Genomic DNA, 86,842 nt, shown 5'->3' on the forward strand with positions numbered 1-86,842 from the left:
ATGCGCTATGAAGAACTGATTGCAAAAAGTAAGCAAAATATTTTAGAAGATAAAACACACAATAAGCCTATTACTAAAGAAAGTTTAGTGCAACTTCAAAAGATTCAAAAAGCTTACGAGATTTTAAAATCTTAATCTTTGTTTTTATCCTAGGGATTTTCTAGGATAAAGAAATATCAATTAGACTCTAGAATCTACAATTTTCCCAATAAGGGTTGATTATCTATCTTAAAGTTTAGGGTTATAAAACCAATTGATTAATCACTATATTAATCTTTTAAATTCTAAATCAGTGAAGCTTATAAAGGATTGGCACTTGGATTTTTACTCTTTTTTCAGGGAGAGGGAAATATTTTGAAGCTGCATATACTGCCTTTATCGCACTTTTTTGTAGCATTTCTTTTGTATTAGAGCGTACAATTTTTACCTCACTCACAACTCCAGAGGTATCTAAAATAAACTCTATAACTACCTCCCCTTCAAGTCTTTGACGTCTTGCCATGAGTGGATAAGGGTTGTGGGAGGAGATAAGAGAATGAATTTTTGCAAGAAACTCATGAGTTATTCCTTGATTGTGCTTGAGAGTTTCTTGTGTATTTTGTGCATTTGCTTGATTACTGTTTTGTTTTTGTGGAACTTCTTGAGTAGGGGGGCTGGGATTATTTTTTTTAGCAGAAATAGTCTTTGAAATTGATTTTGAGGAGGGTTTAATGGTTTTTGAATAAGTTTTTTGATTGGATTTTTGTATGGGCTTTGAATCTTCTTGAGATTGTTTAGCTTGTTTAGGTTCTTGGAATGATCGCAAGGAGAGTGTAAAATTATGATTACCTTCTTGTTTAATTGGGATTTGTTTTAAGTTGGGAGTATAAAGCAAAAATAATGCAATTGAAGAATATAAGCAAAAGGCACAAAAAAATCCAATGAAATGAGGGGAATTAGTTTTTTTGTGTAGTGATAACAAAATTTTCATGATTTTTCTCTTTGAGGAGATTAAGGATTTGTACAAAAGTTTCAAACTTGGCTTCCTTATCACTTTGAAATTCTATGAGTGTTTTAGAGGATGTTTGGGCTATGACATTTTTAAGTTCTTCATAGTTGACGGGTTTATTATCAAGATAAAGTTGATTTAAACGATCAGTAGAGATAGTGAGTTTTTTTTGTTTTTTAGGTTCTTGTGAGTGTTTGGAGTTTGGTACCTGGATGGGGATATGACCTTGAGCGATAAAGGTAGAAAGAGAAAGAACAATAGCAAGTAAAACAAGCATAATATCAATAAAAGGAACAATATTTAGCCCTTCACCTCTTTTAAGCTTCATTGTTTTGCCTTATAACGATTGCAAAGGATATCAATCTTTCTTAATAACCCATTATATATAATCAAAGTAGGGATAGCTACAATAAGTCCAGCTCCAGTAGCTTGAAGTGCCAAGGAGAGATCAGCCATAATTTGTTTTGCATCAATTCCCTCACTCATACTCATTCCATAAAAGGTTACAATGATTCCTCCAACAGTTCCCAGAAGACCAATATAAGGAGCATTAGAGTAGATGATATATAATGTTGTCATATTTTTACTTAAGCTTTCTTCAAAATCATTGAATGTTTGAAAATCCTCAAATTTTACCCTCTTAAAAAATATCATTCTTTCAATGCTTAACCAAATAGCTAAAAATCCCATAAATCCTAAAATTCCGAAAATACAATAATCCAAATAGAGTTTTAAAAATTCCAAAAATACCTCCAAAACAATATAAATAATAAGAAGTGTTATTATAATAAAAAATAATTTAACTCAAAGTTTTCAAGCTTAATATTTGCAAACAATAAAATTTATAAAGATGGGAGTCTCTTTAGAGCATTTGAGCAAATTCTCTAAAGAGTTTAGCAGAGTCTTTTGGGCCTGGACTTGCTTCAGGGTGATATTGGACAGAGAAGATTGGAGAGTCTTTATATCTTACCCCCTCAATTGTGCCATCAAAGAGATTAATATGTGTAATTTCTGCAACCTCCCTAATTGCATCTGTAACAGAGTAATTATGATTTTGTGCAGTGATTTCTACTGTATTGGTTTTAAGATTTTTTACAGGGTGATTTCCACCATGATGTCCAAATTTAAGTTTTTTTGTTGGATATCCATAAGCAATAGAAAGAAGTTGATGACCTAAACAGATTCCAAAGATTGGGATTTTTCTTAAAATAAGTTTTTTAATTTGCTCCACTTCTTTTGTAAGTGTCATTGGATCTCCTGGTCCATTGGAGAGAAAGACACCATGAATTTTTCCACAATCAAAGAGCGCAATAATCTCATCCGCATCAAAATTATGAGGTTTAACAATTGTATTTAAACCTGCTTGTACAAGCTCGTTGAGAATATTGTCTTTTGCCCCAAAGTCAATGGCAACGATTGTTTTGTATGTATCTGGAGTTTGAAAGCTAAGGGTTTCAAAATTAAAAGTACCTTGAGTATGGTTTTTTTCATTTTTAATTGAAACTTCTTGAATGTAATTAATCTCCTCAATTCTTTTACTAGAAGCTAAGATTTTTGCAAGTTCTTCCTTGTTTGAGATTTCTGTAGAAACAATGGCCATCATTGCTCCTTGCTCTCTGAGCATTTGAGTTATTCCACGAGTATCAATTTCACAAATCCCCATAATGTTGTTTTGTATCAGAAAGTTTTTCAAACTCTCTTTTGAGCGAAAATTAGAGTAAAAATCTTGATATTTTCTTACAAAGATTCCCTTACAATGCACAATTTCTCTCTCATTATCTTGTGGGTTTGTTCCAACAATTCCAATTTCAGGCATTGTAAAAGTAACAAATTGTCCTGCATAACTTGGATCTGTAATAATTTCTTGATATCCAGTTATTGAGGTATTGAATACGACTTCACCCACCTGTGTTCCTTGTGCGCCAAAACTTTTAGCTTGAATAAAAACACCATTTTCAAGATAGAGATAGGCAGTTTTCATAAATATCCCTTCTTTTTAAGTTCTTCTTCATAAAGTTTATTAAAGACAAGTTCATACTCATCGCTCCCAACAATAAGTTTTTTCTTGTAGTTTTTAAGCTTTTCCAAGACAATACTTTCAGCATCTTCATAAATTTTTGAATATGAATCAATGGCTTTGAAGATAAGATTTTTGATAACATTGTCAGAAAGAGAATAGACAATGAGTTTTTCAGCATTAAGAGCTTTTAGAATTTTAAAAGAAAGTTCACTGTATCGATCATCCCAATTGAGTGGAAATTTTTCTTCTTCAGCGATTTGCTTTTTTATCATCCAAAAAAGTTGTCGCTCATCGGCTCTCATAAATTCAATTTCATCAAGATTTTGCTCGAGTAAAATTCTTGCTTTTTCATCAAGCATAAGCTCTCTTTGGATATCTGTTTGCATCACATCAAGAATTTTTCTCTGAAGTCTTTCGATGGATACTTTTTCTTCCAGAATGGGGGAATTAAATAGATCAAGTGCTACTTTATTAGCAACATAGGGTGCGTGTTGTAATTTTAGTTTCATCATTCTAGCCTTACTTTTTTACAAAGCATTTTAGCTTTTTTTAGGTTAAATTCCTTTTAAGTCATGCTCTAAAAAATAGGTTTTTGTTGAATATTTTCCAATTTATTTGAGTTAGAAGGATTGGAAATGTCTGTGTAATAATAGTTTTCGCCTTTAATATTTTTCTTTTTTATACCACTTGGAATTTCAAAATTTCTCTTAAGTCCTGGATCAATTTTTAAAACTTGTTTGAAAAAATATGCAAAGGGAGCCGACGCAACAACTCCGCCTGATTCATATTTTCCAATCGGTGTATTATCATCCCTTCCATACCAAATAATCACTTGTAAGCTTGGAGAATATCCACAAAACCATGCATCAATATTTTCATTACTTGTTCCAGTTTTGCCTGCTAGTGTAATGCCCTTAACCTTAGCTTGACGTCCTGTTCCTTTATTGATTGCCTCTTGTAAGATGCTTGTCATCAAAAATGCTTGATCTTTACTGGTAATGAGCTCTTCTTGAGTTTGAAAATAGGTGATATTACCTTGAGTATCAATGATTTGATTGACAAGGTAAGGATGGACAAGTGTGCCTTGATTACTAAAGATTGAAAATTCCTCAGCAGCACTCAGTGGACTTAGACTAAGACTTCCAAGAACAATAGACATATCTTTTGGTATATCTTCAAAACCAAATTTTTCAAAATCACTATAAATTTTTTCAAATCCAATCATTTCTACAAGATTGATTGTTGCAAGATTGAGGGATTTAATCAGTGCAGTTTTCAATGTGACAACACCATTAAAACTTGAAGTGAAATTCTTAGGTCTCCAATACTCTGGCTCTTCCATATTTTCAACATCTTGTTGTTCACGAATTTGTGTGGATTGCCTATCAAAGGATTTGCTATAACTTCTTGCCACATCAGGGACTTGGCTAGCAGGAGAATAACCATTATCAAAAGCAATTTGATAGATAAAAGGCTTAATTGAACTTCCAAACTGACGCTTAGATTGAGTTGCACGATTAAAGGAGCTCTTGGAATGATCTACTCCACCTATAAGAGCAAGAATTTTTCCACTCTTACTCTCTGTAACAACCATTGCACCATTGAGTGTTTGATCTTGTATTTTTTCTTGGGATTTGTTTTTTTGGCGAGATTGGATACGTTCAAGAACACGATTGTATCCATAAATCACCGCTTCTTGTGCAATCTCTTGGTAGTCTAGATCAATATTAAGATAGATTCTATAGCCTTTACTTTTGAGATTAGGGATATAACTAAGTTGTCGTAAAACTTCATCTACTACATAGGGAGCTTTATTTTGGGTTAGGGATTGAGAATATACTTCTGGGGCTTGCGCAATGCTTGCAAGGTATTCTTCTTGTGAGATCCAACCTAAAACCTTCATTCTTTCTAAAATATTATTTGCCCTTGAAAGAGAAAATTCATAATTACGTGTAGGATCATAAAAACTAGGTGCTCTTGGCAATCCTACAAGCATCGCAATCTCTTTAAGTGAGAGAGCTTCTAAAGACTTCTTAAAGTAGCCCTGCGCAGCTGCTTTAATTCCATAATAACCATGGCCAAAAAATGTTTCATTAAAGTAACGCTCTAAAATCTCTTCTTTGCTCAAATTTCTTTCAACTTGATAGGAGAGGATCGCTTCTTTAAGTTTTCTATCAAGAGTCTTGTCACGTGTAAGAGCGATATTTTTAACAAGTTGTTGAGTCAGTGTGCTTCCTCCTTCAAGATATTTTCTTGCAATGATATTTTTAATCATTGCTCTTGAGATTGCATCAAAATTAATTCCATTATGTTCAAAAAAAAGAGTATCTTCTACAGCTAGAAGTGCTTCAATCATTCTAGGAGGAATTTCATCAAATTTTACATAAAAACGTAATTCCTTATCAAAAACATTGGCAATTAGCCTTCCTTTTCTATCAAAGATTTGTGTAGCAAGCTCTGGTTGGTAATGAGTAATTTTTTCTAAACTTTCAGAAAGAGTAAAAAAGATTCGAATGATATATGCACAAATAATAAGCGTAAAAATTACAAGAGAAATAAGAAAGATTTTTCTAATCTTAATAAACATAAAAGCACCTATTTATCAAAGTTTTGAAGTATTTTACATAATTTTTGTGATTGCTTTTTATTGTTTTTAATATTTAGACTAATGCGTATGCGAGGGGTTTGGCTAGTGGGCTTTCTAATAGAGCCTATAAGATATCCTTGATCAAGAAGAAAATGTGTATGAAGAAGCATCTGTTTTTGTGAGGTATAGGGCAAAATTGCAAGTTGGCTTTGAGTATGTATAAGAGGGGAAAGGGCTTCTTTTTGTTCCTTAAGTTGCACAAGAAGAGAAGCAGTATTTTGAGCAATATAAGTAAGATTACAATGAGCAAGTGCAATATCAAAAAGTGAAGGAGCTGTTGTATAAATTGAGCTTTTAGCCTTTGTAAATAAAAAATCAACCACACTTTTTTCTCCTAAAACAAATGCTCCATAGCTTCCATATGCCTTACTGAGTGTACCCATTTTAACAATATTAGGAGTGACGGGGAGATTATAGTAATCAAGATACCCCTTAAGATTGTCACCCAAGACACCACTGCTATGTGCCTCATCAATAATAAGCAATGCATCATAGTGATGCGCAAGAGTATAAAACTCTTTTTTTGCAAGATCTCCATCCATAGAGTACACCCCTTCAATAGCAATAAGACGGCGATTCTTGCATGGGGTTTTTTCAATTTTATCTTTTAAATCCAATATATTATTATGTGAAAAGAATACAACTTGAGAATGAAGTAATTTTGCAGAAAGTTTGCCACTTGCATGATAGAGCTCATCAACAAAGATTACATCCCCTTTTCTCACAAGTGTCTCAAAGAGTGCAAGATTTGCCAAAAAACCGCTCCCAAAAAGAGTGGCACTCATAAAACCAAAATAATTTTTTAAAAATTCTTCAAATTCCTCATGAATAGGATGATAGCCATTAATGGCTTGCGAGGCAATGGGTGAGTGATAGGGATAGGAAGATAATTTAAGATAAGCTTGTTGTAAAAGGGAATGATGGGTAGATAAACCCAAATAATCATTTGAAGCATAATCAAGCAGAGAGGAAGGATAGATTTGTTTTTTTCTAATAATTCCAGCCTTTTGCATAATTTCTAATTCTTTTGTATAAAACAAATCAAATCCTTATCTTTAGAGATATTTTCTCAAAATAAGAATTATAGTGAGATTGTTTGATACAATTTGTAATATAAAAATACACATCAAAGGCAGAGGTATGCAAAATCGACTAGAAACATTAAATGCAATTCTTGAGCGATTACGAAAAAATATTCGAGATAAGGGATTGAAAAATTCCAAACAAAGAGAAAAGGTTTTAGCAGTCATCTATAAGAGTGGAAGACATCTCAGTCCAGAAGAAGTTGCTCAGCAAATTAAAGTCACAGATAAAAATGCCTCTCTATCTTCTGTATATAGAATCCTGAGTTTTCTTGAAAATGAAGATTTTATTTGTGGACTTAAAACAGATAAAAGTGGGAAACGCTATGAGATTGCTGCAAAATCTCACCACGATCATATTATTTGTCTTGAATGTGGAGAGATTGTTGAATTTGTCAATCAAGAGATTGAAGATTTACAATTAGAAGTAGCAAAAAAATATGGTGCAAAACTTATTAGCCATGATATGAAACTCTTTGTCAAATGTAAAAAATGTCTTAACAAATAATAAAATGGAGTAATCTATCTAAAAACTATTCTTCTAATAGAATTGAAAAATTATTTTGTGTATCTAGGAGAATATAGAGTTCTTTTCTATCATTTGAACGATAAGTTAATTTTTCACCATTAAAAGCTGCATATGATTGATCAAAGCTGACCTTAAATAGTCTTTTATTCTCTGCATTAGGATAAGGAGTAATATCAATTTTTGAAAGATTGATTTGCTTGATTTCTTTTTTTGCAAAGATTCGTTCTTTATATGCCTTGTATTTTTCGTATTTAACACCATTGGATTTTTTAAATTCTGGATTATAGTATGAAATATAAGTTTGAAAATCACCTTTTTGCCAAGCTTCTTTCCAAGAAAAAAGTCCTGCAAGGATTGAGGCAATTTCATCTTTTGTTGCAGGAATAAAATTATTTTCATAAGTGATCAGTAGAGTATTGCTGTATTTGATTTGCTTATCATATTTTGTAATGATATCATTTTCAATAGCAATGCAACCTTTTGTATTGAGTTCATCACGATTACCATTAAGGGGCATTCCATGAATCCAAATTCCATACCCTGTTTTTTTAAGAGATTTATCATAAGCATTAGGATAAGAAGTAACAAATGCCATAGGTCCATAATATTGATCGAGTTTGGTGAGCTTATTTAAGAGGTTATAAACTCCAATAGGTGTTGTAAGATCTCCACTTACTTTTTTATCTCCTTTTCCTGATCCAACAAGTGCATTTGCAATCCCAATTTGTGTAAATTGCCCATTATCAATCTTATAGAGCGTAAGATTGGGGATACCTTTATTTGCAATAAAAAGAAAATGCGAATTTTCATAATACCCATAACTTACATCTTGATTTTTAAGTGCCACAAGCCAATATTGTTTTTGAGTAAGAAGCATTTGAATACTATTTTCTACTTGTTGCAATCCGGATTGTCGGTATTGTTTCACAATTTCCTCTAATGCCTTATCTGCAAAATCACTTGCATAAGTTAATGAAAGAATTGAGGCAACTATTGCTAATTTTTTCACTGTTTACTCCACTGTATAATTTTAAAAATCAAAATCGTATCCAATTTTTTTAAGCCCTTCTTTGGTTTTACTCCAATTTTTTTGTGCAAAAACATTAAGTTTGAGGAATATTTTTTTTTCTTCAAGAGATTCTAGCTTAAGTCGAGCATTTTTACCTATGCGTTTTATTGTCTTTGCTTCTTTGCCAATAATCATTGCTTTTTGACTTTCTTTTTCAACAATAATTTTTGCATAAATTTTATTAAGATTAGGTGTTTCAATAAATTTTTCAATCACTACATCACTCTCATAGGGAATTTCATCACTAAGATTTTCAAATAAGCTTTCTCTAATAATTTCTTTGTAAATTTCTCGCATATTACTTGTTGTAAGAATCTCCTCATCATAAAGAGGAGGGGAGGAGGGGAGATGCTTTGAAATACACTCAAGAAGCTCCTTTGGATAAAATGACCCCTTACATTCTGTAGGGATAAGGGCTAAAAACTTATTTTCAAACTTTTGATATTCAGCCATTTTTTTTAAAATCACCTCTTTGCTAACCTTGTCGCATTGAGTGAGTAATAAAATATGAGGCTTACTCTTTGAAAGCTCCAAAAACTCTTCATAAAATTTAAGATCATCATATGCAGGTGCTAAGAAAAGATTGAGATCACAATCTCCCATCGCTCTAAGAGCTTCTTGGAGCATGAATTGATTGAGAAGTTTTTCTTGTTTATGAATCCCAGGAGTATCCACAAAGATGATTTGTGAAATCTCTCCATCATCCATTGTGTGATTAATAATGAAATTCATTCTTTTTCTTGTAGCATTTGCTTTATGAGAAACTAGGGCTAGATTTTGCCCACAAAGAAAATTAAGCAAGGTAGATTTCCCTGCATTAGGTCGTCCTAAAGTAGCTACAAATCCAGATTTACTCATTAAAGGATATATCTCGCTAAATCTACATTATCAACTAGATGTTGCAGTTTTTCTCTTACCAGTTCTTGAGTAATAATAATGGTTTCTCCCTTGTGTTCATGGGCACTAAAGCTAATTTCTTCTAGGACTTTTTCAATCGTTGTATGCAAACGTCTTGCTCCAATATCTTCAGCTTTTTGATTGGCATTAAGCGAGAGGTGTGCTAATTCTCTAATTGCCTCATCGCTAAATTCAAGTTTGACTCCCTCGGTTTCTAGGAGGACTTGGTATTGTTTAAGAATGGAGTTTTTGGTTTTTGTAAGAATTTGCACCATTGCTTCTTCGCTCAAACTGTCAAGTTCTACACGTAAGGGAAATCTTCCTTGAAGTTCAGGGATAAGATCACTAGGCTTGCTTAAATGAAATGCACCTGCTGAGATAAATAGAATATGATCAGTTTTAATTTGACCATATTTTGTATGCACGCTACACCCTTCGACAATAGGAAGTAAATCTCTTTGAACTCCTTCCTTGCTCGGATCATTTCTTGAGCCATCTTTATTTCCCACAGCAATTTTGTCAATCTCATCAATAAAAATAATCCCCCCTTCTTCAGCTCGTCTAAGGGCTTGGGATTTGATACTTTCTTGATCGAGCGTTTGCTCTATTGCTTCATTTTTAAGAATTTCCTTAGCTTCTTTAACACTTAATTCTTTTTTGATGCTTTGGTTAGGGGCAATGATTTTTACAATCGATTCTTGAGCTTTAAGCATCTCTGGAGGAAGATCAAGGTCTGAGAAATCACTTTTTTTCATAATCTGGATTTCAACCTTAAGATGATCAACTTCTCCTTTTTGCACTCTTTGCTTCATCGTCAAAAAGCTAATATCATAATCTCTTTTCTTTTCTTCTGTCGCACCATTTGGAAGAGGGGGAAGAAGTTTTTGAGTAATTTTTTCATTAATATAGTCTTGGATTTTTTCTTGATTACTTTCTTGAAGCTCTTGTTGGACTAGATTGTATGAAACTCTCACAAGATCTCTAATCATGGATTCCACGTCCCGTCCTACAAATCCCACCTCTGTGTATTTACTAGCTTCTACTTTGATGAAGGGGAGTTTAAGTATTTTTGCCATTCGCCTTGCAATTTCTGTTTTTCCAACCCCAGTAGAACCAATCATTAAGATATTTTTAGGCGTAATTTCTTCTTGCATATCTTTAGGAAGCAAGAATCTACGATAACGATTTCTCAAAGCAATAGCAATAATCTTTTTTGCATCTTTTTGTCCAACAATGTATTCATCAAGATATTGAACAATTTGAGGAGGGGTTAAATTTTGCTCTTTCATTCTAACTCCAAGATTTTAATATTTGTATTTGTGTAGATGCACAACTCACCTGCAATCTGCAAAGAGTGTCTAACAAGCTCTTTGGGGTGGAGTGAAGCAAAGCGGTCTAGTGCTCTAGCTGAACTCAGCGCATAATTTCCTCCACTTCCAATAGCTGCAATTTTTCCATCTTCAGGTTCTACAACATCACCTGTCCCACTTAAAATATAGATATGCTCCTTATCCAACACAATCATCATTGCTTCAAGTTTGCGAAGATAACGATCCTTTCTCCACTCTTTAGCAAAATCAATGATACTTTTGAGTAAATCTCCTTTTTTGGCTTCTAAAATTCTTTCAAACATATCAAAAAGTTGAAAGGCATCCGCCGTACTTCCTGCAAAGCCACTTAAAATTTTTCCATTATAGAGTGTGCGGATTTTTGTGGCATTTCCCTTTAAAACACAATTTCCAAAAGTGACCTGCCCATCTCCACCAATAATTGCATAACGTTTACCTTCAAATTCTCCACAATAGCCAAGTATCGTTGTTGCTTCAAACACTCCTACTCTCCTTCAACAATAAGCATAAAATTTGCATGGATTCCATTTCCAAGATTTGCTGAGATTTCATACTCGCCTATGTGCTTGATTTGAGAATCTAGCTCAATGTGTTTTTTATCAATCTCAATCTTATGAGAATTTTGGAGTGTTTGAGCGATTTCATCTTTTGTAATCGCTCCAAAGAGAACGCCATTTTCACCACTTTTTTTACTGATGATCACTTTGATATCTTTAAGAGTTTTTGCCAATGCTTCTCTTTGATTTTGCTCCAAAGCAAGTTGCTCTTGTTTGTTTTTTTGCTCAGCTTTATATCGGTTAAGAACTTCATTTGTTGCTAATTTAGCTTTACCCTTTGCAATTAAAAAATTTTGACCATACCCATCTTTAACTTCTACAACTTCTCCCTTTTTTCCAAGTGAAGAAATATCTTCAATCAATAAAACTTTCATTTTAACTCCTTTTTTGAAGTTTTGTTTATTTTATCAAAAACTAATTGTAGGAAGAAAACAAACAATCAACGAGTTTTATCAAAATTCTTTTTTATTAAAGGTGAAAGGAAAAAGAGGGAATGTTACAAAACCAAGAAAGAGGTTTTCTTAGTTTGATTGGAGGGTAGAAATAAAGCTTTTGAGTGCCAGAAGTAAAGAATTTTTCAGAGCATTAATCTCATCCTTTCTTGAGATTTTATCCTTTCCTCCTAGTCCTAAAATTTCTTTATCTTTTACTTCAATGCTTGATTGTCCTACTTCTTGTCGGATTTGTTTATCGTTACTGATACTGAGTGTGACTTGTGCATTAAGAGTGTGCGTATTCTCTGAACTTAAAATTTGTTTATCAATAGTATTATTGATTTTAAGATCATAAGTTACATTCAATGCATAGGTATTTTCTTGAGCTTCAGTGACAATTTCGAGGCAATTTGTCGTATTGATCACTTCAAGCACATAATCTTTAAATTCCCCTTGAGAAATTGTCGCATTCCCTTCTTTTTTGACAATATTTTGCAATATAATTGAAGCAATCGGTGCTTGGCAAAGTTTCTCTTGTGTGAAGACAATTTCTTTTTGCGCACATCCTAAAAATAATAATACTCCTGAACAAAGCGTAAAAATATGAGTTTTCATCCTTTCTCCTTTTAATGTCTAAAGTGTTGATAGAAAAATCAAAAAGAAATATTATATATAATTCATAATTACATTTCTTATAAAGGTTTATTGATGTTGGAGCTTTTTAATGGGGCAGTCCCTACAAGTGAGATTTACATAAAATGGGAAAGAATGGCGAGAGAAAACAATTTTGGTGCATGTTGTATTTTTACAGGGGTTGTACGAAGAGAAAATGGAATTGATGGATTAAGTTTTGATATTTATAAACCTTTATTAAAACAATGGTTTAATCAATGGGAAAATAGGGCAAAGGAAAAAAAAATTATTATATGTATGGCTCACTCAATTGGTGATGTCCCTAATGGTGAAAGTTCTTATATGAGTGCCATTCTCTCCTCAAATCGCAAGATTACCTTGGAGTTATATGCAGAGTTTATAGAGGATTTTAAACATAATGCCCCAATTTGGAAATACGATTTAAAAAATGGCGAGAGAATTTATGCCAAAGAGAGAAGTTACACACTCAAATATTCTGGGATTTTAGGCTAGATGGCAAGAGTTGTAGGATTTTGTGGAATAAGTAATAGTGGCAAGACCACTTTAATAGAAAAACTCTCCTTATTATTGAGGCAAAAAGAAAAAAAGGTTTTTATTCTTAAACACGATCCCAAAGATAAGGCTAAGTTTGATACGGAGGGAAAGGATAGTTATCGTTTTTTTCAGAGTGGAGCGGATGTGGCCGTGTATTCTCCAAATAAAACAATTATAATGATTCAAAATTCCTCTCCCACTCTCCAGCAGATTATAACCCCCTTTCTTAAGGAGTGGGATTATATATTCATTGAGGGATTGAGGGATTTAAAGGAATTTGAAAAAATTTTAGTTGCACGTGAGAGGATTGAGCAAGGCTATGAAGAAGGGGTAAAAGCTTTTGCGCTCAAAAATATTGCCAAAGTTGGAGAGAATGTATTGGATTTAGATAATATCTCCCAAATTTTAGAATGGATTAATTTACACATTAAGGATGAAAAATGATAAAAGTTGGAATTATTGTTGCGAGCGATAGAGCAAGTAGCGGAGTTTATGAGGATATTTCGGGTAAGGCGATCATTGAAGTATTAAGTCAATTCATCGCCAATGAGTGGAAATATTATTATGAGGTGATTGCTGATGATTATGACAACATTGTAGCGATGATGAAGAGAATGAGTGATCTTGATGGATGCGATTTGATTGTAACTACAGGAGGGACAGGACCTGCACCCAGAGATGTGACTCCAGAAGCAACACAAGCTGTATGTGAAAAAATGATGCCCGGATTTGGAGAACTAATGAGGGCAACAAGCCTTCAACATGTCCCTACAGCAATTCTTTCACGCCAAAGTGCAGGAATTAGAGGAAAAAGCCTCATTGTCAATCTTCCTGGAAAACCAAAGAGTATTAGAGAGTGTTTAGAGGCAGTGTTTCCAGCAATCCCTTACTGTATTGATCTAATCGGTGGGGCTTATATTCAAGGAAATGAAGAGCATATTAAAGTTTTCCGTCCCAAAGTAAAATAAAGGAGAAAAGATGAAGCTCACACATATTAACAAAAATAATCATCCCACAATGGTTGATGTGGGAGAGAAGCAAAATACACATAGAGTGGCTAGTGCAAGTGGAACGATTACAATGAGCAAAGAGGCTTATGAAGCACTTCTTAATCAAACAGCTAAAAAAGGACCCGTGATTCAAACAGCAATTATTGCAAGTATTATGGGGGCTAAAAAAACAAGTGAACTTATTCCAATGTGTCACCCTATTGCAATTCACTCTGTGGATGTTGAGGCAGATTATGATGAAAGCAAATACGCAATCACTCTAAAAGCCACACTCAAATGTGATGGAAAAACAGGGATTGAAATGGAAGCACTGACAAGTGTATCCATTGGACTTCTTACAATCTATGATATGCTCAAAGCGATTGATAAGGGAATGAAAATCTCAGATATTGCACTGGATTTTAAGAGTGGGGGAAAGAGCGGGGAGTATAGGAGAGAGGTTAAATGACAATTAAAGACAGATGTTATGAAATATTAAAAAACCATAAGAAGCCAATGACACACGCAGAGCTTGTAGAAGCATATATTCTTGCGTATCCCCTTTATTCTCAAAATCATAATCAAACCAAAAACTCATCTAAAGTAAAGATTTCAGGGACGATTCAATCTCTTCTTCAACAAAATTCCTCTCACCCTAGAATTGGGATTGATTACAGCTGCTCTCCTTATAAATATTTTATAAAAGAAATGTAAGGGGTGGAGGGAATTATTGCAAAAGATAGGAGAATGATTAAATGATAAGAGCGGCATTGTTTTAGGTTTAAAGTGAATTACTTAAGATTTTAAGTCCTAGGTTTTCAAACTTTTAAAGTTTGAAAACCTATTTTGCAATCTCCTTTTTTCTTGTTTTGCTTTTAAATAATAAAATCCCTATAAACACCGCACATACGATAATTGAGCCTAAAATATATCCCCATTGATCTTGTAAAAGTTGTAAGATTGCATTTGAAGCGAAGAAACCTATACAGCCCATAATAATCCCCCAAAATAGGGATGAAAAACTATTCCATAACCAAAACTTCCACAAAGGATATGAGCTCAATCCTATAGCAATAGGCACAAGGCTTTTAATTGCATAAATATATTTACTCAATAAAAAAACACTGACGCCATATTTTCTAAACCAAAGAGAAACAATAAGAGTTTTTCTTTTCCATTTTGAAGATCTAAAAAAATGTTTATTGCATCTTGAAATATAGGCCAAAATCATGCTTCCACAGATATTTCCACAAGAAGCAATAAGAATACTTAAAAATAAATCAAGTTTTCCAAGTGAAGAGAGAATTCCTGCACTTACAATACCTAAAAATGATCCTCCAAAAGAGGAGAAAAACAAAATGACATACCCATAAAGCTCAAGTTTTTGTAAAATTGCCTCCATACCCCCTCCTTAAAACTTATAGCGTCCATTGATAAAATAGCTTCTCCCCTCTGCAATTAAAAATGCATACCCTGTAACTTCATCACTCTTGTCCTTGTTGTAGAAACTATAATAAAGTGTATCGGCCACATTTCTCACCCCAAAACTCAAAGAAAATCCTTCATAGGTAAAATCCATTCCAATATCAGTAAGATTGTATGCAGGAATAGTATTTTGGGCAGTATCTCTCTGTGTTCCAACAAATGAGCTAGAAATCCAAAGATTCCAATGCTCCACAAAGCGATAATTTGCTGAAAGTGTGGCTTTATATTTACTCACATAGGGAATGATTGAGCCCTTAGCAATACTTTCAATTCCACTCTCTAAAATTCTTGCATCGATGTAGGAAAAACTTTGTGCAAAACTTAGTATTCCATCTAAAAAATTCTGCTCACTTGCAAGCTCTACTCCTGCTCTTTGAGTGAGTTTGTAGTTGCCCACCTTAAATCCGTTTCCTGTATGTGCACTTCCAAGAGTGTAGATTTCATCATGAGTAAGAGTATAAAAACCTGTCATAAAAAACATTGCATATTCATTGACAAAAAACTTTGCCCCTAATTCAAAGGTATCAAATGTTTCGGACTTAATATTGGTATCTAGATATTCACTTTTACTTCCGCTTCCGTTTCTTGAGGTGAGATTGTCAGGATTAGGGGATCTAAAGCCTCGCTCATATTTCCCATAGATATCTCCAAATCCAAAATCATATCTAGGAGTAACCTCTAAGGCATAGTTGTGTCTAAGACTAGAAATAGACTTATAGAGAGAGTAGGGTGGGAATGGCATTGGTTTTCCCATTTGGATATTCATATCATTATATAACTCTCTTTCTCCTCCATATAAAGCTAGTTCATATCTTGCCCCTCCTGTGAGAGAAAAATCATTATTAAAGTTATAGCGTTCAAGAAGGTAGAGAGAATTTATCCATTTAGATACATTGACTTGCGTATTAATGAGATGATGATACCCTGTAAGTGAAATTTGTGATGAGCCACTAGGAGGAAGAGCGATGTTTCCATTCCAATTAATATCTAATTTTAAATTTCTCTCCCCTTTTTGATAAATACTCTCTGCACCCACAATAAGCTCTCCATTATGATGGGTATAGGTGTATTTGGCCTGAAGTCCAATTTTTTCATCTAAAAAAGAACTCCCATCTTGTGAAATATGAGTGTCTTGGAGAAAAAACTTTGCATAGTTATAATCCATAATCTGTAAATTCTTCTTATAACCCAGTTTGTAATAATGAAAAAAAGCTTTAAGATCAAGTGCATGATCACTGCCAAATTTTGCCTCATATCCAATACTTTGAGAATATCTATTTTGTGTACTGATAATTTCCCCATTTCCAGCTTTTGCTCGATCACTTTTACTTGGAGAAGAGATAGCACTAAATCTTAAAAGTGGAGTAGTATTTTGCAAACTTGTAAAATAAGAAAAATCTGTATAAATTGAATTTGAAGAGTTAATATCCCAAGTCAAACTTGTATTTATATTCCCTAAATGACTACTGTCTTTATCCCGATATCCTTGAGTATATTGATAATTCCCTCCAATTGTGTAATAAAATTTATCAGCAATTTTATCAGCAATTTTTGCATCCAGTTTTACACGATTTCCATTAGAATAAGAGTATTGTGTACCAAGAGAAGAATAAAGTTTTTCATAACGCCTTTTTGTAGTGATATTCACCACTCCACCACGCGTTCCATTTCCATACATCACAGCTCCACCACCAGCTAAAATTTCAATATTTTCTATTTCATCAGGAGAAATACTATTTAGGGGTGTTACACCATGCGAAGAATCAAGCATATTCATAGAAATTCCATTAAAAAGTATTTGAGTATTGACATTTGAGCTTGCTCCTTGTCCTCTTAAATCAATATTGGCACCCAAACCAAAATCTGAGAAAGTTACAAAGGGGAGGGAGGAAAAAATGGATTTAGTATCTTGAAACCCCTTATTCTTGATGAGTGTAGAATCAATCACATAGACATTGCGATTAAGATCATCTAACTTATATTGCATGCCATTGACTTCAACAGTATGAAGTTCTATTTGCTCAAGAGAAAAGGCAAGACTCATGGGTAAAAATAATATTTTTTTCACTTAAACTCCTTATTATTGTAAATTTTTATTTTGTAATAGTATCAAAAATAATAACTATTCTTATAATTTAGTGTGATATAATTTTAAACGTAAATTTATAAATTTTTTTGATAAAGGAATAAATATGATTGAAAGAATTATCTCTCACATGAATGATCATCATAAAGAGGAGCTTATAGGATTAGCCAAAAGATTTGGTGGTGTGAATGAATGCAAAGAAATCTCTCTTGCATCAGTGGATCTAAAGGGACTAGATATTTGCTGTGATGGTAAAAATATAAGGGTAGATTTTGCAAAAGAGGTGAGTGCTGATGAATTAAAAGATGCCATTATTGCACTTTGTACATCCATGCCTCATCAAGATGTTAAGCAAGAAATGCTTGAGTTTAGAAATAGCTTTGGCTCAATTATTCTCTCAACACTCTCTAAAGAAAATTTGCCTATTGTTTCTTATGCACCATTACTTAAATATAAGGGAAGATTTTTTATCTATATTAGTGAGGTTGCAGACCATTATGCTTCATTGCGTGCAAATCCCAATGCTTTAGAAGTTTTGTTTTTGGAGGATGAATGCAAAGCAAAATCTGTAATTTTGCGCAAAAGATTAAAATATAAGGCAAGTGTTGAATTTAAGCAAAAAGATGCTGAATTTGAAGAAATTTTTTCTGCATTTGAAGAATCTAATGCATCTGCAGGAGGCTTAAAAAGTATAAAAAATATGAAAGATTTTCATCTTATTGAGCTTTATTTTAAAGAAGGACGATTTGTTAAAGGGTTTGGTGGAGCTTATGATATAGATTTAGAGGGCAATCTTACTGCGGCACAAAGTGGTAATCCCCACCAATTCTCAAAAAATTAATTTTGGGGGATAAGGCTTTTTGTTTTGCTTTTTCTATGGAAAGTAATTGCAAAGCGATGAGCCTCATCTCTGAGCTTTTGAAAAAAATGCAAACGTTTATCACTTGGTAAAAGCCTAAACTCTTTACATTCTTCATCTATATATGCTCTTAAGATATCTCTTGCTCTCCCCTTAGCTCTATGGGCTTTATGATCTAATTTTTCTTTTGAAATTGCAATAACTCCAATATTCACCCCTGCACTTTCTAAAACCTCTTGTGCAATATGAATTTGCGCTTTTCCCCCATCCAAAAGCCACAAATCTGGAGGAGAAATTTGATCAAAATTTTTGGCTCTACGGATAAGCATTTCTCGCATCTGAGAGTATTCATCACTCCCTTGCAAATGATAGTGTCTATAAGAGCTTTTAACAAACTCACCATTATCATAAACAATCATTCCTCCCACATTATTCTCTCCTGAGTGATGGCTTGTATCAAAGACTTCAATACGTTGCGGAAGATATTCAAGCACAAAGAGTTCTTTAAGGGCAAATTTAATCTCATATTCACAATCTTGAATTTTTAAAATCTCCCTTGCATTTTTATAAGCAAGATCAAGCAGTGCTTTTTTATTACCTTTTTGGGGGAAGTAGAGTTTGATTTTTTTATCTGCAAGCCATTGGGAATATTCACTTATTCCTTCCTTAATTTCTGCTGGTAAAATCAATCCTTTTGGAGGAATGGGGAGTTCTTTTTGATAGTGATTAATCAAAGCTTGTTGGTAGAGTGAGAGTTTTTGCTCCCAATCAAGAATGTGAGAATGCAAGGGAATTTTTTCAAAATCACTTGAAATAATTCTTCCCTCTCTCATATAGAGTTTAAGTAGAAGGGCAAAATCTTGATTGTGTTCAATGGCAAAAATATCCCAATTCGCATCAGGAGAATGTAAATCAATACTTGATTGCATTGTCAGTGAGGAGATTTTTTTGATTCTTTCTCTTAAAGTAATAGCTTCCTCAAATCTCTCTTGTTCTGCAAGTTTAAGCATTTTATCTTCAAGACTTGCCAAAAGAGATTTCTTATCTTTAAGATAAGAAATTGCAAGGTTAAGAAGACTTTGGTATTGCTCTTGGGTAATTTTTCCCTCACAAGGGGCTTTACATTTTTGAATCTGATAGAATAAACAGGCCTTTTTCTCTCTTAAGCATCCTTCTTTTTGCACAAGTGGCACGATATCATAAAGACTTTCTAGCACTTCCTTACTCCCAGTGCAAAATGGTCCAAAATATATGCTTGATTTTCGCTTAATTCTTGTAATTTTAGGACGTGGAAATGCTGAGGTTGTATCAATATAAATGTAAGGATAGGTTTTATCATCTCTAAGTAAAATGTTATAACGAGGTTTAAGTTGCTTAATCAAAGAATTTTCCAGTATCAGTGCATCTATTTCATTGTTTACGACAATTGTTTGAATACTTGCAATTTTTAAGACCATATTATGAATTCTTGGACTAAGATTAGAGCTAGGGCTTGCATCTGTAACTTTAAAATAACTTCTTACTCGTTTGTATAAATTTTTTGCTTTTCCTACATAAAGCAACTTTCCTTTCTCATCATAATATTGATAAATTCCGCTTTGCTTAGGAAGTGTTTTTAGAGTTTGGAGGATTGACATTTTTGTAAAATTGCCTTTCTAATTTGCTCAAATAGTTTATAGAGCTTGGGATGTGTAGCTTGGTTAAGAAATTCACCCTTTGCTTGTTCTGGAAAGCTTTGAATATAAATTATTTCTATTTTTTCACTATAAATTGCATAATTTTTTCTGGCTTTAAAATATTTACCTTGAGTATTTTCTTTCAAAGCTTTAGGATAATAGAAGATAATTTTTTTAGTTTTGCTGATTTTGGGAAAAAACTCTTTCATAGCATAAAGAGTATGAAGAATATGACTAGAATGATAAGTATTATATTCTTGGATAATTACAGGATTTTTAAGAGCAAAATATAAATTTTCTCCTCTTTGAAAACCAAAAGCTATATACTTACGTATTTGTATTGGGAGTGATGAGATGAGTTTATTGATCTCATCAAAGACTCCAATCTTTTGGAATTGAGATTTTTCTTTAATAAGGGAGATAATAGTATGAGAACTTTTCATTGCATAATTTTAACATATACTCTTTTGCTTTTGGGATGTGGATACAAAACAACTCCAGTGTGGGTAGATTCAAAATCAAAGCAAGATCAACAAATAAAATGAAATACGATGTTGTCATAGTTGGGGCAGGAGTAGGGGGGTTGTATTGCGCGATGAATCTTCCTAAAAGTCTTAAGGTTCTTATTGTATGCAAGGGCGAGCCTTGGGAATGTAATACTTTTTATGCTCAAGGAGGGATCAGTGTGGCTGTAGATGAAGATGATGTAGCTGTACACATTCAAGATACTCTGGGGGCTGGAAGTCATACAAACAATCTTTCAAGTGTGAACTATCTCTGCAATGCTTCTTTAAATCTTATCAAAGACTTTGAAAAAATTGGATTAAAGGTAGATAGAGATAAAGAGGGGAGAATTATGTATGCTAAAGAAGGAGGACATCAGAAAGCAAGAATTGTGCATTTTAATGGTGATGGAACAGGAAGGCATTTACACACTCATTTAATTACACATTTACAACATCCCTTATGGAAACAATCCAGTGTTGTAGATTTGCTCATTGATAATGAAAAATGCTATGGCATCAGCTTGGAAAGTAGGGGGGAGATTCATCGAATCTATGCGAAATGCGTTGTTTTAGCAAGCGGGGGTGTAGGTGGATTGTATCGATACCATACAAATGCCTCAACAATTAGCGCAGAAGTGCAGGGAATGATTTTAGAGCATTATGGAAAGCTTAAAGATATGGAAATGATGCAGTTTCATCCAACCGCCTTTACTCTTGCCAATACTGCTAGAAAACCTTTAATCAGTGAAGCTGTAAGAGGTGAGGGTGGAAAAATTATAGACACAAAGGGAAGAAGATTTTTATTTGATTATGATCCAAGAGGAGAACTTGCGCCACGCGATATTGTTTCAAGAGGAATTTTTGATTACACGATGCGAAACAAAGAACAAGCATTTCTAGATCTTTCAAGTTTTACTCAAGAGAGCTTTCAAAAGCGCTTTCCCAATATTTATCATTCCCTTACTTCTCATCGCCTTAAAATCCCAAATGATAAAATTCCTATTTCTCCGGCATTCCATTATTCAATGGGGGGAATTGCCGTGAATGCAAAGGGTGCAGTATGTGGGATTGAAAATCTTTATGCACTTGGCGAATGTGCTAATAATGGCGTACATGGAGCCAATCGTTTAGCATCAAATTCCCTGCTTGAAGGAATTATTTATGGAAAATGTGTGGCAGAAGAAATACTTGCTCAAAGTTTTGGGGGGGAGAGCAAACAAATTTTTCCACCCTTAGATGAGCCACTCATGATTGAAAATGATATTAAACTCAAAGAATTTTTAAGAGGCATAATGTGGGAAAAGGTGGGGATTGTGAGAAGTGTTGAGGGGTTGAATTCTGCTCTTGGTGGAGTGGAGGCAATGCTTCAATCTAATATTGGACGAATGTTGAAGCTTCGTTTACTTTGCGCAAAAGAAATTATCCTTCAAGCTCTCCAAAGAAAAGAGAGCTTGGGAGCACATTATATTATAAGCGATGCTTGATATATTTTATTGGAACTTTAAAGATTGCTTTTTTAACAAGTTTTCCCATATCCTCCTTGTATCCAATTCCTACACCATGAATATCTTCAGGAAATAAAATTACCATTTCTTTTGGATTCATTCTAAGATAGTTTAGAGCAGATTTGGGGGTATATACTTCCAAATCTTTATCTTTGTTATAAACTTGAGTGAGATTAAATTTATCCTTACTTCCAATTAAGTATCCTTCAAATCCTTCAACAACGATTTGAAAATCAATATACTTCTGATGAGATTCAAAAAAGCCATCTTGTTCACTTTTGAGTGCATAACAAGAAGCATTGTAAAACATGCCGTAATTTAAATCTATTCGATGATTTTCTCCACATTGAAGTGCTTGAATTTCCTTAAGCCTCTCTCCAGAAAAAATACTCTCAATATTAATGAGCAGATATTCAAGTTCTTGAGTTTTAGTAAAGAGAAGTTTAAGATCCTCTATTCTTCCAAAAATTGCCACTTTTCCTCCTTCTAAAGTCAGATGATTAAATTCTACCAAATATATCTACAGCCTTAAGAGTTTTTGATACAATCAAAATGTTGCCCTACAGTGTTGGTAACAAACACATATTTCAAAGGAGAAACAATGCTCTCAAAAGAAGTAGTTCAAAAACTTAACTCTCAAATCAATAAAGAAATGTTTTCAGCAAATCTTTATTTGAGCATGAGTTCATGGTGTTATTCAAATGGATATGATGGAGCAGGAGATTTTCTTTTCGCTCATGCTGATGAGGAAAGTGCTCATGCAAAAAAATTGATCGTCTACCTTAATGAGACAGATTCTCAAGTTACACTTGAAATGATTGAAAAACCTCAAAATGATTTCAAATCTTTGCTTGATGTTTTTGAACAAACATTCAAACATGAAGTAGAGATTACTACAAGCATCAATGAATTAGTTGATTTTACGCTCTCTCGTAAAGACTATGCAACTTTTAATTTTTTACAGTGGTATGTTTCTGAACAGCATGAAGAAGAGGCCTTGTTTAGATCAATTGTAGATAAACTTAAAATGGTGAGTGACAGTGGGAATGGTCTTTATCTAGCTGATCAATACATTAAAGGATTAGTAAAATAAATACCATACATACATAAAATAGGGGGTGATTTTCTTCAAAAAATAACTTTTTTCTTCAATAAAATGGTATAACACTTATTTTATAATTTAATTACTTTATTAAGGAATAAAATGAAATTTGAAATCTCAAAAACTGCTAATCTTCCCACTACTTTTGGGAATTTTAAATTAACTGCTTTTAGAGAATATACCCAAAATATCCATAAAAGGGAATGCGAGTTAGAGCATTTAGTAATTTGCTCAGACGTTTTGCCTCAGATTCCTTTAGTACGCTTACATTCTGAATGTTTAACTGGAGATGTTTTGAATTCTTTAAAATGTGATTGTGGAGGAGAATTGCATCTTGCACTTAAACTTATTGCAAAGCAGGGGGGAATGCTTTTATATTTGCGTCAAGAGGGGAGAGGAATAGGATTATTTAATAAAATTAATGCTTATGCACTTCAAGATGAGGGACTGGACACAGTAGAAGCTAATGAAGCATTGGGATTTCCTAAAGATGCAAGAAGTTATGAAATTGTGGGAGAAATATTTAAACATTTTAATCTTAAGGAAATCAATTTGCTTACCAATAATCCCAAAAAAATCAACCTCCTCTCTCAGTATGTTAAGGTTAACCGTTCACCTATTATTATTGAACCAAATTGTCATAATAAGCACTACTTAGAAGTTAAAAAAGAAAAAATGGGACATTTACTTTAAAGGAAAAAAATGAAAAGCAATATCAGTTACCAAGAAAGTATTGAGATCTTAAACTCACTCCAAATCCAACCCAAAAGTATTGAGAAGATTTTATTTTCTCAAGCTTTAGGAAGAATTTTGGCTGAGGATATTATTGCTCAAGAGAATATGCCAAAATATCCTACTTCAGCTATGGATGGCTATGCGTTTAATTCTGAGGATATTGACTTGCTTTTTTCAAGTGGATTGAAACTTTTATCCATCAATAAGGCAGGGGAGAGTGAAGAGCAAATTTGTCAAAAAGGAGGGTGTATCAAGACTTTTACAGGTGCAAAAATGCCTAAAAATTGTGATACCTTAATTCTTGTAGAAGAAGCAAAAGAAGAGGGGGGTAAGGTATTTGGACTTACAGGGGTGCAAATTCAAAAAGGTAAATGGATTAGGGCAGTAGGTGAAAATTATTCAAAAGGTGAGATTCTGCTTAAAAAAGGAGGTCAGATTTCTCCTTTTGAAGTTGGTCTTTTAGCTGAGTTAAACCGTGTTTTTGTTTGTGTGTATCTTAAGCCTAGAATTGCGATTTTGAGTGGGGGAGACGAAATCATTGAAGTTGGGGAAAGTAAAAGAGAAAATACAATTAGAAGTGTTAATAATCATCTTATCCAAGCTTTATGCAATTCTATGGGAGTAGAGGGAAGAATCTATCCCTTACTCACTGATAATAAAAGTCAGATCAAAAATCAAGTCAAAGAGGCATTAAGGGAATGTGATATATTAATCACCACAGGAGGAGCAAGTAAAGGAGATTTTGACTATACTCAAGAAGTAATTAAAGAAGTATGTGAAATACAGTTTAAGGGAGTGAGAATGAAGCCTGGAAAGCCTGTGGGCTTTGGGATAAGCAAAGAGGGACAATATATCTTTTCTTTGCCTGGTTTTCCTAACTCTTGTGCCGTAACTTTTATGCTTTTTGTACGCATAGTTTTGGAAAAAATGCTTAGAAGAAACTCAGCTTTAGAACCGATTAAAGCCAAACTTACACAATCCATTAAACGCACAGATAGCCGAATGGAATTTAGAATTTGCAACCTAAGAGTGCAAAATGGAATTTATGAGGTAGGATTTTGGGATAAAAAAACTCTGCAAAGTTCAGTAGTAAATAATTTTTGCTCCACAAGTGCATTAATGATTTTACAAGAGAATGGAACAGATATACAAGAGGGTGAAATGGTAGATATTTTACATCTCGATTCACTCATTAAACTATAAGGAGAGAGAAAATGGCAAAAATTAAAGTGGAGTTCTTGGGTCCAATTGGTCTAGAGGCTAAAGAGTTTGAAGTGCAAGATTTACACGAATTAAAAAATAAACTTCAAGAAATTGAAGTTTTACACGAATGGCTTAAAATCTGTGCAATTGCCTTAAATGATAAAATTATTGAGGATCTTAATATGCCTTTAAGAGATGGGGATCAGCTCGTTTTACTTCCTCCAGTATGCGGAGGCTAATTCCCACATCCATCATCAAATCAAATAGAATAGATTAGAAACGTACACTCACTGTCTTTTACATCTACATTTTGCCGCTTGCCGCTTATTATAGAGTTTTCAATAGAGTTTTCAATAGAGTTTTCAATAGAGTTTTCAATAGAGTTTTCAATAGAGTTTTCAATAGAGTTTTCAATAGAGTTTTCAATAGAGTTTTCAATAGAGTTTTCAATTTGGTTTGAAAATTATGGTTTTCATAACTAAATAGGAATTCTTTTCTCTCAGAAAACTAAACCAAATACTATAATAATAAAAAATAAAAGTGGAGGATCTATGCGTTATACACTTGATTGTCATTGTAATTTTGATTTTACGCTACTCTTTTGGATAACACGTTTTATCCGTTATAAGCTCACAACATTATCAAATAAGAATGTTCAAGATAAACAACGCTTTGCTTTCATGGTAGGGAAACTCCAACGAGGTGTAAAAAATATTGCAGAACTTGAAATAATATGCAAAGAGGCTAGAAATGCTGGATTAATAGGGATTGCCACCTACTCTAACCCACTCTTAAGACTTTATCCCTATCTGTGTGGTTTGGGGTTACAAAGTATGAAGGAAATTGATGAGGAGTGTTTGAGTGATTTTCTTATGATTGAAGGCAGTGGGCTAAGTGCGGCAAGTAAAAAAAATTATCGTATTGCCCTTATTAGTTTCTTTGGCTATATTGATAAACAAAATGAAAGTTCCAATGGACAAAGCTTTGTTTATAACATTGAATTGAAAAATATTGGAGGGATTCGGGGAAAAAGTGGACAAAAACTTCCAGCATATATGAATGAGGCAGAAATACAAAAATTTTTACAATGTATTGATGAATTTGAACAATCAGATAAAATTAATGCTAGAAATCGTCTTATTATTAAACTTATCATTTATACAGGAATTCGTGTAAGTGAAGCCCTTAACCTAAGATTAAAGGATATCTTTCCAGAGGGTGAAGTGTATTTACTTCAAATTCGTGGAAAGGGAGACAAAATGCGTATAGCAATGATTAAGCGTCAACATATTCAAAATCTGCTCAATGCATGGCTTGCTAAACGTAAAGAATTAGGAATAAAAAGCGAACTACTGATTTGCAACCAAAAAGGGAATGCTCTCACCCAAGCTTATATTTATAAGGTCGTTGATAGTATTCTTAGCTATGGAGGAATCTTTAAAGAAAAAATGGGGGCACATATGCTACGTCATAGTTTTGCCACCCTACTCTATCAAAAGAGTCAGGATCTTGTGCTTGTTCAAGAAGCATTGGGGCATGCTGATTTAAATACAAGTCGAATCTATACACATTTTGACAAAAATCGCCTTATGGAGGCAGCTAGCATTATGGATAATCTATAAACCTTTCACAATCCTCCAAACCTTCTCTTTCTTTTTTGATAATCTTTAATAATATTTTCTAACTCATTTGAAGTAAAATCGGGCCAAAGAGTAGAAGAGAAATACAGTTCTGCATAAGAGCATTGCCACAGTAAAAAATTTGAAAGTCTTTGTTCTCCCCCTGTGCGTATAAGCAAATCAACATCACCAAACTCTTTTGTATCCAGATGTGAGGAGATAAGGGATTGGATCTGATCAGTATTCTTCCCCATAATTTCATGAGCTATAGAGCCAATGGCTCGTGAAATTTCATTTCTACTTCCATAATTGAGTGCTAAGACTTGATTTAATCCACTGTTATATTTTGTAACTTCTTGAGTATAGGCAATACGCTCTTTGAGTGGAGTGGAAAACTTTTGCATATCCCCTATAGCAAAAAAGCGAATATTGTATTTTTGATATTTTTCCAGCTCACTTTCAAGATAATCTTTGAGCATTTTCATTAAAAACTCAACTTCATATTTGGGTCTTTTCCAATTTTCAGTAGAAAAAGCATAAAGTGTGAGAGTGTCAATCTCCTTTTGCACGCACCATCGTGTAATCTCATCAACAACTTTTGCACCTTTTTTATGTCCTTCTATACGCTTTTTTCTTCGATTCTGAGCCCAACGTCCATTGCCATCCATAATAATTGCTAGATGTCTGAGTATGTTACCCATCAAGTGTCCTTAAATGCTAAGATTAAGTAGTTGCTCTTGCATGCAAAAAAGTGGCTGAATTTCTGAGGCAATACTGATTTTTATCTCCCCCCTCCACTCAAGATCATTAAGATTCTCATTTAAAAATTTTGCTACAGTAGGATACATCACCTCAATCTCTAGAATATCCCTAGAAATTCTTCCCCTAAGCACTCCAAGATTTGGAAAGAGGGCATAAAATTCTAAATTTGTTTTTTGTTTTTTCACTTGTGTATAGTGTTCCTTATCTCCATCTTTGATATTTAAGCTTAACACCCCTTTTTGCAATCCTGAAAGAAGAAATGCCCACTGTAAAAATTCTTCTTTAGTGCTTGATTTAGTAAGCTGCTCACTTGCAAACTCACCAATTTCTTTAAAAGTATTTTTACTTAACAATTCCTTACTTTGGTCAAAATCAAGCCAGAGAGGAGTTTTATTGAGTTTTGGCTCAGGAGCAAGAGAGGAGAGAATAATATTTCCAGCCCTACCTGTTTTCATCATTGCGAAATATTTTCCCCCTACTTCAAGCTCTCGATGTGATTTAGTTTCCAAGGTCCTTGCCCCTACTTCAAGAAGATATTTCATTCCTGCTTTTTTTGCAAGAACTTTGAGTTTAATAGGGAGTGTAGAGTTAAATACACTTTCTTTGCTAATTTTACTTGCAAGATTTAATTTTTGAATTTTTAATAAACGATCAATCATTGGCAATCAAATCCAAAAGTGAAAAACTTAAGGAAAGTTTATCCTGAAGCGCAAGACTTGTTTGAGAATTTTGAGTCATGACAAGAAGTGAGTTTTGCTCTGAACCAAAGGGATTATCTTCTTTAATAATATTAAGACATACATATTTGCATCCCTTTTCTTTAAGCATTGCCATAGCATAATCTTTAGCTTTTTTTTCATCTTTTTCAGCCTTAAATCCGACTTTTGTCAAATTTGGAACTTTAAGTGAAGCAAGCACATCAATTGTAGGGACAAACTCTACTTTAAGACCTTGAGATTTTTTTATTTTCCCCTCAATGCTTTTTTTGGGTTTAAAATCACTCAATGCTGCTACTGCAAAATAATATCCATTCTCTGCAACACTTTGCTCAATCTGAGTATAAAACTCTTGGATATTTTGGGCTTTTTTTAATTTAATTGAACTTGGAAGGACAATGGGTGTTTTAGAAGTTACAAAAGTAACATGAGCACCTAGAAGATAAAGTGCTAATGCAAGATAACTTGCCTGAAGTCCGCTAGAGTGGTTGCTAATGCATCGCACTTCATCAATATTCTCACTACTCCCACCCCCACTAATAACCACTTCTTTTCCTTTCCAGAAATTATGCGTAAGTAAAACCCTAAGCACCTCATAGCCAATTTCTTCTACTTGGGCCATTGCTCCTATCCCCTCTACTCCACAAGCAAGCAAGCCTGAGCGTGCATGAATCAGTTTTGCTCCCATCTTCTCTACTCTTTGCATAGCTTCTTGAGCCTGCTTTGAAAGATACATCACAGTATTTGCACTTGGAGCAATAAGTTTGGGAGCATTACAGGCTAGAAGTGCACTCAGCATGACATTATCTGCAATCCCATAAGAGAATTTAACAAGAGTGTTGATTGTTGCTGGAGCAATAATGCATACATCTGCCCAAGTTGCATAGCTAATATGATTTGCACCACCCTCACCCCAACTCTCACTCTCTTGTGTTAAAACAATTTCACCACTCAGTGCTTCAAAACTCAATGCTCCTACAAATTTTTGTGCCCCTGAACTCATGATGACCCTGACATTTGCCCCCCTTTTTTTGAAAAATCTTATAAGTTCAAGACTTTTATATGCAGCAATTCCTCCACTTACACATACTAAAATATTTTTATCTTGTAATTTTTTGATCATTTCATCATCTCTAAAAGTTCTTGATCACTAAGCCATTGGGTGTTTTTATCACTGCTGTATTCAAACCCACCTTCCACCCTCTTACCTTTTTCATTCAAAGCAGTTTGCAAATAATTAATTGGGGTTTGAAAATTGATTGTTGGTTCTAAGATAAAAAAATCATCAAATTCAATAGCAAGATGACTTTCATCTTTTGGAATCATCACTTCATGTAGCTTTTCTCCAGGACGAATTCCAATGATTTTAAGCGGTAGATTTGGTGCAAGGGCATGAGCAAGATCGGTAATTTTCATACTTGGAATTTTGGGGATAAAAATCTCTCCACCATGCATTCTTTGCATATTTTTCAACACAAACCCTACGCCATCCTCAAGTGTAATCCAAAATCTTGTCATTCTCTCATCAGTAATAGGGAGTTCGCTTGCTTTTTGAGAGATAAGTTGTTTAAAAAAAGGAACAACACTTCCTCTTGAACCTACAACATTTCCATATCTAACAACGCAAAATTTAGATCTTTTGCTTCCTTTAATATTATTAGCACTAACAAAAAGCTTATCTGAACAAAGCTTAGTGGCTCCATAAAGATTAATTGGACTTGCTGCTTTATCTGTACTCAGTGCTACAATATGCTCTACTCCATGGTAAAGTGCGCAATCTATAACATTGATTGCCCCATGGATATTAGTCTTAATGCATTCAATTGGATTATATTCTGCAATGGGGACATGCTTAAGTGCTGCAGCGTGGATACAGATATCTACCCCTTCCATTGCACTTCTAAGCCTTTGTCCATCTCTCACATCCCCAATAAAAAAACGCATTCTCTTATCATTAAATGTTTGAGCCATTTCATATTGTTTGAGCTCATCGCGACTATAAACAATAATTTTTTTGGGATTATAGTCTTTAAGGATTTTTGAGATAAATGCCTTACCAAAGCTTCCTGTTCCCCCAGTGACGAGTATGGTTTTATCATCAATCATTTTTATTCTCCTTATTAAAATAGCCCATATCATACATTTCATTGACAATATTAACTAAGATTGGACTTGCTGAACGACTTCCTCCGCCATGTTCGACCAAAATTGTAATCGCATATTTTGGATTTTTATAAGGCATAAATGCTGTAATCCAACCATGTGAACGATGAAAGTATGCCATATCTTCCTCTTTAACTCTACGTTTGATTTCTTGTGGGATTCCAACAACTTGTGCAGTTCCCGTTTTACATGCAAGCTTCACTTTTGAAAGTCGTCCATAGCGGTAAGCTGTTCCTCCATTTGAATCATTGCATACTTGATACATTCCTTGTGCAATTGCAGAGATCTTAGATTTTTGTAAAGGTGTAAGAATATCAAGTGCAGGATATTGCAAAACATGATTTCCAATTTCTGTTGCAAAATGTGGAGTAGGAAGCAATCCACTTGCAAGTAATGCTGTATAACGAGCAATTTGAAGTGGTGTAGTGAGAAATGCTCCTTGTCCAATAGAAATATTGATTGTATCTCCTACAAACCATTGTTGACCAGATTGGCGCATTTTCCACTCAGGTGTAGGTAAAATCCCCTTTGATTCTACAGGCAAATCTACTCCGCTTCTTGTCCCAAATCCCATTTTTTTAAGCACTTCTGTAATATTTTCCACCCCAGCTTTTTGTGAAAGAATATAAAAATACACATCTACACTTTCTTTAATCGCCTTAATCATATCTGATTTGCCATGCCCCCCAATTTTCCAATCTCTAAATTTTCTTCCTCCAAGCTCTACAAACTCAGGAGTATCAATAATGCTTTTTTCATCAACTCCTGCATATTCAAGAAAACTCAATGCAATTCCCATTTTTATAACAGATCCTGGAGGATAAGCACCAGTGGAAAATTTATTCAAAAGAGGCTTGTAGGGATTTTCAAGCAAGGCATTCCATTTAGTATGCGAGATTCCACCTACAAAATCATTGAGATTGTATTCTGGATAGCTTCCAGCAGCTAGAATTTCTCCATTATGCACATTTAAAATTACAGCAGAGCCGCTCTTATTGACAAATTGTCTATCAAGGATTTGTTGAAGCTTAATATCAAGGCTTGTATGGATATCCTCTCCATTAAGAAGAGGTTGGCTAGAGATAAAATCCACTTCTTGATTTAAGGCATTAACCTTAATTTTTTTATTTCCAAGCTCCCCTTGTAGCTTGTCATTATATTCCTTCTCAAGTCCTGCTTTTCCTACAATTTTTGTATATTTAGCTACTGCATTCTTCTCTACATCTTGCCCATTTGCACTTCCAACATAGCCAATAATATGGGAGGCAAGTGTATCATAGGGATAAAGTCGCTTTGTGCTAGATTTAATATAAATTTGAGGATTTTGCAAGAGTTGGGTATAGACCTTTTGGATTTGTTCATAACAAACAAAGGGAACAATAATAATGGGTGAGTGATTATAGGGGGAATATTCACTCTTATATTCTTTAATCATCTTTTCCTTGCTTAAATTTGGAAAATAGCTTAAAATAAAATCGATTTCCTTTTCAAGCTTTTTTTCATTTCCTAAAAATGGACTTAATGCAATAGAGAATCCAAGCTCATTAGTTGCTAAAATCTTGCCATTACGATCAAAAATTTGCCCACGTATAGGGGTGAAAATCTCAACCTTATCCGTATTTCTTTGTGCAATTTTTTCAAAATAAATATTAGATTTAATGCTCAAATAATATACCCTGATCACCAAAATCATACATATAGCAATGCAAAATCCAATCAGTAGTCTAAATCTTAAGTATTCCAACAATTAACCCTTCAATACATGCATAATAGGTGAAAATTCCAAAAATGAACCATCCACTACTTGTTGCACCATAGTTTCCAATCATTCCCAAAAGAAAAAATAATCCTAAATAACAAAAACCTATACAAAAAATAGAAACCTTTTTTTTTAATAAAAAACTTAAGGGTATAAAAATAACTGCATAGAGCAGGAGAAAATACACAATCATTCCTCCAAAAGGCATTCCCCTCTCACAATCTAACCATAAAAGCATTGCAATAATTAAAGTTAAATGAATGATTTTATTATTTCTTAGAGCATGAGCAAAAAGAATAAAAAATAAGCCTAATAATGGTGGTAAAAAAATATAGAGATTGCCCATCGTGCAATAAAATATATAGAGTAAAAAAATTACAAAATAGCTTAAAGCTTTTTGAGTAAGGCTATTTCGTCGCATACTGGAAATCTTTTACATTTTATACAGTCTGTCCATATTTTATGATCAGGAATAAGCTCTTTTGCAATGATTTCAAATCCCATTTTTTTAAAAAACTCAACTTGATAAGTTAAAGACAGAACTTTCTCTACTCCAATTTCTCTACCCTCTTTTAAAATGGCTTCAACCAATCCTCTGCCAACTCCCCTCTTCTGGTAAGTTGGGGTAACAATTAAACTTCGTACTTCTGCTAGATCTTTAGAGTAAATGTATAGGGCACAAAACCCAATAATTTTACCCTCTTCTTTTGCAAGGGTATAAGAACGTATGGTGTTAGCAATTTCTTCTGAAGAGCGATATAAAATTATACCTTTTTGCACCTCAGGATTCACAAGTTTGATCATCTGCTCAATATCGTTAAGAGTTGCCTTTGTATATTCAATCATATCCTCTTCCTAGTGCCATTGCAATAATTTTAGATCGCAATGTGTTGATTGAAGTAGTTTTGGCTTCATTAGGATTTATAGAAGTCAAAACCTTTCCTTTGGCTAACAAAGAATTTTTAGCTTGATTTTTGAGTTTATCGGCTTTTGTGTAGATTTGTAAAATTGCTTGATCTCCTCTAATCAACTCATTTAAAAATTTAGAAACAAATAAGTCATTATTAAGCTCTAAATGTCTTGAATCAATAAGATGCAAAAAGAGTTTAATACTTGTACGTTTGCTCAAAAACTCTACAAGATTATATTCCCAAGACTTTTTTTGCTCTTTTGAAACCTTAGCATATCCAAAGCCAGGCAAATCAATAAGCTTGAAGGGAATTTTTTCTTCTCCTTGAATAAACTCTGCACCAAAAAAATTAATCAGTCGGGTTTTCCCTGGTGTAGAAGAGCTTTTAGCTAAAGCATTTTTCCCCATAAAAAGATTAATAAAGCTTGATTTGCCTACATTACTTCTTCCCAATACAACAATTTCTAGACAATCAGCCTGTGGACATTGAGAGAGATGGGAAGCAGAAGTAATAAAACTTGGAGCAAAGATTTTATTTTCCATTTTTCTTTTTATTTCCCTCCTTAATATCATCAAGACTAAAGGTAATCTTTGCAGGTTTTTTTTCTCCATTTTTACTTTTACTCCCTACAATACTTGCATAACCACTTTTGGTATTAAGGATAATTTCCTCACCTTTAAGTGCATTGACTTTGCCCTCTTCTTGCACCAAGGCTTTGCCTGTGAGACAATATTCACTTTTAAGTGCATCATAAGTGATATGTTGTGCCTTGCCTCTCATAATACGCTTATCTTCTAAGGTGATTTTAAAAGTTACATTGCCTCTTGCATCATAAAAAGTTGGCTTACGATTTTTATCTGTTTTCACTATTGCTTCTGATGCCCTTAAAACATCATCACCCTTAATAATTACAACGTTTCCACTAATTTGTGTGTAACCTTTTTCTTGATTAGCATAGATTTTATCTGCACTCACCTCAAGAAGCTCAACACCTATTGAAAGAGAGGCAAAAAAGAAGCAAAAAACTACTGATCTAACCATATCATTCCCCTAGGTAAGGATGCGCGTATTTCAGAAGTTATACCATCAAAATACAAATCTTCCCCCCAAAACTCCCCCTCTGTATTTTTTAATTCAAAATCACCTTCTCCCCTAAATTGTTGATTATTTGAATCATAGATTCCTTTATCTGCAATAAATGCAATCCCTGATTCATTAAGATAATCAATCCCTTTAGAGAATTCATAAATATCTTTTCTTTTAATAGCCTTGCCTACGTGAAAATATTCAATATCTTTTTGTGTGAAAGTTTGCTTATTTTTTTGCAAACCAAAATTTGCCAAAAACAAATCAATAAATTCTTCACGATTATCAAAATGATATGCATTTGACCCAATAACCAAGAGCTGAGGCTTTCTATCTTTAATTGAATAAAGTGCAAAATTTTCTAGCTCTAGCTTAGCAACTTCTTCATAAGCTCTATGAATCTCTTCTCGTTTTTGAGGGGGCTGTAAAACAAAATAAATAGAAAAAGCCAAAATACACAAAAAAAATGCATAAATCTTAAGTGAAGATTTCAAGCCACCTCTCCTCTAATTTCTCTTGATGCATTAAAATTTCAATCATTTCTCTCACTGCACCCTCACCCCCTCTTTTGCTAAGAATAACATCTGCATATTTTTTAATCATATCAGCCGCATTTAAAGGAGCAAATTTTAGACCGCTTTGAGCAAACATTGGTAAATCATTACAATCATCACCAATGCATGCAATCTCTTCTTTGCTTAAGGAATATTTCTCTTGTAAAATTTTCACTGCTTCTGCCTTATTTTCAACCCCCATAAAAATATCATCTACGCCTAATTCATTGCCTCTTTTTTCTATAATGGGAGATTCTCTTCCAGTAATAATGGCTGACTTTCTTCCAAGCTTTTTCCATACTCTAAGCCCTAATCCATCTTTAACATCAAAAGCTTTATACTCCTCACCCTTATTATTATAATAAATCTTACCATCACTAAGTGTGCCATCAACATCTAATAAAATAAGTTTAATCATTGTCGAATAATTACTTTTGCTTTAATATTTGGATGAGCAGAAAGAAAGTCTTGGGCTTCTTCTTCACTCCTAAATCCTTCAATAAGCACACGATAAATTACACCATCATCAAGCTCTTGTTCTTTGATAACAGTTTTATAGTTTTTAAGTTGATCAAAAACTTGCCTTGTCTCCTCAGCACCTTCTTTGCGTCTAAATGCACCCACTTGAAGGGCAAAACTTCCACCATCTACACTCTCTTTACTCACACCAACTTTAAATTCAGATTTAAGTTCTTGATTCATCTCACTTGGGCGACTCATTTGTGTTCCAATAATACCCTGAAAACCAATGACCTCTAGTTGGACTTGTGCAGTTCCTTTTTGAACCATGCTAATATCATGTGCTGCGGCATTTGAGAGATCAATAATTCTCCCATCAACAAAAGGTCCCCTATCATTAATTCGCACAATTGTACTCTTTCCATTTTCTTTGTTATACACACGCACAACTGTATTCATAGGCAAAATCTTGCTTGCAGCAGTATGGGCATGCATATTATAAATCTCACCATTAGAAGTTTTTTTAGCATGAAAATTTGGTCCATACCAGCTTGCAATTCCATCAAACTTTTCCCCCAAACTCACCCTTTGAGGATAATACCACTTACCATCAATCTTATAAGGACGCATTGTGGCTCTTTGGATGGCTTTAGATTCCCTCATTCCACGAGTATCAACACCTGCCCCCTTACCTCCATTATAACTTGGCAATGCCCCACTTTCTCCTCCTCCATATCCTGCATTATATTCAGGATCAAATGTTGTGCCTTTGCGAAAAAGTGAGAAATCCTCATAATCTTCAAATCCCCCACTTCCTCCACGATAAACACTTTTGCTTGAACATCCAATCATCAAAAACGAAACAAAAGTTAGAACATAATATTTTTTCATCGTCTTTGAGCCACTTTCTTATTGTATTGGTCTTTTAAAATAGGAATAATCAAAGCCTGTTTAATAGTAAGATGCGAATTTTTAACCTCATTGACACTCTGAATATCTTTGACTTTAGTATTATATTTTTTAGCAATACTTGAAAGAGTTTCTCCTTTTTTGACATGATGGAGAACAAACATTTCATTTGCACGTTTAGAAGTTTGGTATTCTTGCTTAAAAAGTGCAAGGCGATCATAAGGCATATAAACCGTATATTTTCCCTTACCAGGAGGAAGAAAATTATATTTAAATTGCTTATTGTATTTTTTAAGTTCTTTTAAATCCATTCCTATAGATTTTGCAATCTCACTTAAAGGTGTTCCTGCCTGCACTTCAACCCCAGCAATTGTACTTCCTGCACCACGATTAAGAAAATATTCCCTATCCTCATTTTTGAGTACATAAGCATCATTAAATGCTAAACTCATTCCTAAAATCATACGAATATAATGACGTGTTTCAGCAGGTAAATAATTCTTCTGAGAATCAAGTAAAACTTCTAAATCTTTTGTTCCTGCTTTTTTTACAGCTTTTTGCAATCTTCCTATACCACAATTGTAAGCCATTGCAGCTAAATACCACTCACCTGTAATACGTTTCAAAAATTTTAGATATTTAATGGCTGCTTTAGTACTTTTAATTGGATCACGTCGTTCATCAATATAATCATTAATTTTTAATCCCATTTCTTTGGCAGTTTTTGGCATTAATTGCCAAATTCCACTTGCTTTTTTAGGACTATAAGCTCGCATTGAAAATTCGGATTCTGCCATTGCAAGAAATAAAAACTCTTGAGGAATCCCCTGCTCAATCATCATCATTCTAAGTGTTGGAATGACTTCATAACCTTTGTCAAACTTTTCTACAAAATAATCCCATCTTGCCTTTACGCTCCTTTTATAAACAGCATTTGACATATTGAGTGTAGGCAAAAATGAAGCATCCAAATCAAAAGAGTTTAAGATATTTTCGCTTGTCCTTACCTGTGGCATTTTAAATTCAACAATACTTTGAGTAGAAATTGCTCCAAACAAAGTTATTACACCTAAGCAACAACCCGCTAAAATTTTCATTCTTTTGCATCCTTGATTTTTATAAAAATGTGGATTTTACCCTATAAATTAAAAAGTTCCCTTGCATTTTGATCACTTTGTTTTGAAATTTTCTCCTTAGCAATTTGTAAAACTTCAGAGATTTTTTCTACAATGAGAGGAATATATTTGGGCTCATTTCTCTCTCCTCTATATGGGTGTGGAGTAAGATAGGGAGAATCTGTTTCTAAAAGCAAACGATTCAGGGGGATTTTTGGCAAAACTTCTAGCAATCGACGTGCATTTTTAAAGGTTAATACCCCTCCAATCCCATAAAAAAAGCGATCTTTAAACTCTAAAAGAATTTCATCAGCATTAAAACAATGAAATACCCCTCTAGCTCGTGGATAATCCCTTAAAATCTTTACCACATCACCACTTGCTTCTCTTACATGTAAAATTAAAGGTTTATTTCCCTCAAGTGAAAGCTCAATCTGCTCCCTAAAACACTTTTCTTGCAGTGCTTTTATTGCTCTTTTTTCTTCTTCACTCCCCTCTAAGCGAAAATAATCTAATCCACATTCACCAATTGCAACACATTTTTCATCCTTTAGCACAGCCCTAAGAGAGCAAAGATCATAAGTGCTAAGATGATAGGGATGCACCCCACTTGCAAAATAAACATCTTCATAAGTATGTGCCAAACTCTGTGCTCTTGCAAGATCTTTAATATCTACCCCAGGAATAATAAAAGCACTAATTTGATTTTCTCTTGAATCCTTAAGCACACTATGAATATCATCAAAAAATGCCTCACAATCAAGATGACAATGTGTATCAATCATTGTTTTCTCCATTTTTTGCTTTTATTATATAATCTTTTATTTTAATACAGGAGGCTACGTGTTTAGCGGTTTGGTTAGAGAAATTGCAGAAGTAAAAAGTTTTAAGAATAACACTTTAGAAATTTTCTCTTCTTATTGCCCAAACATTGGAGATAGTATTGCAATTAATGGGGCATGTTTAACAGTTGTTGAGCTTTTTAAAAGTGGATTTACACTCAATCTTACTTCTCATACACAAGAAAAAATTGCCATAGAGAATCTCAAAGGAAAAGTTCATCTTGAGCCTGCACTTAGATTTTCAGATCGTTTAGATGGACATATTGTGCAAGGACATATTGATGGTATTGCCACACTCACGCATATTTATAAACAAAATTCTCAAACATGCTTTATCATAAAACTTCCCTCCCATCTTCACCATCTTATGGTGCTTGATGGCTCTATATGTGTTGATGGTATCAGTCTTACAATTACAGATTTTCAAGCCCCCTACCTTACTCTTACTCTTATTCCCCATACACTCACTCATACGCTTTTTCATACTTATGAAATAGGGAGAAGACTCAATATTGAGAGTGATATGATTGTCCGAAGTATTGCCAAGCTTATGGGAAAAATGAGCAAAGAAGGATGGGAGAAATTTGATCACTTAACCTTAGGATATTGAAAATGAAAAAAGCTGTAGCCCTAGCCTATAATCAAGCTTTGCACAATGCTCCACAAGTTGTTGCTAGCGGAAAAGGAGCCATTGCGCAAAGTATTATCTATAAAGCAAAAGAATTTGGAATCCCTCTTTTTCAAAATCAAGTTTTAGTAGATTCTCTTTTAAAATTTGAAATTGATGAAGAAGTCTCAAGTGATCTATATTCTGCACTTGTAGAAGTTTTCATTTGGCTAAATGAATGTGAGAAAAAAGCCCAATTGAGTAAAGATTGAAATTCTCCAGTATTGATGACTAGATACAAGATTTAATCATCTCTTGCAAAAAATGATTAATATTTTTTACCACTTGCTGATTTTTGATCTTGTATTTTTTTGCAAGATCATTAATGTCTGTATAAACTATATAAACATTATGATTATTGTCTTCATAAACAGAAACTTTAAGAGGAAGTTCAAGAGAAATTGCAGGGTTTTCTTGCATTAAAAATGTTCCAACTTTTGGATTTCCAAAGACAATAACCTTAGTAGCATTGAGTTTCATTCCTACATCTTGAGCATTTGCATAATGATCAAACTCTGCAAAAATTGGAGTATTTTTACCCATAAGAAAACTTTTAAGATTTTCATAAGTTTTCATAAAATCATATTGACTTTTAATGGGTTCTAGGGCATTGCCTAATCCTGCAAATATAAATAAAGAAAATAAAACTTTTTTCATGAATTCTCCTTAATTTTGAAAGATTTAAAAAGTAAAAGTGCTGCCAATCTTGAAACCAAAATTTGTAGGCGCAACAAGTTTACTTCCATTAAATTTTACAAAATTTGTTCCTATTTCACCAACAATATCCAAGATTCCAAAAGCATTTAATCCTGCACTCATCTTTAAGCCATCTTTACCCAACATATCCATAGAAAGTCCAAATCTAAAATCAAACTTCGTATAATCTCCCATAATGCCTAAACCAAAATATTGGCTTTTTGGTGTAGCAAGAGAATAAGAATCGTAGGGTAACAAATCCATATCCATTGCTACAACATAGTGTTGTGCAAACTCATAACTCATTCCAAGTCTAAGCCTAGCATCAAGCTGAATTTTTTCATTATTGTTTTTAAATGTTGGACAATTAATATTTTTTGCAGTGAGTCCAATATGAAAATTACTATAAGAGTATAAAAACCCCAAATCAATTCCAAAATTTTGTAAAGGAGACATGGAAAGAAAATTAGGCATACGAACATCAATACCACCATAAGCATTACCCTTATAAGCACTGTGATCAAAAACAACCCTAAGGTATTTCATCGCAACCCCAAAATTAAAATCTCCAAAATCTGTGATGAGTTTATAAGCATATCCTATAGGCACTTCCATGAGCGCAATTCCAAAACTAGATGCTTGATAATTTACCCCACCTGCATTACTGATAGAAATATCAACAACAGAGCTTGCAAAAGCACCAATTCCAAAAGCACTTGATTTCTCTTCTTTGCTTACACTTATAACACGACCATATTCATCCTCTACTGTGCTCATATTTGTTTTGACAAATCCACTAATTTGTGCCACCACTCCCATCTGAGTTTCAAGTCTAGCCTTACTATTTTGCAAATTTGAGAGAATTTGCTCAATTTCTGAAGTTTGTGTATCTGACGTGATTTCTAAGATCTTATTAAGATTAGTACGAGCAAAGTAAAACCCTCCGCTAAAAGAGAATTTACTTCTAGGGTCACTTGAAAGCAAGGCGGGATTATAATAAAGTCCCCATGCAGAATTTCTTAATGCGACCCCCACACCGCCCATAGAGGTTGATACATTTCCCATAGATGTGAGACCAAGAGAATATCCAAGAGTAGAACAAATGATAAGGAGCGAAATAGGCTTATACACGAAGCTTCTTAATAGCTTTTTTTAATGAGGAAATAAAATATTCAATATCCTCAATACTATGAGTGTAATGCACACTTGCTCTAATCCAACTTGGTTTTATTCCCATTTCACTCGCACTGTCCTCAAGTCCAAATAAATCATATCCATAAGGTCCTGCACAAGAACACCCTGAACGAGTTTGAATCCCATATTTTTGACTCAGCTCTAAAGCAAGATCAAAGGGTGAGATACCACCAATATTAAAAGAAAAAACACCCAAACGATCCACTTCACTATTGCCATAAAGAGTAAGGGCGGGAATACTTTTAAGTTCATGCATCATGACTTCAACAAGCACCTTTTCTCTTTGATGAATTAAATCCAATCCAATTTCATTTCTAAGCTGATAAGCAAGTGCAGCCGTAAGGAGCTGAATAATCCCTGGTGTACCCGCTTCTTGACGATAATCAATATTTTCAAGATATTCATGAGTGGTTCGATTAGCATTGCGAATAGTTCCACCACCTCCAAATGTTGGAGGAAGAGAAGTATCAATTAATTGGGTTTTAATTCCTAATAATCCACAACTCCCAACTCCTCCTAAAAGTTTATGAGGAGAAAGAAAACAGGCATCAAATAAGGTGCTTGGAACATTCATATAAGGTGAACTTGAGGCCATATCAAAGGCAATAATTGCATCTTTATTTCTTAAAATTTTTGATATTTCTTCATAAGGAGTAATAATGCCTGTCACATTGGAGGCTACATTAAATGAGCCAATGATTTTTCCTTGAGTTTTGTGCACACTCTCTTGCAGTTCCTCAATATTTAACAGCCCTTTAGCATTGAGTGAAATGCGTTGCAAATGGCATAGACCCTCACGATAGCTAATTTCATTAGAGTGATGTTCATATGCCCCCACAAATACATAAGGAAGATTTTTCATCTCTCTTATTCCTAAAATCTCTTTAGTTTTAGGAGGGATATAAATTCCTAAAAGCTCTTGAAAAAGCTTAATTGCTCCCGTTGAACCACTTCCAACATTAAGCAATGAAAACTCTTCACTTAACCCTAAACACTCTTTAATGACTTCTTTAGAATACTTATAGAGCGCAGTTGTAATTGTTGCATGTTCTGAAGTATCAGAATGAGTGTTTGCATAATAAGGCAAGAAAGAAGCAAGACGTTTTTGAATGGGTGCAAAAGCAAGTCCTGATGCAGTAAAATCAAAATATCTTGCACCCTTTTTAAGAATTGTTGCTTTTTTGCATTGTTCAATTTTGTCTTGATTTTGATCTAGAATTGGAGCGAAAAAATTATTAATGATCTTTTTCACTATTGACCTCTTTTTGGTTTAGTATTACAAAGCAGATTTTACTACAATGCCCTTAGAAAAAAAGTCAAAAAGGAAGGAAATGAAAAAGATTATTACACTTAGCCTACTGACTTTAAGTCTACAAGAAGCACAACAAGAAGATCAAACTCTTTATCAAAAAGCTTTAAGACAAAGTCAAGAATTTTATGAGAAGGCCTCAAGGGAAAGTAAAGAGCTTTATGATCAGTATTTAAAAGATGGCATCAAGCAAGGGAGTGAAAAAAGTATTGAATTCTATGAAAAATATCTTAAAAACAATATAGAAGAAGGGCTTGAAAAGGGTGAAGAGTTTTATGACCAACATTTAAAAGAAAAAATGGATAAAGTACTAGAAAAAGGCAAAAAACTCTATGAAGAGGGGGAAAAGGAAATCAAAGAACTTAATAAGAAGGAGAGAGGGGAAGATTAAAGCTTTTCTTTAAGAAGCTCATTGACCCTTGCTGGATTTGCACCTTTAGCATTTTTCATCACCTGCCCTACAAAGAAACCAAATAATTTATCTTTTCCACTCTTATATTCCGCCACCTTATCAGCATTAGCACCCAATACTTGCTCAATGACACTTAAAATTGCACCATCATCATTAACTTGCTCCAATCCCATACTCACAATGAGTTCATCAACATCTCCCCCCTTATTTTCTACAAGCACATCTAGAATTTCTTTTGCACTTTTTCCACTAATCTTACCCTCTTGCACTCTCTGAACAAGGGTTGCTAAAAGCTTACTCTCAATTCCGCAAGTTTGCAAAGTATTCTCACCCTTAAGTCTTCCTAAAAGCTCAGTATTTAACCAAGTAAGTGCACTTTTTGGAGTGATTTGATAGCTTAACATTTCCTCAAAATAACTGCAAAGCTCAAGTGAGGCTACAAGCACTTCTGCATCACTCTCTTTAATCCCATATTCATTCATATATCTAACCTTTTTCTCATCAGGAAGCTCAGGCACCTCTCTACCCTCTCTCATCAGGTCTTCATCAATAAATACAGGCAACAAATCAGGATCTGGAAAGTAGCGGTAATCTGCCGCTTCTTCTTTGCCTCTCATAGAACGAGTTATTCCTTTTGTGGTATCAAAAAGTCTAGTCTCTTGCACAACTTCTTGCTCATATACACCATCTTGCCATGCCTCAATCTGTCGCTCTACCTCATATTCAATTGCCTTTGCAATAAACTTAAAGCTATTGAGATTTTTGATCTCTACTCTTGTATAAAGTTTGCTCTCACCTTTAGGACGAATAGAAACATTTGCATCACAGCGAAAGCTTCCCTCTTGCATATTTGCATCTGAAATTCCAATAAAACGCACAATAGAGTGAAGTTTTTTAAGATATGCTACGGCCTCATCTGCATTTCTCATATCTGGCTCACTCACAATTTCGAGCAAAGGTGTACAAGCACGATTAAGATCAACTTTTGAAAGGCTATCTTCATGAATATTTTTTCCCGCATCTTCTTCAAGATGTGCACGAGTTACGCCAATGCTTTTCTTCTCTCCATTCTCTAAAGTAATCTCAATGCTCCCTTTTCCTACAATTGGAATTTCAAATTGGCTGATTTGATAGGCTTTAGGTAAGTCTGGATAAAAATAATTCTTGCGAGCAAAAACAGAATTTTGATTAATCTGAGCCTTAATTGCTGTAGCAAATGTAATGGCCTTCTTCACTGCCTCACGATTAAGTACAGGAAGAGCGCCAGGTAATCCTAAGCAAGTTGGACAAACATTGGTATTGGGCGACTCACCAAATGAAGTCGCACAAGAACAGAAAATTTTCGTTTTTGTATTGAGTTGAACATGGACTTCAAGACCAATAATGGTTTCAAACATTAGGATTCCTTAAAATTTTTAATTTATAAAACCATATTGTAGCGTAATTCCCACCTCCTTTTAAAGTCTTAGAATCGGCAGGCCATAGAGACATTCACAAGTTGAAGTTTTCCCAACCCACTATCAGATTGGATATAAGATTCACGATTATCTTTAAATGTCATTGAATATGCAGCACCTAAATCTAAGGTATCCTCAAACATTGAATATCGCACACCTACTCCCATCATATAACCGTCTGCATCAGGGATACCGAATGCATCTTTTGGCACTGGAGTTTGATCATAGGCAAATGACGCCATTGCTTTAAACTTTTGTGTAACATCATAAGTTACTCCCACACGATAAGAGCTTGTATCTTTCCACCCTCTTCCAATAGCTACTGCATCATAATCTGCACCACTCATCATATTTTCCATAAATTTTGCTCTTTGTTCATCGGTTGAACCCATTTGATTTGCCATACTTCCACCAATATTGCTAAATTTTTGGTTTTGGTATTGGAATTCAAATTTATCTCCATAGCTCCAAAAATTTCTCTCATACACAGCTTCAATCAAAAAACTTCCAAGTCTTTGTGCTATACCAATTTGCAAAACTGGAGGAATATCAGTTGAAAGGAGTAAATCTGCATCCATATTGGCTTTGACAATAGGGTCTTCTCTTTTTCCCGTGATTGCAACTGCACTTAATCTCCCCTTAAAATCAATATGGACTGGAGAACGATATGTGGCGGAAATAATCAAGGAATCTGTCCAAAATGCCAAAGGTTTAAGCGTAAGCGCAATATTGTATCCAAACCCCTTTCCCTTGGTAGAAGAAACTTGATCAACAGTAGAAGTTCCCTTTGTCGTAACTATGGCATGCGACCCTGGAAGACCTTGCATCATGGTGGCAACATAGGGGACATTAAGTGTATTAGCAAACTTTCCCAATCCATAAACAAATCTTCCTCCAGCACCTACTCCAAACCACTCTCCAATTTTAAAAGATATACTAGGATTGGCTTCAATCATTGCAATAAAGCTAGAATCTAAAAATTCTCCTCCTACTCCATCCCAATCCATTGTCATTCCTGATGGTGCAGTTACGGCTAAACCAATATTAAATCCACCCCAAAATGTAGGGCTTTTGTAAAAAATCTCAGGATAGACAAAATTTGTTGCATTAGCATGTCCTCTTGCTGAGGTAGGGCCAGCTTCTACTTGAGGAGCAAAAGCACCAACAAGAGAGCACGTAATTGAACCAAACCAACCATCAGCCCCTTTGACAGGTTGGCATGTAACTTGTGTTCCCTGATCACGTCCTGTTTGGTTTTTAATTTTTGTAAAATCTGTTGTAAAATCAAATGCTGGAACATGAATCCAAGTTGTAGAAATTTCAAGCTCATGCTTATCAGAAAACCTACCCATTCCCATATTTGCAGGGTTATAATATGCACTGTCTGCACCAGAAGCTCCTGCGACATAAGCAGAACTTAAAGCAATGGAGTTTAAGCTATGTTCATTCATCTTGAATCCACCTGCAAACGCTACACTACCCATTAAAACTGACGAAAAAACCTTTTTCATTTTTCTCCCTTCTCTTCTTTTCAAGTCTCTTAATTACAGAAGACAACTTATGACAAAAGATCCCTTGCCATTGTACTGATTCTTCTTCCATCTGCTACTGCAGAAAGTTTTTTTGCAGCTCCCATCACTTTACCAAGATCTTTAACTCCTTCAGCCCCAATCTCTATGATTAAAGATTTTACAGCCTCTCTAAGCTCTTCATCACTGAGCTGTTTTGGAAGATATGAGAGGATTATATCCATTTCTCCCTTCTCTTTTTGTGCCAAATCATCTCTCTTTGCTTGAACATAACTCTGTAGCGCATCTTCCCTTTGTTTATATGCACTTTTTAAAATAGAAATGACATCATCATCACTCAAAATAATGCGCTTGTCTACTTCCACTTGTTTAAGTGCAGAATTGAGTAATCTTAACGTATCACGCTTGAAGGTATCCCCACTCTTCATCGCTTCTTTTAAGTCTTGTGCCATTTTTTCCTTGATTGCGCTCATTCTTTCTCCTTATGGAATAAAACTTGCTAATGCTCCTTCAAGAATATTTTTGAAAGGAATCAAAGCTGTGAGAAAAGTTTATTTTATACTATTATTTCTGCCACTCATACATCTTAAAGCAGAAAATGAACCACAAATTGACTTTAATCCCCCAAATTATGTAGAAGAAATGCCCCAAAAAGAATTTATTCCTGAGTTCAATAAAGCTGGAAGTCTCTTTGGACAAGGGGATCGCCCACTTTTTGCGGATCGCAGAGCAATGAAACCTGATGATTTAATTACTGTAATTATTCAAGAAAATGCCAATGCTTCCTTTAATGCAAACAAAACCTATAATGGAAGTTCTGGTGGAAATGTTACACCTCCATTATTGTCTTATAATGGGAGTGATGAAGAACAAAAAAAGGCAACTGAATACCTTAATAATCAAGCCAACTATAATCTTCAAAAAAGTAATAATACTTCAAATTTCCAAGGTGGTGGGAATCAAAGCCGAAGTCAAAGCACAACACTTACTCTCACAGCAAGAGTAATTAAAGTGCTTGAAAATGGAAACTATTTTATCTATGGCAATAAGGAAATTCTTGTTGATGGAGAAAAACAAATTATGAGAGTTAGCGGCGTGATTCGTCCCTATGATATTTCAAGAGACAACACAATTAACTCCAAACATATTGCTGATGCTCGCATTGAGTATAAAAGTGTAGGTGCAATCAGCGATACTACAAGAAGAAAACCCACAACTGCCCAAATTGAAGATGACTACCCATTCTAAACTCTATTGTATTATCCCCGCTCGTGGGGGGAGCAAACGAATTCCTCAAAAAAATATCAAACCCTTTTTAGGAAAACCACTCATTGCCTATTCTATCTTATGTGCTCAAAGTATTGGAGCTGAAGTGATTGTAAGCACTGACAGTAAAGAAATTGCTAAAGTAGCACAAGAATGGGGAGCAAGCGTGCCTTTTAAAAGGGAGAAGTCTTTAAGCGATGATTTTACCCCCACACTTGATGTCATTAAAGATGCACTTTTGCGCACAAAAATTTCAAAAGATTCCCTTATCCTCACACTCTATCCCACAGCTCCACTTCTAAGCACTCAAACACTTCAAAAAGCACTCGAAAGTTTTAATCAACATGCCTCATATGTCTTTTCTGCAACACGATTTGACTTCACTCCTTTTAGAGGATTTTCTTATCAAAATAACAAACTAGAAATGCTCTATCCAGAATATCAAAATACACGCTCTCAAGATCTTTTAGAAATTTATCACGATGCAGGGCAGTTTTACATCGGTTTGGCTGAAAGTTTTTTAGAAAAAAAACCTATTTTCTCCCAAAAAAGTATTCCCTATATTCTCCCCTCACTTTGTGTGCAAGATATTGATACACTAGAGGATTTCAAACTTGCAGAGCTTAAATACAAGGCACTCTATGAGGATTGATATTTTTTGTGAAAGTGGTGAAAAATATGGATTAGGGCATTTAAGGAGATGTGAGAATCTCCTTTTACATTTACAAGAAGTTTTTCCAAGTCTAGAATTTAAAGTCACTTTTCATTCTTGTTTTACTCCTCTAGTTTCTGATATTGTCATTATTGATAGCTATATTGCACCGCTGAGCTTTTATGAGAGTATAAAGTGTGAGATTTTAATTTGTCTTGATGATTTTCATCGTCTTTCTTATCCTAAAAATGCCCTCATCCTTCGCCCCACTTTAGGTGCAAAAACATTTGCAAAAAGCTATGGAGGAAGTGAGTATGTTATTCTTCATCCTGTTTTTTTAGGTCCAAAAAGAAAGCAAACTCAAAAAGGAAAGGTGCTTATTCATCTTGGAGGAAGTCAACAAACTTCCCTAATTTCTCATATTCTCTCCACTCTGCACACAGAGGTTCATATCATTAATCCCTATTTTAAGCATTCTCATTACAAAACCTATCATGCTTTATGTGCCCAAGAAATTTGTGATTTAATTGACAGCAGTGAAATTGTAATTTGCGCAGGGGGTGGAGGAATGAATGAAGCTCTTAGTCGTGGAAAAAAAATCATTGCCTTATGTATTGCAAATAATCAACGCACTCAACTCTTGCACACCCCTCCCCTTCCTTCAATTTTTACTTTTTTTTCACTCTCAAATCTTTCTTGCAAACTCTCCTATGCACTAAAAATCCTAGATACCCTGCCTCCTGCAAAGCCTTTAAGCTTGGGGAATCGTCTTAAACCTTGGCTTTATAAAACTCTCCTTCCACTCATTTCTGCAAAAAATGCATTGCATTTCTCTTTGCTTACACATAAACAAAAGCTTGAAGTCTTATCTTTGAGAAATCAAAAAGAAGTGAGAGAAAACTCCTTAAATCCCTGTATCATCAGCGCAAAAGAGCATTTTGCCTTTATTTCTTCATTGCATTTTTGTGATTTTTTTTGGGCATTTTTTGAAAATGAAGAGAAAAAAGGAGAAATTATTGCCGTGGGATCTTTAAGCCTAAAGCCAGATTTAAAAGCAACTTTAGGAATTTATAAAAATATACGATATAAACATATAGGAGAAAAAATTTTGCACTTATTATTTCAAAGTGCTAAAAAACTTAATGTAAGAACCATAGAAGTGGAAGTTTTAAAAACAAATGCAAAGGCAATTTACCTTTATAGTAAACTTGGCTTTCTCACTCAAAAAGAAAAAGAAAACTCTTTAATGATGGAGAAGAGATTATGATTCCTTTTATTGTTGCAGAGCTTAGTGCTAATCACAATCAAGATCTAGATATTGCATTCAAAAGTATCAAAGCCGCCAAAGATATTGGAGCAGACGCAGTAAAAATCCAAACCTATACCCCCTCTTGCCTAACACTCAATAGTAATAAAGAGGAATTCTTAATCAAAGGGGGATTATGGGATGGAGAAAATCTTTACTCCCTCTACTCTAAAGCTTGCACTCCTTTTGAGTGGCATAAAGAATTATTTTCTTATGCCAAAAAGATTGGAATCGTTCTCTTTAGCACTCCTTTTAGTCAAGAAGGGTTAGAACTTTTAGAAAGTCTCTCTTGCCCAATGTATAAAGTTGCAAGCTTTGAACTTACTTATTTGGATTTGATTAAAAGTATTGCTTCAACACAGAAGCCTATTGTACTCTCGAGTGGAATAGCAACTGATGAAGAAATCACACAAGCTATTGAAGTATGTAGAAGTGTAGGAAATGAAGATATCACTCTACTGAAATGCACCTCCTCTTATCCTACTCCACTTCACCAATCCCATTTAGCTGCAATGAAAAAATTTAAGAAAAAATGGAATGTTAAGGTTGGACTGAGCGATCATACACAAGGCTTTTTAGCCCCAATCATTGCAACAAGTTTAGGGGCAAGCATGATTGAGAAGCACTTTATTCTTGAAAAAAGTCTAGGTGGTGTGGACAGTGCCTTTAGTCTTGATGTTGTTGAATTTGCAGAAATGATTAAATATGTAAGAAATGCCTCTATTGCCTTAGGGGATGAAAACTACCAAAACAGCATTGATGATAGCAAAAGAAAATTTTCAAGAAGTATTTTTACCTCAAAAGATATTAAAAAAGGAGAGATTTTTACAGAAAAAAATCTAACAATTAAACGTCCAAATTGTGGACTTCACCCTAAGTTCTATAAAGACATTCTTGGAAAAAAAGCTCTAAGAGATCTCCCTTTTGCTACACCACTTCAAGAAGGAGATTTTAATTAAGAAGAGAAATTAATTTTTCACTCACCTCTTTAACTTCTTCCCTGCTTAAATGCTCACCCATTGGTAAAGAGAGTATTTCTTTTGCATATTGCACTGCCTTAGGACAATTATTTTGAGCTATTTTATCTTCACAAGCCTCAAGGAATGGAAGTGCAATGGGGTAATGAATCCCTACTTCAATCCCCAAACTCTGCAATCCTCTTAAGATTTTATCCCTATCTTTAGCTACTCTAATAACATAGAGATGATAGACATTTTGCCTATCTTTGGGGCTTGGGGGAAGAATCAAATCACAATGACAAAGAAATTCTTCATACCATTTTGCCACTTGGATTCTATGTGAGTTCCATTGATGAATGTATTGAAGTTTAACGCTTAAAATTGCACTTTGAATTCCATCAAGTCTTGAGTTCCTTCCAATATAGCGATGACGATATTTTTCTTCACCCCTTCCATGATTTGCTAGTGAGAGACATTTTTCATATACTTCTTTTGAGTTTGTGCTAACTGCCCCTCCATCTCCATAAGCTCCAAGATTTTTTCCAGGATAGAAGCTAAAACATCCCACATCTCCAATACTTCCCACTCTTTTTTTCTCTCCAAATACCTCAATCTCCGCACCAAAACTCTGAGCACAATCCTCAATCACACGCAAGGAATGCTTATGGGCAATATTTAAAATCTCTTCCATATCACTTGCTTTTCCATATAAATGAACAACCAAAATTGCTGAGGTTTTAGAGGTGAGAACTTGAGAAATTTTTGAAGGATCAATGCAATAGTCTTCTTTACAATCCACCATGACAGGTTTAAGCCCAGCATTAACAATCCCCTCAAGTGAACCAAAGAAAGTATTGGCTGGTAAAATCACCTCACTCCCATAAGGTAGATTTAATGCTCTAAGTGCAAGCTCAATAGCATCTGTCCCATTTGCTACTCCTAGGGCATATTTTACACCTATTTCTTTTGCAAAGGCATCTTGAAATCTCTCAACAAATTTTCCACCCACAAATGCTCCATTTTCTAAAACTTCTATAACTGCTTGATCAATTTGAGATTTAATGCTTGTGTATTGTGTTTGCAAATCCAGAAATTTAATCATTCTATCCTCTTGTGTTTTTGAATAATATTGTAAAACTTTTTTAAAGAGAAAGAAGGGAATAAAAGAATTTATGCAGTCAAAAAGACTGCATAAAATTTAAGCATAAAGATTAGAGATATAATTTTTGATTGCATTCATTCCATTTGTTTTTGCCTCTTCATACATTTTTGAAGCAAAATCCCAATTAATAAATTCCCAAAATTTTCCTAAATAATTGGGTCGAGCATTTTTATAATCAATATAATAAGCATGTTCCCAAACATCTATTGTTAATAATGGGATTTTACCCTCAGTCATTGGAACTTGTGCATTACTTGTTTGGATAATTTCAAGCTTGTCATTAGTAAGCACAAGCCAACACCAACCTGAACCAAAAAGCGTTGTAGCCTTTGAGATAAGCTCTTCTTGGAATTTTTCCACACTTCCAAAACCTGCTTCAATTGCACTTTTAAGATCAGAACTCATTACACTCCCCTTTGGTGCGATGCTATCCCAATAAAAATCATGATTAAAAATTTGTGCAGCATTATTAAATACCCCTCCACTGCTTTTAAGGATAATATCCAATAAATGCATATTTTCAAACTCATTATCTTTAATTAGATTATTAAGGTTGTTGATATAAGTTTGATGATGCTTACCGTAATGATATTCCAAAGTTTTTTCACTAATAAACTCTACAATGCTTTCTTGAGTAAATGGCAATGATCTGAGCTGAAACATTTAATTAATTCTCCTTATTTTTAACTTTTTTCCACAAAATGGAAATGCAATGATAACGACAAATCAATAATTTTCCTACCTCTTTGATATAATTAAAAAAATCCACGATTAAAGGTTTGAGGTGAAAATTTATCCCTATTCCCACTCTCCTATTGATTTTTTATTTACACAAACCCCAAGAGACTTTGTTGTACAAGAAATTCCTCTTTATCCAAGTAGTGGAGAGGGGGAACATTTGATCATTGAAGTGAGAAAAAAATCACTCTCCACTCCCGAACTTCTGAAGATTTTAAGTTCAACCCTATGTATTCAGAGTAGAGAAATTGGTTATGCAGGATTAAAAGATAAAAATGCCCTCACCACTCAATATCTTACAATTCCAAAATCTGCACAAAATAAGCTTAAATATCTTGATACACAAAATATTAAGATTCTTTCCACATCTTTACATAGTAATAAGCTACGTATTGGGCATCTTAAGGGAAATAAATTCTTTATTCGTCTAAAAAAAGTACAAAAAAAAGATTTGCAAAAAATCTCTCAAGTCTTAGAGAATATTAAAAAATATGGAATACCTAATTATTTTGGTTTTCAAAGATTTGGAAAATTTGGAGACAACTATCTTGAAGGCAAGACTTTGGTAGAAAAAAAGAAAAAAATACGCAATAAAAAACTTGCACTCTTCTTAATATCAAGCTACCAAAGTCATCTTTTTAATCTTTGGTTATCTCAGAGAATTAAACTTAGCAAACTTCTTTGTGATTTTAAAGGAAAAGAGCTAGAAATAGCATTAAAACTTCAATCTCTTCCTCCACTTAATACAATACCCAAACCTCAAGAACACCCATTTAAGATTCTTGAAGGAGATTTAATGCATCATTATCCTCATGGAAAACTCTTTTTTACACAAGATCTTGACAGTGAAGCGCAGAGATTTGTACAAAAAAATATTGTTCCTTGTGGGATTCTCTCGGGTAAAAAAATCACTCTTCCTTTAAGTGATGCACTGACTTATCAAGAGGCCTTTTTGGATCCTGCAATTTATGAAATTGGCTCTCATCGATTCTGCTGGGTCTTTCCTGAAGATTTAGAATATCGCTATATTGAAGAAAAAGCTCATCTAGAATTAAACTTTTATCTTCCTAAAGGCTCTTATGCCACAATCTTACTAGAAACTCTAGCTAATAGAGAAATTAAAGGAGAAAACAGTGTATAAAGAGTTCTTTGAAAACCTCTGCAAAAAGATTGGAGAAAATCCCCATCGTGAAGGGTTACTTAAAACTCCAAAACGTCTTGAACAATCTCATCTTGAACTTTTTTCTGGATACAAGAAATCTGCTCAAGAAGTCTTTCATACGACTTTTTGTGAAATTCCCTACAATGAAATGATTGTAATCAAAAATATTGAATTTTATTCTATGTGTGAACATCACCTACTCCCCTTTTTTGGAACGATGAGTATCGGTTATATTCCTAAAAAAAAGATTGCAGGAATTGGAGATTTTGCTAAACTTATTGAAATGTATGCAAGAAGATTACAAACACAAGAAAATCTAACATTTCAAATCATTGAATCTTTAATGCAGGAGCTCTCTCCCCAAGGAGCAATGCTTGTATGTGAGGCAACACATCTGTGTATGACAATGCGAGGAGCTGAGAAAAAGTCTTCTACCTTACTCACAAGTGCACTGAGAGGGATATTTAAAGAAAACCCCAAAACTCGGAATGAGTTTTTAGAACATATTAAAGCCTAGGGAAGTAAGAGTTCTCTTTTTAGCTCTTGTACAACATTATGATTTGTAAGATTTTTTACAAGTTCAATTGCAAAAAGCATTGCAAATGCAGGACCTGTGCCTGTAACAAGATTTTCTGAAGTCTTAAAAGCTAAATTAAGACGTTTATTTTGGGTATTTTTCATCATTTTCTCACACCCTGGGTAGCAACAGAAATCTTGATTAAGCAATTTAAGTTCATCAAGTACTAATGGAGCAGCACAAATTGCTCCTATAATCTTTTGAGCGTTGGCAAATTCACTAATCACATGCAAAAGAAGTGGAGAGGAAAGCATATGATTTACCCCCTCCATTCCACCATGCATGACGATTGCATCAAAATCATCAACTCTAAGTGCTTGAAGAGAAGTCTCAGCTTTTAAAGCAATATGATGTGCACCTTTAATTTCAAGAGAAGAAGTAAGACTTGCTAAAGTCACCTCAATCTTGGCACGACGAAGAATATCAGCAATACAAACTAGCTCAATCTCTTCAAAACCTTGAGCTAAGGGAAGTAAAACTTTTGACATTACTTTACTTTTTCTACATATTCACCTGTTTCTGTATTAACACGAATGACCTCTCCTTCAAGTACATGAAAAGGAATTTGAACAACTGCACCGCTCTCAAGAGTTGCAGGTTTTTTTCCACCGCTTGAAGTGTCTCCTTTGAAATTAGGAGCAGTTTCAATAATTTTAAGCTCAACAACTTGAGGAACATCTACAGAAATTGCTTTGTGATTATGGAAAAGAATTTGCACGCTCATCCCATCAATCATCCATTTTGCAACCTCACCCACCTGATCATCGGTAAGTGCAATTTGCTCATAAGTTGTTGTATCCATAAATTGAAAATTCTCTCCATCATGATAGAGATATTGCATACTTTTTTCTTGTAGATTGGGTTCATCACACTTATCTCCAGCGTGAAAAGTCTTTTCAATCACCTTTCCATCTAAAAATGATTTAATTTTTGCTCTCACAAAAGCGGCACCCTTTCCAGGTTTTACATGTTGATATTCTGTGATTCTATAAGGAATCCCATCAATTTCAATTTTCAATCCTTTTTTGAGTTCACTCATTCCAATTGCCATTATCTTTCCTTATCATTTAGATTTTTCCTGCACTTCCAAGAAGTTGCATTCTTTCTTTAATGACCTCTTCTACTGCATTCATTGCTGGTGAAAAAAACTTTCTTAAATCAAATTCTGAGTTATTATCATTAGCCACCTTTCTCACTTCAGCAATAAAAGCAATTCTAAGGTCTGTATCGGTATTAATTTTATTAATTCCCCCCTTCACAGCTTCTTGCAAAAATGCAAAGGGTACTCCTCTACTCCCCTTAAGGTCACCACCACTTAAAAGAAAGTTTTCTCTAACATTTTGGGGAATTGCACTTGCACCATGCAAAACAAGAGGAATTTTTGTCAATCTTTTAACTTCGCTTAAACGTTCAAAGTCAAGCTTTGGCTCACCTTTAAACTTGAAAGCACCGTGACTTGTTCCAATTGCTGGAGCCAAGAAGTCTACCCCTGTTTCTTTTACAAAAACTTCTGCTTCTTTAGGATTGACTAAAGTTGCATCTTTCTCATCCACTGAGATATTATCCTCAATCCCCATTAATCTCCCCAATTCCGCTTCAACACTTACACCAAAACGATGAGCATATTGCACAACTTCTTTTGTCATTGCCATATTTTCTTCAAAGCAATGATGAGATGCATCAATCATCACAGAGGTAAAACCAGCATCAATTGCACTTTTACAACTCTCAAAGCTTGTGCCATGATCTAAATGAAGAGCAACAGGAATATGGGGATATTTTTGAGCAAATGCATTCACAAGTGAAACAGCAATATCAAGACCCATATATTTAATTGCCCCCTCACTTGCCTGCACAATAATTGGAGAAGAAACTTCACAAGCTGCCTGGAAAATACTTTTAAGCATTTCAAGATTTACAAAATTAAATGCACCTACACCATATCCCTGTTCATGAGCAGGGATTAAAATCTCATTTCCAGAAACAAGCATTTTCTCTCCTTTTTAAATTATGAGAATTTATTTGATTGGCTCAATTTTAACTTTTGCCTTCTCTCTCATCAACTTCATTTTTTCTCTAATCTTTTGCTCTACAAGCTGGGCTTTAAGATTATTTTGGATTGCACTTTGTGCTTGATCAAATGGCACTGTCTTAGCTTCTGTTTTACTTTGTAGATAGATAATATGATATCCGGCTTCTGTTTGAATTGGGGTTGTTGTAATGGATTGTGGAGCTAGACCAAAGACAGCTTCAGTAAATTGTGGCAACATTTGATTACGATTTACAGTTCCAAGATCTCCTCCATTTTGACTTTTTTGAGTTCCAGCATCAATTGATTTTTCATTTGCAAGTTTAATAAAGAGTTGTTGAAGTGCATCGCCTTTTTTACCACTAAGTTCAGCGATAATCTTGTCTGCCTCTTCTTTCGTCTTGACAACAATTTGTCTTACTTGCGCTTGCTGATCAATAAAAAGAGCTTTATTTGCATCATAAAACTTTTGAGCATCTTCTTGAGAAACCTTAATTGTTTTTGCGATATTTTGTTGGAGTTGCTTTACCCATAAATCAATTGCAAGATTTGATTTAATAATCTGCAAAGCTTCTTTGTATTCTTTATCTTTTTCAATATTGTCTTTTTTTGCTGCAATTAAAGCAAGTTTTCTTTCAATGAGTTGATTAATTGCCATTTCCTTATCTTGCTTTGAAAGCTTTTCGAAATTAAATCCTGGAATGACTTGCTTAAAGAAATCCATATCCTTATCAGTAATTTTTTGTCCATCAACTGTTGCATAAACTTCAGCAGTTGCCATTGTAGCACACATCATACTAGCTAGAATAGAACTAATTAATACTTTTTTCATCATATCTTCCTTTGCGATAAATTTGATACCACCTCTTGACATGGCTTAAAAACCCCAAAACGTGCGTAATGCAAAATTCTACAATGAAAAAAGGAAATATATTTTAATTTTTTTAGCCCTCTTTAAATTTTTCTTGCAAAAAAAGTGTGGCTTTATAGATCTCTTGAATTTGCAAAATTTCTGCTTTAATTCCTTGTCTAAAAGCATTAAATGTAGTTTTTCCTAAAGCAACTGCTCTATAACTCTCATCCCATTGAAATTTTTGTAGAAAAAAGTGATAAGCACTGGGTGAAGTGAAAAGTAAAACACTTCCCTTGGGTGGAAGATCTGTTTGACTTAAATTTGCAGGAACACTCTGATAAGAAACAATAGAATGAACACAAAAATCTCTTTCTCTTAACTCTTTATCCAAATTTGAAACAATCTTGTAGGCTCTAAAATAAGCATACTTTTTTCTCTTATCTAAAAGCTGAGATAGCTCATTTGCAAATTCTTTTCCATGTGCATTAGAAGAAATGTATGCAAGATTACCACCAAGATTTTGCAACATCTTCGCACTTGATTGGCCTATAACATATGCAGGGATAGATCTCCACCTCTGCATTTGAGGATATTTTATGGAATTTTTTTCTAAAGAAAGAATCGCATTTTTTGAAGTAAAAATTAAGCCATCAAAAACTTGTACATCTAAACAAAAATCTTTATAAAGAATTTCTCCTACAACAAGACTTTTGGCAAAATCATAATTTTGATATCCAACAATAATGATTTGAGCCAAAACTAAATCCTTTTCAGATTTTTTTCAAGAAACAAGTTTTAAGCACAATTACACCCGATTTCTCTACTCTTCCTTCAATTTCATCTTCTTTATTTGTAAGACGAATATTTTTAACAACAGCACCTCGTTTAAGAATTGCAGAACATCCTTTAACTTTTAAATCTTTAATAATTTGCACATTATCCCCAGCATTAAGCTCATTTCCATTGCTGTCTTTAACACTCATTTTCTTCTCCTGATTTTTTTCTTTGACTTTGAAAATTTATCTAAAAATATATACTTTTTTGCTACATTACTAGAGTCTTCGCAGACAAAAATATCTTTAATATTATAAAGGAAGCAAAATGAAACCAACTTTTCAAGGAAATCCCGTTAGTCTTGTAGGAAATATTTTAAATATTGGCGAAAATGCACCAGAGGTTACTCTACCGGGCAAAGATTTAAATGAAGTTAAAGTTGGTGGTGTGAGTGAAAAATATCAAATCATCAATGTTGTACCAAGCCTTGATACAGGTGTTTGTGCAATGCAAACAAAAAAATTCAATACTGAAGCTTCAAAACTTCCAAATGCAGAGGTATTTGTCATCAGTATGGATTTACCCTTTGCACAAGGAAGATTTTGCTCAACTGAGGGAATTGAAAATCTTACTGTTTTAAGTGATTTTAGAAACAAAGAATTTGGAGAAAAATACGGATTACTCATTAATGATACTGCTTTAAAGGGGCTTCTCACTCGTGCTGTAATTGTCATTGATCCAGAAGGAAAAATTATCTATCAAGAAGTTGTTCCAGAGATTACAACTGAGCCAAATTATCAGGCTGTTTTAAATCTATTCTAAGATTATCCACCCTCTTGGGGGTGGTCAAAAACTGCAAGAAAACGCAAAACTTCCTATTGCATGTGATCCATCTTGAGTTTTAAACTCCTTACTGCTGTAAATAATCTGATAAGTAAAGCTCATCACTCCTGAAACAATTGAAAATCCACCCACAACAGAACCAACAAAATTTTCTAATTGTGTGTTAATGGGATAGGCACTGGATCCAAACACATTACCCTGAATGAATAGATTATGCCCTACATAAGATCCATATATTCCTGCAAAACCATATACTCCCACTCCATCGCTATACACTCTCCCACTTTCAAATCCCCAATTCTCTCCAGCAATTCCTTGAGGTAAAAATGTAGTCTTAAGATTATAACCCATTCTAAATATCCCTCCGAGCTTTGCAAAGACATTGGCATTTCCAAAAGCTAACTCAAGTGAAGGAATCACATCAATATCAAAATAATGACTATAAAATAGCCCATAGCGGTAAGCAAGCTCATAAGAGAGATTAAGAATCACTTCATCGCCAATTTGTGTGTCCCAGCCATTTGAAAGTCTTAAATTCATTAAAGCATGAATCCCGTTTTGTGCTTCTTGTGCAAAAGAATATTTTCCACTCACCCCAAACCTTACACCCAAAGTTTCAAGGAAATTTTGGGTGCGATGATGAAGTGCAAAACCAAGATTAAGATACCCTGCATAAGGATGATCACCAATTGCTGGTATTGATGCAAATTTATCAACTGGAGTATAAATGCTTTGATTAATTGCAACTGAAAAAGAGGTATTTCCTTTAATCAAGCCAATATCCCCTAGCAACCCATAATCTCCTTCAGGCGAACTATACAATATTCCTTGTCCAGCTGTATAGTAGCGATCAATCACAGAATTAAAATAAGCATCATTTTGGCTAATTACTCCAAGATAATGTTTTTTATAAAGAGGAAGGAAGGGTGTATGTTCTTGAGATTTTTCTTTTGAAGCTTGAATAGGGTGGAGCAAATCTTCTTGTGCATTTAAAATTTGATAAATCACCAGTAAAATCAAAGTCTTTTTAAATATCCCTACTCTCACTTAATCTCCTTATAAGGGGAATTATTAATAAAATCTAGCACTTAAGATATAAAGTGCCAATATTTGTCTGACACTTATATTTTAAGATTTGTACCCAAAAAATTCCTTTTCACCTCTTGGCAACATTTTAAGACACTAAACCCCCCTGCTGCAGGATCTAAAACGATATCTCCCTCTTGTGTGCAAGAAAGGATTAAAGCTTTTTGCAATCCCCTAGGCTTACTGTGAGGATGAAGTATTATTTCTTCTTTAGAGAGCCTCTCACTCCATACATCACGAATATTATGAGAGTTCCAAGTGTCCTTAGCCTTTATGGGTTTTTTTTGCAAAACAAGCAAATATTCACTCTGACGTCTTGTGCGATACCCCATCCCCATTCTCCCCTTATCCCAAGTGATCAAATCCACACTTTGAAAGGTTGTATCCTCTAGCCACTCTTGGATTCCCTCACACAAGTGAAACTTATCAATCCAAAGCATTAAATAAGCACTGCTTTTAAGGGTGCGATGAATCTGGGCAATAAAATTTACAATCACTTCTTCACTCATCTGAATAAGTGTGTGCCTTCCTTTTTGCCTTTCTCCCTCATTGCCATATCTCATTTTATCTAATACACCGCGATATTGAGGATCAAAGAATGCCAATGCAATACTCTCATCTTCTACCTGAGAAAGGAGCTTTAAACCACAGATATCAAGAGTTTGATTAAGCAAAGATTCCAAGGTACTCCTTTGATCAAAATGAAGATAGGATTTTAACTTGAAAAGTTCTCAAATCATAAATCAATATTTCCAAAATACCACTATTAGTGCTTAAAAAGCTATCTATTTGATGATGGATTTTTGCTATAAGAAATTTTATAAATTTGACACAATTTTATTTCTCTTAATTTCTCATAAACTCTAGTTATGGTAATAGAATTTTATTACACTCTTATCACCCCTTAAATAAGCAATACAGAAATCCTTGATAGGAAAAAAATCAAAATCAAGCAAGGATTCTATAATTTTTTCTTGCTCGTCTACACTAAAGACTTTTTTCAACCTATCCCATTTGATAGAATCTATTTCTCTTATATTATTTGGACTGATAAGGATATGCTCTAATTTAGCTTTAAAATTCTACCAAACTCATTAAAAATATTGTTACCTTTTTCAAGATTGATTGGATATTCTTTATCATCAAAGTAAATCTTGGATTCCATACTATTGCATAAAACTTTCATATTATCTAAAGAAAAATGTGATAATAACTCAAATTTATCTCCATATTGTTTCTCACTGCATTCATACTCCGAAACTTTTAAACCCTTATCTTTGCAATAGCAACAGAAACTGTAATCAAGTAAATCTTTTACATTTGTTGTATTTCTTAAACCAGGTAAAAGTTCAACTTTATTGATATTATCAAAATATCGAATTCTAGAATATCTTTGAAAAACCTCTTTTCTCTCATTAAGAAAGTCAAATAGTGCTGGCTCTCCAATTAAAAGTTGCTCCCACCATTCTTTTTGTGACAAATCAGTTTGTTTGATTATTTCTCGCATTTTATCAACCAAATTTTCACCTTTAGACTTCAATAAATCATCTAAAAAATTCTTGAAATACGGTAATCTTAAATTGTTTCTGTTTCCTTTAAGAATCCAATTTAAGGCTTCCCTATCTCTAAAAATATCAGCAGGGGAATTTCCATAAAACCAGTTCGTGCTATAAAAGCTAAAATTCCCTATACATAGAAAAGCTCTTTGAAAAAGTGTAAGATTCTTATCTAAAAATCCCTCCTTATCTAAAATTTGCATTGTTATATCCGCATATTGCTGAAATTTATGTAGGTTTGGTTGTTTTAAAAATTCGGATTCTTCACTATAAGATTTAAAATCAAACTTTTCATCGCTAAAATCAAGGAGGAAATCCACCCAACCTTTTAAAATTTTATGCTCACTTGTTTGGTTAAGTATTTTCTCCCAATTTTCTCCTCCCTCACGACTATCCAAAATTAGTTTTGCTTTTTTTACTTCTAAAGTATAAATATTTTTATGAAATTCATAGATAGGATTGTCTATCAAGAATTGATAGATATTTTCATATCCTTGTGAAAGATGTTTAAAAAGCCTAAAAAATGAGGATATATGCTCTTCTGGGTTATCAAGACGATGATTTTCAATAAAATGCCTACTCACTCTTAAATAATCATTAAATGCAGATTTATCAATATTCTCTACCTCTCTATTTTCTTTTACAAAAAATAAAATAGAGAAAAAATAGCAAATATCTGGATAACTCAATATTTTATCAAAAAAGGAGGAATCCTTTATTTTTACAACCTCTTTAATTTCTAAAGTATCAAGTAAACTACACAAGCTTACCACTCTATCAAGTAATTTGATGTTTTCAACATTTTGCAAAGGTTCATAAAATTCATTTATGGGTTGGTTGGGATTTTCAATAGCTTCTTTAATGTCTTTAGATTCTATTTCTTTATTTTCCAATGCAAAAAAGAGAGTAGCATAATGGAGAAAATTACACCCTCGCGCATCAAACTTTTCTGTATTTTTACTATCAAAAAAATAATCACTCCAATTCGTATCCATACTCTCTAAAAGTTTTTGTTCTTTAGAGATTTTAGAATCTTTTTCAATGAATGATTTAAGGTTTTCATATTTACTAAGCTGTTTGCCTCTTGCATTCATTTTGATATATAGCTCTTCACCAAGTTCAAATTTTCCCATATCAAATAAATAAAAGGTTATACTATCTAAGTTTTCTGCAAGTTTTTTAATCTCTCTTTTGCTCTTAACTTCTTCAAAAATCCAATCAAGCATATTTAACATTGCTTTAATGGTAGGGTCATTATTGAGATTTTCTGCTTTCTCAAACTCTCCACCTTTATTTCTGATGGCTTCGCTTGGTTTTTCATTTATATCAAAGTCTTTTTTTAATAAATTTTTACAAAAATTTGCAGAGCTTCTGCGAGTATTATAAGAAAACTTTGCCAACAAATCTTTTATTTGCTCCAAACAACCCGCTTTTTTATAAAGATAAAAATGCAATAGCCAAAGTGTTGTAATACGTTGTTGTCCATCAATGAGCAAAAATTTATCATTTTCTTGATAGCCATAAATAAAATCAATATGCAAGGATTGTCTTTTACCATTTAATACATTAAAGATTGCAGATAGAAACTCATTGGCGATTTTACTTTGAGACTTCCTGCCTTGTGCATAGTCTCTTTGTAATATAGGAATTTCAATTCTATATTTTTCTAACAATTCTTTGAGATTCATTTATTCTCCTTTGTGTATCTTTTTAAAGACTCTTTAATGGCTGCAAGATAATCCTCTTGGTCTTTTTGTTCAAAAATATCAGGATTACTCTTGTTTTCAGAAAATACTTTTTCAAACACTTTTCTTGTAGCAATGGGAATGAGTTTGTCCTGTTCGCCGAGTTTCTGTATTGCTTTGCGTTTTTGACTAAATATTTGATTACCAATTTGACTATTTGACTCTTTATCAAGCAATGTGAGATTTTGGATTGTATGTAAAGTATCATCATCTTTAAAATTTTCATCAATGCTTCTAAATAATTCATCAGTAAGGTTCTCTTCCTCTATACTTTTCTTAATATCCTCTTCAAGTTTAGTATCATCAATATATAGCAAAGTTTCTTGGAGCCACTCAATAATGTTTTGAATCTTTTTACCCTTTATAGCCTCTTTGATACTTTTAGAATTTTGAGCGTAAATATGCTCTAAACTCCATTGCTCCAGCACAAAACGATTGAATTTAAAATATTCATTGGAGCTTTCCTCACGAATAAGATATTCCAAATTAAAAAGTAAGAGAATCTCTTTTATTTTTGCATCATCTTTTTTATACCGTAGTTGCTCTATATTTTCAATCTTTGAAATTTTATTTTGAATCATCTTTAAAAGACTTTGTGAAAACGATTCTTTGTTGGTATCATTTTTCCATTCTTTATAGAGGGAATAAATATTTTCTCCACTTAAAATCAAAAATCCAAGATAGTGGAAAATTTCTCTATCTATTTTGTCATTTCCTTGTCCGCTTGCAAAGCCAGAGAGTGTATTGATCGCGTTCTCTAATTCATTCCATTGATTATTGAGTGTCCCATCTTTATAGCATTTGTAAAAATACTCAAACAAATTATTTGAGGGAGGAACAAGTGATTTTAAATATGCCTCAATTCGTTGGATATCATCTTTTAGGATTTTATTTTCTATATCTTCTTTCTCATTAATTTTATTTAACACACAATACCTAAAATCCCTATTTTCTCTCGCTTCAATTTCGCTTTGATACCAAAGTTCTGCCCTATCTTTTAAATCATCAGAATCTAATTTATCATTTTTGCTCAAAAATAAAGCTTTAACATTTTCCGCTTCAACTAAAGGGATTTTTCCAATATTCAGGCGAATAAAAACTTCATTTTCATTTTCTTTGGGGGCTATTTCATACCAGAGGACTTTACATTTATTGAGCAATATCTCTAAGAATTTATTTTTGTCAATGCTTTTATTGTTAAAAAAATCTTGTATAACTTCATAAGCTTTATGAAAATGGTAAAAATCTATGTTTTCAATTTCTTCTTGAGTTTTATCTTTAATATTTTTCAAAAAATCAGTGCTCTTGAGACGAGTTTCATAGGAAATATTAAAGAAATCTTTATTTTCAAGGAATTTTATGATTAAAAATATTGTCGTTAGCCTTTGTTGTCCATCAATGATTCTATATTCTTTATTATTACTTTTCATAACCACAGGTTGTAAGCAATAAAAATCAGGTTGATTCTGCATTTGTGTAAAATCCCAAATATCTTGCAGTAAAGCTTGAATCTCCCTCTCACCCCAACGATAACCTCTTTGATAACTTGGGACAATAAAATTTTTACCCTCAAGATTTGCAATAGCTCTTAAAGACTGATCTTGTTGCTCACTCATTTTTATTCCTTAACAATAAAATAATCTACTCCCACTCAATCGTGCCTGGGGGTTTGCTTGTAATATCATAGACTACGCGATTAATGCCCTCTACTTCATTGATAATTCGATTAGAAATTTTTTCAAGTAATTCATGTGGGAGATGAGCAAAGGTCGCCGTCATTCCATCAAGTGCTTCCACCGCACGCACACAAATTGTATTATCATAAGTGCGATTATCCCCCATTACCCCGACACTCTTAACATTTAAAAGCACACAAAATGCCTGCCATACCCTATTATAATACCCACTGCTATGAAGCTCTTGAAGGAATATCCTATCAGCTTTTCTAAGAAGTTCCAAATCTTCCTCATTCACCTCACCCATAATCCTAATTGCCAAACCAGGTCCTGGGAATGGATGGCGCATGAGCATAGTTTCTGGCATTCCCAACTCTCGTCCCAAAGCACGAACTTCATCTTTAAAAAGCTCTCTAAGAGGTTCAATAAGCTCAAATTTCATCCAGTCAGGCAATCCCCCAACATTATGATGAGATTTGATTGTTTTACTTGGACCTTTTACGCTCACAGATTCAATGACATCAGGATAGAGTGTGCCTTGAGCAAGGAATTTGATCTCACCTTGAGCATTATGTTTTTTTGCCTCTGCTTCAAAAACTTCAATAAAAGTTTCACCAATAATTTTTCTCTTCATCTCAGGATCGCGCACACCTTTAAGTTTGCTCAAGAAAATTTCTCTTGCATCCACAGTAATAAGAGGCACACCTAAATTTTCTCTAAACATCTGTTCTACTGCTTCTCTCTCATCAGCCCTAAGCAATCCATGATCAACAAATACAGGAATGACTCTCTCCCCAATTGCACGATAAAGTAAAGTGGCTACAACACTTGAATCTACTCCACCACTCACTGCACAAAGCACTTTTCCCTCTTTGATAATTTCACGCAATTTTGCAATTTCTGATTGAGCAAAATTATGCATACTCCAATTGGATTGGCACTTACAGATAGAGAGTGCAAAGTTTTTAAGCATTTCTCCCCCACACTCGCTATGAACAACCTCGGGATGATATTGAATTGCATAAATTTTTCTAGTAAAGTCGGCAATTGCGCAATAATGTGTATTTCCACTTCTTGCTAATTCAACAAAACCTTGTGGAATCTTCTCTACCTTATCAGCATGACTCATCCATACAATGCTTTTATCCTTAATCCCCTCAAGCATACCTTCAGCTTGAATAATCTCTAGCTCTGCTTTACCAAATTCTTGCTCATGGGCACGTACAACTTTTCCTCCAAAAAAATCAGCAATGTATTGCATCCCATAGCAAATCCCAAGGATTGGAATTCCTAGCTCAAAAATACCTTCATCTGGTTTATATGCCCCTTCTTCATACACACTTGCTGGTCCACCACTCAAGATAATACCCCTAGGATTTTTAATGCTAATATTTTGCAGAGATTCAAAATAAGGAACAATTTCAGTATAAACCCCAAACTCGCGCAGTCTTCTTGCAATAAGTTGAGTGTATTGACTTCCAAAGTCCAAAACTAAAATTTCAACTTGATTCATTTCACACCTTTTAAAACTTCTTAGTTTTAAATTATAGAAAAACTTACAGGGATTTTGAGATTTTTTACTCTAAAAAAATCCTATTTAACCTAAAATCTAAAAGTTTGTATTTAATTTTAATTTATTTTGATTCTTTAATATTAATAACCTAAAGTTATAGATAAAGGATATAAAATGAAATTAAGAACCCTAGCCTTATCAGTTTTGCTGACTTCTCTCACATTTGCTTCTACGCATTCACAGCACACACATCACAATGAAGGACATACACAAAATAAACTATGCGATATCTCAATGATTAAGCAAAGTGCCAACACGCCAAGCCAAAAAGTTAATGCATTAATGCATACACCAATGATGTGTAGCCCTTGGGTTGAGAGCAAAAATATTGAAATTGATTATCTTAGCAACATGATCCCCCACCATCAAGGTGCCATTCTCTCCTCTGAAGAGTTCTTAAAATATACAAAGAATCCAGAACTCATTAAAATTGCTCAAGAAATTATTCAAACACAAAAGAAAGAGATTAAAGATTTTCATCACTTACTTGAAACAATAGATAAAAAAGAAAGCCCAAACTATGAAATCTTTACTCAAGAAGCAAAAGAAGATATGCATAAAATGATGAAAGCAATGGGGATTGAAAATGATTCAAAAGATGTGGAAATAGACTATATGCAATCAATGATTGCACATCATCAAGGTGCTATTGATGCTTCAAAACAGGTTTTAAAATATACAAAAAATCAAGAAATCATTAAAGTAGCAAATGAGATTATCTCTGCACAAGAGAAAGAAATTCAACAATTTCAACAATTGCTTAAGAATAAGAGAGGATAACCTCTCTTATTTATTTTTCTCTAAATATTCCTCATAGCTCCCTCTAAAATCAATAACCTCTGCTCCATCTTTACCAAACTTTAATTCAATGATACGATTAGCATAAGCATCAATAAGCTCTCGATCATGGCTAACACAAATTACATTTCCATTAAACTTATAGAGTGCTTCACCTAATGCAATAATACTTTCAAGATCAAGATGGTTTGTAGGCTCATCGAGTATAAGAAAATTTCCACCCTCAAGCATAAGCTTACTGAGCATCATTCGATGTTTCTCTCCTCCACTTAAGGCATTAATACTCTTCTCTTGCTCCTCTCCACTAAAAAGCATTCTTCCAAGATTGCTTCTAATTTCATTGCTGTCTGCTTTTTTATCAAAACCTCTTAACCACTCATAAAGTGTTTCCTCTCCCCTAATCTCCTCACTCACATTTTGAGGAAAATAACCTCTTTGTGTAGTTACACCCCACTTCACATTTCCACACTGTGGTTTTATCTCCTCTACTAAAATTTTGCAAAGTGTGCTTTTACCTACACCATTTGCACCAATTAAAGCGATTTTATCCCCTGGCAAAATCTTTAAGCTCACATCATTAAGCACCTTTTTATCCCCATAACAATGGCTTATCCCTTCGCATTCTAATGCCTCATTTCCAATTGTTCTTTTGGGCTTAAACACAATGCTAGGATCTCTTCTTGAACTCACTGCTAAAGCTTGAATATCTAGCTTTTCAAGTTGTTTTTGACGTGAAGTGGCTTGTTTAGCCTTACTTGCATTGGCACTAAACCTGGCAATAAAATTTTCAAGTTCTTCTTTTTCTTTAAGTTTTTTATTTCTCTCAGCTTCTTGTTGCTTTGCAATTAGTGTTGAGGCAATATACCAATCATCATAATTTCCACTAAACTCTCTTACTCCACCAAAATCTACATCTAAAATATGCGTACAAACCTCATTTAAAAAATGACGATCATGGCTGATAACTACCATTGTGCCTTCGTGACGTTTTAGATTTTCTTCAAGCCAAGAAATAGAACTAAGATCAAGATTATTTGTAGGCTCATCAAGAAAAAGAATATCAGGTTTAGGGAAAAGTACTTGTGCAAGGAGGATTTTGAATTTATCTCCTCCTGTAAGTGTGCTCATGAGTTCATCATGCTTAGAGGAAGGAAAACCTAAATCCTGTAAGATCTTTTCAATCACTACATCATATTCATACATTGGATCTTCTTCAGCACAGATAATTTCTAACTCCCCTAGCCGTTCATTGACTTTTTCATCACTCAAATCCCCCTGCATATAGAGCTTTTCTTTTTCTTTGACTGCATCATAAAGGCGCTTATTGCCAATTAAAACTGCATCCTTAAGACTAAGATCTTCAAATGCATATTGATTTTGCCCTAATACTCCAAGACGTGCATGAGGATTGATAATCACCTCTCCGCTACTGGCCTCATATTCTCCACTAAGTATTTTTAAAAGTGTGGATTTTCCTGCACCATTTGCACCAATGAGTCCGTATCGCTTTCCACTGTCAAGCTTGATATTGACATTTTCAAAGAGTTTTTTAGTTGCATATCGCATTGTAAGATTTATCGTTTGTAACATTCCAAATCCTTAAGAGGAGTTATAAGGGAAAAATTATAAATGATTTTAGAGATTATTTCAATCCTTATTCCTTTTCTCTCTTCCTTCAAACTTTGGTGTTTTTCTTGATTTGATCGTGATAAAAGTAATTCACCACAATAGGTTTGGAGCGTGGAATAAGAGCATCATCATTTAAACATACTCTAGCCCCCTACTTTGCACAAATGCCTTAAGTTTAGAATCTAGCCACTGCCAATCAGTCATCTTGCTTTGTGTATAAATCTCTTGATAAAGAGAGAGAAAATGAGGGTATTTGATACGGATATACTCCATAATCACAAATTTATAGATTCCTCTAAGATTAAGGTTTTCTAGCCAAATAAAATGACAATCTTCTTGCACTTCATGAATGATTGCTTCCACATCAATAATTTGTGGAAAAATGGGAGAGATGAAACAGATTGTAATAATTCCTTCATTATAGAATATCTTCATCGCCTCAAGTCGCCTTTTTATCTGCACAGCCCTATCCATATCTTTTCTAAAATTTTCATCTAGGGTATTGATAGAGAAACGCTTTTAATCAACTCTAAATCTCATAAGGTTAAATCTGATTTTGTAGCAATGCTAAACTTTATTCCACTGTCTTTAAGCTCTTCAAGAAGTGGCTTTTGTGCGCTGATATTTTTTTCTTGAGGATTATAAGGATCTGTAACTGAGCCAATAAAAAGCTCTTTATTGGCATATTTTTGAGTATTTTTTAAAGACTCCCAATATTTCACATCTATAAACTCTCCCCATTCCTCTATATGATTGCTAAATCTTTTCATCAAGCACGCATAACAATACTTACATGCAAAGGTATAACCTGTGTAAGGGTTCGCTAAATAATCCCCCCCCCCCCTGGAAGATTAGATTTGGAGAGTATGCTTTTAACTTATATTTCTTTAATTTTCAAATACTCTCCTAGCTTAAAAAGAAAAAATTTGATTGATTAGCTATAAATTTTTAGTTTTTAAATTCTGAAAACCATTTCTTAGCCTTATCAAATGCTTTTTTAAGTGTACTTTTATGGGGTTGGCTATGATCACCAAAACTTGCTTGAAGTTTTTGTGCAAGCTCTTTTTGTTCACTTGTAAGTTTTTTAGGATAAACAATTTTAATTTCTGCAATCAAATCTCCATAATAATTACCTTGGATACTTTTCACCCCATGTCCTTCAAAAATAAATTGTGTTCTATCTTTTGAGCCCACAGGAATATTAAGCTCCAATTCCCCTCTTAATGATGGAATTTTTAATCCACCTCCTAGAAGAATTGTTGTGAAAAATACAGGAACTTCTACATAGATATTCTCTCCATCTCTAATAAAGTGTTCATCATCTTTAATTGAAATTTGGATATATAAATCCCCCCTTTCACCATTTTTGCCCTCATTCCCTTTTTGAGAAACTCTAATTCTTGCCCCCTGAAATACTCCTTCAGGAATATCAATCTTAATTTTTTCTTTTTGAGTTTTATAACCCTTAGCATTACATTTAGGGCATTTCTCAACAACAATCTTTCCATCCCCTTGACATCTAGGACAAGTTTGCGCAAAAGTCATAAATCCTTGACGAATTCCAATTTGTCCCTGCCCTTGACAATCTGGGCAAATTTCTTTTTTCTTAGCACCACTTCCCTTGCACTCTTGACATGCGACTTTATAAGAGACTTCTATCTCTTTTTTACATCCAAAAACTGCCTCTTTAAACTCAAGCGTGAAAGCAAGTGCCACATCAAGTTGAAATGTTAAATCATCTCTTTGACTCCTTCTACGACTCCCACCGCCAAAAAAGCCCTCAAAAATATCACCAAAAATATCACCAAATCCACTCATCCCCCCACTACTCCCTACACCTTGAAGCCCTGCTTTTCCATAACGATCATAAGTTGCTCTCTTCTCCTCATTACTTAAAACCTCATAAGCTTCATTAATTTTTTTAAATTGTTCTTCAGCTTGTGGATTATCAGGATTACGATCAGGGTGATATGCCATTGCTAATCTTCTAAAAGCTTTTTTGATTTCATCACCAGATGCAGTACGATTCACTTCTAAGACTTCATAGTAATCAAACTCTTCCAAAACATTATCCTTAAAAATTAAAAGTTAAACTCTAAAAAATATAATTTTAGCAAACTCACAAGGAGAATTTAAAAACACTTACTCAAGAAAAAAATCAAATGCTACAATTCCAAGTTATGAGAATTAAAAATCTTCAATCTTTTTATTTGCTTGTTGAAACTCTTGAAAAACTTCCCTCGATTGGAAGAAAGTCTGCAGAAAAAATGGCATACACTCTTTGTGTAGAAAATAAATATTTGGGAATGCAAATTGCAAAAAATATCCAAAATGCCATAGAGAATGTGCAAAAATGCTCAATATGTGGAGGATTAAGTCAAGAAGAAGAATGTCAAATCTGCCAAAATCAAGAGCGCAATAATGGCCAACTTTGTATTGTCGGACATCCAAGAGATATTGCAATTATTGAAAATACCCATAGTTTTTTTGGGAAATATTTTGTATTAGAATCCCTTGAAAGTGTTGATTTTGAAGCACTGATTACACTAATTGTAAAGAATAATATCCATGAGGTAATTTTTAGTCTTTCTCCTTCTTTAGCCAATGATGCACTCATGCTCTTTATTGAAGATAGATTAAGCGCAATTCCACTTACTTTTAGCAAAATAGCACAAGGAGTTCCTACTGGGATTGGACTTGATCATATTGATGAGCTTTCACTCACTCGAGCCTTTGAAGGAAGAATAAAAATCTAAAATTATCTCAAAAACACGATAAAATATAAAGTTACCTCGTGCTTAAGGTAAATAAAACATTTTAGGAGAATTAGTATGAAAAAGTTCGTTGCAATTTTTGCACTAGGATTGGCTTCTATGCTTTTTGCAGAAGCTCCAGCAGTATATAAGAAGTGTACTACTTGTCATGGTGTTGATGGTAAAAAAGTAGGTGTAGCTCCAAAACCAATTGCTGGGCTTAGCAAGCAACAAGCGATTGACCTTTTAACTGGCTATAAGAACAAAACAATCAAAACACCAAAAGCAAACACAATGTTTATCCAAGTTAAGAATCTTTCTAATGAGGATATCAATACTTTGGCAGAATATATCGCAACGCTTAAATAATTTTTAGGGGGAAAAATCCCCCTCTCATAAGCTCTTTTTACAATAATTAAGGAAAAAAATGGCAGAAGTTTTAATTAACTCTCAATACTTTAAACATAATCTCAATCTTATTTCCAAACATCTCTTCAATCGACAAACTCTAGCTCTAGTTCTTAAAGATAATGCTTATGGTCATGGCCTTAGAGAAATAGCAAGCTTAGCGAGAGAGAATGGGATTGAGAGTGTGTTTGTTAAAAATGAATTTGAAGCTCTGCAAATTAAAAATGACTTTAAACATATCACAGCCTTTTATGGCTCTATCTCTCATGATTCTCCAAACAATATTTACCAAAGTGTTCAAACACTTACTACACTCAAAAATCTCTCTACAAATCGTGGGTTTGAGCTTGAAATAAATTGTGGAATGAATCGCAATGGAATTCACCCTACGCAACTCAAAGATGCATTTGCAATCATTGCAAAAAGAAATTTGAAACTTATTGGAGTTTTCTCTCATAATGGTTTCAGTGATGAGGGGGGAGAATGTATGAAGATGCAAGAAGATACAAGTCTTGAAGTTCAAAGACAAGTCCTAGATCTATGTTCATTTTATTCTTTACCAACGCCAAGATTTCATTTTCATAATTCTTCAGGTACTTTTAGAAAAAAAAATATTCAAGAGCTTGTGCGTATTGGGATTGCTGGTTATGGATATCTTTGTGCTAATCATCCACTATGCGCGGAGCTTAAGCCTATTGCAAGTCTTTGGGCAGATAAAATTTGCTCTCATCAGCTTAAAAAAGGAGAAAGAATAGGATATGGCGGTGTTTGGCAAATGCCAAATGATGGAGTTGTAAGTAGCTATGATCTCGGTTATGGTGATGGACTTTTTAGAATTAGCGAATATACAAAAAAGAAGCTATATTGTGCCGAGGGAGAGCAAATTCTTCCTAGAATGTCTATGGATTGTTTTTCAACTATTAGCCAAAAGGAGCGTATTTGTCTTTTTAGGGATGTGAGAGAGTGGGCAGAGATTTTTGAAACTATCCCTTATGAAATTCTCACAAAACTTTCACCCTTTATCAAACGAAGGATTGTTTAATGGAAGAATATGGATTAATTGGACTTTTTTTGGCAACAATGGCTTCTAGCACAATATTACCCATCCCCTCAGAGGCTGTTGTAGCAACTTTTATCGCACTTAAATATAATCCTTGGACTATCTTAATCGTTGCAAGTGTAGGAAATGTGCTGGGAAGTATTACAACTTACGCACTAGGATATTTTGGACTCACTAAGATATTGGAGAAATTTTCAAAGATTGACAATATCAAAGTGAGATACTTTAGACAAAAAAGTCTTCAACACGGGGATTTGCTCTCCTTTCTTTCATTTCTACCTTTTTTAGGTGATATCTTTACCTTAGCTCTAGGATTAGCTAAATACAATGTTTATCGCTGTATTTTCTTTATTGCACTAGGGAAGACCCTACGTTATGCTGTAATTATTTTCTTTGCAGACTATGTAATGAAATATATTCATTGGTTTTAAGCACTTTTTTAGATCTTTCTATTCTACTTACAAAAATATTTTAAAGATGATTCTCAAATCTTTGGAAGCAAAATCTTATCTCTCATTGGAAAAGAGAAATATAGCCCTTATAAACTATTGAATTAACTTTGCTTCTTTAAAAGCATTACGCCATTGATTTCTTTTTTCATCACTATTCATAGAACGATTTAATCGACTTGGGCTAGGCAAATAAAATAATTGGCTAGAGGTGTAATCACAATGCTTAAATTCACTTTTAAATTTATTTTCAGCCTTTCTTGAGGTGAACATAATTTTTGTTTCTTTATATTGATCCAAAAAATTTTCAACAAATTCTAAGCAATATGTATGATTTCGAGCACATGTAAATAAATCTTTATCATTTGAATACCAGTTAAACCCCTCATAACTCTCAACAATATCATAAATAGCAATTCCTCGGTTATTAATCCAGTCTTCTTTTTGCTCTTTTGGCATTTTTATCAAATCAGCATCAAATACATACCCCAAATATTCCCAAAACTCATTTGTTTTATTTCCATAAAAATACCCATTATCTCTTGATGCTTTAGAAGGAAAAGTCCCAAGAATTAAACACTTATAATGATATTTACCACTAAGATATATCTCTTTTCTATTGGCAAAGGGGTAGGTAAACTCAAACCAATCCATATCCATATCTTTGATTTTCTTCTTAAATTCATTCATCATAAACCCGCTGTATTCAATTTTAAAATTGGATCATTACAAAATCAAACTTAACTATACCTTAATTTATTTATAAAAAACTTTATGATTTATTATTTGGATATTTATTTTTATTCAGAAGCTTCCAATATATCCTCTAAATCCTCCCATAAATCATCAAAATTTTATATAGTCTCTTTAATATTTGTGTGAAACACTAAATTTATCGCGTAAAAATACTTTCTTGATCCTAACTCTATTTGATCTACTTCTCTTTTTTGTTTGAATTAATTTATCCACAATTATATTGTCAAGATTATTGCAAAAAGACTTTGAGATACTACAAAAAACTATAAGAAAAATTAAAAATGATGATTGAATCTATAAACTGTAAGATGAAGTATGGCTCCGGATGCAGGATTCGAACCTGCGACCAAGCGGTTAACAGCCGCCTACTCTACCGCTGAGCTAATCCGGAATACGAAGCTCAATTTAAAGTTAAGATTATAGGGGAAAAATTCTTATATGTCAAGATATTGGAGCAAAAAAACTCATATTTGCAACTTTTTTTATCTGTATTTTCCCATTTTCTAACATTTTTTTACAGATTTGCTCTCCATCAAAGAGTGCAGAAAACTCATCCACACTGATTGGGCGTTTTTTAAGAATCTCTAAGACATCTTCTTCACTCTCTAAAAGAGTTTTTTGCTCCAAAGTAATCTCTTTCCTTACAGGGATACTTACGCATTGCCCCTCAAACACTAAAGAAAGCTTTTTTAAAATCTCTATATCCACACCCTCAATTCTATAAGCTGGAGGACGATCTAATGTTCCTAAATCTACACGATGCACACCTACCTCACGCATAAAATTTGCAAGTAAATGCATCTCTTCAAGATTATCATTGAGATTTTTAAGAACTAAAATCTCTGCAACAAGCTCTCCATCATATTTTTTTGCAAAGTCTTTAATCCCCTCTTTGATTTGTTCAATATCTAAAGATTTGTTTGGACGATCAAGCTTTTTGAAACACTGTGCAGAGTAACAATCAAGAGAAAATTTCACAATATCAAATTCTTTGAGTGCTTTTTGCACTTGTGGATCACCAAAACAAGAGCCATTACTGAGAATGAGTGTTTTATATTTTCCTCCAATCTTCTCTTTGATTTTAGTAATGAGTTCATAAAGGTGGGGATAGAGCGTAGGTTCACCATTAGCGCTAAGAGTAATGACATCAAGTTTTGGCCCACTCTTTAATCTTTTAAAAAGTGTATCAAGGATTTGTTCTACCTCTAAAACTTCCTCCATCTTCCCCATAGTCTTCGCTCCACCAAGCTCACAATAAAGACAATCAAAATTGCATTGTTTTTTACTTGGAGAAAGATCGATCCCCAAAGAGATGCCAAATCTTCTTGAATGTATAGGGCCAAAGATAATATTTTGCATTAGCGTTTAGTTTTTTCTTTTACAAGCTTGACAAGCTCAATGGCATTTTCTCTTGGAAGATCAGGGATCATTCCATGTCCAAGATTAAAAATATGTCCCCTTCCTTCATTCATCACAGAGAGAATTTGCTCCACCCCTTCAAGCATGGCATCCACATTATAAAGTCTTGCAGGCTCAAGATTACCTTGTAAAACATACTTTTTGCCAAGTTTTTCTTTTGCCAAACTCATTGGAGTTCCCCAATCCACTCCAAAGACATCAAAATCTCCATCTAGGTATTCAAGATATGCACCGACACCTTTAGGAAAAAGCATTATAGGGATATGAGGGTATTCTCTTTTGATTTCTTTAGCAATTTTTTTCATATACTCCCAACTAAAGCTAAGATATGCACTCAACTCTAATGCCGAAGCCCAAGAATCAAATACCATTACAGCATTTGCTCCTGCCTTGATTTGAGACTTGAGATATCCAATCAAATCTTGGCTAATCATCTCAAGCAAAGAGTGTAAAAGTGTGGGATTACTATAAAGCATCTTTTTACTATGCGTATAGGTTTTGCTTCCTTCTCCCTCAATCATATAAGTTGCCAATGTCCAAGGTGATCCACAAAATCCAATCAAAGCTTTATCTTTTGCAAGCTTACCTCTAATGCAACTTACTGCATCATAAACATATCCAAGCTTTTTATAAGATCCACTTTCTAAAAGTTTAAGATCCTCTTGTGAGCGAATAGTTTTGCCAAATTTGGGTCCCTCTCCTGCAAGAAATTCCAAAGGCAGTCCCATTTCAAAAGGCACAACCAAAATATCGCTAAATAAAATTGCTGCATCAACATCTAAAATATCAATAGGCTGAAGTGTAACCTCTGCTGCAAGTTCTACATTTTGACAAAGATCTAAAAAACTTCCTGCTTTAGATCTTGTTTCTCTATATTCACTGAGATATCGTCCTGCTTGTCGCATCATCCAAATTGGGGTATAAGGAGTTGATTTCCTTAAAGCAGCATCAATAAAAATCATATTTTTCCTTTTTTGACCAAACTAAAGTCAAAATTATATAAGAAACAAAAAACAAATCAAAGGGAATAAGTGAAGAAAATAAACCCCTCCAAAAAGAAGGGGTTGAAGTGGAAATTAGAGGGCTTTCTTTGCACTCTCTACAATTTTTGAAAATGCACCTATATCATTCATTGCCATATCAGCAAGAATTTTTCTATCAAGTTCAATATTTGCTAATTTTAAACCATGCATAAATTTAGAGTAACTCATATCGTGCATTCTACAAGCTGCATTAATTCTTACGATCCATAGACTTCTAAATTCTCTTTTCTTTTGTTTTCTATCGCGGAAAGCATAATACATACTTCTTTCAAGTTGTTCTTTTGCTTTTCTAAAATGTTTTCTTCTACCGCTATAAAAACCTCTAGCAAGTTTTAAAATTTTCTTGTGGCGTCTTCTTCTTACCACGCCTGTTTTTACTCTCATCTTTTCTCCTTTACCTTTTATTAGGTGTGATTTACATCAAACTTTCCCTTTTTTTATCAAAGGGGGACTACAACTCACTCTGTATTATGCTTTACACAATAGCTTTTTTACAGAATCCATATTTGCATCATGAACATATTTGGGTGCATTTAAGTTAGCTTTTCTTTTGTGATCTTTCTTAGTCAAAATATGACTTTTAAAAGCACTGCCACGCTTTACAAGGTTCTTTTTTACCTTAAAACGTTTAGCTGCACCGCGATTTGTTTTCATCTTTGGCATTTTCACTCTCCTTTCATAAGATTAAAAATTATTTCTTTTTAGGAACAAATAGAATATTAACATATCGTCCTTCAAGTTTTGCCTCTTTCTCAGCAATTGCAATATCTTCTAACATCTCACTAATTTTTCCCAAGAGGTCAAGTCCTACGCCTGGAATACCCACTTCCCTCTGCTTGAGGAATACTCTAAAACGCACATGTTTACCATTTTCTAAAAACTCTCTTGCATGCTTCACTTTGTAATTAATATCATTTTGCGCAATTTGCACAGAAAGTTTAATCTCTTTAATTTCAATTTGCTTTTGCTTTTTTTTAGCCTCTTTTTGTTTTTTTTCGACTTGATATTTAAACTTCCCATAATCCATAATCTTACAAACTGGCGGATTGGCATTTGGAGAAATCAAAACCAAATCTAAATCATGCTCAACTGCAAGTTCTAAAGCTTCCCTAGAACTCATAATCCCAAATTGCTCTCCACCCTCACCAATACAACGCACTTCTTTTAGTTGAATATCTTCATTTAATAATGTTTCTTCTTTGCTCAAAAGCTAACCTCTTTCATTTTAGTTTCTACAAGTTTAAGGAATTCTACTTCACTTAACTCATATTGTGTCTTCTCTCTTCTATCTCGGATTGCCAAGATTTTATTTTGCATTTCTTTTTCACCCAAAACAATAATCATTGGCACCTTTTGCTTCTCAGCAGTTCGAACACGTTTACTCAATGTCTCATTCTTATTAAAAATTTCAGCATAAGCACCAAGAGACAGCATTTTCTCCCTTAACTCATTGGCATATCCAACCTGTTGAGCTGAAATTGGAATAATCACTACTTGAGTTGGAGCAATAAAGAATGGAAGCTCTCCACCAAAATGCTCAATCAAAATAGCAATAAATCGTTCAAATGATCCTAAAATTGCCCTATGTATCATTACAGGTTGCTTAGCAGTATTGTCTTCATCAATATACTCCAGCGCAAATCTTTGTGGAAGATTCATATCAATTTGCACTGTTCCACACTGCCATTTTCTCCCAATTGCATCTGTAATCTTAATATCAATCTTTGGGCCATAAAACGCTCCACCGCCCTCATCAATCCCATATTTAATCCCACAAAAACTCAGTGCATCTTTAAGAGCCTGTGTAGAAATTTCCCAAATTGCCTCATCACCAATAGATTTTTTTGGTTTGGTTGAAATTTCCATCTCATATTTAAATCCAAAAGCATTCATAATGCGTTGAGCAAATTTCACAATAGAAACAATTTCATCACAAATTTGATCAGGCTTACAGAAGATATGCGCATCATCTTGAGTAAATTCTCTCACCCTTAAAAGTCCATGAAGCACTCCACTTTTTTCATGACGATGCACCACGCCATACTCATAAAATCTTAAAGGAAGTTCTCGATAGGAACGGATAGAACTTTGATAAACCTTAATATGGCCTACACAGTTCATTGGTTTAATCCCATATTCTACTTCATCAATCTGTGTAAAATACATATTCTCACCATAATTTTGATAGTGCCCACTGATTTTCCATAAATCACTCTTAAGGATTTCTGGTCCTCTTACAGGCTCATAGTAGCGAATAATATGTGCTTGAGTGAGAAGTGTTTCAAGTGTGCGTCTAAGCCTTGCACCTTTGGGAAGCCAAATAGGCAGTCCTGCACCTACATCCTCATCAAATGCAAAAAGCCCCATCTCATTTCCAAGCTTTCTATGATCCCGCTTCTTTGCTTCTTCAAGCTGAAAAAGATGTTGTTTTAAAGATTCTTTATCAGAAAATGCAATCCCATAGATTCGCGTAAGCATTTTAGCTTTCTCATCTCCCCCTAGATATGCACCTGCAACCTTTGTAAGTTTAAATGAATGCAAGAACTTAGTATTGGGTAAATGAGGTCCACGACAAAGATCTTCAAAATCTCCTTGGGTATAAATAGTTAAAATTGGGGAATCAATTTTTGAAATCACCGCCATCTTGAGATCATCATTTTTAAAACGCTCAATGACTTCTTCACGAGAGAAAGTGCATTTAGTAATTTCAAAGCCTTGTTTTACAAGCTCTTTCATTTTCTCTTCAATCTTTGGCAAATCTTCCTCTGAGATTTTACTCTCTACCTCAAAATCGTAATAAAAACCTTCATCAACAACAGGACCAACAAAGAATTTCGCTTCAGGATAGAGGGATTTGATTGCTTGTGCCATAAGATGAGCACAGGAATGCCGAATGATTAAGAGAGATTCGGGTGAATTGTCAAAAACTACTTCCTCACCACTTGCACCCATTTCTTTGGCAGTGGCAAGATCTAAAACTTTATCTTGATATTTAATGCCTATGACTTCAGACATACAACCTCTGTAATATTAAATTTCCCATAAAATTTGCGATTATACTACTTTTCTCTCATCTTTTTTCCAAAATATCATCATTAAAAGTAAAATTCCAATCCCAATATTAATAAAAACATCAGCAAGGTTAAACACTGCAAACTCAAATTTATAGTGCCAAAAAATATAATCTACTACACCACTATGCTTAAAACGATCATATAAGTTTGATACTCCAGAACCCATAAGTAGGCCAAAAGGAATGAAATAGTTTCTAAGCAAATCTTGTGAAACCAAAAAAATATAAGTAAGGACAATAATAAGCCCCATCTGAATCCACTTAAGATTCTCTCCTAAAAACGAAAACATTGAAAACGCTACACCTTTATTTAAAACTGAAACAATAGAAATCACACTGCCCTCATACCTAAAACCTTGCAAAATCAAATTTTTAACATATTGATCAAGTATAAAACACATCACACCCAAGAGTAAAAAAATTCCCATTCTTCCATAGTAGCGTTTAAAATTTTTATACAGGTTACAAGGACATAAAAAAATCTTTTTCTCTTCCATTATCTCTCTTTTTCATAGCAAATCAACTTAATGAATTCAATTATATCTTTATTTATTTTTTATTTTGTCTCTCTTGCTAAATTAATCTATATCCCGCATCCAACAGAAAAATAAAAATATCGCTCCTTCTCTTTTCTAGGATTATAAAAAGCCTTATAACCCCACAATTGGACTTGAAAATATTCTTTATAATTCATTCTTAATCCAATACTCCCGCCACTTAAAAAGCCTCTATTCCTTAAAATAAAACTAGAAGGGGTAAAGAGATCAATGACATAGCCCATATCTATACCTATACTTGATGTTATAGCAAACCCTTTAAAATTTAAAAGATCATAAACTAAATCATTTCGATTAAGTATTCCAAAATCTCCACTCAAAGCATTGTTTTCAAATCCTCGAATACTGTACATTCCTCCTAGTCCCATTTTTTCACTTGCATAAAGCTGGGTGCGTGAGAATTGAGTTTTGATGAGTGATGAGAAACGCATACGTTGGTTACTCAACATAAAAGGGATGTTCAAATACAAATCAAAAGTAGGGAGAGTATAGAAAAAATTTGGAGGATTTTTCTGTTGAGTTGGAAAATTTGACATAGACCCTAAGGCCTTAACTCCTTGCTTTACTCCCAAACTAAGAGAAAGAGAGGAGCTATTTTGAAAATATCTTAGATAATCTAATGAAATAAAAATATAGGTGAGATTCCTTCTTTGGGAAAGAAGTTCAATTTTCTCTAATAAATTTTTTGCCCATCGCTTTCCCAATCCAAAATTGATTGAAAGCTGGTTAAGGTTATCCATATAAGAAAGAATCTTCCCCTTAACCTCAAAACTTGTCAAATAGCCACTATACTTAAGCTCTCTTCCTACGAATTTTAAGGGATAGGCATAAAAAGAATAACTTCCTGAAGCAAAAAATATAAATCTCCTCAGGGGAATAGAAAAATCTAATGAAGTATAAAGACTATGTGCATTAGTTTTCCAATATGGGGTAATCACACTATAAGAACTCAGAATCTCTCCAAGAGAAAGAATATTCTCCACTCCTGCTTGAAGCGAAGTTTGATAAATCCCACTTCCACTATTACCTCCATTATCCATACTTACTAAGAGATAGAATGGTAGGGGTACTCCACTGATTTGCTTTGCATCAAATTCCACATCAATTTGTGTTTGTGCCAGAGTATTATTGCTTTTTTGTGGTTGAATAAAAAATCTTGGGAAAAGGGTTTTAAGCCTTCTGTAATTATAAATCCCTCGCTCAAGAGGAGAAATATTAAGAATATCACCCTCTTTTATTGCAAAATCTTTTCCCCAAAATGCAATAAGAGAAGGATAGCGAATAGATCCCACAAATGAAGTTTCTATATTGATGATTAGCTCACCCTTTTTAAGGTTTTGTGGTGGAAGAGCAAAAAGTGTAGTGATATATCCCCTCTTGATTGCTTCTTTTTTTAATTCTTCTAGCAAGATATAAATCTGTTTTTGATTAAGACACTGATTCTTATATTTCTTTAGATTTTTTTCAAGAAAGGCAAACTCTTCAAGCACTTTTGACAAATCAGCATATAGAGTAATGCTGTGAATATCAAAACAAGGCAATCCCTCTTCTTTTGTGATAGATTGGATATTTTCCTCTAATTCCTCCAATTCTTTTTCTTCTTTTAAACTCTCTTTTGGCGGGATTAAAAGAGGTGAAAGATCCTGAAGAAGAAGATTTTGTTTTCTAGCTGAATTAAGCCTATCAACAAGATCTGATGGGTTAATAATTTGAGAATGCAATAAGATAGAACCCATCAAACCTAAAACTAATTTCATTTTCTCTCCAAAAGAAAAATCATTTTTGACAAATTTTATGAACATCTCTGTAAATTTTAGTGTAAGATTGATTAATTTAAGATTTGATTTTGTCTAAGCTTTTATTTAGGTTGCCTTTAAAAAAAGGAGAATATGATGAAAAAGCTTTCCTTCTTATTGCAATGTTGTTTATCTTCTCTCCTTTCTTTATCTCTTATCTTTCTTCCACTCTGTGCTAACTCTGTATCTTCTTTGAATTCTCCAATCTCAAATCATCCCCTGCCTTTGAATAATTCTACACCCTCCTCTCCTCCAATCATCATTGACCCTTCTTCTTTAAATACAAGCCTTGATATTTCTGCTAATGGGGTGGATATTCTCAATATTGCATCTCCTGATAGCAAAGGGATCTCTAATAATCTCTTCTTAGAATTTAATGTCAAAGAAAATGGCTTAATCTTTAATAATTCAACTCTAGCCCTTACTCCTAGTCTATTAGGAGAGATGATTACTGCTAATCCAAATCTCATCAATCCTGCTTCTTTTATTCTTAATCAAGTCACTTCTACTTCTGCTTCTACTCTACTGGGTTTTATGGAGATTGCAGGAAGTTCTGCTTCACTTTTAATTGCAAATCCAAATGGAATTACTTGTCAGGGTTGTGGCTTTATTAATGCCAATGATATTACTCTCTCCACTGCATTGCCTCAAATAATGGATAATGGGCATATAGAGTTAAATATTCAAAAAGGCATAATCAATATTAACTCTCTTAATGCTCTAGGATCTGCTTCTCTTTCCCTTTTGGCAAAAAGTCTCTCTTTTAATGCAGAACTTTATGCCAATACACTAAGAGCAATCCTAGGCTCTAATATGATTACTTTGGATCAAAAAGGTTCTCTTCTACTCTGGCAACCTATCCAAAGAGAAGATCACTCTACCTCCCTTGCTCTTGATGTAGGCTATCTGGGAAGAGTGTATGCTAGTTCTATCTTTATGGTTGCATCCGATGAGGGAGTGGAAGCAAAGATTAAAGGAGTAATGGCTACATATCCTACTCAAAGAGAAGGGGATGGGGGCTTTTATATTGATATTAATGGGGATTTAAAGATTTCTAAGAGAGAGGGAGAGAATTGGGCAGAAGAGAATAACTCTTTCTCTCAAGAGAATTTCTCTTCAAATTCTCTTCCCAACAAACAAGATAATACTCATAAAGTCATCCAAGAAAGTCTGAACATCAATCAAGGAAGATTTAAAGAAAATAAGGGATTAGATGGAAAAGAAAGATTAGCGCACAAAGAGCAAGGGGGAGAGAATTTCCCTTCTCTCTTTTCTTCTTCAACAATGCATATTCATTCAAAGACCTTGAACAATGAGGGCTATATTCTCTCTTTAGAGGATGCTTCTATCCAAGCTCAAAGTTTACACAATATCTCTATTCTCTCCTCAAACCAAACCCTTAATCTTAGGGCCAAAGAGATTGGGAATACCCATGGGTTGATTAAAGGCAATAATCTAGTAGTCCAATCAGAGAAAATCATTAATTCTGAAGGTTTTATTCTTGCAAAAGAAAATGCCTTTATTCAAGCCAATGAGATCCTTAATAGAGCAAAGATTAAATTAGCAGAGCAGAAAGTTTCTCAAGAACATATCACAATAGGAAGATGGAAAGATTATGATTATTATAAGGGACCTTCTTTTATTTCTTCATCTCAATATCTTAATGAAGGGGATAAGGACTATATTCAAACCATTTATGAGGACAAAATTCAAAGCTATAGCCCTGCAATGTTTTATGCAGGAAATACACTTGTAATCCAAGCACAAAATCTTGAGAACTTTGATGGACAAATTGGGGGAGAGAAAGAGAGCAATCTTGATGTCTTAGTGCTTAATAACCATGCAACACAAGCTTTAAGAAAAGTGATAAAAAGTGGGAGGGAGGCTAAGCATTACACTAAGAGGGTGAAATGTGGTTTCTTTGATTTTTTTACTTGTGGGCATAAGAATGTGACTGCCTTTGGTGTATTTGCCTATAATCCTGCTGCACAAATTACACAAATCAATCTTTCTCTTCCCTTATTTGCAGATAGCCTCTCCCTCTCTCCTAACACACAAGATATTGTTGTTTTTAACTCCTATAATCCCCAAAATATCAAAGCAAAAGAAGTCACAGAAGAGAATCTTAAAGATTTTATCTTGAGTGATTATTTTAAGCAGAGACTCCTCTCTCTTTCCTTTGAAACTCAAAAAGAGTTTTTAACCTCTCTAAGCCCTCAGGAGAGATATGCTTTTATATCCTCTCTGAGCAAAAATGATCAGAATTATCTTTTAAAAAATTTCAACAATATCCACCTAGATTCCTTTTCTTCCACTCTCTCCCTCCAAAATCTCCCTATTCTTTTAGCTCTCAACCAAAGACTTAATCAAGAGCTTCAAAACAAATACACTATTCAAAATCAACAAAATAAAAATTTTCTTCTTTCTCTCCCCTCAATCCTTAATATGGCTTCAACATCTTTGAGTGGAAATATTGCAGGAGAGAGTATCTATATCCAAGCAAAAGTTCTTAATAATGAGGGAAGCATCATTGCAAGTGGGGGAGTTTTTGCACAGACTAAAGAGAAAATACTGAATTCTGGAGGTATAGAAGCAGAGAATATCACTTTAAACTCAAAGGGAGAGATTAGTAATCTTGGAGGGAGGATTAAGGCAGAAGAAAATCTAGCTTTAAATGCAGATTCAATGAAAATGTCTTCTAGCATTTATACACAAGAAAGCTATAAAGAGTATGCCTTCTCTAAAATATCTCTCTTAGGAGGAGATGAGACTCCAACCTCTTCTCTTCCCCTCTCTAAGAGTGCAAAACATCTAAAAGTCCTTAGCACTCAATCTCAAACCCTTCTCTCTGAAAGCTTTTTAAGTGGTAAAAATATCACTCTGGGTGCTAAAGACACCCTCTCCCTCTCTGCAACAAAGCTTAATGCAACAAATAACCTGATTTTAAATGCAAAAGACATCACCCTCTCCACTCAAACCTTAGAGCAAAAAGACTTTAGAGATGAAGCAGCCCTAAGCTCTTCAAATACCCTTCTTACAAATTCTTTGAATGCCAAAAATATCATACTTAATGCCTCTAATTCTCTTACTTCCTCCTCTTCTTCTCTTCAGGCTACTTCCCTTCTTGCTCTTGATGCAAAAAATATTTCCCTTTTAGCCGACAAACAAGAGAACTATTCACACTCTAATAGGTCAGATGGGAGAAGAAAAAGCTCTACAACCACATCTAATTCTTTATCCATTATCAACACACTTGTAGGGGAAAATATTTTAATCAATGCTTCTGAAAGTGTTTTTTCAGTAGGAAGCTCATTGAGAGCAAAAGAAAATCTTCTCTTAAATGCCAAAGACTTTACTTCTCTCTCTGCTCTCTCTAGCCATTCTACATCTAGCTCATCTTCTCACAAAGAGTTATTCAGTTCTAAGGGTTCTTCAAGCTCTCTTGCTCAAGAGAGTAATACCCTCGCAGAGTTTGAAGCAAAGAATATTTCTCTCTCCACTTCTGAAGATATGCTCTTGCTGGGTGCAACTCTTAAAGCTCAAGAAGGAGTGAATATCACTGCAGGCTCTTTTACCCTTAGCTCTGTGAATGATCAGAGCACCACCTCTTCCTCTTCTTCTAAAGATATCCTTTGGGGAGCGATTAAGAAAGAAAAGGGTGAGAAAGTGAGTAAAGAAAGTGCACTCTCTTCTTCTATCACTGCTTCAAATCTCTCCATTCAGACAAATAATGAGGATTTAAATCTTATAGGAAGTGATCTTAATATTAGCGACTCTGCCTCCTCTCTTAATATCCTCAATGCCTTTAACACAACCACCACTTCCTCTTCCTCTTATTCAAGAACTCTCAGTGGAGGATTTGTTGATCTTAAAAGAAAGCTTAGAGCAGGATTGAAGTTTAAAGAAAAAGAAAATAGCACCCAAATCAGTCAAAGAGAGGTGGTAGCCTCTCACTTTAATGTAGGCTCTATATCTTTGAGTGCAAAAGATGCTCTTAATATAAAGGCTGCAAATATTCAAGCAGAGGGTGAAATTCAAGCATTGGCTTCCTCTATAACCATTTCTTCAGAGCAAGAAGTGAGAGAGGGAAGGGAGAGAGATAGAGAGGGAGAGTTAAAAGTAGGAGTAGAAATAGGCAATGCTTATGTGGATGCTTATTATGCTGGGAAAGATTTCTATCAAGCACAAAAGAGGCTTTATAAGGCAATACAGGCTTTAAAAAAAGCAAAACAAGACTATAAGGAAGGAAAGATCAGCAAAGAAGCTCTAGAGGATTATAAAACAAACCTTGCCCTCCTCTCTTCCTCTCTTCTTACAAACACAACCAACTTGACTTCCTCATTTTCCTCCATTGCTTCAAGTCTAACTAGCTCTTATGGAAGTGGCTTTTATGCAGGAGGATTTACAGAATATGAGGGCAATATCTCAAACTCTACTTTCAAAGACATCACTCAAGTTTCTTCCTCTCTCTCCGCCTCTTCTATCTCTTTTACCTCCACTTCTTCCTATACCCTCCTCTCCTCCTCTCTTCTTGCTCAAGATATAGAGATTAACTCAGGGGGAGAAGTCAAAATTGAAGCTTTAGCCAATGAAAGAACTTCAAACTTTCAAAGTACAGAGTATGGAGTATCTCTGAGCTTTGGCACAGCAGGAGTGAATGGGAGCAATATGATGGGAGGAGAAAGGAGGGAGAGAGCAAAGAGTGTAAGCTATGTGGCCTCTTCCCTCTCTGCTTCTTCCCTCTCTATCAATTCAGGAGAGAAACTCACTCTCTCCTCTTCCTCTGCTATTGCTAGGGATATGAGTATACAGGCCAAAGAGTTAGAGGTAGTTTCTAAGAGTGATACTGATTTAAGAGTTTCTAAGAGTTTTAATGGTAATGGTGGAGTAAATGGAGATAGTGGAAGTATAGGAGGAGGATTTGGGAGAGGGAGAGAGGAAGTCTCTTGGCTTAATACTCCCTCCTCTCTTCTAGCCTCTAGCTCTCTTAGTATTACTCTAGAGGATACTCTTACTCTAAAGGGAGGAGTTATAGGATTAGGGGAAGAGGAGGAGAGCAATCAGAGAAAGACAGAGAGACAAGGCACTCAAGAAATAAAACAAATTCAAGAGATAGAGAATAAGAAATCCCCTACTCTTTTCATCTCTGCTAAGAGTATTAAAGCAACGCATATTAAGAATACAAGTAAGCAAGAAAGCAATGGATTAAATCTCTCTACTTCTATAGGGAGAAGCTCTAATTCTCTAGGAATTGCTCTAAGTGGCAATACTGAGCTTTCTTTACTGGAAGAGAGAAAGGGGAGAGAGGGAGTAAGCTATGCAAGTATAGGAAGCTTAAATCCTAAGGCAGAGATACATATTTCTTTAAGTGATCAATCCTCTCTTAAAGATCCCTCCCCTACTCTTACTCAATTCTCTACTTTAAAGAGTTTAGAAGATAAAGAGAATGTATACAATTTCCTTCCCCCTTCTCCTAATTCTTCTCTCACTTCCTCTCCACAGAGTAATCAAGGAATAGAGAGCTTACAAGATCAACCCTCTTTTTCCAAAGATACAATTCTCCCTAATGCACAGAGTAAGAAAGACTTACAAACTCAAACATCTCTTCAAACTCTCAAGAATCTAGGAGTTAATAGCAATTTAGAGAAGAGTGAATATACAGAAGAAGAGAGAGTAGAGAGAGCCTTAAATGCAAGTTTGAGTATGGATAATGATCTCTTAAGCTCTATAGGAAGAGAGAGAATAAGAGATAACTTTGTTAATCTAGGAAGAAATCTAGCCCAAATAGGCAGAGGACTTACAAACAATATTCTTACTCAAAGTGTAGTGAATACTTTAAGAGATAAGCAAAGCAACCTTATTAAAGAGATGTATCGCTATGCTTTAATAGATGAAGCTCTTAGCACTCTCTTTGCTCAAGAAGAGCTGATTAATTCTCTTAATGGATTAACCAATCTCACTTCAGAACAAGTCCAAGAAGTCTTAAATGAAGTTGCTCAGAGTGCAAGTGGAGAGGATGGATTGAATGCTCCTCTTAGACTTTATAATAATGAAGAGTATACAAAGGGATATGCTTATA

At 34.1% G+C, this 86,842-nt stretch carries 95 protein-coding genes and 1 tRNA gene (1 of these 96 only partly in view); 30 read left to right on the top strand and 66 right to left on the bottom strand.

The window, feature by feature from the left end; translation table 11 throughout:
* Positions 1 to 135, top strand: partial view of a TerB family tellurite resistance protein gene (locus tag CQA62_RS02925; protein WP_104724380.1) — the final stretch only. It extends 633 nt beyond the left edge of the window; 135 of the gene's 768 nt are visible here — the last part of the coding sequence; the start codon falls outside the window, past its left edge; the stop codon is at positions 133 to 135.
* Between the two features lie 154 nt (positions 136 to 289).
* Here the strand turns inward: CQA62_RS02925 and CQA62_RS02930 are convergent, their stop codons facing one another.
* From CQA62_RS02930 to CQA62_RS02960, 7 genes are all read right to left on the bottom strand, one after another.
* Positions 290 to 970, bottom strand: a complete 681-nt coding sequence (locus tag CQA62_RS02930) for an energy transducer TonB (protein WP_104724378.1) — start codon at positions 968 to 970, stop codon at positions 290 to 292.
* Positions 936 to 1,316, bottom strand: coding sequence for a TonB system transport protein ExbD (gene exbD / locus CQA62_RS02935; protein WP_104724376.1), 381 nt, complete (start codon positions 1,314 to 1,316; stop codon positions 936 to 938). The genes CQA62_RS02930 and exbD overlap by 35 nt, the downstream gene beginning before the upstream one ends.
* Positions 1,313 to 1,732, bottom strand: coding sequence for a TonB-system energizer ExbB (exbB, locus tag CQA62_RS02940; RefSeq protein ID WP_104724374.1), 420 nt, complete (start codon positions 1,730 to 1,732; stop codon positions 1,313 to 1,315). Before exbB ends, exbD begins: the two co-directional genes overlap by 4 nt.
* Positions 1,733 to 1,850: 118 nt before the next feature.
* A complete protein-coding gene (gene carA, locus CQA62_RS02945) occupies positions 1,851 to 2,969 on the bottom strand; it encodes a glutamine-hydrolyzing carbamoyl-phosphate synthase small subunit (RefSeq protein ID WP_104724372.1) in 1,119 nt (372 codons plus the stop codon).
* On the bottom strand, positions 2,966 to 3,517 hold the full coding sequence (locus CQA62_RS02950; RefSeq protein WP_104724370.1) for a DUF507 family protein: 552 nt from the start codon (positions 3,515 to 3,517) through the stop codon (positions 2,966 to 2,968). Before CQA62_RS02950 ends, carA begins: the two co-directional genes overlap by 4 nt.
* 68 nt (positions 3,518 to 3,585) lie before the next feature.
* Positions 3,586 to 5,595 carry a transglycosylase domain-containing protein gene (locus CQA62_RS02955; RefSeq protein ID WP_104724368.1) on the bottom strand — a complete coding sequence of 670 codons (2,010 nt, stop codon included), beginning with the start codon at positions 5,593 to 5,595 and terminating at the stop codon, positions 3,586 to 3,588.
* Positions 5,596 to 5,603: 8 nt separating this feature from the next.
* A complete protein-coding gene (locus CQA62_RS02960; protein ID WP_104724366.1) occupies positions 5,604 to 6,695 on the bottom strand; it encodes an aminotransferase class I/II-fold pyridoxal phosphate-dependent enzyme in 1,092 nt (363 codons plus the stop codon).
* Positions 6,696 to 6,795: 100 nt separating this feature from the next.
* Here CQA62_RS02960 and fur point away from each other — a divergent pair, with 100 nt between their 5' ends.
* Positions 6,796 to 7,245 (top strand): ferric iron uptake transcriptional regulator, encoded by a 450-nt coding sequence (gene fur / locus CQA62_RS02965; protein ID WP_104724364.1) that lies wholly within the window; start codon positions 6,796 to 6,798, stop codon positions 7,243 to 7,245.
* A 25-nt stretch (positions 7,246 to 7,270) separates the two neighbouring features.
* On the opposite strand, the gene CQA62_RS02970 is transcribed toward fur, so the two are convergent.
* The 6 genes from CQA62_RS02970 to CQA62_RS02995 all read right to left on the bottom strand — a co-directional run bounded on the left by CQA62_RS02970 (position 7,271) and on the right by CQA62_RS02995 (position 12,187).
* Positions 7,271 to 8,275 carry a L,D-transpeptidase Cds6 family protein gene (locus tag CQA62_RS02970; RefSeq protein ID WP_408609837.1) on the bottom strand — a complete coding sequence of 335 codons (1,005 nt, stop codon included), beginning with the start codon at positions 8,273 to 8,275 and terminating at the stop codon, positions 7,271 to 7,273.
* Positions 8,276 to 8,296: 21 nt separating this feature from the next.
* Positions 8,297 to 9,193: a GTPase Era gene (gene era / locus CQA62_RS02975; RefSeq protein ID WP_104724362.1), complete on the bottom strand. Its 897-nt coding sequence runs from the start codon at positions 9,191 to 9,193 to the stop codon at positions 8,297 to 8,299.
* On the bottom strand, positions 9,193 to 10,521 hold the full coding sequence (gene hslU / locus CQA62_RS02980; protein WP_104724360.1) for an ATP-dependent protease ATPase subunit HslU: 1,329 nt from the start codon (positions 10,519 to 10,521) through the stop codon (positions 9,193 to 9,195). Before hslU ends, era begins: the two co-directional genes overlap by 1 nt.
* On the bottom strand, positions 10,518 to 11,063 hold the full coding sequence (hslV, locus tag CQA62_RS02985) for an ATP-dependent protease subunit HslV (protein WP_104724358.1): 546 nt from the start codon (positions 11,061 to 11,063) through the stop codon (positions 10,518 to 10,520). The genes hslU and hslV overlap by 4 nt, the downstream gene beginning before the upstream one ends.
* Before the next feature lie 2 nt (positions 11,064 to 11,065).
* Positions 11,066 to 11,512, bottom strand: a complete 447-nt coding sequence (rplI, locus tag CQA62_RS02990; protein WP_104724356.1) for a 50S ribosomal protein L9 — start codon at positions 11,510 to 11,512, stop codon at positions 11,066 to 11,068.
* Positions 11,513 to 11,659: 147 nt separating this feature from the next.
* Positions 11,660 to 12,187, bottom strand: coding sequence for a hypothetical protein (locus CQA62_RS02995; protein WP_104724354.1), 528 nt, complete (start codon positions 12,185 to 12,187; stop codon positions 11,660 to 11,662).
* Between the two features lie 93 nt (positions 12,188 to 12,280).
* On the opposite strand from CQA62_RS02995, the gene CQA62_RS03000 reads away from it, so the two are divergent.
* Genes CQA62_RS03000 through CQA62_RS03020 form a run of 5 tightly spaced genes read left to right on the top strand, consistent with a single transcriptional unit; the run spans position 12,281 to position 14,463 of the window.
* Positions 12,281 to 12,718, top strand: coding sequence for a molybdopterin synthase catalytic subunit (locus CQA62_RS03000; protein ID WP_104724352.1), 438 nt, complete (start codon positions 12,281 to 12,283; stop codon positions 12,716 to 12,718).
* Positions 12,719 to 13,204 carry a molybdopterin-guanine dinucleotide biosynthesis protein B gene (gene mobB, locus CQA62_RS03005; protein ID WP_104724350.1) on the top strand — a complete coding sequence of 162 codons (486 nt, stop codon included), beginning with the start codon at positions 12,719 to 12,721 and terminating at the stop codon, positions 13,202 to 13,204.
* Positions 13,201 to 13,728, top strand: a complete 528-nt coding sequence (mog, locus tag CQA62_RS03010) for a molybdopterin adenylyltransferase (RefSeq protein ID WP_104724348.1) — start codon at positions 13,201 to 13,203, stop codon at positions 13,726 to 13,728. Before mobB ends, mog begins: the two co-directional genes overlap by 4 nt.
* A gap of 10 nt (positions 13,729 to 13,738) precedes the next feature.
* Positions 13,739 to 14,218: a cyclic pyranopterin monophosphate synthase MoaC gene (gene moaC, locus CQA62_RS03015; RefSeq protein WP_104724346.1), complete on the top strand. Its 480-nt coding sequence runs from the start codon at positions 13,739 to 13,741 to the stop codon at positions 14,216 to 14,218.
* Entirely contained in the window at positions 14,215 to 14,463 is a 249-nt protein-coding gene (locus CQA62_RS03020; protein ID WP_104724344.1) for an HTH domain-containing protein, read from the top strand. The genes moaC and CQA62_RS03020 overlap by 4 nt, the downstream gene beginning before the upstream one ends.
* Before the next feature lie 127 nt (positions 14,464 to 14,590).
* Here CQA62_RS03020 and CQA62_RS03025 read toward each other — a convergent pair whose 3' ends face one another.
* Together CQA62_RS03025 and CQA62_RS03030 are read right to left on the bottom strand one after the other, a co-directional pair.
* Positions 14,591 to 15,151, bottom strand: a complete 561-nt coding sequence (locus CQA62_RS03025; RefSeq protein WP_104724342.1) for a DedA family protein — start codon at positions 15,149 to 15,151, stop codon at positions 14,591 to 14,593.
* A gap of 9 nt (positions 15,152 to 15,160) precedes the next feature.
* On the bottom strand, positions 15,161 to 17,302 hold the full coding sequence (locus CQA62_RS03030; RefSeq protein WP_104724340.1) for a TonB-dependent receptor: 2,142 nt from the start codon (positions 17,300 to 17,302) through the stop codon (positions 15,161 to 15,163).
* 124 nt (positions 17,303 to 17,426) lie between these two features.
* Here CQA62_RS03030 and CQA62_RS03035 point away from each other — a divergent pair, with 124 nt between their 5' ends.
* Entirely contained in the window at positions 17,427 to 18,161 is a 735-nt protein-coding gene (locus tag CQA62_RS03035) for a HugZ family heme oxygenase (protein ID WP_104724338.1), read from the top strand.
* On the opposite strand, the gene uvrC is transcribed toward CQA62_RS03035, so the two are convergent.
* Both uvrC and CQA62_RS03045 read right to left on the bottom strand, forming a co-directional pair.
* Positions 18,158 to 19,816, bottom strand: coding sequence for an excinuclease ABC subunit UvrC (uvrC, locus tag CQA62_RS03040; protein ID WP_104724336.1), 1,659 nt, complete (start codon positions 19,814 to 19,816; stop codon positions 18,158 to 18,160). The two genes, CQA62_RS03035 and uvrC, sit on opposite strands and share 4 nt — an antisense overlap.
* Positions 19,795 to 20,298, bottom strand: a complete 504-nt coding sequence (locus CQA62_RS03045) for a hypothetical protein (protein WP_104724334.1) — start codon at positions 20,296 to 20,298, stop codon at positions 19,795 to 19,797. Before CQA62_RS03045 ends, uvrC begins: the two co-directional genes overlap by 22 nt.
* 98 nt (positions 20,299 to 20,396) lie before the next feature.
* Between CQA62_RS03045 and CQA62_RS03050 the strand changes: the two genes are divergently transcribed.
* Positions 20,397 to 21,845 (top strand): L-aspartate oxidase, encoded by a 1,449-nt coding sequence (locus CQA62_RS03050; RefSeq protein ID WP_104724641.1) that lies wholly within the window; start codon positions 20,397 to 20,399, stop codon positions 21,843 to 21,845.
* Here CQA62_RS03050 and CQA62_RS03055 read toward each other — a convergent pair.
* Positions 21,829 to 22,341 carry a NanQ anomerase/TabA/YiaL family protein gene (locus CQA62_RS03055; RefSeq protein WP_158653681.1) on the bottom strand — a complete coding sequence of 171 codons (513 nt, stop codon included), beginning with the start codon at positions 22,339 to 22,341 and terminating at the stop codon, positions 21,829 to 21,831. The genes CQA62_RS03050 and CQA62_RS03055 overlap by 17 nt on opposite strands.
* A 126-nt stretch (positions 22,342 to 22,467) precedes the next feature.
* Here CQA62_RS03055 and CQA62_RS03060 point away from each other — a divergent pair, with 126 nt between their 5' ends.
* The 5 genes from CQA62_RS03060 (at position 22,468) to CQA62_RS03080 (ending at position 26,528) form a co-directional block, all read left to right on the top strand.
* Entirely contained in the window at positions 22,468 to 22,959 is a 492-nt protein-coding gene (locus CQA62_RS03060; RefSeq protein ID WP_104724330.1) for a ferritin, read from the top strand.
* Positions 22,960 to 23,070: 111 nt separating this feature from the next.
* The gene (gene ribA, locus CQA62_RS03065) at positions 23,071 to 23,661 is read left to right on the top strand and encodes a GTP cyclohydrolase II (RefSeq protein WP_104724328.1); all 591 of its coding nucleotides are present in this window, start codon (positions 23,071 to 23,073) and stop codon (positions 23,659 to 23,661) included.
* Between the two features lie 9 nt (positions 23,662 to 23,670).
* The gene (locus CQA62_RS03070) at positions 23,671 to 24,906 is read left to right on the top strand and encodes a molybdopterin molybdotransferase MoeA (RefSeq protein WP_104724326.1); all 1,236 of its coding nucleotides are present in this window, start codon (positions 23,671 to 23,673) and stop codon (positions 24,904 to 24,906) included.
* A gap of 11 nt (positions 24,907 to 24,917) precedes the next feature.
* A complete protein-coding gene (locus tag CQA62_RS03075) occupies positions 24,918 to 25,145 on the top strand; it encodes a MoaD/ThiS family protein (protein WP_104724324.1) in 228 nt (75 codons plus the stop codon).
* A gap of 312 nt (positions 25,146 to 25,457) precedes the next feature.
* Positions 25,458 to 26,528: a tyrosine-type recombinase/integrase gene (locus CQA62_RS03080; RefSeq protein ID WP_104724322.1), complete on the top strand. Its 1,071-nt coding sequence runs from the start codon at positions 25,458 to 25,460 to the stop codon at positions 26,526 to 26,528.
* A 5-nt stretch (positions 26,529 to 26,533) separates the two neighbouring features.
* Here CQA62_RS03080 and CQA62_RS03085 read toward each other — a convergent pair whose 3' ends face one another.
* Genes CQA62_RS03085 through CQA62_RS03150 form a run of 14 tightly spaced genes read right to left on the bottom strand, consistent with a single transcriptional unit; the run spans position 26,534 to position 37,744 of the window.
* Complete coding sequence (locus CQA62_RS03085; RefSeq protein ID WP_104724320.1) at positions 26,534 to 27,226, bottom strand: di-trans,poly-cis-decaprenylcistransferase; 693 nt, start codon at positions 27,224 to 27,226, stop codon at positions 26,534 to 26,536.
* Between the two features lie 9 nt (positions 27,227 to 27,235).
* A complete protein-coding gene (locus CQA62_RS03090; RefSeq protein WP_104724318.1) occupies positions 27,236 to 27,946 on the bottom strand; it encodes a hypothetical protein in 711 nt (236 codons plus the stop codon).
* Positions 27,939 to 29,126 carry a bifunctional phosphopantothenoylcysteine decarboxylase/phosphopantothenate--cysteine ligase CoaBC gene (coaBC, locus tag CQA62_RS03095; protein ID WP_104724316.1) on the bottom strand — a complete coding sequence of 396 codons (1,188 nt, stop codon included), beginning with the start codon at positions 29,124 to 29,126 and terminating at the stop codon, positions 27,939 to 27,941. The genes CQA62_RS03090 and coaBC overlap by 8 nt, the downstream gene beginning before the upstream one ends.
* Positions 29,123 to 30,109, bottom strand: a complete 987-nt coding sequence (gene pseB / locus CQA62_RS03100) for a UDP-N-acetylglucosamine 4,6-dehydratase (inverting) (RefSeq protein WP_104724314.1) — start codon at positions 30,107 to 30,109, stop codon at positions 29,123 to 29,125. Before pseB ends, coaBC begins: the two co-directional genes overlap by 4 nt.
* Complete coding sequence (gene mrdA / locus CQA62_RS03105) at positions 30,102 to 31,910, bottom strand: penicillin-binding protein 2 (protein WP_104724312.1); 1,809 nt, start codon at positions 31,908 to 31,910, stop codon at positions 30,102 to 30,104. The genes pseB and mrdA overlap by 8 nt, the downstream gene beginning before the upstream one ends.
* The gene (locus CQA62_RS03110) at positions 31,891 to 32,346 is read right to left on the bottom strand and encodes a hypothetical protein (RefSeq protein WP_104724310.1); all 456 of its coding nucleotides are present in this window, start codon (positions 32,344 to 32,346) and stop codon (positions 31,891 to 31,893) included. Before CQA62_RS03110 ends, mrdA begins: the two co-directional genes overlap by 20 nt.
* Positions 32,313 to 32,771: an N-acetyltransferase gene (locus CQA62_RS03115; protein ID WP_104724308.1), complete on the bottom strand. Its 459-nt coding sequence runs from the start codon at positions 32,769 to 32,771 to the stop codon at positions 32,313 to 32,315. The genes CQA62_RS03110 and CQA62_RS03115 overlap by 34 nt, the downstream gene beginning before the upstream one ends.
* Positions 32,764 to 33,378, bottom strand: coding sequence for a ribosome biogenesis GTP-binding protein YihA/YsxC (gene yihA / locus CQA62_RS03120; protein WP_104724306.1), 615 nt, complete (start codon positions 33,376 to 33,378; stop codon positions 32,764 to 32,766). Before yihA ends, CQA62_RS03115 begins: the two co-directional genes overlap by 8 nt.
* The gene (gene lptA, locus CQA62_RS03125) at positions 33,368 to 33,877 is read right to left on the bottom strand and encodes a lipopolysaccharide transport periplasmic protein LptA (protein ID WP_104724304.1); all 510 of its coding nucleotides are present in this window, start codon (positions 33,875 to 33,877) and stop codon (positions 33,368 to 33,370) included. The genes yihA and lptA overlap by 11 nt, the downstream gene beginning before the upstream one ends.
* Positions 33,862 to 34,416 (bottom strand): hypothetical protein, encoded by a 555-nt coding sequence (locus CQA62_RS03130; RefSeq protein WP_104724302.1) that lies wholly within the window; start codon positions 34,414 to 34,416, stop codon positions 33,862 to 33,864. Before CQA62_RS03130 ends, lptA begins: the two co-directional genes overlap by 16 nt.
* Positions 34,400 to 34,894: a KdsC family phosphatase gene (locus CQA62_RS03135; protein WP_104724300.1), complete on the bottom strand. Its 495-nt coding sequence runs from the start codon at positions 34,892 to 34,894 to the stop codon at positions 34,400 to 34,402. The genes CQA62_RS03130 and CQA62_RS03135 overlap by 17 nt, the downstream gene beginning before the upstream one ends.
* Positions 34,891 to 35,826 carry a septal ring lytic transglycosylase RlpA family protein gene (locus CQA62_RS07050; protein ID WP_104724298.1) on the bottom strand — a complete coding sequence of 312 codons (936 nt, stop codon included), beginning with the start codon at positions 35,824 to 35,826 and terminating at the stop codon, positions 34,891 to 34,893. Before CQA62_RS07050 ends, CQA62_RS03135 begins: the two co-directional genes overlap by 4 nt.
* Positions 35,823 to 36,941: a lytic transglycosylase domain-containing protein gene (locus CQA62_RS03145; RefSeq protein ID WP_232006794.1), complete on the bottom strand. Its 1,119-nt coding sequence runs from the start codon at positions 36,939 to 36,941 to the stop codon at positions 35,823 to 35,825. The genes CQA62_RS07050 and CQA62_RS03145 overlap by 4 nt, the downstream gene beginning before the upstream one ends.
* A gap of 41 nt (positions 36,942 to 36,982) precedes the next feature.
* A complete protein-coding gene (locus tag CQA62_RS03150) occupies positions 36,983 to 37,744 on the bottom strand; it encodes a TatD family hydrolase (RefSeq protein WP_104724296.1) in 762 nt (253 codons plus the stop codon).
* A gap of 58 nt (positions 37,745 to 37,802) precedes the next feature.
* Between CQA62_RS03150 and ribE the strand changes: the two genes are divergently transcribed.
* Positions 37,803 to 38,411 carry a riboflavin synthase gene (gene ribE, locus CQA62_RS03155; protein WP_104724294.1) on the top strand — a complete coding sequence of 203 codons (609 nt, stop codon included), beginning with the start codon at positions 37,803 to 37,805 and terminating at the stop codon, positions 38,409 to 38,411.
* A 2-nt stretch (positions 38,412 to 38,413) separates the two neighbouring features.
* The gene (locus CQA62_RS03160) at positions 38,414 to 38,680 is read left to right on the top strand and encodes an EscU/YscU/HrcU family type III secretion system export apparatus switch protein (RefSeq protein ID WP_104724292.1); all 267 of its coding nucleotides are present in this window, start codon (positions 38,414 to 38,416) and stop codon (positions 38,678 to 38,680) included.
* Between the two features lie 19 nt (positions 38,681 to 38,699).
* Here CQA62_RS03160 and CQA62_RS03165 read toward each other — a convergent pair whose 3' ends face one another.
* From CQA62_RS03165 to CQA62_RS03175, 3 genes are read right to left on the bottom strand one after another with little or no spacing between them, the layout of a single operon-like run.
* The gene (locus CQA62_RS03165; protein ID WP_104724290.1) at positions 38,700 to 39,125 is read right to left on the bottom strand and encodes a DUF302 domain-containing protein; all 426 of its coding nucleotides are present in this window, start codon (positions 39,123 to 39,125) and stop codon (positions 38,700 to 38,702) included.
* A gap of 24 nt (positions 39,126 to 39,149) precedes the next feature.
* On the bottom strand, positions 39,150 to 40,295 hold the full coding sequence (gene traF, locus CQA62_RS03170) for a conjugal transfer protein TraF (protein ID WP_115585109.1): 1,146 nt from the start codon (positions 40,293 to 40,295) through the stop codon (positions 39,150 to 39,152).
* Positions 40,288 to 41,610, bottom strand: coding sequence for an aminotransferase class V-fold PLP-dependent enzyme (locus CQA62_RS03175; protein WP_104724288.1), 1,323 nt, complete (start codon positions 41,608 to 41,610; stop codon positions 40,288 to 40,290). Before CQA62_RS03175 ends, traF begins: the two co-directional genes overlap by 8 nt.
* A gap of 79 nt (positions 41,611 to 41,689) precedes the next feature.
* On the opposite strand from CQA62_RS03175, the gene CQA62_RS03180 reads away from it, so the two are divergent.
* Positions 41,690 to 42,058 (top strand): hypothetical protein, encoded by a 369-nt coding sequence (locus CQA62_RS03180; protein ID WP_104724286.1) that lies wholly within the window; start codon positions 41,690 to 41,692, stop codon positions 42,056 to 42,058.
* Here CQA62_RS03180 and gatB read toward each other — a convergent pair.
* The 3 genes from gatB to CQA62_RS03195 all read right to left on the bottom strand — a co-directional run bounded on the left by gatB (position 42,055) and on the right by CQA62_RS03195 (position 45,538).
* Positions 42,055 to 43,476, bottom strand: a complete 1,422-nt coding sequence (gene gatB, locus CQA62_RS03185; protein WP_197720405.1) for an Asp-tRNA(Asn)/Glu-tRNA(Gln) amidotransferase subunit GatB — start codon at positions 43,474 to 43,476, stop codon at positions 42,055 to 42,057. The two genes, CQA62_RS03180 and gatB, sit on opposite strands and share 4 nt — an antisense overlap.
* 68 nt (positions 43,477 to 43,544) lie before the next feature.
* On the bottom strand, positions 43,545 to 45,047 hold the full coding sequence (locus CQA62_RS03190; RefSeq protein ID WP_104724282.1) for an OmpP1/FadL family transporter: 1,503 nt from the start codon (positions 45,045 to 45,047) through the stop codon (positions 43,545 to 43,547).
* A gap of 47 nt (positions 45,048 to 45,094) precedes the next feature.
* Positions 45,095 to 45,538 carry a GatB/YqeY domain-containing protein gene (locus CQA62_RS03195; RefSeq protein WP_104724280.1) on the bottom strand — a complete coding sequence of 148 codons (444 nt, stop codon included), beginning with the start codon at positions 45,536 to 45,538 and terminating at the stop codon, positions 45,095 to 45,097.
* A 67-nt stretch (positions 45,539 to 45,605) separates the two neighbouring features.
* Here CQA62_RS03195 and flgH point away from each other — a divergent pair, with 67 nt between their 5' ends.
* From flgH to pseI, 4 genes are read left to right on the top strand one after another with little or no spacing between them, the layout of a single operon-like run.
* A complete protein-coding gene (gene flgH, locus CQA62_RS03200) occupies positions 45,606 to 46,313 on the top strand; it encodes a flagellar basal body L-ring protein FlgH (RefSeq protein ID WP_104724638.1) in 708 nt (235 codons plus the stop codon).
* Positions 46,297 to 46,983, top strand: coding sequence for a pseudaminic acid cytidylyltransferase (gene pseF, locus CQA62_RS03205; RefSeq protein WP_104724278.1), 687 nt, complete (start codon positions 46,297 to 46,299; stop codon positions 46,981 to 46,983). The genes flgH and pseF overlap by 17 nt, the downstream gene beginning before the upstream one ends.
* Positions 46,973 to 48,250, top strand: coding sequence for a bifunctional UDP-2,4-diacetamido-2,4,6-trideoxy-beta-L-altropyranose hydrolase/GNAT family N-acetyltransferase (locus tag CQA62_RS03210; protein WP_104724276.1), 1,278 nt, complete (start codon positions 46,973 to 46,975; stop codon positions 48,248 to 48,250). The genes pseF and CQA62_RS03210 overlap by 11 nt, the downstream gene beginning before the upstream one ends.
* Positions 48,247 to 49,248 carry a pseudaminic acid synthase gene (gene pseI / locus CQA62_RS03215; protein WP_104724274.1) on the top strand — a complete coding sequence of 334 codons (1,002 nt, stop codon included), beginning with the start codon at positions 48,247 to 48,249 and terminating at the stop codon, positions 49,246 to 49,248. Before CQA62_RS03210 ends, pseI begins: the two co-directional genes overlap by 4 nt.
* Here the strand turns inward: pseI and CQA62_RS03220 are convergent.
* A complete protein-coding gene (locus CQA62_RS03220) occupies positions 49,241 to 50,350 on the bottom strand; it encodes a DegT/DnrJ/EryC1/StrS family aminotransferase (protein WP_104724272.1) in 1,110 nt (369 codons plus the stop codon). The genes pseI and CQA62_RS03220 overlap by 8 nt on opposite strands.
* Positions 50,351 to 50,446: 96 nt before the next feature.
* Entirely contained in the window at positions 50,447 to 51,073 is a 627-nt protein-coding gene (locus CQA62_RS03225; RefSeq protein ID WP_104724270.1) for a superoxide dismutase, read from the bottom strand.
* 121 nt (positions 51,074 to 51,194) lie between these two features.
* Here CQA62_RS03225 and truD point away from each other — a divergent pair, with 121 nt between their 5' ends.
* Both truD and folE read left to right on the top strand, forming a co-directional pair.
* Positions 51,195 to 52,289 (top strand): tRNA pseudouridine(13) synthase TruD, encoded by a 1,095-nt coding sequence (gene truD / locus CQA62_RS03230; RefSeq protein WP_104724268.1) that lies wholly within the window; start codon positions 51,195 to 51,197, stop codon positions 52,287 to 52,289.
* A complete protein-coding gene (gene folE, locus CQA62_RS03235; RefSeq protein WP_104724266.1) occupies positions 52,282 to 52,827 on the top strand; it encodes a GTP cyclohydrolase I FolE in 546 nt (181 codons plus the stop codon). Before truD ends, folE begins: the two co-directional genes overlap by 8 nt.
* Here the strand turns inward: folE and CQA62_RS03240 are convergent.
* The 6 genes from CQA62_RS03240 to CQA62_RS03265 form a co-directional block, all read right to left on the bottom strand.
* Positions 52,824 to 53,375, bottom strand: coding sequence for a DJ-1 family glyoxalase III (locus CQA62_RS03240; RefSeq protein ID WP_104724264.1), 552 nt, complete (start codon positions 53,373 to 53,375; stop codon positions 52,824 to 52,826). The genes folE and CQA62_RS03240 overlap by 4 nt on opposite strands.
* A complete protein-coding gene (gene efp / locus CQA62_RS03245; RefSeq protein WP_104724262.1) occupies positions 53,375 to 53,938 on the bottom strand; it encodes an elongation factor P in 564 nt (187 codons plus the stop codon). Before efp ends, CQA62_RS03240 begins: the two co-directional genes overlap by 1 nt.
* 16 nt (positions 53,939 to 53,954) lie before the next feature.
* Positions 53,955 to 54,878, bottom strand: coding sequence for a class II fructose-bisphosphate aldolase (locus tag CQA62_RS03250; RefSeq protein ID WP_104724260.1), 924 nt, complete (start codon positions 54,876 to 54,878; stop codon positions 53,955 to 53,957).
* Between the two features lie 27 nt (positions 54,879 to 54,905).
* Positions 54,906 to 55,748: a peptidylprolyl isomerase gene (locus tag CQA62_RS03255; protein WP_158653680.1), complete on the bottom strand. Its 843-nt coding sequence runs from the start codon at positions 55,746 to 55,748 to the stop codon at positions 54,906 to 54,908.
* 112 nt (positions 55,749 to 55,860) lie between these two features.
* On the bottom strand, positions 55,861 to 56,526 hold the full coding sequence (locus CQA62_RS03260; protein ID WP_104724256.1) for a uroporphyrinogen-III synthase: 666 nt from the start codon (positions 56,524 to 56,526) through the stop codon (positions 55,861 to 55,863).
* A 13-nt stretch (positions 56,527 to 56,539) separates the two neighbouring features.
* On the bottom strand, positions 56,540 to 56,752 hold the full coding sequence (locus CQA62_RS03265) for an alkylphosphonate utilization protein (protein WP_104724254.1): 213 nt from the start codon (positions 56,750 to 56,752) through the stop codon (positions 56,540 to 56,542).
* Between the two features lie 118 nt (positions 56,753 to 56,870).
* Here CQA62_RS03265 and tpx point away from each other — a divergent pair, with 118 nt between their 5' ends.
* Entirely contained in the window at positions 56,871 to 57,365 is a 495-nt protein-coding gene (gene tpx / locus CQA62_RS03270; RefSeq protein WP_104724252.1) for a thiol peroxidase, read from the top strand.
* A gap of 24 nt (positions 57,366 to 57,389) precedes the next feature.
* Here the strand turns inward: tpx and CQA62_RS03275 are convergent, their stop codons facing one another.
* The 6 genes from CQA62_RS03275 to guaA form a co-directional block, all read right to left on the bottom strand.
* Entirely contained in the window at positions 57,390 to 58,433 is a 1,044-nt protein-coding gene (locus tag CQA62_RS03275) for a lipid A deacylase LpxR family protein (protein ID WP_104724250.1), read from the bottom strand.
* A 74-nt stretch (positions 58,434 to 58,507) separates the two neighbouring features.
* A complete protein-coding gene (locus CQA62_RS03280) occupies positions 58,508 to 59,146 on the bottom strand; it encodes a DNA-methyltransferase (RefSeq protein ID WP_104724637.1) in 639 nt (212 codons plus the stop codon).
* A gap of 189 nt (positions 59,147 to 59,335) precedes the next feature.
* The gene (locus CQA62_RS07075; protein WP_104724248.1) at positions 59,336 to 59,530 is read right to left on the bottom strand and encodes a hypothetical protein; all 195 of its coding nucleotides are present in this window, start codon (positions 59,528 to 59,530) and stop codon (positions 59,336 to 59,338) included.
* Between the two features lie 5 nt (positions 59,531 to 59,535).
* Positions 59,536 to 61,716, bottom strand: a complete 2,181-nt coding sequence (locus CQA62_RS03290) for a DUF262 domain-containing protein (protein WP_104724246.1) — start codon at positions 61,714 to 61,716, stop codon at positions 59,536 to 59,538.
* Positions 61,713 to 63,389, bottom strand: coding sequence for a DUF262 domain-containing protein (locus tag CQA62_RS03295; RefSeq protein WP_104724244.1), 1,677 nt, complete (start codon positions 63,387 to 63,389; stop codon positions 61,713 to 61,715). The genes CQA62_RS03290 and CQA62_RS03295 overlap by 4 nt, the downstream gene beginning before the upstream one ends.
* 25 nt (positions 63,390 to 63,414) lie before the next feature.
* Positions 63,415 to 64,962, bottom strand: a complete 1,548-nt coding sequence (gene guaA / locus CQA62_RS03300; RefSeq protein WP_104724242.1) for a glutamine-hydrolyzing GMP synthase — start codon at positions 64,960 to 64,962, stop codon at positions 63,415 to 63,417.
* Between the two features lie 174 nt (positions 64,963 to 65,136).
* On the opposite strand from guaA, the gene CQA62_RS03305 reads away from it, so the two are divergent.
* Entirely contained in the window at positions 65,137 to 65,802 is a 666-nt protein-coding gene (locus CQA62_RS03305) for a DUF305 domain-containing protein (protein WP_104724240.1), read from the top strand.
* Positions 65,803 to 65,808: 6 nt separating this feature from the next.
* Here the strand turns inward: CQA62_RS03305 and CQA62_RS03310 are convergent, their stop codons facing one another.
* The 4 genes from CQA62_RS03310 to dnaJ form a co-directional block, all read right to left on the bottom strand.
* Positions 65,809 to 67,410 carry an ABC-F family ATP-binding cassette domain-containing protein gene (locus CQA62_RS03310; RefSeq protein ID WP_104724238.1) on the bottom strand — a complete coding sequence of 534 codons (1,602 nt, stop codon included), beginning with the start codon at positions 67,408 to 67,410 and terminating at the stop codon, positions 65,809 to 65,811.
* Between the two features lie 171 nt (positions 67,411 to 67,581).
* Positions 67,582 to 67,884, bottom strand: coding sequence for a hypothetical protein (locus tag CQA62_RS07015; RefSeq protein WP_233704137.1), 303 nt, complete (start codon positions 67,882 to 67,884; stop codon positions 67,582 to 67,584).
* 101 nt (positions 67,885 to 67,985) lie between these two features.
* Positions 67,986 to 68,219, bottom strand: a complete 234-nt coding sequence (locus tag CQA62_RS07020; protein WP_232006802.1) for a hypothetical protein — start codon at positions 68,217 to 68,219, stop codon at positions 67,986 to 67,988.
* A 178-nt stretch (positions 68,220 to 68,397) separates the two neighbouring features.
* A complete protein-coding gene (dnaJ, locus tag CQA62_RS03320; RefSeq protein WP_104724236.1) occupies positions 68,398 to 69,513 on the bottom strand; it encodes a molecular chaperone DnaJ in 1,116 nt (371 codons plus the stop codon).
* 98 nt (positions 69,514 to 69,611) lie between these two features.
* Between dnaJ and recR the strand changes: the two genes are divergently transcribed.
* From recR to CQA62_RS03340, 4 genes are all read left to right on the top strand, one after another.
* Complete coding sequence (gene recR / locus CQA62_RS03325) at positions 69,612 to 70,205, top strand: recombination mediator RecR (protein ID WP_104724234.1); 594 nt, start codon at positions 69,612 to 69,614, stop codon at positions 70,203 to 70,205.
* A gap of 75 nt (positions 70,206 to 70,280) precedes the next feature.
* Entirely contained in the window at positions 70,281 to 70,571 is a 291-nt protein-coding gene (locus CQA62_RS03330) for a c-type cytochrome (RefSeq protein ID WP_104724232.1), read from the top strand.
* 58 nt (positions 70,572 to 70,629) lie between these two features.
* Entirely contained in the window at positions 70,630 to 71,652 is a 1,023-nt protein-coding gene (locus CQA62_RS03335; RefSeq protein ID WP_104724230.1) for an alanine racemase, read from the top strand.
* Complete coding sequence (locus tag CQA62_RS03340; RefSeq protein ID WP_104724228.1) at positions 71,652 to 72,101, top strand: YqaA family protein; 450 nt, start codon at positions 71,652 to 71,654, stop codon at positions 72,099 to 72,101. The genes CQA62_RS03335 and CQA62_RS03340 overlap by 1 nt, the downstream gene beginning before the upstream one ends.
* Positions 72,102 to 72,215: 114 nt before the next feature.
* On the opposite strand, the gene CQA62_RS03345 is transcribed toward CQA62_RS03340, so the two are convergent.
* From CQA62_RS03345 to CQA62_RS03390, 10 genes are all read right to left on the bottom strand, one after another.
* The gene (locus CQA62_RS03345; RefSeq protein WP_158653679.1) at positions 72,216 to 72,809 is read right to left on the bottom strand and encodes a uracil-DNA glycosylase family protein; all 594 of its coding nucleotides are present in this window, start codon (positions 72,807 to 72,809) and stop codon (positions 72,216 to 72,218) included.
* Between the two features lie 382 nt (positions 72,810 to 73,191).
* A tRNA-Asn gene (locus CQA62_RS03350) sits at positions 73,192 to 73,266 on the bottom strand.
* 50 nt (positions 73,267 to 73,316) lie between these two features.
* Entirely contained in the window at positions 73,317 to 74,234 is a 918-nt protein-coding gene (locus CQA62_RS03355; RefSeq protein ID WP_104724224.1) for a radical SAM protein, read from the bottom strand.
* Complete coding sequence (gene hemE / locus CQA62_RS03360; RefSeq protein WP_104724222.1) at positions 74,234 to 75,256, bottom strand: uroporphyrinogen decarboxylase; 1,023 nt, start codon at positions 75,254 to 75,256, stop codon at positions 74,234 to 74,236. The genes CQA62_RS03355 and hemE overlap by 1 nt, the downstream gene beginning before the upstream one ends.
* Positions 75,257 to 75,370: 114 nt before the next feature.
* On the bottom strand, positions 75,371 to 75,721 hold the full coding sequence (rplT, locus tag CQA62_RS03365) for a 50S ribosomal protein L20 (RefSeq protein WP_104724220.1): 351 nt from the start codon (positions 75,719 to 75,721) through the stop codon (positions 75,371 to 75,373).
* An 84-nt stretch (positions 75,722 to 75,805) separates the two neighbouring features.
* Complete coding sequence (rpmI, locus tag CQA62_RS03370) at positions 75,806 to 76,000, bottom strand: 50S ribosomal protein L35 (RefSeq protein WP_104724218.1); 195 nt, start codon at positions 75,998 to 76,000, stop codon at positions 75,806 to 75,808.
* A 28-nt stretch (positions 76,001 to 76,028) separates the two neighbouring features.
* The gene (gene infC, locus CQA62_RS03375) at positions 76,029 to 76,544 is read right to left on the bottom strand and encodes a translation initiation factor IF-3 (protein ID WP_104724216.1); all 516 of its coding nucleotides are present in this window, start codon (positions 76,542 to 76,544) and stop codon (positions 76,029 to 76,031) included.
* The gene (gene thrS, locus CQA62_RS03380; protein WP_115585110.1) at positions 76,541 to 78,352 is read right to left on the bottom strand and encodes a threonine--tRNA ligase; all 1,812 of its coding nucleotides are present in this window, start codon (positions 78,350 to 78,352) and stop codon (positions 76,541 to 76,543) included. The genes infC and thrS overlap by 4 nt, the downstream gene beginning before the upstream one ends.
* A gap of 39 nt (positions 78,353 to 78,391) precedes the next feature.
* Complete coding sequence (lspA, locus tag CQA62_RS03385; RefSeq protein WP_104724636.1) at positions 78,392 to 78,838, bottom strand: signal peptidase II; 447 nt, start codon at positions 78,836 to 78,838, stop codon at positions 78,392 to 78,394.
* Between the two features lie 155 nt (positions 78,839 to 78,993).
* On the bottom strand, positions 78,994 to 80,724 hold the full coding sequence (locus CQA62_RS03390) for a ShlB/FhaC/HecB family hemolysin secretion/activation protein (protein WP_158653678.1): 1,731 nt from the start codon (positions 80,722 to 80,724) through the stop codon (positions 78,994 to 78,996).
* Between the two features lie 135 nt (positions 80,725 to 80,859).
* Between CQA62_RS03390 and CQA62_RS03395 the strand changes: the two genes are divergently transcribed.
* The coding region (locus CQA62_RS03395; RefSeq protein ID WP_115585112.1) for a filamentous hemagglutinin N-terminal domain-containing protein at positions 80,860 to 86,842 on the top strand (5,983 nt) is incomplete at its 3' end.

The organism is Helicobacter cholecystus (assembly GCF_003364215.1).
In the GTDB taxonomy this organism is placed as follows: Bacteria; Campylobacterota; Campylobacteria; order Campylobacterales; family Helicobacteraceae; genus Helicobacter_G; species Helicobacter_G cholecystus.

Bases quoted from the DNA above. Each gene is read 5' to 3' on its own strand.
- CQA62_RS02930 (WP_104724378.1), bottom strand. From the start codon at position 970: ATGAAAATTTTGTTATCACTACACAAAAAAACTAATTCCCCTCATTTC.
- exbD (WP_104724376.1), bottom strand. From the start codon at position 1,316: ATGAAGCTTAAAAGAGGTGAAGGGCTAAATATTGTTCCTTTTATTGAT.
- carA (WP_104724372.1), bottom strand. From the start codon at position 2,969: ATGAAAACTGCCTATCTCTATCTTGAAAATGGTGTTTTTATTCAAGCT.
- CQA62_RS02950 (WP_104724370.1), bottom strand. From the start codon at position 3,517: ATGAAACTAAAATTACAACACGCACCCTATGTTGCTAATAAAGTAGCA.
- CQA62_RS02955 (WP_104724368.1), bottom strand. From the start codon at position 5,595: ATGTTTATTAAGATTAGAAAAATCTTTCTTATTTCTCTTGTAATTTTT.
- fur (WP_104724364.1), top strand. From the start codon at position 6,796: ATGCAAAATCGACTAGAAACATTAAATGCAATTCTTGAGCGATTACGA.
- era (WP_104724362.1), bottom strand. From the start codon at position 9,193: ATGAGTAAATCTGGATTTGTAGCTACTTTAGGACGACCTAATGCAGGG.
- hslU (WP_104724360.1), bottom strand. From the start codon at position 10,521: ATGAAAGAGCAAAATTTAACCCCTCCTCAAATTGTTCAATATCTTGAT.
- rplI (WP_104724356.1), bottom strand. From the start codon at position 11,512: ATGAAAGTTTTATTGATTGAAGATATTTCTTCACTTGGAAAAAAGGGA.
- CQA62_RS02995 (WP_104724354.1), bottom strand. From the start codon at position 12,187: ATGAAAACTCATATTTTTACGCTTTGTTCAGGAGTATTATTATTTTTA.
- CQA62_RS03000 (WP_104724352.1), top strand. From the start codon at position 12,281: ATGTTGGAGCTTTTTAATGGGGCAGTCCCTACAAGTGAGATTTACATA.
- mobB (WP_104724350.1), top strand. From the start codon at position 12,719: ATGGCAAGAGTTGTAGGATTTTGTGGAATAAGTAATAGTGGCAAGACC.
- mog (WP_104724348.1), top strand. From the start codon at position 13,201: ATGATAAAAGTTGGAATTATTGTTGCGAGCGATAGAGCAAGTAGCGGA.
- moaC (WP_104724346.1), top strand. From the start codon at position 13,739: ATGAAGCTCACACATATTAACAAAAATAATCATCCCACAATGGTTGAT.
- CQA62_RS03020 (WP_104724344.1), top strand. From the start codon at position 14,215: ATGACAATTAAAGACAGATGTTATGAAATATTAAAAAACCATAAGAAG.
- CQA62_RS03025 (WP_104724342.1), bottom strand. From the start codon at position 15,151: ATGGAGGCAATTTTACAAAAACTTGAGCTTTATGGGTATGTCATTTTG.
- CQA62_RS03035 (WP_104724338.1), top strand. From the start codon at position 17,427: ATGATTGAAAGAATTATCTCTCACATGAATGATCATCATAAAGAGGAG.
- uvrC (WP_104724336.1), bottom strand. From the start codon at position 19,816: ATGTCAATCCTCCAAACTCTAAAAACACTTCCTAAGCAAAGCGGAATT.
- CQA62_RS03045 (WP_104724334.1), bottom strand. From the start codon at position 20,298: ATGAAAAGTTCTCATACTATTATCTCCCTTATTAAAGAAAAATCTCAA.
- CQA62_RS03050 (WP_104724641.1), top strand. From the start codon at position 20,397: ATGAAATACGATGTTGTCATAGTTGGGGCAGGAGTAGGGGGGTTGTAT.
- CQA62_RS03060 (WP_104724330.1), top strand. From the start codon at position 22,468: ATGCTCTCAAAAGAAGTAGTTCAAAAACTTAACTCTCAAATCAATAAA.
- ribA (WP_104724328.1), top strand. From the start codon at position 23,071: ATGAAATTTGAAATCTCAAAAACTGCTAATCTTCCCACTACTTTTGGG.
- CQA62_RS03070 (WP_104724326.1), top strand. From the start codon at position 23,671: ATGAAAAGCAATATCAGTTACCAAGAAAGTATTGAGATCTTAAACTCA.
- CQA62_RS03075 (WP_104724324.1), top strand. From the start codon at position 24,918: ATGGCAAAAATTAAAGTGGAGTTCTTGGGTCCAATTGGTCTAGAGGCT.
- CQA62_RS03080 (WP_104724322.1), top strand. From the start codon at position 25,458: ATGCGTTATACACTTGATTGTCATTGTAATTTTGATTTTACGCTACTC.
- CQA62_RS03085 (WP_104724320.1), bottom strand. From the start codon at position 27,226: ATGGGTAACATACTCAGACATCTAGCAATTATTATGGATGGCAATGGA.
- CQA62_RS03090 (WP_104724318.1), bottom strand. From the start codon at position 27,946: ATGATTGATCGTTTATTAAAAATTCAAAAATTAAATCTTGCAAGTAAA.
- coaBC (WP_104724316.1), bottom strand. From the start codon at position 29,126: ATGATCAAAAAATTACAAGATAAAAATATTTTAGTATGTGTAAGTGGA.
- pseB (WP_104724314.1), bottom strand. From the start codon at position 30,109: ATGATTGATGATAAAACCATACTCGTCACTGGGGGAACAGGAAGCTTT.
- CQA62_RS03110 (WP_104724310.1), bottom strand. From the start codon at position 32,346: ATGCGACGAAATAGCCTTACTCAAAAAGCTTTAAGCTATTTTGTAATT.
- CQA62_RS03115 (WP_104724308.1), bottom strand. From the start codon at position 32,771: ATGATTGAATATACAAAGGCAACTCTTAACGATATTGAGCAGATGATC.
- yihA (WP_104724306.1), bottom strand. From the start codon at position 33,378: ATGGAAAATAAAATCTTTGCTCCAAGTTTTATTACTTCTGCTTCCCAT.
- lptA (WP_104724304.1), bottom strand. From the start codon at position 33,877: ATGGTTAGATCAGTAGTTTTTTGCTTCTTTTTTGCCTCTCTTTCAATA.
- CQA62_RS03135 (WP_104724300.1), bottom strand. From the start codon at position 34,894: ATGATTAAACTTATTTTATTAGATGTTGATGGCACACTTAGTGATGGT.
- CQA62_RS07050 (WP_104724298.1), bottom strand. From the start codon at position 35,826: ATGAAAAAATATTATGTTCTAACTTTTGTTTCGTTTTTGATGATTGGA.
- CQA62_RS03145 (WP_232006794.1), bottom strand. From the start codon at position 36,941: ATGAAAATTTTAGCGGGTTGTTGCTTAGGTGTAATAACTTTGTTTGGA.
- CQA62_RS03150 (WP_104724296.1), bottom strand. From the start codon at position 37,744: ATGATTGATACACATTGTCATCTTGATTGTGAGGCATTTTTTGATGAT.
- CQA62_RS03160 (WP_104724292.1), top strand. From the start codon at position 38,414: ATGAAAAAAGCTGTAGCCCTAGCCTATAATCAAGCTTTGCACAATGCT.
- CQA62_RS03165 (WP_104724290.1), bottom strand. From the start codon at position 39,125: ATGAAAAAAGTTTTATTTTCTTTATTTATATTTGCAGGATTAGGCAAT.
- CQA62_RS03180 (WP_104724286.1), top strand. From the start codon at position 41,690: ATGAAAAAGATTATTACACTTAGCCTACTGACTTTAAGTCTACAAGAA.
- gatB (WP_197720405.1), bottom strand. From the start codon at position 43,476: ATGTTTGAAACCATTATTGGTCTTGAAGTCCATGTTCAACTCAATACA.
- CQA62_RS03190 (WP_104724282.1), bottom strand. From the start codon at position 45,047: ATGAAAAAGGTTTTTTCGTCAGTTTTAATGGGTAGTGTAGCGTTTGCA.
- CQA62_RS03195 (WP_104724280.1), bottom strand. From the start codon at position 45,538: ATGAGCGCAATCAAGGAAAAAATGGCACAAGACTTAAAAGAAGCGATG.
- pseF (WP_104724278.1), top strand. From the start codon at position 46,297: ATGACTACCCATTCTAAACTCTATTGTATTATCCCCGCTCGTGGGGGG.
- CQA62_RS03210 (WP_104724276.1), top strand. From the start codon at position 46,973: ATGAGGATTGATATTTTTTGTGAAAGTGGTGAAAAATATGGATTAGGG.
- pseI (WP_104724274.1), top strand. From the start codon at position 48,247: ATGATTCCTTTTATTGTTGCAGAGCTTAGTGCTAATCACAATCAAGAT.
- CQA62_RS03220 (WP_104724272.1), bottom strand. From the start codon at position 50,350: ATGATTAAATTTCTGGATTTGCAAACACAATACACAAGCATTAAATCT.
- CQA62_RS03225 (WP_104724270.1), bottom strand. From the start codon at position 51,073: ATGTTTCAGCTCAGATCATTGCCATTTACTCAAGAAAGCATTGTAGAG.
- CQA62_RS03240 (WP_104724264.1), bottom strand. From the start codon at position 53,375: ATGTCAAAAGTTTTACTTCCCTTAGCTCAAGGTTTTGAAGAGATTGAG.
- efp (WP_104724262.1), bottom strand. From the start codon at position 53,938: ATGGCAATTGGAATGAGTGAACTCAAAAAAGGATTGAAAATTGAAATT.
- CQA62_RS03250 (WP_104724260.1), bottom strand. From the start codon at position 54,878: ATGCTTGTTTCTGGAAATGAGATTTTAATCCCTGCTCATGAACAGGGA.
- CQA62_RS03255 (WP_158653680.1), bottom strand. From the start codon at position 55,748: ATGAAAAAAGTATTAATTAGTTCTATTCTAGCTAGTATGATGTGTGCT.
- CQA62_RS03265 (WP_104724254.1), bottom strand. From the start codon at position 56,752: ATGAGTGTTAAAGACAGCAATGGAAATGAGCTTAATGCTGGGGATAAT.
- tpx (WP_104724252.1), top strand. From the start codon at position 56,871: ATGAAACCAACTTTTCAAGGAAATCCCGTTAGTCTTGTAGGAAATATT.
- CQA62_RS03290 (WP_104724246.1), bottom strand. From the start codon at position 61,716: ATGAATCTCAAAGAATTGTTAGAAAAATATAGAATTGAAATTCCTATA.
- CQA62_RS03295 (WP_104724244.1), bottom strand. From the start codon at position 63,389: ATGAGTGAGCAACAAGATCAGTCTTTAAGAGCTATTGCAAATCTTGAG.
- guaA (WP_104724242.1), bottom strand. From the start codon at position 64,962: ATGAATCAAGTTGAAATTTTAGTTTTGGACTTTGGAAGTCAATACACT.
- CQA62_RS03305 (WP_104724240.1), top strand. From the start codon at position 65,137: ATGAAATTAAGAACCCTAGCCTTATCAGTTTTGCTGACTTCTCTCACA.
- CQA62_RS03310 (WP_104724238.1), bottom strand. From the start codon at position 67,410: ATGTTACAAACGATAAATCTTACAATGCGATATGCAACTAAAAAACTC.
- CQA62_RS07015 (WP_233704137.1), bottom strand. From the start codon at position 67,884: ATGAAGATATTCTATAATGAAGGAATTATTACAATCTGTTTCATCTCT.
- CQA62_RS07020 (WP_232006802.1), bottom strand. From the start codon at position 68,219: ATGAAAAGATTTAGCAATCATATAGAGGAATGGGGAGAGTTTATAGAT.
- recR (WP_104724234.1), top strand. From the start codon at position 69,612: ATGCTACAATTCCAAGTTATGAGAATTAAAAATCTTCAATCTTTTTAT.
- CQA62_RS03330 (WP_104724232.1), top strand. From the start codon at position 70,281: ATGAAAAAGTTCGTTGCAATTTTTGCACTAGGATTGGCTTCTATGCTT.
- CQA62_RS03335 (WP_104724230.1), top strand. From the start codon at position 70,630: ATGGCAGAAGTTTTAATTAACTCTCAATACTTTAAACATAATCTCAAT.
- CQA62_RS03340 (WP_104724228.1), top strand. From the start codon at position 71,652: ATGGAAGAATATGGATTAATTGGACTTTTTTTGGCAACAATGGCTTCT.
- CQA62_RS03345 (WP_158653679.1), bottom strand. From the start codon at position 72,809: ATGAATGAATTTAAGAAGAAAATCAAAGATATGGATATGGATTGGTTT.
- CQA62_RS03355 (WP_104724224.1), bottom strand. From the start codon at position 74,234: ATGCAAAATATTATCTTTGGCCCTATACATTCAAGAAGATTTGGCATC.
- hemE (WP_104724222.1), bottom strand. From the start codon at position 75,256: ATGATTTTTATTGATGCTGCTTTAAGGAAATCAACTCCTTATACCCCA.
- rplT (WP_104724220.1), bottom strand. From the start codon at position 75,721: ATGAGAGTAAAAACAGGCGTGGTAAGAAGAAGACGCCACAAGAAAATT.
- rpmI (WP_104724218.1), bottom strand. From the start codon at position 76,000: ATGCCAAAGATGAAAACAAATCGCGGTGCAGCTAAACGTTTTAAGGTA.
- thrS (WP_115585110.1), bottom strand. From the start codon at position 78,352: ATGTCTGAAGTCATAGGCATTAAATATCAAGATAAAGTTTTAGATCTT.
- lspA (WP_104724636.1), bottom strand. From the start codon at position 78,838: ATGGGAATTTTTTTACTCTTGGGTGTGATGTGTTTTATACTTGATCAA.
- CQA62_RS03390 (WP_158653678.1), bottom strand. From the start codon at position 80,724: ATGAAATTAGTTTTAGGTTTGATGGGTTCTATCTTATTGCATTCTCAA.